Source organism: Streptococcus equinus, assembly GCF_049393805.1.
Classification (GTDB): Bacteria; Bacillota; Bacilli; order Lactobacillales; family Streptococcaceae; genus Streptococcus; species Streptococcus equinus.
On record NZ_CP185763.1, the window covers coordinates 1742060 to 1857402 of the forward strand.

Here is a 115343-nt window from a genome sequence, read left to right on the forward strand (position 1 = left end):
ATATTTTACAAGCGGCGGTTGTTTTATTAGGTTTTGGTTTAAACTTAACACAAGTTTTTAAAATTGGGACACAGTCATTGCCAATTATTATTTCAACCATTACAGTCTCGTTGGTTGTAGCGTTTTTATTGCAAAAATGGCTAAAATTGGATAGTAATATAGCAATCTTGGTTGGTGTTGGGTCATCTATTTGTGGTGGTTCAGCTATTGCGGCAACAGCACCAGTTATCAAAGCAAAAGACGAAGAAGTAGCTAAGAGTATCTCAGTTATTTTTCTTTTTAACATTCTTGCAGCGCTGATTTTCCCAACTTTGGGAGACATGCTTGGCTTGACAAACCATGGTTTTGCCCTCTTTGCAGGAACTGCGGTTAACGATACTTCATCTGTAACGGCAACAGCAGCGGCTTGGGATGCGATTCATCATTCAAATACGCTTGATGGCGCAACAATCGTTAAATTGACTCGAACACTAGCAATTATCCCGATTACGCTTGTTTTATCATTTTACACAGCCTTCAAGGAAAGTAAAAATGGCGGAGCTTCTGAAAAGACATTCAGTCTCAAAAAAGCATTTCCGATGTTTGTTTTGTATTTCTTGTTAGCTTCAATCGTGACAACAGTAGTTAGTGGCTTAGGAATGTCTGTGGAACTCTTTGAGCAGCTCAAAGTTCTCTCAAAATTCTTCATCGTCATGGCAATGGGGGCTATCGGATTAAATACAAATCCTATCAAGTTAGTTAAAACAGGGGGTCAAGCAATCGGCGTTGGTGCAGCTTGTTGGCTTGCAATCACCTGTGTCAGTCTCTTGATGCAACATGTTTTAGGTATTTGGTAGGAGAAATTTAGACTAAAAATTCCTTAGAAAAATCTAGGGAATTTTTTGTGTTTGAAAACGTTATCAAAAAATGATATACTAAATAAGGCAAACTGAACGGTCATTTATTTTACAATTAGCTCGCTCTCCTTTTATTAAAATCTTATAGGAAAAAGTCGTCTACTGAGCTCTTAGGCGGCTTTTTGATGTCTAAATCTCACAGCGAGCAAAGGAAAATTCTTTTTGCTATAATAAAAACATGAATGAACTGATTAAACACAAATTGGAATTGCTTCCAGATAGCCCTGGTTGCTATATCCATAAAGATAAAAACGGCAAAATTATCTATGTCGGAAAGGCAAAAAATCTCAAGAATCGTGTGCGCAGCTATTTTCACGGCAGCCACAATACCAAGACAGAACTCTTGGTTTCTGAGATTGAAGATTTTGAATACATTGTTACTGGGTCAAATACAGAAGCCCTTCTTCTTGAAATCAATCTGATTCAAGAAAACATGCCAAAGTATAACATCAAGCTAAAAGATGACAAATCTTACCCATTTATCAAAATTACTGTGAATGAACAGTACCCACGCTTGATGATTACTCGCCAAATCAAAAAAGATGGTGCCATGTATTTTGGACCTTACCCAGATTCTGGTGCTGCGACAGAAATCAAACGTCTGCTAGACCGCATTTTCCCATTTAAAAAATGTACAAATCCTGCTAACAAGGTTTGTTTTTATTACCATTTGGGGCAATGTAAAGCTCACACAATTTGTCATGTTGACCATGATTATTTTGTTGAAATGGCGCAAGACGTCAAGAATTTTCTTGATGGCAAAGACAATAAAATCGTCGATGGCTTGAAAGACAAAATGCAAAAAGCATCAGACATGATGGAATTTGAACGTGCGGCAGAATACCGTGATTTATTGCAAGCTATCTCAACGCTTCGTACCAAACAACGTGTCATGAACCAAGATATGATGGACCGTGATATTTTTGGTTATTATGTCGATAAAGGTTGGATGTGTGTGCAGGTCTTCTTTGTTCGTCAAGGAAAACTTATCCAACGTGATGTCAATATGTTCCCGTATTACAATGACCCAGAGGAAGATTTTTTAACCTATGTCGGACAATTTTACCGAGACAGCAAGCATTTTGTGCCAAAAGAAGTCTTTATTCCTCAGGACATTGACGAAGAATTAGTTAAAGCAGTTGTTGATACTAAAGTCATCAAACCACAACGTGGTGAGAAGAAACAGCTGGTAAATCTTGCGACCAAAAACGCGCGTGTCAGCCTGCAACAAAAATTTGACCTGCTAGAAAAAGATATCCGCAAAACGCACGGCGCTATTGAAAATATCGGTGAATTGCTCAATATTCCAAAACCTGTGCGCATTGAAGCCTTTGATAACTCAAATATTCAAGGAACAAGCCCAGTTGCGGGGATGGTTGTCTTTGTAAATGGAAAACCAAGTAAGAAAGATTACCGTAAATTCAAGATTAAAACTGTAGTCGGCCCAGATGACTATGCCAGCATGCGTGAAGTCATTTACCGTAGATACAGTCGAGTCATGAAAGACGGTCTAACTCCGCCAGATTTGATTATCATCGATGGTGGTCAAGGTCAGGTTAATGTTGCGCGTGATGTCATTGAAAATAAACTTGGACTCGATATTCCAATCGCTGGTCTGCAAAAAAATGACAAGCACCAAACGCACGAATTGCTCTTTGGTGACCCATTAGAAGTGGTCGAATTGCCACGAAACTCTGAAGAATTCTTCCTCTTACAGCGTATTCAAGATGAAGTTCACCGATTTGCCATTACTTTCCACCGTCAACTACGGTCTAAAAATTCATTTTCATCAAAACTCGATGGCATTGCTGGGCTTGGCCCAAAGCGCAAGCAATTACTCATGAAACATTTCAAGAGCTTGCCAAATATTCAAAAAGCAGACGTGGACGACATCGTCAACTGCGGTGTCCCACGAAACGTTGCCATTGCTGTGAAAGAAAAACTAAGTGAGGAGAAGAAATAGTAAGGAGATAATCGTGGTAGAAAATATTTTAATACTAGGGAATGGCTTTGATTTAGCAATGGGACGCCAAACTAGTTATGAAGATTTTTTAAGGTTTTTGAATTCATTATCTTTTTTACTATATTGTCAAAAAGCTTATAATCAACAAATTGATGTTAAAAATTATGATTTTCTCTTAAAAGAGTTTGATGATATTTTGGGAGATAGTGAAAGTGATTCAGAGGAAGACTTTCAGAATGAACTTGAGTTTTATAACTCAAGTTCTGATACAGTAAAATCTGATAAAGTTAAATTAGGTATTCTATTAGACTGTCTTTCAAATTATTTTAATGACAAGAAAATCCGACTAATACCTTTTTTTGAAAAAAATAGAAATTTTAAAGCTTATAGTGAATCTGAGGGTGGAAATTTTAGAAGAGATTTATTGTCGAATCTGAAAAGTATCAGAGAAGAAAAAGGTGATATTGAATCAAAGTATTTTTTAGATGTTGACGTTATTGACGACTTAATTCAAATGGCTGGTACTAAAAATTACGAATGGTTGTTAAAAATCAGAAGCAATCTTTTTTTTGATTTTATAAATGAATTTAAAGATAAACTTGGTGAAAAATGGTCAAGTATTGAGCTTATTATTTCTGATATTGCAGAAGCTATTGCTTATGTTAAAAAGCATTTAGAAGAGAATAGTCAAATTATTGAATGGAAGTCTACTGATGAGTTAACTAAGTTGAAAAAGAAATTCATCACTAAGTCAAACTATATTGCATTTAAAGTTGTGATAGCACGTCTAAGTGGCTATAGATTTATATATACGGATAGTGGTTGGCAACAAATCGTTGATGTGTGCAATGAAGAATGTATTCAAGCACTTGATGATTTAACGGATTATCTGGAGTTTTATTTAACTTATCTTGATAAATTAGATTTTGATTCTGAACAAAGAATCGTTAAACAAGACAGTAGTTTAGATGCAATTGAAGAACTTGAAAGTGCAAGAGTGTTAACATTCAACTACACAGATACCGCAAATAGATTATTTGGTATTCCTGAAGAAAATACTCATTTTATTCACGGAAGAATTGATTTCGCTCGTAAGCAAAATTCAATTAATACTATGGTTTTTGGTATTGAGGACAAAGAAGACAAGACTGAAAACATTAATCCTGATTTAATTTCTTATCAAAAATTTTATCAAAGAATAATAAAAGAGACAGGAAGTGACTATAGAAAATTCTTTGAAAAACCTAAAGATTCAGGGAAATCTGTCGATGATATGAATATTGTTGTTTTTGGACACTCGGTCGACCCTTTGGATAAGGAAATTTTTATTAACTGTTTTGATTTAGCCGAAAAAAGAGGCGAAAAGTATAAGTTTATATTTAACTATTATGATGAAAAAGCTAAAAGAGAGATTGTTAAGAATTTAACTATAATTTTAGGAAAAGAAAAAATGATATCATTAACAGCTGAACAAAAAGTTGCATTTGTAAAATGTGATGATGTCCAAAGAATGGAAAAGGAACTTTTGTAGTTGAAGTTAATACCATCTGAAAACTTTCATGAAACTTTCTTTTTCTGATTGTAATCTATTTTAAACTGTGCTAACATGGATAGGGATTTTTAAGGAGATACGCATGTTTAAAAAAATGAAGCAAGGCCTCTCTCAGTTAAGTCAAAAGAGCACTTGGCTTCCAAGCATTGTGATTGTTTTGGTCGCCGTGTTACTCTTGCTTCCCCAATTAACGTCTCGTGGAGTAATTGCGGGTAGTGATTTCCTATTTCACTACAATCGTTTTTATGAGACAGCTATGCAAATTAAGACGGGTAACTTTAGTTATTTTATGTCACTGTATGGCTTTTACAGTTCAGGTCGAATTGTTAATGCTTTATATGGCCCGTACTTTGCTTATTTTCAAGGAATCTTGGTACTCATCAGCAAAAACTGGTATACCTATCAGCTTTTGTCACGTTTCTTGTTGAGTGTGATTGCTGGCTTTTCGATGTATCGTTTGAATCGCAGAGCTTCTGTCAAACCGAAAATAGCCCTTGGTGTAGCAGTCTTTTACATGATGACCTTCTCGGTTCAATACTGGACGTTTAGACAAGGATTTTCAAGCTGGGGTGCCGCTTTTATGCCGTGGTGCTTGATTCCAGCAGTTGATTTTGTCAGAACAAAAAGAGTTGGAGTGCTTCGTCTAGCAGTATCGGTTGCTGTTATGATGCAAGTCCACATGCTTAGCTGTTTCTTGTTAATCTTGGCTTACTTGCCATTTTACTTGTACGGCTTTTTCAAATCTGACAAGAAAAAAGAAGTCTTTTTCAAGGGTGTCCAAGCAGTCTTGCTAAGCCTTCTATTGACAGCAAATGTCTGGGCAGCTTTGGTTGATGTCGGTCGAAGTAATAACCTGGTTGAACCTTTTGTCAATTCAAAACTCTATATTATGACGGTTAACCAGCGTAGCATTGAATGGCTACTAACGCCAAAAGCATTGGTTTTTGTAGTCTTGTATCAATTGTACTTCTCATTTAGACACTGGCGCCATTACGACACACTTTTGCGAGTGGTGACAGGGGCATTCTTTATTTTCTTGGTTTTATCAAGTAGTATTTTCCCATGGTATACGGTCAATAAATTGAATCTTCCTTTGGTAAATCTAATTCAATTTCCATTTAGATTCTTTGTGCCAGCAACGGTATTATTGTTGTTAGCGGCAGCTATGATTTTAGACAAATACTTCGATAAAAAATGGTCAAAATTTGTAGCTATTGGGCTAATCTTGGTGAATATCTTGAGCTTTGTGCAGTTGTCGCAATTGCAAGAAGAAAAGATTGATGATTATTACAACACGAAACACCCTATTCAACGTAAAAAACATACTTTTATCTGGGGTGATCCTGCAGATGTCAGAGCAAGTTTTTATGATTCAGATAAATTCAAGCTACTAGATATCGTTTCAAAATCAACCCCAGATTATCTGCCAGCTGATAAATCAAATGATGATAACAAGTATGTCTTGTATGAGGAGTTTGTCCTTGGACACACGGATGCTTACAAAAAGACACAAGGCGACAACGAGCTGATATATACTTGGACAGCTGATGCGAGTGATTGGGCAATCATTCCAGTTGCAAAATACGCTGATACTGAGCTTATGCTTAATGGTAAAAAGCTTAGTCATAAGGACTACACTTTATCAGGAATTGGCACGCCTACAGTTCAGCAAAAAGTTGGAAAAAATACCTTGAAGATTACTTACCGTATTCGTACATGGTTTAAAGCTTTGATAGTGGTTAATATTTTATCTTGGCTTTCAGTTGTGATTTATCTCGGTATTAAAAAAATAAATTTGAGTAAGAAAGGCTAGGAAAAATTCTAGCTTTTTCTTTTTTGTATTTGTGTATGCGCTTCCGTAGCAAATAGCTGTAAAGTCTTTTTAAAAATGATAAAATAAAAGAGCATAAAAAATTAAAAAGGAGGGTCGCTTAATGAAGTTTCTAGAATTGAACAAAAAGCGCCATGCCGTCAAAACATTCAATAGTAAACCTGTAGAATATAAAGATTTACGCACTGCAATTGAAATTGCTACCTTAGCACCTAGTGCTAACAACATTCAACCATGGAAATTTGTCATCGTCGAAGATAAAAAAGCAGAACTTGCTAAAGATCTTCCAAGTTTGAACAAAAAACAAGTTGAAGAAGCTCAGTACGTCGTTGCACTTTTTACAGATACAGATTTGGTTCAACGTTCTCGTAAGATTGCTCGTATTGGTGTTAAATCATTGGATAATTCAAAACTTGGTTACTATATGGAAACATTGCCTGCTAGATATGCAGAATACGACGACAAGCGTAAAGGTGAATATCTTGCTTTAAACGCAGGACTTGTTGCAATGAATCTTGTGCTAGCTTTGACTGATCAAGATATTTCATCAAATATTATTCTTGGATTTGACAAGTCTTTGACAAATGATATTCTAGATATTGATAAACGTTTTCGTCCAGAGCTCTTGATTACTGTTGGCTACAGTGATGATAAACCTGAACCAAGTTATCGTTTACCAGTCGACGAAATCATTGAGCGCCGCTAAGAGATTTTTAACGTTTATGCACCAAATCTAGTTAAGAATTTTCGCAAAACTAGGTTTACAAATCTTAAAATATGAGTTACTATGGGTTAGTTGACTCAAATGATAAACAATATAGTAGTTTTTCTGGTAAGGAAGAGCTACATTTATGGAGGAGTTATAAGAAATGACAGTAGACTTTAAAGCAGAAGTTGAAAAACGTAAAGATGCCATGATGGAAGATCTCTTTGCACTTTTGCGTATCAACTCTGAACGTGATGACAGCAAAGCTGACAAAGAACATCCATTTGGACCTGGTCCAGCAAAAGCTTTGGAACACTTCCTTGCAATGGCTGAACGCGATGGCTACAAAACTCGTAACATCGACAACTATGCTGGTGACTTTGAATTTGGTGAAGGTGACGAAGTACTTGGTATCTTTGCTCACTTGGACGTTGTGCCAGCAGGTAGCGGTTGGGATACAGATCCTTACGAACCAGTTATCAAAGACGGACGTCTTTACGCGCGTGGATCATCAGATGATAAAGGTCCTACAATGGCATGTTACTATGCCCTAAAAATCATCAAAGATCTTGGTCTTCCAGTATCTAAACGTGTTCGTTTCATCGTTGGTACTGACGAAGAATCAGGTTGGGGCGATATGGAATACTATTTCGCACATAACGGTTTGAAAGATCCTGATTTTGGATTCTCTCCAGATGCTGAATTCCCAATCATCAACGGTGAAAAAGGTAACATTACTGAATACCTTCACTTCGCTGGTGAAAACAACGGAGCTTTCACTTTGAATACTTTTGAAGCTGGTCTTCGTGACAACATGGTTCCAGAATCAGCAACAGCAGTATTTACAGCAGACAGCACTTTGGCTGAACTTCAAGAAAAACTTGCTGCTTTTGCGGCTGCTGAAAATCTTAAAGCTGAGCTTGTTCAAGAAGGTGATGCTTTCCGCGCTACAGTAATCGGTAAATCAGCTCACGGTTCAACTCCAGAACTTGGTCTTAACGCTGCAACTTACCTTGCTAAATTCTTGGATCAATTTGCTTTTGATGGCGCAGCTAAAGTTTACCTTGATACAACAGCTAACGTTCTTCACAAAGATTTCGCTGGTGAAAACCTTGGTGTTGCTTACACTGATGCGAAAATGGGTGCACTTAGCATGAACGCTGGTGTCTTCAAATTTGACCGCAACTCAGATGACAACACAATCACACTTAACTTCCGTTACCCACAAGGTACTGACGCTCAAACAATCAAAGCTGAACTTGAAAAACTTAACGGTGTAACTAAAGTGACTCTTTCAGATCATGAACACACACCTCACTACGTTCCAGCTGATGATCCATTGGTATCAACACTTCTTTCAGTTTATGAAAAACAAACTGGTTTGAAAGGTTACGAACAAGTTATCGGTGGTGGTACATTCGGTCGTCTTCTTAAACGTGGTGTTGCCTTTGGTGCTATGTTCCCAGATTACGTGAACACAATGCACCAAGCAAATGAGTTCGCTGATGTTGAAGACCTTTACCGTGCAGCTGCTATCTACGCTGAAGCACTTTACGAATTGATTAAATAATAGGTGACTGAAGAGTTTTTTTGCAATAGCAAAAAGCTCTTCTTTATTTTTAGGAAGAAGTGATATGTATGGATAGTTATGAGCGACTAGTCGCTGATATTATGGCTGATGAGCAAAATGCAGCTTATACCGAGCAAGGAATTAGGCCACTTTTTACGGTTCCAAAAACTGCCAGAATCAATATCGTTGGTCAAGCACCAGGCATACGTGCTCAAGAATCAGGGCTGTATTGGAATGACCCGAGTGGTGATAATTTACGGAAATGGCTTGGCGTTGACCGTGAAATTTTCTATGAGTCCGGACTTTTTGCGGTGGTACCTATGGATTTCTATTTTCCTGGCAAGGGTAAGTCAGGTGACTTAGCTCCACGAAAAGGTTTTGCGGATAAATGGCATAAGCGTGCTCTTGATTTGGCACCAAATATTGAATTGCACATCTTGGTTGGGTCATATGCGCAGCGCTATTATCTCCAACAAAAATCATCTGCAAAGCTGACTGAAACTGTTAAGCATTACAAAGATTACTTGCCTGAATTTTTCCCATTGGTGCACCCATCTCCGCGAAATAATATATGGCAACGCAAAAATCCTTGGTTCGAACAAGAAGTCATTCCAGATTTGCAGAAACGTGTCAGAGAAATTCTTAAACAATAAAAAACTCGCCAGTGTTTGGCGAGTTTTTGTTGTTATTTTCCAAGACAGAATTGGGTGAAGAGTTGGTTGATGAGTTCGTCTGGCGCAGCATCACCAGTGATTTCACCAAGAATTTCCCAACAACGCGTCAAATCAATTTGAAGAAGGTCAACAGGCATTCCCATTTCAAGTCCTTCATTGACAGATTGTAAGCTTTGAACAGCTTTTTCAATCAATGAAATGTGACGAGCATTTGAAAGGTAAGTGGCATCTTTTTCAACGATTCCAGCATTGTCAAAGAAGAGTTGGTTGATACGTTCTTCAATCAAATCGATGTTTTCATTTTTAAGAACAGAAATGCGAATCACATCGTCTGGCAATTGATCAGCCTCGATTTTTTCTGGCAAATCTGTTTTGTTAAGTAAAATAATGCGGTTGCTATCTTTGCTGAGTTCAAGAAGTGCACGGTCTTGGTCAGTCAAAGGTTCAGAACTATTGAGTACAAGAAGTACTAAATCAGCTTCCTCAAGAGCTTTTTTAGATCGTTCAACACCGATTTTTTCAACCACGTCGTCTGTTTCACGAATACCAGCTGTATCGACTAGTTTCAAAGGAACACCCTTGATGTTGACGTATTCTTCGATAACGTCACGTGTTGTCCCTTCAATATCAGTAACGATGGCTTTGTCTTCGCGAAGCAAATTGTTCAAAAGACTTGATTTTCCAACGTTTGGACGACCAATGATAGCAGTAGAAAGCCCTTCACGAAGGATTTTACCACGACGTGCTGTGCGCAAAAGGTTTTCCAAAAGTGATTGGAATTCTTGTGTTTTTTCACGGATAAGCGCAGTTGTCATTTCTTCGACATCGTCATACTCTGGGTAATCAATGTTAACCTCAACTTGAGCAAGAGTGTTTAGAATTTCTTGGCGCGTGTCGTTGATGAGCTTTGATAGTGAACCATCAAGCTGTTTAACAGCGATGTTCATGGCTTTATCAGTTTTAGCACGGATAATATCCATGACAGCTTCAGCTTGAGTCAAGTCAACACGACCATTCAAGAAAGCACGTTTTGTAAATTCACCTGGCTCAGCAAGACGAGCACCATGTCGCAAGACAAGTTGCAAAATCTCGTTAGTGACAGCCACACCACCGTGTGTATTGATTTCGATGACATCTTCACGGGTAAATGTCTTTGGTGAGAGCATGACAGATACCATAACTTCATCAAGAATTTCATTGTTGTCAGGGTCAACAATATGACCATAGTTGATAGTGTGAGAGTCGACTTTGCTTAGGTCTTTACCGCGATAGACTTTTTTGGCAATAGCTAGCGCGTCAGTACCAGAGAGTCGGACAATTCCGATTGCCCCTTCACCAAGCGGTGTTGAAATCGCAGCAATCGTATCGAATTCTTTAGTAATCATTCGTATTCATTCCAATCTATTTCTTTAAGTATTATTTTCAAAAAATATCTTATTTAATTGTAACGCAAATAGAACATTCAAGCAATAGAAGAGGGTTGAAAGGCGCCTGAAACTCTATAAATTTTGAGTAATTCAATCTAGCTAAAACACCCCAAGTCATGGTATAATGGTTAGTTGGAAATAGGTATATTTGTTTTACATATAAATTTAGGTGAGGTTGTTATGGAAAAACTTAAAAAAATGGCTGGGGTGACTGCTGCCCAGTATGTTAAAGATGGCATGGTTGTTGGACTTGGAACTGGTTCAACTGCGTATTTCTTCGTTGAAGAAATCGGACGCCGTATGAAAGAAGAAGGACTTAAAGTTGTTGGTGTTACAACTTCAAGCCAAACAACTGCTCAAGCAGAAGGACTTGGTATTCCTTTGAAAGCCGTTGATGACATCGATGTTATTGATGTAACCGTTGATGGTGCTGACGAAGTTGATAAAAACTTCAACGGTATCAAAGGTGGTGGCGGAGCCCTTCTTATGGAAAAAATCGTTGCTACACCAAGTAAAGAATACATCTGGGTTGTTGACGAATCTAAGATGGTCGACAAACTTGGTGCCTTCAAATTGCCTGTAGAAGTCGTACAATATGGTGCTGACCGCATTTTCCGTGAATTTGAGAAAAAAGGTTACAAACCATCATACCGTATGGCAGATGGCGAACGCTTTGTGACTGATATGAAAAACTACATCATTGACCTTGACCTTGGCGTGATTGAAAATCCAGTTGAATTTGGTAAAGAATTGAAAGCTATGGTTGGTGTCGTTGAGCACGGTCTTTTCAATGGTATGGTTAACAAAGTCATCGTTGCTGGCAAAGACGGCGTTAAAATTTTAGAAGCTAAATAAGATAGTTTACAGGAGATGTTTTGACTGGTTCAGCCGATAGTCTCCTGTTTGCATGTTATCGTCATTATGATTTCTAATCGATTTGATTAGGAGGTTTTGGGTGCCAACCGTAACCACCCTAGAGTAGGAAAACTATGTCAACATTTAATCGTATTCATCTTGTCGTACTTGATTCTGTCGGAATCGGTGCTGCACCAGATGCTAACAACTTTGTCAACGCTGGTGTGCCAGACGGTGCATCAGATACACTTGGTCACATTTCAAAAACTGTAGGACTTAATGTTCCAAACATGGCTAAAGTTGGTCTTGGAAATATTCCTCGTGAAACTCCTCTAAAAACAGTTCCAGCTGAAGCTCAACCAACAGGTTATGCAACTAAACTTGAAGAAGTTTCTCTTGGTAAAGACACAATGACTGGTCACTGGGAAATCATGGGTCTTAACATTACAGAACCATTTGATACATTCCTTGGTGGATTCCCAGAAGAAATTTTAACTAAAATCGAAGAATTTTCAGGACGTAAAGTCATTCGTGAAGCTAACAAACCATACTCAGGTACAGCAGTTATCGATGATTTCGGTCCACGTCAAATGGAAACTGGCGAGTTAATCATCTACACATCAGCTGACCCAGTGCTTCAAATCGCTGCTCACGAAGATGTAATCCCAGTAGAAGAGCTTTACAAAATCTGTGAATACGCTCGTTCAATCACACTAGAACGTCCAGCTCTTCTTGGTCGTATCATTGCACGTCCATACGTTGGTGAACCTGGTAACTTCACACGTACAGCAAACCGTCGTGACTATGCCTTGTCACCATTTGGTCCAACAGTTTTGAATAAATTGGCTGACGCTGGTATTCCAACATACGGTGTTGGTAAAATCAATGATATCTTCAACGGTTCAGGTATCACAAACGACATGGGACACAACAAATCAAACATGCACGGTGTTGATACCCTTCTTAAAACAATGCAATTGCCTGAATTCACAAAAGGCTTGTCATTTACAAACTTAGTTGACTTTGATGCCATGTACGGTCACCGTCGTAACGCTCAAGGTTACCGTAATTGCCTTGAAGATTTCGACAAACGTATGCCTGAAATCTTGGAAAGCATGAAAGAAGATGACCTTCTTCTAATCACTGCTGACCACGGTAATGACCCAACTTACACTGGTACAGACCACACTCGTGAATACATTCCATTGTTGGCATACAGCCCAGCATTTAAAGGAAACGGTGTCTTGCCAGTTGGTCATTTTGCAGATATTTCAGCAACAATTGCTGAAAACTTTGGTGTTGAAAAAGCAATGATTGGTGAATCATTCTTAGATAAATTAGTATAAGAGGTAATTATGTCTACAATTATTGAAAAAATTGAAGAAGCACGTCAGTTTTTAGTGTCACAAGCGTGTGACGCTCCGGAATTTGGACTTATTCTTGGTTCAGGTCTTGGTGAATTGGCTGAAGAAATCGAAAACGCTGTTGTTATTCCTTACGAAAAAATCCCAAACTGGGGTAAATCAACAGTTGCTGGTCACGCTGGTCAATTGGTTTATGGTGACCTTGGTGGTCACAAAGTTCTTGCTCTTCAAGGACGTTTCCATTTTTACGAAGGAAATCCAATGGAATTGGTGACTTTCCCAGTGCGCGTGATGAAAGCTCTTGGTTGTAAAGGTCTTATCGTAACAAATGCTGCTGGTGGTATCGGCTTTGGTCCTGGTACATTGATGGCAATTTCTGACCACATCAACATGACTGGTCAAAATCCGTTGATTGGTGCTAACCTTGATGAGTTCGGACCTCGCTTCCCAGATATGTCAGATGCTTACACTGCTGAATACCGAGCAATCGCTCACAAAGTTGCTGAAAAAATCGGTATCAAACTTGACGAAGGTGTTTACCTTGGCGTGTCAGGTCCATGTTACGAAACTCCTGCTGAAATTCGTGCCTTCCAAACTCTTGGTGCGGATGCTGTAGGTATGTCAACTGTTCCAGAAGTTATCGTTGCAGCTCACTCAGGCTTGAAAGTTCTTGGAATCTCAGCTATTACAAACCACGCTGCAGGTTTCCAAAGTTCACTTAACCACGAAGAAGTTGTCGCAGTCACACAACAAATCAAAGAAGACTTCAAAACACTTGTCAAATCAGTTTTGGCAGAACTATAATTTAGGAAATTTACCTTAAAACGTATTTAAAAAGTATTTTTTAGATGCATTTACAAAATAATCGATTTAAACATTTTAGCTACTGTTTACGTTTTGGAGGAGTGCTGATTTTAACAGCTTTGATAGCTGGTTTAGGTGGCATCTTACTTCATGAATTTTTAGACTTAATTGAGTACCTAGTTTTTGGTCACGGCGAGGCATCGACCACTCAAGCAGTTTCGACTAAGCAGTTCATTTTGATTGTCCTTGCAGGGATTATCTCAGCAATTCTCTGGTATTTTTTACAGCAAAAAAATCGTCAGATTATTTCTGTCAAATCTCAGATGAAAGCTGAAAATCCAGCATCGAGAATGCCAAAACTTTGGATTCATTTGACCAATATTTTCTTGCAAGTGGCCTCTGTCGGTGCAGGCTCACCAATCGGAAAAGAAGGAGCGCCTCGCGAACTTGGTGCCTTGGGAGCTGGACGCGTATCTGACTACTTGAAACTAACCTTACAAGATAGAAAGCTCGCAATTGCCTGCGGAGCCTCAGCTGGTCTTGCAGCAGTTTATCAAGTACCAATTGCCAGTATCTTTTTCGCCTTTGAAACGCTTGGACTGGGAATTTCAGTTCTTAATCTGATTTCCGTCTCAGTAACGACGATTTTGGCAAGCCTCATAGCTGGAGTGGTCATCTCAGATGCGCCACTTTATGAGGCTGCTCAAGTAACGCTGGATGTAAAGAGTGCTCTTTTGGCGATTGTTCTTGCGGTTATCATCTCGCCAATAGCGCAGCTATTTCGCAGACTTACCCAAAAAGCACAAGCACAAAAAGCGACTGATTACACCATTTTATGGCGCTTACCACTGACTTTTCTACTATTAGCCAGTTTATCGCTTGTTTTGCCTGAGATTTTGGGAAATGGCGGAGCTATGGCGCAAGGTGTATTTGATGGTATGACCGTTCAGTATGCTGCTATGATTGTTGTCGTCAAGGCGTTTGTGGTCTTGCTGACGCTAAAAAACGGCGCATACGGTGGAACCTTGACTCCCTCATTTTCAATGGGAGCAGTTCTGGGATTTCTTGGTGCTGCGCTTTGTAGCCAAATCTTTCCAACTATTTCACTAGCCTCAGCTATGCTAATCGGCTCAAGTGTATTCTTAGCAATCACAATGAATGCACCGCTCACAGCGATTGGCTTAGTCGTCTCATTTACAGGTCAAAAACTTCAAGCTCTTCCAATCTTATTGATTGCAGTAGCGGTAGCTATTTTCATAAAACAACTTATTGAAAGGAATTCTTATGTCAATCCATATCGAAGCCAAACAAGGCGAAATCGCAGATAAAATCTTACTTCCAGGAGATCCACTCCGTGCAAAATTCATCGCAGAAAACTTCTTAGAAGATGCTGTATGCTTTAACAACGTTCGCGGAATGCTTGGTTTCACAGGAACTTACAAAGGTCACCGTGTCAGTGTTATGGGAACAGGTATGGGAATGCCTTCAATCTCAATCTACGCAACTGAACTTATCCAATCTTACGGCGTTAAAAAACTAATCCGTGTTGGTACTGCTGGTTCACTTAACAAAGACGTTCACGTGCGTGAACTTGTTCTTGCTCAAGCAGCAGCAACAACTTCAAGCATGATTAAAAACGAATGGCCACAATACGATTTCCCACAAATCGCTGACTTCACATTGCTTGATAAAGCTTACCATATTGCCCAAGATCTTGGTATGACAACTCACGTTGGTAGCGTTTTGTCAATCGATGCTTTCTACTCAGACTTTGCTGAAAACAACATCAAACTTGGTCAACTTGGTATTAAAGCTGTTGAAATGGAAGCAGCAGCGCTTTACTATCTTGCTGCAAAATACGGTGTACAAGCACTTGGTATCATGACAATTTCTGACAGCCTTGTTGCTGACGAAGACACAACAGCACAAGAACGTCAAACAACTTTCACAGACATGATGAAAGTCGGACTAGAAACACTTATTGCAGAATAATACAAAAAAGGAACTGAAATATTTCAGTTCCTTTTTTGCTAATCTATTAATCAAATTGTACTTCTTCAAGGAGATAGTCGATGAAACGTTCTCCCATTTTTGAAAGGTTTGCTTTTTCATGGCGAATATAGATGATATCAATCATATCTTCAACATCAAGTGGGATTGAAACAATACCGTCTCCATTTAGGTTGCTATTTAGGATACCTGTTGCGATTGTGTAACCATCAAGACCAATCAAAAGATTGAAAAGCGTTGCGCGGTCACTGACGACGATAGATTTTTTATGCGGAATTTGTGAAAAAATCTCTTCAGAGAAGTAAAAGGAGTTGTGAATCCCTTGGTCGTAGCTTAGATAAGGAAAGTCCTCCAAATCTTCCATAGTTACCATTTTCTTCTTGGCTAGTGGATTATTTTTGCTGACAAAGATGTGTGGACGAGTTTTGAAAAGACTTGTATAGGTCAAATGATTGTCGTCGAACATCTTAGTCAAGACATCTCGGTTATAGCTGTTTAAGAACAAAACGCCGATTTCAGAACGAAAATTTTTCACGTCATCAATGATTTCGTATGTTCGGGTTTCACGAAGGAAAAGCTCGTAACGTGTCATGTCAGTTCCTTTTAATAAAGACACGAAAGCATTCACCACGAAAGCATAGTGCTGCGCTGAGACACTAAAAAGTTCACGGTTGGTGTTTTTACTCTTGTAGCGCTCTTCAAGAAGGGCTGTTTGCTCCAAAATCTGGCGAGCATAAGATAGAAATTCTACGCCGTCTTTTGTTAGCGTGATGCCTTTTGGGTTACGGATAAAAATCTCGATTCCCATTTCTCGCTCCAAATCTCGAACGGCATTAGATAGACTAGGTTGTGTGATAAAAAGCTGCTTTGCAGCTTCGTTCATGCTCCCTGTTTCAACGATTTTAACGATATAATGTAACTGTTGTATTCTCATAGCCTTAGTTTAGCTCAAAAAAGGAAATCCCGCAAGTAGTGGCCTTGTTACTGATGTGAAAGCGATAAAAAAGTGAACATTGCTCATCTAGTATCATTAAAAAAACCTAATGAATTTAGTTACCTCACTTTAATACTTCAATACTTCAAAAAAATTCGTTTGGGAAATAATGTTAAAAATGTACAAAATATCGAAAAAAGTACAAACCTCGGAGTAAAAAAACGAACGATTTCGAAAATGAGACAATTTTACAGTTTTGTAACTGAAACGTAACTGTTATTTTAAAACGGCCAGTTCTAGCGGAATAAAACGTTATCAACGGTGTGTTTTATTAAAAGTAAACGAATTAATTTGTAAAGTTTCAGAAAAGTTTAGAATTGCATTACATTTTACAAAGTGATAAAATAAGAACGTTAACAAATTATTTAGGAAGCGGAGATTTATTAAAAAATGCCGACTCATTCACATCATCATGGTAGTGAAGCGCATCATCATCACCACCATCATCACAGTCATCATGGCGGACATCACAAGAGTTCACGGCGGCGGTCTCGGTTTGCAGGACTAACTTATGTAAACTATGCACTCTTGGTTCTGTATGCTTTGCTTGCTGGAATTACGATGTACACAATGTATGCGCATCAGATTTTGGCATTCAGACATCTGAACGTTGTGTATACGATTGTATTAGTAGCTGTTTTTGCAGTTTGCTTGGCATTGGCGCTTCGTAAGAAAAAGAAAGTTTTAACAACATCGCTTTTGGTCATTTTCTCTACCATTGCTGCGATATCTTTATTTGCTTTCAAATCTTTAGTCGATGTAGCGCACAACATGAACGAAACTGCCTCATATTCAGAAATTGAGATGAGTGTCGTTGTTCCAATAAACAGCAATGTAACAGACGTTACTGAGCTTTCAAGTGTTCAAGCGCCGACGGGAGCTGACGGTAGTAATATCGATACTCTTTTATCACACATTAAGTCTGATAAGGGCGTTGATTTAGCGACTGAAAAGGTAGCTTCTTACCAAGAAGCCTATGAAAACTTGATCAACGGTTCAAGTAAAGCTATGGTCTTTAATAGTGCTTATTCAAGTTTGCTTGAAATGTCTTATGATAACTATGAATCAAACTTTAAGACAATCTACTCTTATAAGATTAAGCAGAGCATCAAAGAAAACGGAAAAGCATCAAATAGCAATGTTTTCAATATCTATATCAGTGGTATTGATACTTATGGTTCGATTTCAACCGTATCGCGTTCAGATGTCAACCTGATTTTGACGGTCAATATGAACACACATAAGATTTTGATGACAGAGACACCTCGTGACTCTTACGTTAAGATTCCTGATGGCGGTGCTAGTCAGTATGATAAGTTGACCCACGCAGGTATTTATGGTGTTGAAACCTCAGAAAAGACACTTGAAAATCTTTATGGTATTAACATTGATTACTATGCACGACTTAACTTTGATTCATTTATGAAGTTAATCGATGCACTTGGAGGTGTAACAGTCTATAATGATCAGGCGTTTACAATCAATTTGGATACAGGGCGCACATACTCATTTGAAGTTGGAAATGTAAATATTACCTCTGGAGAGCAAGCTCTTGCTTTTGTTCGTGAGCGTTATGATCTTAAAGGTGGGGATTATGATCGTGGTAATAACCAGATGAAAGTCATTCAAGCTATTCTTAATAAATTGACTTCATTATCATCAGTCTCAAACTACTCATCAGTTATTTCTAATGTTCAAGATTCTATTCAGACAAATATGAAATTGGATACTATGATGAAGTTAGTCAATGCTCAATTGGACTCAGGTAAGAAGTTCACCATTACATCACAAGAAGTAACAGGTACAGGTTCTACTGGTGAGTTGACTTCGTATGCGATGCCATCATCAAGTCTTTATATGATTAAACTTGATGATGCTAGTGTGGCAAAAGCTTCTCAAACCATTAAAGATGTTATGGAAGGAAAGTAAGTTAGATGATTGATATTCACTCGCATATCGTTTTTGACGTGGATGATGGACCATCTACTATTGAAGAAAGTTTAGCACTTATTGGTGAAAGTTATCGCCAAGGAGTGCGAACGATTGTTTCAACATCACACAGAAGACGAGATTTATTTAAGACATCAGAAGAAAAAATCTACGAGAACTTTAAACAGGTCAAAGAAGCAGCAGAAGCAAAGTTTGACGACTTAACTATCCTGTATGGTGGAGAACTCTACTATAATAATAAGCTTCTTGATAAGTTAAAAAATCACAAGGTTCCTTGTATGAATGATACACAGTTTGCTTTGATTGAGTTTAGTATGGCAACACCATGGAAAGAAATTCATGACGGCTTATCACAAGTCATCATGCTTGGTGTGACTCCGATTATCGCTCACATCGAGCGTTACAATGCTCTTGAAAATCATGAAGAGCGTGTGTGTGAGTTGATTAACATGGGCTGTTACACACAGATTAATAGCGAACATGTCTTAAAACCTAGACTTTTCGGAGATAAGGTTCGAAGATTTAAAAAACGAGCTCATTATTTCTTAGAAAAGAATTTAGTTCATATTGTGTCGAGTGATATGCATAATCTAGATAAACGCCCACCGTATATGGATCAAGCGCGTGAGATTATTGAAGAGTTATATGGCAGTGGCCAAGCTTATAATCTCTTTGAAGGAAATGCTAAAACTTTATTAGAAAATAAATATTTATAGGAGAATGTATGAATACAAATGATAATGCAAGCATCGAAATTGACGTTTTGTACTTGTTGAGAAAGTTATGGAGTAAAAAATTCTTTATCGTCTTTGTCGGATTGCTTGTGGGAACAGTCGCTCTTTTAGGAAGTGTCTTCTTTATTAAGCCTAAGTACACATCTACTACACGTATTTATGTTGTTAGCAGATCTAGTGATACTACCCTTACTAACCAAGACCTTCAAGCAGGGTCATACTTGGTTAATGACTATAAAGAAGTCATTACATCAAGTGAAGTTTTAGCATCAGTTATTGATCAAGAAAAACTATCAATGTCAGCTGGTCAGCTTTCTGGTGAAATTTCAGTTAACATTCCAACCGATACTCGTGTGATTTCAATCTCAGTCACAGACACAGATGCTCAACGTGCTTGCGACATCGCAAACACAGTTCGTGAAGTGGCTGCTGAAAAGATTAAAGCCGTTACAAAAGTTGATGACGTTACAACACTTGAGTCTGCAACAAAAGCAAGTCACCCATCATCACCAAATGTTAAGAAAAATGCTGCGATTGGTGTCTTAGCAGGAGTATTTGTAGCTATCGTTGGTATTTTAGTTGCTGAAGTGCTTGATGACCGTGTTCGTCGTCCAGAAGATATCGAAGAAGTTCTTGGGATGACGCTTCTTGGTGTTGTACCAGACGCAGATAAATTATAAAGAGGAGAATTGTAATGCCAACATTAGAATTAGTAAAATCACAAGCTGACATGATTAAAAAACTGGAAGAATATTACAATTCTATCCGAACAAATATTCAATTCAGTGGTCGTAATCTAAAAGTTATCACAGTGACTTCAGCACAACCGAATGAAGGAAAATCAACAACAGTGACTAATCTTGCGATATCGCTAGCCCAAGCAGGTTTTCGAACACTTGTGATTGATGCTGACACGCGACATTCTGTTATGTCAGGGACATTTAGGGCAAAGGAATCTTATGATGGCTTGACTAGTTATTTATCAGGAAATGCTGAGTTGTCAGATGTTATCTGCAACACATCAATTGACAATCTTATGGTCATCCCATCTGGGAAGATTCCACCAAATCCAACATCTCTTATCCAAAATGATAATTATGAAAGAATGATTGAGACTGTACGTGATCTTTATGACTACGTCATTATTGATACACCACCACTTGGCCGTGTTGTTGATGCGGCGATTATTGCTCATAGTTCAGATGCAAGTCTTCTTGTCGTAAAACCAGGTATTGACAAACGTCGTACAATTACAAAACTAAAAAATCAATTGGAACAAAGTGGCTCAGTTTTCCTTGGTGTCATTTTAAATAAATTTGACTTCAAAGCAGATAAATACGGCTATGGATACGGCTATGGATACGGCTATGGATACGGCTATGGATACGGCTATGGATATGGCTATGGATATGGTAAAGATGAAAAATCATTAAAGGATAAAAAGGTAAAGTAGTTTTATGATTTGATGGAGATTATTAAGATGGGAAATTTGAGAGTTATTAGAAAAATTATTTTTTTAGGAATTAAAAGGTTATTTGACATTTGCGTTGGCATTGTAGGAACATGTATTTGTTTTCTCCCCGCTGCGCTTGTAATTTTTATTATTTACAAGATTAAGGGATATTCGGGAAGTATTTTCTTCAAACAAGAAAGGCTTGGCTTAAATGGTAAAAAGTTTAAGATTATTAAGTTTAGATCAATGGTAGAGAATGCTGAAGAAGTTTTGAAATCTAATAAAGAGCTCTATCAAAAATATATTAACAATGGTTATAAATTACTTCCTGGAGATGATCCTAGACTTACCTCAATTGGATCTTTTATTAGAAAAACATCAATTGATGAATTACCTCAATTTATTAATATTTTAAAGGGAGACATGAGTTTTATAGGTCCAAGACCGATTATTGAAGAAGAAATTCAGGAATATAACGATAAGGATAGGGAAAAATTCTTGTCTGTTAAGCCAGGAGCAACTGGTTATTGGCAGGTATCTGGAAGAAGTGATGTTTCTTATCCTGAACGATGCAACGTTGAATTGTATTACATTGATAACATGTCAGCAGTTTTGGATTTTAAAATCTTATTTATGTCCTTCGTAAAGGTTTTTATGAGATCTGGGGCTTGTTGATTTTGGCTATATTAGTTAACTTTGTTGTAAAATATTGTTAGTGTAGAATGTTTTGAGTATTAATTTGATTATCAAGATGGAAGATAACCCTCGAATCTTTTCATTTGGATATAAGTTTGTAATTGGTTCGTTGATGGATTATTGTTATTTATTAATGTTCTAGAAGAAGGAAGACAAGCTTTTTTAGTATGATATGTCTGAAAACGCATGATGACAGAATCGTTTTGAATTGTATCATGTCAAATTATTAGTTACAAGAACTAATATTACAAGGCTTTTGCAAATTAGTAGCATGACTTAATATGATATAGATACATAGTTAAGTTTAAAGATTTAGTGAAGAAGTTAAAATTCTCGCAAAATAGTTAGATTATTAAAAGAGGGGTGCAGTTCAATGAAATCTGCAACTCTTTTTTTAGAAAGGAGTTTTGATTGAAAAGAGAGACGCCAATTAAAATAGCTCATATTATTGGAAAATGGAATGGTGGTGGAGTTGAATCAGTTGTTATGAATTATTATCGCCATATTGATAGGACAAAATACAAGTTTGATTTTGTCTGTGATAGCGATTCAACAAGTATTCCGTATGATGAAATAAAAAAAATGGGTGGGAGAGTTATCCTCGTTCCTCCATATCAGAAAGTTTTTGAATATCATATAGGGTTAAAAAAAATATTGAAAGAGGGAGAATACCAAATAGTTCACTCTCATATAAATGCACTGTCTGTTTTTAGTTTGTATGCTGCTAAAAGAGCTGGAATACCGGTAAGAATAGCTCATTCTCATTCAACTAGTAACAAAAAAGAACCATTAAAGAATATTTTCAAATTTATTTTAAAACCATTTTCAAGGATGTTTGCTACCGATTACATGGCTTGTACAGAGCATGCAGGAAGATGGTTGTTTGGCGATAAAGAGTTTGATTCTGGAAATGTTTTTATTTTAAATAATGCCATTGATGTTGAAAAATTTAAATATAATGAAGAAATTAGAATTAAAAAACGAAGAGAGTTATGTATTGCTGAAGATACATTTGTTATTGGACATATAGGAAGGTTTGTTGAACAAAAAAATCATCGATTTTTAATTGATATTTTTTACAAATTTCATTGTGAATATCCAAATTCGATCTTACTTTTAATTGGTCAAGGACCGTTGATGAAAGAGATTAAAGAAAGAGTAATGTTATTAGGCTTACAGGAATCAGTCCATTTTTTGGGACAACGAGATAATATTTCAGATTTTTATCAAGTATTTGACTTATTTCTTTTTCCCTCATTGTATGAGGGACTTGGGATGGTAATGATTGAAGCACAATGTTCGGGACTTCCGTGTGTCGCTAGTACTGATGTTCCAGTTGATAGTAAAATTAATAATAATGTTTCATATCTTTCTCTGGATTCAAGGATTGAGGATTGGACTGAAGAAATTTCGCGAATGATTCAGAGTCAAAGAGAAATTAATTATCAATTGATGAATATTTCGGGTTATGATATACAAACCGAGGCTTTAAAATTGGAAGAAAAATATAAAAGTTTTTTATAATTTAATTAAGTATGGAGGAAAAACTACTCTATGAAGAAGTGTTTGATAGTCTGTTGGTATGGAGTATTTCCAGATTATTTTGATATTTGGAAAAAAAGTTGTGAAAGTAATCCTGATTATGATTTTTTGATTTTTACTGATCAAGAAGTGAATATAGATGCTGTAAATATTAAAGTTAAAAGAGTTTTGTTAAGTGAATTAAAGACTTTAATTGATAGTAAATTAAAATTAAGAGTTGCCTTGGAGAAGCCTTACAAATTATGTGATTTTAGGCCTGCTTATGGAGTAATTTTTGAAGATTATTTAGTTGATTATGATTATTGGGGCCACTGCGATATTGATCAGATTTTTGGAAAGATTTCATATTTCTTACCTGATAATACTATTAAGCAATATGAAAGAATTAATCATAATGGGCATTTTTCATTATATAAGAATAATGAAAAGATGAATAATCTATTTAGAATGGATGGTTCACCATTTAATTGGAAGGAAGTATTTGTTAATCCTGAAAATTATGCATTTGATGAATTTTCAGGAATTAATCTAATTTCAAAGAAAAATAATATTAAAGAGTTATATAATAATTATTATGCGGATATTGATAGACGCTTTCCGAGATATAGAATGGTTAATCACAAAAACTTCAAAAACCAGATTTTTATCTTAGAGAATTCGATGCTGACAAGATATGTATATGATAATGAAGTGATAAAAAAAGAAAACTTCTTCTATGTGCATTTTCAGAAGAAAAAACCAGTTATTGATGAAAAAATTAATTATTTAGATAAAATTGTAATTGGAAGTGGTGGAATTGGGAATTGTTCAAATATCTGTTTGAAAACGTTTAAAGATTATAATCCATATACTTCGAAAATCAAAGAGCTTATTCAAGGTGTTGATTACTATTTCTTAAAGGTGAAGGAGTATTTGAATTCTTCTAAAAAAGAAAAGATTATTAAGTTGAAACAAAAAGGGGTAGTGAAGTGACGGTTTTAGTTTATGGAATTAGTAATCAAAAGGGCGGAATATCTGAATTTATGATGGGATTAAGTGAAAGCTTAAGAACTAAGGATGTTGTATTTAATTATGTAATAAAGGGTTCAGATAGTGTATATGAGGATAAAATAAAATTTTTAGGAGGAAAAGTCTACTATTATAATTTTAAAAATAAATTTCAAAGAGTTTTTAATTTATATAAGATAATGAAGAGTGCTAGACATAGTAATGATTTTTTCTACTATAACACTAGTGGTACCTATTTTATTTTTCCAATTTTGTTTGCTTTTCTTTTTAAATACAAAATAATTTCTCATGCGCATAATAGTAGAGATTATAGCCTAAGTTTTCTGTATGTTATTTTGAATTTGATTAATCGTAGAATATTAAATAAAGTTTCAAAAGTAAAATTATCATGTTCTGATTTAGCAAAAGAATGGGTATTTGGAAAAACGTCAAACGTTATACAGATAAATAACGCAATTGATTCTAGAAAATTTTTTTATAATGAGAATTTAAGAATCAAGACAAGGTCAGAGCTCCAAATTTGTCAAGAAGATATTGTTATTATTCAAGTTGGAAGGATCGAATACCCTAAAAATCAAAAATTTGCAATTAATATTCTTGAAAAATTGAATACTTTAAACAAAAGTAATTTTGGATATAAGCTAATTTTTGTGGGGGATGGAAGTGATACTTCTTCATTAAAAGGGTACGTAAAAGATAAGGGGATTAATGACATATTATTTTTAGGTCAAAAAAATGATATCAACAAGTATTTAAATGCAGCCGATATCTTCATATTACCAAGCTTTTTTGAAGGCTTTCCTATTGTTGCAGTTGAGGCTCAGGCAACGGGACTTCATTGTATTTTATCAGATAAAATAACTAAGACGGCTAATATAACCGGATTAGTAAATTTTTCATCTTTGACAAATGAAGATGATTGGCTTGATAAAATTCAAAAAATTGATTTTAAAAATAGAGTGGATAATAATAATTTGCTCAAGGAAAAAGGGTTTGATAATAAAAAAAATGCTGAAATTATTTATAATTTAATAATTGATAACAGAGTAATTTAGTGGTTTATTAATTTTTAGGAAAGTGGCCAGAATTTTATGAATAGGAACTCAATAAAGAACTTAGTCAAATTAGATAGAAAATTATATTTAGGAAAGAAATTTTTGCTGTTCTTTTTGAATAGTCATCAAAATTATATTTATTACAAAGCAATAAAATATAATAGATGGTATAGGTATTATAAGCAAAAAAAAAATCAAGTAGTTGGTGGCTTATTATTTTGTTATTTTAACAGAAAAAAGAATATTTATTGTAATAAGTATGGAATTGAATTGAATGGTGCTTCTTTTGGAAAAAATCTAAGGTTGTATCATGGAAATATTGTTATAAACGAACAAGCACAAATAGGAAACTACTGTAAACTTCATGGAAGTAATTGTATCGGAAACAATGGGGATAGTAATTTATGTCCAACTATTGGTGACAATGTTGATATTGGATATGGAACAATTATAATTGGAAATGTTAAAATAGGTAATAATATTGTAATTGGAGCAAATTCACTGGTTAATAAAGATTTATTGGATGAAAATTTTATATATGCCGGAAGCCCAGCCAAGAAGATTAAAAGAATAGAAAAGTCTTTTTGATTTAACATGGGTTTAAAAAGAAAAAGGTAAAAAATGAAAAAAATATCTATAATCATTCCTGTTTATAATTCAGAGAAGTATATCGAAAGTTGTATTGAGAGTTTGATAAAACAAACTTATAAGGAAATTGAAATAATATTAGTTAACGATGGTTCAACAGATAATTCTCAAATAATTTGCGAAAAATATGTTCAACTAGATAAAAGAATTATTTTAATAAATCAACCAAATGGCGGGGTGAGTGAAGCAAGAAATGTTGGAATCCTTCATGCTAAGGGGGATTATATCATGTTTGTTGATAGCGATGATTATGTTGATAAAACAATTTGTGAAAAACTTATATCTGAAGAAGCAGATTTGGTATTTTGTAGGTACAATAATGCATTAAATAATAATCGACAGAGCATTCAGATACCTGAATTAAGAAAAATAAAGAAAATCTCAGATATAGACAGTGAATCATTTGAAATTTTATATAATAATTTGATTTTTAATCCTCCATTTTGTAAATTATACAAAAGAGAGCTGATAACTGAGTTATTTCGAAATGGTTTAAATTTAGGAGAGGATATTATTTTTAATTTTGATTATATAAAAAATTGTTCTTCACTTAGGTTTGTTGATGAGGCACTTTATTACTATCAAATTGAAAATGACAGTTCGCTATCTCGTAAATTTGATTTAAAAAGAATAGAAAAATTGTACAATGTTTATCAAATAACTAGTAAACAATGTGATGATATTTTTAAAGAGAATTTTGATATTGATTTATTAAAAACAAATTTTTTAAGAGAGTCTTGTATATCAATAAAAAAACTAATTGCACTAAGGGGTTATTTTAGCTTTTTAGAGAAAAGAGAGCTTATAAAAAGATATTGTAGTGAATATAATTTTTATGATTTTCAAACAAGACAGTGGGGGCGAGAAGATTTACCAATTAGATTTTTCTTTTTTTTATTAAAGAAAAATCAGATATCATTGTTAATTTTATTAACGAATATACTTGAAAAAATAAGAAGTTTACATTTCGATTTTTAAAATCTGCAATAATACTTATTAGATTTTTCAATGGTAGAATAAGGGGGAAAAAGAGTGGACATATGAGTAATATTGTACAAAAAAAGAATAAAGGACCATTGTCGTATACCTTATTATATTTAACAATTCTTGTTAATGTTTTAATTCCAAAATCAGGTATTAAATTAGGTAATATACCTATAACACTTGGAAATGTTTTTTTTGTATTGACTTTGATTTTTTGGTTTTTTGGAAAACTAGGTGGGAAAAAAATAGTTTTTGACAAAAAAATAGGGGGAGTTATATTTTTATCTATTATATATGCTTTATTAAAATATTTGATTATAGGTAGTTTTAAAGAGCATATTGGATACGTTATTCCTTTAGTTGCATATCCTCTTATTTATTTTATAATAGTTGATTTGATTGACAGTGAAGAAAAATTTTTAAAAATTTTCAACTTGGTTACTATATGTATTTTTTCAATCAGTTTATATGCCTTACTGCAGTTTGTTGTGGGAATTGATAAATGTACTATACCTGGTATAACAGTAAACTACAGTGACTATATTAAATATGGAAAATATTGGTTCATGACAAAGGCGAACGGATTGTCTGTATCAGATACTAAAATTGTTAGTACCTATCAAAATGGAAATTTATTTGGCGTTAATATGATTTTATTTTTTCCCTGGGTATACTATGGATTAAAAGTGAAGCATAAGACAAAATTACAATATATATCTTTAGTTTTGTTTTTGTCATCAGTATTTTTGTCATTGTCAAGGTCGTGTTGGTTGGGATTAATTATTTTTATTATTTTTTGTATACTTTTAGATGAAGATAGTAATAAAGCTGATTTCCTTAAGAAATTTTTTATAGTGCTTTTGACTATGGTTATTATTATGGTTATTTTTCAAGTAGCGCCTTCAGTTTTTAATAGATTTAGTGATACCAGTGCCTCAGATTGGGTAAATATGAGTGGGAGAAGTGATGGATTTATTAATACAATTACTAGCGTAGCTAATTCAGATAGCGTACTTGCTTGGTTTGTTGGACCAGAAGGAGTTATTGATTGGAATGGTTTGGCTTATGAAATGCTACCACTTGCGATTTTTGTACAGCTAGGTATTATTGGTGTTTGCATATTATATTATTGTTTTATAAAATCACTTTATTGTTGTCGGAATTATATAAAAAGTGATATGGTGAAGGGAATGTATTATGGCTTACTTATATGGTTAATTGTTGGTTTAATAGAAGCTGGCTACTGGCTTCCACCAGGTGCATTAAATGTTTTTATTATTATCGGTTTGATGTCTTCATATAGAAATATATTGCAAGGAGAGATTCAAAGAATTTAATGATTATTGTCTTTATTTACAAGTTAAATAAGTTATAGAAGTAGTAGGATTCATATGTTATATGAACTAAAAATAAAATTTTGACTTAAGTTGAAATTAGAAAAAATTTTTAGATGTTAGGAGAAAAAATGAAAAAATATGCGTTTTATCTTCCACAGTTTCACAGGATACCTGAAAATGATATGTGGTGGGGTGAGGGATTTACAGAATGGACAAATGTAAAAAAAGCTAATCCTTTATTTAGAAATCATAAACAACCTAAAGCACCATTAAATAATAATTACTATGTATTAGATAATCCAGAAGTTTTAAAATGGCAAGCTGATTTAGCTAATTCTTATGGAATAGATGGTATGATTTTTTATCACTATTATTTTTGTGGAAAAAAACTTTTGGAGCGACCTGCTGAAATTTTGTTAAAAAACAAAGATATTCCTATGAATTTTTTCTTTTGTTGGGCGAATCATAGTTGGTTTAGAAGCTGGGAAGGTTCTAAAGAACTATTACTTGAACAAAAGTATGGAAAAAGAGAAGATTGGGAGAAACATTTTTTGTATTTATTGCCTTTTTTTAAAGATAATAGGTATTTAAAAATAGATAATAAGCCTGTTTTTATGCTTTTTAAAACAGATTTCGAAGAAAAAGATGACTACATTGATTATTTAAATGAAAGATGTGTTGACTTTGGTTTTTCTGGAATTGAGATTATTGAGACAATTAATTCAATCGAAAAATTAAATAAGAATGATAATGATAACATAAAATTTATTCGTGAGCCGGATACCAGCGTAAATTTATTTAGAAAAGAGAAAATAATATTCCGATTTAAAAATAAAATTGGCAAAATCATGAGAAAATTATCGTATAATTATGTAGAAAAATATGATGGAAATAATATTTTTAGAGAAGCAATCAATTTTAATGGGAAAGAGAGAAATATTATAAGAGGATTATGTTTTGAATGGGATAATACACCTCGTCATGGACTTAGAGGTTATCTAATTACTCCCCCTAGTAAAGAAAACTTTATGGCTTATATGGATTCCATAAAAGATTCTGATTTTTTATTTATAAATGCTTGGAATGAGTGGTGTGAAGGAATGATTTTAGAACCAACCGAAGAAAACGGATATAAATATTTGGAATGGTTAAAAGAATGGAGTGAAAAAAATGAAAATAGGGTTGATGGGATTTGAATTTGAATCTGCTAATAAAGGATGTGAAGCTTTAGTTTATTCATTTTTATCCATTATTGAAGATAAGATTGAAAAAGATAGTATAATTTATAATTTTTCTGGTACAGAATTGGGACAAGTTCCAGAATATTTTTCAAATCTAAGTTTTGTAAATGTCTTACCAAAACTCAAAGATCCTCGATTTAACTACATTAAGCAACTAAAAAAATGTGATTTTATTTTTGATGTTACAATGGGAGATAGCTTTTCTGATATTTATTCAGAATCATACTATAATGGTTTAATTTTACATAAAAGAGTTTCGGAATTTCTCTGCAAAAAATACATTTTATTACCTCAAACTTACGGACCGTTTTATAGCAAGCAATCGGCAAGCAAGGCAAGAAAAGTTATTAATAGAGCTTATAGATTATACTGCCGCGATGAAATATCTCAGAAATTATTGAAGGAAAAGTTTAATATTGATAATTCGATACTAAGTTCTGATATGGCTTTTGTTTTGCCGTATAAAAAAGAATTGTATCAATTTTCTCCGAAAGATAAAATTGGGATTAATATTTCTGGACTACTATATAAAGGCGGATTCCATAGTAAGAATCAGTTTGGATTAACTTTGGATTATCCAAAATTAATTGATAAAATAATTGCAAGTTTGTCTAAAAAATATGAAGTACATTTAATACCTCATGTTATTGACCAGTCAAAAGATGCATATGACGATGATTATAAAATTTGTGATTCATTGAATAAAAAATACCCGAATACTATACTCGCTCCTGCTTTTGAAACACCAATTCAAGCAAAGAGTTACATTAGCAATATGAATATTTTTATTGGATCTCGGATGCATTCTACAATTGCTGCCTTTTCTTCAGGAGTTGTGACAATTCCAATATCTTATAGTAGAAAATTTGAAGGGCTTTTTGGAAGTTTAAACTATCCTTACGTTGTCAATGCTAAAGAAAGCAGTACTGAAACAGCATTTAAATTAGTCATGGACTATATTGATAAAAAGGGTGAACTAAAAGAAAAACAGTTCGAATCTTTGAGTATTATCGATGAAAAAAATAAAAAGTTTAAAGAAAGTATTCTAGAATTATTGAACGGAGGAAGACGATGAACTTGTCTAATAGTGATAACGTCTCAATTTTGGTAGAAGTCTTAAAAAATAATAACATAACTGATTTTGTTATAAGTCCTGGTGGAACAAATATTCCAGTTATTAGAGCTGTTCAAGATGATCCTTTTTTTAACTGTTATTCTGTTGTCGATGAACGAAGCGCTGCGTATGTTGCAATCGGTATTTATTTGCAAAAGAAGATGCCTGTTGCATTAGTTTGTACAAGTGCTCAAGCAACAAGAAATTATATTCCTGGATTAACTGAGGCTTTTTATAAGCGTGTTCCAATCTTAGCGATTACAATGGAAAAACATCCTAGGTTTAAATATCAAGAGTATATGCAAGCACCAGACCAGACCTCTTTACCTAAGGATAGTGTAAAAGAATCTTTTGAACTTCCATTTATTTCAGATATTAATGATTATTATCATAGTTCGAGACTTGTAAATGAAGCGGTACTTGAATTATCTAGAAATGGTTTGGGGCCAGTACAATTATGTGTTCCGTGGCTAGACTTTCCATTAGAAGATTTAAAACCAGCAATAAAAACTATAAGAAGTTTTAGAGCAAATTCAGTAAGTACTGAGAATTTATCGAATAAAAAAATCCTAGTTGTTATTGGAGAACACACTCCTTTTAGTAAAGAAGAAAAAAAAGCTATTGATTCATTTTGTGAGAAAACGAATAGTGTGGTATATATTAATCACTTATCGAATTTTAAAAATGAATATTCGGTTGAAGGAAATCTATTCCTTCTTACTTCAAATCTTTCTGACATTAAAGAAGTTTCACCAGATATTCTTATTTCAATTGGTGGACAGACTGGAGATTATCCGTTTTATTTAGCATTTTCAAGAAATAACTTAGAAGGAATTGAGCACTGGAGAATTTGTGATGATGGAAAAGTTGTTGATACTTACGATAAATTAACTAGAGTTTATCAAGGAAGTATTGTTGAATTTTTCAATTCAGTGAACTCAGAATGCTTGAATCATTCTTTCTTCGAATTGTGGGATAATAAAGTTTCAGAAATGAAAACTAACCTTGAAGTGCCATTCTCTCAAGTTTCTATAGCACAGTATCTCCACGATAAAATCCCTTCAAATTCAATTTTGCAGTTTTCAATTCTAAATAGTTTGAGAATTTGGAATATGTTTTCACTTGATCCATCAATTGAATGTTATTCAAATGTAGGTGCGTTTGGTATTGATGGTGGTATGTCTACGTTAATTGGTCAAAGTTTGGCATCTGATAAGTTATCATTTATGGTTATCGGTGATCTTGCATTTTTCTATGATATGAATTCTCTTAGCATCAGACAATTAAAAGAAAACGTCAGAATTTTATTAGTTAATAATAACGGTGGAATTGAATTCAAACTTCATGGAGAAAACAAAGAAGAAACTGATAGATTTATCGCTGCAGCTGATTATCATGGCTCAGCAAAAGGTTGGGCTGAGTCTTGTGGCTTTGATTATTATGCTATCCATAACATGGAAGAACTAAAAGAAGTTACACCTAATTTTGTTTCAAAATCAAAACGTCCAATAATTATAGAAGCGTTTGTTACGGATTCTGATGAAAGTGCATCGTATTCTAAAATTATTAACGAAAACACACCTAAGACTGCAAAAGATACTGTTAAACAAGTTATAAAAGGAGTACTGGGAGAAAAATCGTTACAAAAAATGAAGGCTGTATTTAGAGGTGAAAAATGATTACTTTTTTTGATAATACTAATTTAATTGGTGATTTTAATGGAAAGAAAGAATAAGTCTTTAGTAAAAAATATTGGATTATTCACTGTAGGAAGTTTTGGTTCAAAAATATTAACCTTTTTATTAGTTCCTCTCTACACCGCTGTATTATCGACATCGGAATACGGATCAGTTGATTTAGTTACTTCAACAGCTTCTTTATTAATGCCTATTTTTTTGTTAAGTATTTTTGATGCAACATTAAGGTTTGGTTTAGATCCGAGTTATGATAAAAAGGATGTTCTATCGACCTCTCTGAATATTGCTGTAAAGGGTTCGTTATTACTAATAATTATTTCAATATTTATTGCGTTGACTCATATAATAGATCTTCCAATAATATATTTAATTTTTTTATGTATATACTTTGTAGTTGGAGCATTCAATCAAATATTAAATCTTTATTTAAGAGCTAAAAACATGGCTGCTTTGATTGCTGTTAGTGGTATAATGTGTACTTTGATTACTTGTTTGAGTAATATAGTATTATTATTACTCTTTAGATGGGGAATAATAGGTTACATGATTAGCAATACTGCTGGTGTTTTGGTACAAAATATATATCAAATAATTAGGGGGAAAATTTACAAGGATGTTAGATTAAAAAATTATAATAATCTTTCAAATCCTATGCTTTCTTATAGTATTCCGTTAATTGCTAACTCAGTTTCCTTGTGGATTAATAATGCAAGTGATAGATATATTCTTTCATTTATGAGAGGAGTATCAGAAAATGGAATTTATTCTGTTTCATATAAAATACCAACGATTTTATTTATGTTTCAAAATATATATTTTAACGCTTGGTCAATTTCAGCTATAGCAGAGTTTGATGAAAATGATAGCGACGGTTTTATTGGGACAAACTATTCCATTTATAGTTTCTTATCTTTAGCAGTTTGTTCAGGTATTTTGATGATCAATATTCCACTATCTCATTTTTTATATAAAGGAAATTATTTTATTGCTTGGAAAAGTGTACCTTTTTTACTAATGGGAATGGTATTCAATGGAATTTCTCAATTTGAAGGATCATTGTATGGTGCTACTAAAAATACAAAACTAGTTGCTAAAACAACTGTTATAGGTGCACTAGTAAATACAATTTGCAATTTCATATTCATATATCTTTGGGGTCCTGTTGGTGCTGCTTTTGCAACATTGTTAGGCTATCTAACGATGTGGATTTTAAGAACAAAACATTTGCAATCATTCGTTATGATGAAGGTTAATTGGCCGATTCATTTTATCTCAATTTTTATTGTATTTATACAAACAATCATGGCTACTCTAGGTATTTCTCCCTTTATTCAGTTTTTAATGCCTGTAATTCTTCTTTTTATAAATCGTAATCATATTATGCCACTGGTAGAAAAAATTTTACCGAAATAATCTATTTTTGAATGCAGTAGATGGCAAGTTTCTAGTGAGAACAAATGGCTCTTTGTCAACTGTAGTGGGAGACAAAGTTAAGCTCTAGCGAGAACAATTGTTGTTCTCGCTTTTTTTGATGTTTAAAGCGAGGGAAATGCGTTTTTTAAAGTTGTCAAAGTTCCTATAACCAAAAGCATTACGTTTAATATCTTTGATGAGTTTATTAGTTGCTTCAAGTTTAGCGTTAGAATAGGGAAGTTCAATGGCATTGGTAATGTATTTCTTATACCGAATGTAAGTTGTTAGTGTTGTTTTAAATGAGTGATTGAGTTGAGGTAAAACTTCTTGAATTAATCCAAAAAATTGTTTGGTATGCTGTTCTTGTAAGTGAAAAAGAAGTAATTGATAAAGGATGTAGTATTTTTCAAGTTGGGGAACGTGTTTAAAAATCTTGTCTAAACACTCTTTAGGTGTTAACCTTCCCCTGGAAGTCCTCGAATAAAAGGCATTAGGCGATAGTTTTCGACTATCCTTTTGAATGAGTTTCCAATAAGATTTTAGGACACGGTATTCAAGAGACTTCTTCTCAAATTGTTTCATTATTTGAATATGTGTCTGTTTTAGCGCTCTGTTCATATGTTGGACAATGTGAAAACGGTCAAGAACAATTTTAGCATTTGGGAGTGAAACAATCTGGGAATAGACTGTTTCAGCCTGAGCCTAGAAACTGGAGAGCGAAGCAACATGATTAAAGGAATGTAATTACCAGACATATCCATAGTAATGATTTTTACCTTTTCCCAAGCTTCTTTTGAGTATTTGAAAGAGTAATTGCGAATGGTTGTTTGTCGTCTGTTGTCAAGGATAGTGATGATTTTCCTCGTGTTATAGTCTTGAGTAATAAAAGCTAGTTTTCTTTTTGATAGGAGAATTCATCCCAAGACAGTACTTCAGGTAAGGTTGAATAGTTGCCCTTGAATTGAAATTGTTTAAGCTTACGATACACAGTTGAGGTCGAGGTGGCAAGTTTTTCAGCGATGTGTGTCAAAGCTTCTCGATTAAGTAAGAGTTGGGCTGTTTTCTGTTTCACTAATTCAGAGATCTAACAGTTTTTCTGAACAAGAGATGTTTCAGAAACAGTCACTTTACGACAGTCTTTGCATTGAAATCTTCTCTTTTTCAAACGAATAAGACTGGGAAGTCCACCAATCTCAATGAAGGGAAGTTTAGAAGGCTTTTGAAAGTCATATTTGATTTGTTTTCCATGGCAATGAGAGCACTTAGGGGTGTATAATCAAGCGTAGCAGCTATTTCAATATGAGTTTCATGTTGAAAAACTTTAGTTAAAGTTATATTTCTGTCTTTAATTCCGATTAATTCTGTAGTATTATAGAGTTGTCTCATATGATTTTTTCTAAAGTTTATAGTTTGGTCTCTTTAATCTTTAGTCATATGGGATTTTTTTGTGTTCATCTTGCTAAAGATTGGGTAATCTTCCTTTCAATTACTGCTTTTTCTGAAAAAATAGTGTAAAATAGTAGGGAATGATTTAAAAGGTTTACAGGCCTTTAGATATTAAAAAAACGAGGAGTGCTAAAATGATTTTAGTTACAGGTGCCAATGGGCAATTAGGAACAGAATTACGTTATCTTTTGGATGAACGTGGTGAGGAGTATGTAGCGGTTGACGTTGCAGAAATGGACATCACTAATGCTGAAAAAGTTGATGAAGTATTTGCACAAGTAAAACCAACACTTGTTTACCACTGTGCGGCATACACTGCGGTTGATGCGGCTGAAGATGAAGGTAAAGAACTTGATTATGCTATCAACGTGACAGGTACTGAAATCGTAGCTAAAGCTGCAGCAAAATATGGTGCAACTCTTGTTTACATTTCAACTGACTACGTTTTTGATGGTAAAAAACCAGTTGGTCAAGAATGGGAAGTTGATGATACTCCAGATCCTCAAACTGAATACGGTCGTACAAAACGTTTGGGTGAAGAAGCGGTTGAAAAATACGCTGAAAAATTCTACATCATCCGTACTGCTTGGGTATTTGGTAATTACGGTAAAAACTTTGTCTTCACAATGCAAAATCTTGCCAAAACTCATGACACATTGACTGTTGTTAATGACCAACACGGTCGTCCAACTTGGACTCGTACTTTGGCAGAATTCATGACTTACTTGACAGAAAACCAAAAAGAATTTGGTTACTACCACTTGTCAAATGATGCTGATGAAGATACAACTTGGTATGACTTCGCGGTTGAAATCTTGAAAGATACTGATGTTGTCGTTAAACCAGTTGACTCAAGTCAATTCCCAGCAAAAGCAAAACGTCCACTTAACTCAACAATGAGTCTTAAAAAAGCAAAAGCTACTGGTTTTGTCATTCCAACTTGGCAAGAAGCTTTGCAAGAATTCTACAAACAAGACGTTAAAAAATAATGATTAGAAACGAGGGTGTAATCCCTCGTTTTTTTGTTATTGAGTATAGAGTATAAAAAACATTTTATATTGAATTCTTACTCGTTCGGTTTTTCTTTAATTTTTGAGTCTTCTTCCTTTTTTTCATTGTCCTTTTACCTATTATGTGATATATTAATAGTAACGTACTGTAATAGAAATGTAATATAAGTTATAAGGTGAGTGTGGTGGTAGTGATGAAAGATACAAATTCAAATGGGCATCGTTTATTAATTCAAAAGTTACTTGTCAGCATTCATTACCTAACACTTTTCAGAGATGAGATTGTTTTGGTCGAAAAGACACCATCATTGCTTGGTGATTCTTTTTCACTTAATACTGTCCAATCAGAGTTAGGTGAAATTTTGTCCGCTGTGGATGCGCTTTCTAAGCAAGAAAAGCTGATTAAATCAACTTTTTGGTATGATGAGCCTTCATTCAGATTGATGAATCATGCTTTGGATATTGTGGGTAGCTGGGTGCGTGGCATTGATCACGTTATAGAGATTTGTGAGTCTAAGTCAGTTTTCCAAGCGATTTTAGGTGATAATCGTCAGCGTGTTTTCGGAGTTTTGATTGATGTGTTTACGTCTTTGCGAGTGACTAATATGTCAATTAAGGAAGAGTCTGAATATCCAGTTTTGATTGACCCTCTACAAGTTGTTGAGTATAAAAAAAGAGAAGTCAAAAAAGCTGAATTATTTGCTAAGATTGATGCTTTAGTTCCGAGAAAATCAGAGCAAGTTTACACTGAAAGCGAAGAGACTAAAGAAGAGTCTATTCCAGAATTACTGGCGAAAGAATTAGCCAAAAGAGAAGAAGCTGTAAATCCAGAAAAAGTTCTTGGGCCAACTGAGTTAGAAGAAGTTGCCCCTGAAGTTAGTGAAGAAGTTGAAAATCAAGAAGTTGGTGAGGATACAGCTGAACCTGCTGTTTCTGAAATGTCAGAGGAACCTGAATCAGTTGAAGAAAACTCTTCTCAAGAAGAAGTGCCAGCCGAAGAAGAAAATGGCGCAACTGATGATGAGGTAGTTTCTCAGCTTGATCTAGAAGATTCTGTTGAGAATGAGGAAACTGCTCAAGAAGAATCAAGTCAGTTTTCTGAAGAAAAATCAGAACAAGAAGATTCAGAAGATGAAGTCTCTGAAGAAGTTGATGATGAGCTTACTGAATCAGAAGAGTTAGAGGTATCTGAAGTTGATGTTCAAGCAGAATCAACTAAATTAGATGTAGACGAAAAAGTATCAACTGATGATAGTGAAGTATCTGATTCTGAGGAAGAAGAGTCAAAAGAGTCTGATTATCCAGAAATTACTCGTGAAGATGCCATTAAACAATTCCGCAGTTTCTTATTTGACCATAAAGGTCTGGTGTGTGTCTTAGATGCTAGAGATGATTTGAAGCATGAAATCAAGTTCTACAATGCTTTTGACCGTTTCTACGGGGCTTTTGACAACGTATCGGACTGTTTGATTCTTTTGGAAAATATTTTAGATGATATTCGAAAACGTCCAAAAGAAGTTTTTGATAAAGAAGGAAACTTGATTAGTGAGCCGACTGAACCAATCAATCTTTTGGTTTATGGAGGAGATATTTTGATGAAGGACAGCCGTTTTGAAACGCTGATGTCTGAATTATCACCATTTTATCATCGCTCAGATTTACATGTTTATTCTTATAAAGCTTATGAATAGTAAAAACGTCCTTTGGGCGTTTTTTTGTAAATGAGTGTTGACAATCAAAAAAAATAGCGATATAATAATAAAAATTTGAAAACCTTTAATTAAGTCCAGAGAGACTTTCAAGGTTACTGTAAAAAAGAGTTTTATCTCTAATAAAAGGTGTGTGTATGCGTTTGTGTACACTGCTTATTTTGCTGTAACCTTGCCTTCTGGCGAGGTTTTTTTGTGTGAAAGGAAGACTATGACTTCTAAAGAAAAAGCATCTGTGCTAAAAGAAGATTTGTTGATTGTTAGTCAAAGAGAGATTGCGCCTCGTATTTTTGAGATGAAACTTTCTGGTGAGATGGTTTTGGATATGGCTCCAGGGCAGTTCTTGCATCTTCGTGTTCCAGATCCAAGCAAGTTACTTCGTCGTCCAATTTCAATCTGTCAGATTGATAAGCTAAATAAAATTGCAACGATTGTTTATCGTGTTGAGCGCGCTGGTACAGCAATTTTATCACAGCTAAAAGCAGGTGACCGTGTCGATGCTATGGGACCTCAAGGAAATGGTTTTGATCTGTCAGTGGTATCTGCTGGACAAACAGCTTTGCTTATCGGTGGAGGAATTGGTGTCCCACCATTGGTTGAAACAGCTAAACAGCTAGCTGCCAAAGGTGTGAAAGTGATTTCTGTGCTTGGGTTTGCTAATAAGGACGCAGTCATTTTAGAAGATGAACTCTCAGCCTATGGTGAGGTCTATGTGACAACTGATGACGGATCATATGGTATTAAGGGTTATGTCTCAACTGTTGTAGATGAATTGGTTGAAAAGCTGTCTTTTGATGCGATTTATTCTTGTGGAGCGCCAGGCATGCTCAAATATGTTGACAAGAAATTTGAAAATCACCCACACGCCTTTTTGTCAATGGAATCTCGCATGGCTTGTGGTATGGGAGCTTGCTACGCCTGTGTTGTTCATTTGCGAAATGCTAAAGAAGCAGCTAACAAGCGTGTCTGTGAAGATGGGCCAGTCTTTGAAACTGGTAAAATCATTTTATAGGGAGGTAAGATGATGTCAGAAAATCGTTTAGCAGTTAGTCTTCCAGGACTTGATTTGAAAAATCCGATTATTCCAGCGTCAGGCTGTTTTGGTTTTGGGCAAGAATACGCCAAATACTATGATTTGGACAAACTTGGTTCCATCATGATTAAGGCAACGACGCAGGAAGCACGTTTTGGAAATCCTACGCCTCGAGTGGCAGAAACACCTTCAGGAATGTTGAATGCTATTGGCCTTCAAAATCCTGGTGTTGATGTGGTCTTGTCTGAAAAGCTTCCGTGGTTAGCCGAGCATTTTCCAGAATTACCCATCATTGCAAATGTCGCTGGTTTTTCAAATGATGAATACGCTTATGTGTCTGAAAAAATCTCAAAAGCACCAAACGTTAAGGCTATTGAGCTTAACATCTCATGTCCAAACGTTGACCATGGAAATCATGGACTTTTGATTGGTCAGGTGCCAGAATTAGCATACGCTGCTGTTAAGGCTAGTGTTGAGAATTCAGAGGTTCCTGTCTATGTGAAATTAACACCGAGTGTTGCTGATATTACAACGGTTGCTAAAGCAGTTGAAGAAGCTGGTGCGACAGGATTTACCATGATTAATACTTTGGTTGGTATGCGTTTTGATTTGAAGACTCGTCAACCAATTATTGCTAATGGTACAGGTGGGATGAGTGGCCCAGCGGTCTTTCCAGTTGCACTTAAACTCATTCGTCAAGTAGCTCAAAGTTCGGATTTACCGATTATCGGTATGGGTGGTGTTGATTCGGCAGAAGCTGCACTTGAGATGATGATTGCTGGCGCGTCAGCAATCGGTGTTGGAACAGCTAACTTTGCTGATCCATATGCGTGTCCAAATATCATCGATCGTTTGCCTGAGGTCATGGATCAATATGGTATCACTAATCTCGAAACACTCCGCCGTGAAGTCAGACAAGAATTACGCGGCAAATAAGCTCTGCTATTTTATTAAAAAGTCAGTAAATTTTTGACTTTGAAATTCAAAAAAGCTATAATAATTACAACTGAATAACCTTTAATTGAGTCCAGAGAGGCGAGAAAGGTTCGTGAAAAAATAAAAAGATATTTTCTTTGACTAATGGGTGTTTGCTACCCTAGTTTTCGTGTAACCTCGCCCTCGGGCGGGGTTTTCTTTATAGAAAAAGGAGAAAAAATGCACGAAAGTCGTCCGATTATTGCTCTTGATTTTCCATCGTTTGATGATGTGAAATCATTTCTTGCTTTGTTTCCAGCAGATGAGAAACTTTATGTCAAGATTGGTATGGAACTTTATTATGCTGAGGGACCAGAGGTTGTACGCTATGTCAAATCTCTAGGGCATTCAGTCTTCCTAGATTTGAAGTTACATGACATTCCAAATACGGTCAAATCAGCTATGCGTGTTCTTTCAAATCTGGGTGTGGATATGACTAATGTCCATGCGGCTGGTGGTGTTGAGATGATGAAAGCTGCGCGTGAAGGACTTGGACAAGGTCCAAAACTTATCGCAGTTACACAGCTAACGTCAACATCTGATGAGCAAATGAAATCTGACCAAAATATCCAGACAAGTCTTGTTCAATCAGTTTTGCACTATGCTAAGAAAACTCAAGAGGCAGGACTTGATGGTGTTGTTTGCTCAGCAAATGAAGTGGCTGTAATCAAGGATGAAACATCAGATGATTTTATTTGCTTGACGCCTGGTATTCGACCAGCTGGGTCAGTTGTTGGAGACCAAAAACGTGTCATGACGCCGAGTCAAGCAAGTGCAATTGGATCAAGTTATATTGTCGTTGGACGTCCAATTACAAAAGCAGAAGATCCGGTTGCAGCTTACAAAGCTATTTACGACGAATGGAACGCTTAGTACTTGAATACTAACGCTAATATAATTTTTAAAAGTTTAGAAAAGAGGAATACTATGACTTTAGCATCACAAATTGCATCAGATTTGCTTGATATTCAAGCTGTTTACTTGAAACCAAATGATCCATTTACTTGGGCATCTGGTATTAAATCACCAATTTACACAGATAACCGTGTGACTTTATCATACCCTGAAACACGTACTTTGATTGAAAATGGTTTTGTTGAAAAAATCAAAGAAGAGTTTCCAGAAGTTGAAGTCATCGCTGGTACTGCAACAGCAGGTATCCCACACGGTGCTATTATTGCTGACAAGATGAACCTTCCGTTTGCCTACATTCGTAGTAAACCAAAAGATCACGGTGCAGGTAACCAAATCGAAGGTCGCGTAAGAAAAGGTCAAAAAATGGTTGTCGTTGAAGATCTTATCTCAACTGGTGGTTCAGTGCTTGAAGCTGTAGCTGCGGCAGAACGTGAAGGTGTTGATGTTATCGGTGTTGTAGCAATTTTCACTTATGAATTGCCAAAAGCAACTGAAAACTTTGAAAAAGCAGGAGTAAAACTTGTAACACTTTCTAATTACACAGAATTAATCAAAGTTGCTAAGGTTCAAGGTTACATCACTGCAGATGATTTGAATTTATTGCGTAAATTTAAAGAAAATCAAGAAACTTGGCGTGATTAAAAAGTTAGTATTTGGCTACTAAGGTTAAAAACTTTGGTGGCCTTCTTGGTTTAAAGGTTGAAAGGAGTTATAATGAAAGTATCATCAACATTTAAAAATAATGTTTTACCAGATGCTTATGCTAAAAAAGCTAGCGTTCAGGTGAGAGGAAATGCGGTGATTTCTTTTCCATTCACGATTGAGGATGTACCTGAAGGAACTAAGACGTTTGCTTGGACATTTGTAGACTATGATTCGATTCCAGTTTGTGGCTTTGCTTACATTCATTGGGTAGTTGCTAATGTGCCAGCAGATATGACAGCAGTTCCTGAAGATTTCTCTCGTTTGGATGCTAAGCATACACATGGTAAAAACAGCTTAGTTAGCAAATTTTTAAATGAGGACAATTCTGATATTTATGATGGCTATATGGGGCCATATCCACCGGATAAAGACCATATCTATACCCTTACAGTCTACGCTTTAGATTGTGAATTATCATTGGAAAATGGATTCTACATGAATGATTTGCTACATGCTATGGATGGTCATGTCTTGGCAAAAGAAAAGCTAGATTTAGTAGGGAAATACTAAAACTAACGAGGAGTGAACATGCAACATTCAACATGGCATGAATTAATCAAACAGGAATTACCAGAGCATTATTTTGGACGAATTAATCAATTTATGGATAGTGTTTATCAGCAGGAATTGGTTTATCCGCCACGTGAAAAAGTCTTTAATGCGATTCAGACAACAGCTTTAGAAGATGTTAAAGTCGTTATCATTGGTCAGGATCCTTACCATGGTCCTAATCAAGCACAAGGTCTATCATTTTCAGTGCCAGAAGATATCCCAGCTCCGCCATCTCTTCAAAATATTTTGAAAGAATTGGCCGAAGATTTAGGACAACGTGATCATCATGATTTGACACCGTGGGCTCAACAAGGAGTGCTTTTATTAAATGCTTGTCTGACTGTTCCTGCGGGTCGAGCAAATGGGCATGCTGGCCAAATTTGGGAACCATTCACAGATGCTATTATCAAGGTGGTTAATCAAAAAGAAACGCCAGTCGTTTTCATCTTGTGGGGCGGATTTGCTCGTAAGAAAAAAGCTTTGATTACTAATCTGATTCACCATGTCATTGAAAGTGCGCATCCAAGTCCACTCTCAGCTTATCGAGGATTTTTTGGTAGTCATCCTTTCTCAAAAGCTAATGCTTACTTAACAGAGGATGGTCTTGAACCAATTGATTGGTTGAAATAATAGGAGTTTAACATGTTACTTATTAAAAATGGTCGTGTCGTTGATCCAAAATCTGGTTTTGATCAGGTAGCGGACGTTCTTGTTGATGGTAAAAAAGTCGTGAAAATTGCTGATTCTATTGAAGAAGCTAGCGCTGAAGTGATTGATGCGACAGGTCTTGTTGTGGCACCTGGTTTGGTAGATATCCATGTCCATTTCCGTGAACCTGGCCAAACACACAAAGAGGATATCCACACTGGTGCACTCGCTGCGGCGGCAGGAGGCTTTACATCAGTTGTTATGATGGCAAATACGACGCCGACCATTTCTGATGTTAAAACATTGAAAGAAGTACTAGCTAGCGCTAGCAAAGAAAAAGTTCACGTTTATACAAATGCGACTGTCACTAAAAATTTTGATGGTCAAAATTTGACTGATTTCAAAGCATTACTTGAAAATGGAGCACTTAGCTTTTCTGATGATGGTATTCCGCTTCAAAGTTCAAAAGTTTTAAAAGAAGCGCTTGATTTGGCAAAAGAAAATAATACCTTTGTTGCTGTGCACGAAGAAGATCCTGAGTTAAATGGTATTCTTGGATTTAACGAGCATATTGCACACGATAAATTCCATTTCTGTGGTGCTACAGGTGTGGCAGAATATAGCATGATTGCGCGTGATGTTATGATTGCTTACGACCGCGGTGCTCACTTGCACATCCAACACTTATCAAAAGCTGAATCTGTGAAAGTGGTCGAGTTTGCTCAACAACTAGGTGCTAATGTGACTGCAGAAGCAGCTCCGCAACATTTCTCAAAAACAGAGGATTTGCTTTTGATTAAAGGGTCTGCAGCTAAGATGAATCCACCACTTCGTACTGAAAAAGACCGCTTGGCAGTTATCGAAGGATTGAAATCTGGAGTTATTTCAGTGATTGCGACAGACCATGCACCACATCATGCTGATGAAAAAAATGTTGAAGACATTACAAAAGCCCCATCAGGTATGACAGGACTTGAAACATCATTGTCACTAGGTTTAACAAATTTAGTGGCTACAGGTGATTTGACACTTTCAGAATTGTTGGCTAAGATGACTATTAATCCATCATCAATGTATGACTTTGATGCAGGTTATTTGGCTGAAAATGGCCCTGCAGATATCGTTATCTTCGCTGATAAGGAAGAACGCATTGTCTCTGATAAATTCGCCTCTAAAGCCTCAAATTCGCCATTTATCGGTGAAAAACTACAAGGTGTGGTCAAATACACTATCTGTGACGGTGAAGTTGTTTATCAAGCTTAATAAGTGCAGAAGAAAAGGATTAGCCTAAAGCTAGTCCTTTTTAGTTTTTTCTTGATGACTTAGATTTAATCCCCAAGGAACCAAGTTTTCCTCGTGGTTTTGGATACGTGTAATATTATCTTTGTGTCGTACAATAATAATACTTGCAATAAGGATAATCAGTAAAGTAAACAACAAATCATAGTGTGGTAGCAAAAAGCCAAAGGCTGGGAAAATCAGAACGCTAAGCACTGCAACACCAGCTGCAACAACACTTGATAATGAAATCATACTGAAAAGATAAAGAGTGATAACAAAGATTACAACAAGATATAGAAGAAATAGCGGTGCAAATCCAAGAAGGACACCAGCGCTTGTTGCAACAGCTTTACCACCTTTAAAGTTTGCAAAAATCGGGAAAGTATGTCCGATAATAGCAAATAAACCAATCAAAACTGCAGATACCTCTGGAGTGCTAAAAATAACTGGTAGGAGAGCTGCTAGAGTCCCTTTTAGCATGTCAATAATAAATGTAATGATACCTGCTTTAGCGCCTAGTACTCGGAAAGTATTGGTCGTTCCAGTGTTTCCGCTACCATGCTCTCTTAAGTTAGTGTGGTAGAAGTATTGACCAATCCAAAGTCCAGTTGGGATTGACCCCAACAAGTAAGCAATCACAATCATAACTAAAATTTTCATGTTTTCATTATAACATAATAGACCGCTATGAAAAGGAAAAATTTGAAAAATAAATAACTTGAAAAGTCAAAGTAAATTTGTGATAACGCTTTAAATTTGATATACTATTTCATGCAAAAATTGGTGATTTTCCTTGTAAAATCGTCATTGGTTTTGATTTTTTTTTGCAAAAATCTGAAAAAACTTGTAAGATAAAAAAGATGAATTATTTGGAGGTCGCTTTTGGCTAAAAAAGAAATTAATGTAAATAATTATAATGACGATGCCATTCAAGTATTAGAAGGACTGGATGCTGTACGCAAACGTCCCGGAATGTACATCGGTTCAACAGATGCGACAGGACTACATCACTTAGTTTGGGAGATTGTTGATAATGCCGTTGATGAGGCGCTTTCTGGTTTCGGTAATCAGATTGATGTCATCCTTAACCAAGATGGTAGTGTTACCGTAAAAGACCAAGGACGCGGTATGCCAACTGGTAAGCATGCTATGGGGATTCCTACGGTAGAAGTTATCTTCACAGTGCTTCACGCCGGTGGTAAATTTGGTCAAGGAGGCTACAAGACTTCTGGAGGTCTGCATGGTGTAGGTTCTTCAGTTGTTAATGCTCTTTCAAGCTGGCTTGAAGTTGAAATCACTCGTGATGGTGCAGTTTACAAGCAACGTTTTGAAAATGGTGGAAAACCTGTAACAACACTTAAGAAAATTGGTACAGCACCTAAATCAAAATCAGGGACAACTGTTACATTCATGCCCGATGATAAGATTTTTTCAACGACAGATTTCAAGTTCAATACCATTGCTGAACGTTTGAAAGAATCAGCCTTCTTGCTTAAGGATGTCACCTTGACATTAACAGACGAACGTCCAGAAGAAGCAGAACATTTGGAATTCCACTATGAAAATGGTGTTCAAGATTTTGTTGAGTATCTGAACGAAGACAAGGAAACATTGACACCAGTCATTTGGGTAACTGGTGAAGACCAAGGCTTCCAAGTTGAGGTTGCTCTTCAGTACAATGATGGTTTCTCTGATAATATTCTTTCTTTTGTTAATAATGTTCGTACAAAAGACGGTGGTACTCATGAGACTGGTCTAAAATCTGCTATTACCAAAGCAATGAATGACTATGCTCGTAAGTCAGGGCTTTTGAAGGAAAAAGATAAGAATCTTGAAGGGTCAGATTACCGCGAAGGCCTTTCAGCGGTGCTTTCTATCCTTGTCCCAGAAGAACACTTGCAATTTGAAGGGCAAACGAAAGACAAACTCGGAAGCCCACTAGCTCGTCCGATTGTTGATAGTATTGTTTCTGAAAAATTGACTTTCTTCCTTTTGGAAAATGGTGAAGTAGCATCAAATCTTGTTCGCAAAGCGATTAAAGCGCGTGATGCCAGAGAAGCAGCACGTAAAGCACGTGATGAATCTCGTAACGGCAAGAAGAATAAGAAAGACAAAGGTTTACTTTCTGGTAAATTGACACCAGCGCAATCTAAAAATCCTAAGAAAAATGAGCTTTATCTGGTCGAAGGGGATTCTGCCGGTGGTTCAGCTAAACAAGGACGTGACCGCAAATTCCAAGCCATTTTGCCATTGCGTGGTAAAGTCTTAAATACAGCAAAAGCTAAGATGTCTGACATTGTGAAAAACGAAGAAATCAATACTATGATTTACACAATTGGTGCAGGCGTCGGTGCTGATTTTAAAGTTGAAAATTCAAACTACGATAAGATTATTATCATGACCGATGCGGATACCGATGGTGCTCACATTCAGACACTTTTGCTAACATTCTTTTACCGTTACATGCGTCCGCTTGTTGAGACTGGACATGTTTATATTGCCCTTCCTCCTTTATACAAAATGTCAAAAGGAAAAGGCAAAAAAGAGCAAGTTGAGTACGCTTGGACAGATGGTGAGTTAGAAGAACTTCGTCAAAAATTTGGTAAGGGTGCTCAATTACAACGTTACAAAGGTCTTGGTGAAATGAACGCAGACCAGCTTTGGGAAACGACTATGAATCCTGAAACACGTACTCTAATTCGTGTAACGATTGAAGACTTGGCGCGTGCTGAACGCCGTGTCAACGTCCTTATGGGCGACAAAGTTGAGCCGCGTCGTAAATGGATTGAAGACAACGTTAAATTCACCTTGGAAGAAAATACAGTGTTTTAATCGCTATTTACAAAGTTGATTTTTAATGAGTGATATTATAGTCAATTAATATCTTTAGAGGACAAGCTAATGCTTTTAGATATCTGGACTGAAAAATATAGTATTCAATGGGCTGGAGTTTATCATTTGGTTTTATCAGAGTATCCTTTGATAAAAGATTGGGAATTGGAAAAAATTTCTGCTTTTATAGCATACGAGAAATTAAATGCTCGAACTACCCAAATTATTTGCGAGAATAAAGTACTTCGTGACAAGATAAAAGATATTGAGAGAAGGCCGCGTAAGGAATTTCCATATACTCCAAGTTCTAAAATAGTTGCTTCGACTTATGACGAAAAAGGTAAATATGTATATTCAGATTTTTTAAGCCATACCTGTACCGTTCAAGTAGCGAAAGAAATATTTAGAGAAAACAAGATTCTATCAGCGGTTAAGGCATTTAGATTGTCACCTGAGAAATTAGTTCAGAGTTCTCGTAATGCTGCGGGAGATCCAGCTGACTATTTTCAATATGTGATGCTTGGCTGGTCAAATACAACGTCTGGTTATCGTCTTGCTATGGAAAGGCTTTTGGAACGAGAACCTACAAAAGATGAATTAGGTCCGCTTTTTGTTCCGGGGGTAAGTTTCCATTTCAAATATAATGATATTATTGAAAGTGATGGTTATGTATTTGATGGCTATCACGCTGCGAAGGTTAAAGATGAAATTTCTTTGAACAAACTTTATCTTTGCATTATTCCTGAGGATAAACGAGAGGTTATTGAGCCTTTGGTTCCAAGTTGTTTAGTCCCTAAAGTATTTTATTTGAAGTACGATGGTGATGGTCTTTCTGCCTGGTCAGAAAAAGTTTTTAATGTTGTAAAAAACTTTGTTAGTTAGTATAGAAAAAGTTAATTTTTTGACGTGAAAAGTAAAGGATAATAATTATGTCAAATGTACAAAATATGTCTCTTGAAGACATTATGGGGGATCGTTTTGGACGATATTCCAAATATATTATTCAAGAGCGGGCTTTGCCAGATATTCGTGATGGTTTGAAGCCTGTTCAACGTCGTATCCTTTATTCGATGAACAAGGACGGCAATACTTTTGATAAAGGTTTCCGTAAATCGGCAAAATCTGTCGGTAACGTTATGGGTAATTTCCACCCACACGGTGATTCATCTATTTATGACGCTATGGTGCGCATGAGTCAGGATTGGAAAAATCGTGAAACCTTGATTGAAATGCATGGTAACAATGGTTCTATGGACGGTGATCCACCGGCAGCCATGCGTTATACCGAAGCACGTTTGTCAGAGATTGCTGGCTATTTGCTTCACGATATTGAAAAAAATACTGTTCCGTTTGCATGGAACTTTGATGATACTGAAAAAGAACCAACTGTTTTGCCAGCTGCTTTCCCTAACCTTTTGGTTAATGGTGCAACAGGTATTTCAGCGGGATATGCAACTGATATTCCGCCACACAACTTGGCTGAAGTCATTGATGCGGTTGTTTACCTTATTGACCATCCAAATGCAAAACTAGATAAATTGATGGAATTCTTGCCGGGACCTGATTTCCCTACTGGGGCGATTATCCAAGGTAAGGATGGTATTCGTAAGGCTTACGAAACTGGTAAAGGACGTGTTGTTGTTCGTTCACGCACTGATATTGAGACTCTTCGTGGTGGTAAAAAGCAAATTGTTGTCACAGAAATTCCATACGAAGTCAATAAAGCAGTACTTGTTAAGAAAATCGATGATGTTCGTGTGAATAATAAAGTTCCTGGCATTGCTGAAGTTCGTGACGAGTCAGACCGTGATGGACTTCGTATTGCTATTGAACTCAAAAAAGATGCTGACGAACAAACTATTCTCAACTATCTTTTGAAATACACTGACTTGCAAGTCAACTATAACTTCAATATGGTTGCTATTGATAACTACACACCGCGTCAAGTTGGTATTATTCCGATGTTGACAAGTTATGTTGCGCACCGTAAAGAAATTATCGTTGCACGTTCAAAATTTGATAAAGAAAAAGCTGAAAAACGTCTTCACATCGTCGAAGGTTTGATTCGAGTGATTTCAATCCTTGATGACGTTATTGCGCTTATTCGTGCGTCTGAAAATAAAGCTGACGCTAAGGAAAACCTAAAAGTCAGCTACGATTTTTCAGAAGAACAAGCAGAAGCAATCGTTACTTTGCAATTGTACCGCTTGTCAAATACTGACATTGTTGCACTTGAAAACGAAGAAGCAGAGCTTCGTGAACGTATCACTATGCTTAAAGCTATTATCGGTGACGAGCGTACTATGTACAATGTTATGAAACGTGAGTTACGTGAAGTTAAGAAAAAATTTGCAAATCCACGTTTAACAGAATTGCAAGCAGAAGCAGAAACAATCGAAATTGATGTTGCAAGCTTGATTGTGGAAGAAGATACGTTTGTCAGCGTAACAAAAGGTGGTTACATCAAACGTACCAGTCCACGTTCATTTAATGCTTCTACAGTTGAAGAAATTGGTAAACGTGATGATGATGAATTAATCTTCGTTTCTCAAGCCAAGACGACACAGCATTTGCTGATTTTTACAAATCTTGGAAATGTGATTTATCGTCCAGTTCATGAGTTGACAGATATTCGTTGGAAAGATATTGGTGAACACTTATCACAAACAATCACTAATTTTGCAACGGATGAGTGTGTCCTTTATGCGGAAATTGTTGATGAATTTGGACCACAAACGTATTTTGCTGCTACAAAACTAGGTCAGATCAAACGCTTTGAACGCAAGGAAATATCGCCTTGGCGTACTTATAAATCAAAAGCGGTTAAATATGCTAAATTGAAGAATGACGATGATATGATTGTGACAATTTCACCAATTGCACTTGATGATGTCATGGTGGTTACACACAATGGTTATGCCCTTCATTTCAATATTGATGAGGTGCCAGTTGTGGGTGCGAAAGCTGCAGGGGTCAAATCTATCAACCTCAAGGACGATGATTTTGTTGTGTCAACTTTCATCGCCAATACAGAAAGCTTCTTTATTTTGACACAACGTGGTAGCTTGAAACGTATGTCAACTGACTTGATTCCAGCTACAAGTCGTGCTAACCGTGGTTTGCAAGTACTTCGAGAACTCAAGTCTAAACCACACCGCGTCTTTATGGCAGGAGCAGTCCACGCTTCAAATGACGTGCAAAATATTGATTTATTCAGCGTTGAGCCACTTGACTCTGATAAGATTGAAACTCTAGAAGTTTATTCAAACAAAGGCAATATCTACAATGCTATCTTGGAAGATTTGACACTTTCAGAACGTACAAGTAATGGTTCGTTCATTTCAGATAAAATTTCTGATGAAGGCGTCTTTAGCGCAAGAATTAAATAATTACAAAAGGAGGCTGAGACAAATGTTCTCAGCTTCTTTTTTTGAAGCTGTAATGAAGTAAAATTAACTTAGAGTTTTCCATGCACAATCGAAATAAGAGCCTTACTGTCAATCACTGCTGAAAAATCAAGCTTCCACGAAAAAATGATTCGCTTTTCAGTTTTTAGAGTCATGGATAAAGTCTCCACGGGCGACTTTATTTGCCTCACCTTTGTTTTAAATAAATTTTCAGAATTTTGTGAAAAGTACTTGAAAAATGTTTTAAAAAGCGTACAATAGGATAAAAATAAAGAAAGAGGAATTGTTATGACAGTAGATTTAGACTGGGAAAATCTAGGCTTTGCCTATCGCAAATTACCATTTCGCTATATTTCATATTACAAAGACGGTAAATGGGATGAAGGAAAATTAACAGAAGATTCAATGCTCCATATTTCAGAAGCTTCACCAGCTTTGCACTATGGACAACAAGCTTTTGAAGGATTGAAAGCTTATCGCACAAAAGATGGTTCTGTTCAATTGTTCCGTCCAAATATGAATGCGGAACGCTTGCAACGCACAGCAGATCGTCTTCTCATGCCACAAGTGCCGACAGAAAAATTTATCGATGCTGCAAAGCAAGTTGTTCGCGCTAACGAAGAATTTGTCCCACCTTATGGAACAGGTGCGACACTTTATCTACGTCCTCTTTTGATCGGTGTTGGTGATATTATCGGGGTTCACCCAGCAGACGAATATATTTTTACAATCTTTGCAATGCCCGTTGGAAATTATTTCAAAGGTGGTTTAGTTCCAACAAACTTCTTGATTCAAGATGAATACGACCGTGCTGCACCACATGGAACAGGTGCTGCTAAAGTTGGTGGTAACTATGCATCAAGTCTTCTTCCAGGTAAAATGGCACATGAACGCAAGTTCTCTGATGTTATTTACCTAGACCCAGCTACACATACCAAGATTGAAGAAGTGGGTTCTGCAAACTTCTTTGGTATTACAGCAGATAATGAGTTTATCACACCACTTAGCCCTTCTATTTTGCCATCAATTACAAAATATTCACTTCTTTATTTGGCTGAACATCGTTTTGGCATGAAAGCTATTCAAGGTGACGTTAAACTTGATGAATTGGATAAATTTGTCGAAGCAGGTGCCTGCGGTACAGCAGCAGTCATTTCACCAATTGGTGGTGTCCAACATGGTGATGATTTCCATGTTTTCTATAGTGAAACAGAAGTAGGACCAGTGACACGTAAATTGTACGATGAACTTGTAGGTATTCAATTCGGTGATGTGGAAGCACCTGAAGGATGGATTTACAAAGTTGACTAATATTTTAAAGCTTGCTCTTGCAAGCTTTTTTGTTTTTCGGTAAAATATAGCGTGAGGTGGAAAAATGAGCAAAAAAGATAAAAAAATCGAAATTCAACTTGCTGATGCAAAAGTTGCTATTAACAACGCTAATGTTGATGGTTACAACTTGACTGCCGGTAAAAAAGTTATCGGTGAAATTGCTGAGCTTGATAACAAGTTTGCAGTTGTAAAAAACGGTGAAGTTGAGTCACTTTTCAAGACATTAGAGCAAGCAATTGAAAGTATTATTGAAAATTACAACTTAAATCGCTAAAAAATCGCGAAAAGTACTTGTCAGAGAACAAAAACTATGCTAGAATAGTTTTTGTCGTAACGGAAGGGTAGCGAAGAGGCTAAACGCGGCGGACTGTAAATCCGCTCCTTCGGGTTCGGGGGTTCGAATCCCTCCCCTTCCATTCTAAGATTTATTTCTTAGATTAATTGAACATTCTTTTTTGGGGTATAGCCAAGCGGTAAGGCAAGGGACTTTGACTCCCTCATGCGTTGGTTCGAATCCAGCTACCCCAGTCAAAGGTATCGAGTTTCGGCTTGACACCGTCAAAGATAAAAGTTGTTGTCGTTGCGGGTTACCTTGAGAAATATTATTGTTGTCAAAAGCTAGCTTAAGCTAGCTTTTGTTGGAGGATTTTTTAGAATGAATGAATTTGAAGATTTGCTAAACAGTGTTAGCGAAGTAAACCCTGGTGATGTTGTCACTGCGGAAGTTTTAACTGTTGATAATGATCAAGCAAACGTTGTTATCGAAGGAACAGGTGTTGAAGGTGTTCTTACACTTCGTGAATTGACTAACGATCGTGATGCTGATATTAACGATTTCGTTAAAACTGGCGACACAGTTGAAGTTCTTGTTCTTCGTCAAGTTGTAGGTAAAGATACTGATACAGTTACTTTCCTTGTCTCTAAAAAACGCTTGGAAGCTCGCAAAGCTTGGGATAAACTTGTTGGTCGCGAAGGCGAAGTTGTTACTGTTAAAGGTACACGTGCTGTTAAAGGTGGTCTTTCAGTTGAATTTGAAGGACTTCGTGGTTTCATCCCTGCTTCAATGATTGATACACGTTTCGTACGTAACACTGAAAAATTTGTTGGTCAAGAATTTGAAGCTAAAATCAAAGAAGTTGTTCCAGCTGAAAACCGCTTCATCCTTTCACGTCGTGAAGTAGTTGAAGAAAAAGCTGCTGCAGCTCGTAAAGAAGTCTTCTCTAAACTTGAAGAAGGTTCAATCGTTAAAGGTAAAGTTGCTCGCTTGACAAGCTTCGGTGCTTTCGTTGACCTTGGTGGTGTTGATGGACTTGTTCACGTGACTGAATTGTCTCACGAACGTAACGTTTCACCTAAATCAGTTGTTTCAGTTGGTGAAGAAATCGAAGTTAAAGTTCTTTCAATCGATGAAGAAGCAGGTCGTGTATCACTTTCACTTAAAGCTACAACACCTGGACCATGGGATGGTGTAGAACAAAAACTTGCTGCTGGCGATGTTGTTGAAGGTAAAGTTAAACGTTTGACTGACTTCGGTGCTTTCGTTGAAGTATTACCTGGTATCGATGGACTTGTTCACATCTCACAAATTTCACATAAACGTGTTGAAAATCCTAAAGATGTTCTTTCAGTTGGTCAAGAAGTTAAAGTTAAAGTTCTTGATGTTAACGCTGATGCAGAACGTGTATCACTTTCAATCAAAGCTCTTGAAGAACGTCCAGCACAAGCTGAAAACGAAGAAAAACGTCAATCTCGTCCACGTCGTCCAAAACGTGAAGCTAAACGTGATTACGAACTTCCAGAAACTCAAACTGGATTCTCAATGGCTGACCTATTCGGCGATATTGAATTGTAATTATAAATCATGAAAAGACTTACATTGTAAGTCTTTTCTTTTTGTTTTGATATGGTATAATAGAATAGTTGCCACCCTTAGTGTAATGGATATCACGCAAGATTCCGGTTCTTGAAATAGGGGTTCGATTCCCTTAGGGTGGAGTTATTGAGTGTAAAAAGCCAGAAATGGCTTTTTTCTTTGCGATAAAATCAATTCTAATTGCCTTGTAGCTGTTTTTATGAGGAAGTAGTGGTTTATCAGGATAAAATGTAAAAAGTGCTTTAAAAGGCTATTCTGTAGTGATTAGGGCGTTAAAAAAGCAGTCTAATAATTATAGACTGCTTAATACATTATTTTAAGATAATTTGTGCGATAATTGGGCTAACGATAACATACATAATTCCGGTAACACCGATAGCAAGACCTGCCATGGCACCTTCAACTAGGCCATATTTCAGAGCTGTTCCAGTACCGATAGCATGCCCTGTTCCACCAAGACTAAGTCCGATAGCAACAGGGTCTTCAATTTTTAAAAGTTTTAAGAATACAGGACCAAGAACACTGGTTAAAATTCCTGTAATAACAACAACAACTAGAGTTACAGTTGTAATTCCTCCCATTTTATCAGTAATACCGACTGCCATAGCAGTTGTAACTGATTTAGGGAATAATGAAATAGCTAGCAAGTATTTAATACCAAAACTTTTAGCAACGATTGCTGTAAAAGTAGTATTTACGACACAAGCAATGAGGATTCCAGATAAAATACTTCTAATATGGTGTTTCATTAAATGAAATGAACGATAGAGCGGAATACCAAGTGCAACTGTCGATGGAACGATAAGTGTATTTAGATAACTTCCTCCGACATAATAGTCTGAGTATGAAATTTTTGTGATTTTTAAAAATGCAATAATGAAAAATGTTGCAAGAAGTAAAGGGGTAGTAATAGGGTGAGGAAATCTCCGGTAAATCAACATTCCCATTAGATAGGCTAAAATTGAAAGCATAATACCAAAGATTGGATTGGTTAGAATATTAGTCATGGTGTCCTCCTTTATCGACATAATCTCCTTCAAAACGTGTTTTGATGAATTGTACAACAAAACCAATTGTAGCGACGTTTAAAAAGATTGCTACTAGGATGATAATAGTGATAGGAAGCAGATAATCTTTGATATCATTAAATCTGTCCATAATACCAACGGCCGCTGGTAAAAATAGAATTGTCATATTATTGAGCAGAAAATTTCCAACTACATCAATATGCCTCAGACGAATGATTTTGAATTCGAGGGCAAGAAAAAGTAGCACTAATCCAATAATGCTACCAGGAACAGGCAAATTGAGTAAATTAGAAATCGCCTCCCCTATAAATGAAAAGATGAGAATAATCATAAATTGAACGTATAATTTCATTAGTAAACTCCTTCATTATAAGTCTACTACTATAGACATATTTTTCAAGGTTATGAAACGTTTACATGTAATTTTTTTGAAAAATTACAAATGTCATCTTTCTTTAACATAAAAAAACTGAGTTTAACTCAGTTTTAGTGATTTAATATCAATTTTAAGACGTTTCCTCCAAAAATCCAGATATAGCTATAAGAGATAATTGAAATTGGTTTTGTAAGTAGGATAATTAGAATGAAACGCTTCAGAGAAATTCTTGAAAGGCCAGTAATCATTACGACAATATCTGCAGGTGAAACTGGTGATAACATACAAAGGATAAAGAAATTCTCGTAATTTTGTGTATCAAGTTTAGCTTCATACTTGTAAAATGTCTTTTCGTCAATAAACAGTAGGATAAATCTTCGTCCGTATTGTCTGACAAGTAGGAAAAGTATAATACTACCAATAACGATTCCAAGGTAGTTGTAAATGAATGCTAAAACAGGGTTAAAAATTAAAAATCCAGCTACAGTTGTAACTCCACCAGGAATTACTGGGAACACAACTTGGAAAATTTGTACCAAAATAAAAACCAAGGGGCCGCAGAATCGGTGTTGGTTGACAAAATCTTTGAGTGCATTGCTATCATTTAAAATACCTAAGTGGTAGAACCAGATAACTAAGACAAAGGTCCCTAATAAAGCTAGAATACCTAAGAATTGAATCAGTCGCTGGCAAAAAGCATAGCTGTCAAACTTCTTCATTTTCATATTTTTATGATAACATAAGACTTTGTTTTTTTGAAATACAAACTGTAAAATGAACATTTTTGAACAAAAATACTAGCTTATAGTGGCATAACATTCTATTTCAAAATTATTTTTTGCCATTTTCCGTATTATTTGCTATAATAATTTTCGTAGCTTTTGATTACTTTATAATTTCTGGGGTTGTTACGGATTCGACAGGCATTATGAGGTACATTCTGCGACTCATCGGCAGATGTAAAAATGCCAGTTAAATATAACTGCAAAAAATACAAATTCTTACGCTGTAGCTGCCTAAAAACCAGCTCGCGTGATCTCTACAGGATTGCTTGTGTTTTGCTAGAGGTTTCATTGATTAACAAGCTACGTTTGACTATTGCCTAGCTAGTCAAAAAGAGATTTATAGGCTCGCTTAATCTAGGTTTGAGTTATGTATCGAGCTTAAGTTAAAATAAAGACATAACCTATGGTTGTAGACGAATGTATTGGCAGGTGTTTGGACGTGGGTTCGACTCCCACCGGCTCCATAAAAGCTTTTCATAGTTTAGCAAAGTTACGCAAAACGTTGATATATCAACGTTTTTTATTTTTACGTTTTGCCTAGTTTTGCCTAGTTTATCTTTTAGAGAGACCCAAAAAGAAACACAATTTTGTGTTCCATAGAAATCGATATAATTTGAAAATTTCTCTCCAATGTCATCAACGATTGGTAGTTATTTTGAGTATCAAAATTCTTTAAAAATCCCTCACCAATTTGGTAGGGATTTTTTATTATTGTATTATTGAATATTAATTTTGTTTTTTAGTAAGTAGTGGGTAGCAAGGTAGAAGATAATGCCCTCAATGAGATTTTCAATAATTGACAATGGAAGTAAGTCCCAACTTAAATTGTTATCAATCAATTGCCCACTGGTTAGTTCAGAAACAATAATTAAAACAATGCTTAGAACACAATATGCAATAAATGCCATCAAGCCTCGTTTGTTAGCAAAAAGTTGTCCGATTGAAATAGCTAGATAAATCATCAATATTCCAGATAGTACTGATGTAATTTCAAGAAGAAGTAGCAAGAACCAATCTTTAAGTGTTAGCATCTTTCCAATTTGTGGGAGTATTGCTAAGAAATGTCCAAGTCCAGAAATTGGCAGGATTAGTATTGTAATACCAATCAGCACAATCAAGAGATTAAAAGCAGTCCAAATCGCTGATGCAACAAGTTTAGATAAAATGATTTGGTGTGTTGATACAGGTAGTGTCAGAGTTAGATAACCTTCTCGACCAAAGAGGTTTTTATAGAAGCGTCTGACGATGATAACTACAGTAGCAATACAAGCACTTGCAACTAGTACTCCAAAAATCAAAGCTAGAATGATTGGGATTAACTGTGCAAAGTTATTGGAACTAATATTTGAATGTTCTTCAGCGAAGTTTGTTAGAGATTTTATGCTGAAACCAAGGAAGAATGACATGGCAATGATTGAAGCATTGAGTGCGAAATACCATTTACCAACGGATTTTAATTCATATTTTAAAAGTTTTGAAAACATAATTCCCCCTAAGCTTTGTAAGTCTCACGGAAAAGTGAATCAATAGATTTTCCGTGTTCTTCACGAATATCATCGGTATTACCTTGTAAAATGATTTTACCGTCTTTTAGGAAAATAATCTCATCAAGAATTGGTTCAATTTCTGAGATGAGGTGTGTTGAAATAATGACAGAAGCGTCTTCACAATAGTTGTTGATAATCGTGCGTAAAATATAATCACGAGCAGCAGGATCCACCCCGCCAATTGGCTCATCAAGAATGTATAGTTTTGCTTGACGGCTCATGACCAAAATTAATTGGACTTTTTCCTTGTTCCCTTTTGATAAATTTTTAAGAATGTCCTCAGGGTCTAGATTTAAATCTTTTAAAAGGTGCTCTGCTTTTTCACGAGAAAAATCTTCGTAGAAATCCTCGAAAAAGGTTAAAGCATCATTGATCTTCATATCGTCTCTGAGGTATGAAGTATCAGGGAGATATGAAATAATTTTCTTTGTGTCAACAGAAGGGCGATAGCCGTCAACGACGATTTCTCCACTTGTTGGGTGAAGAAGACCGTTGATTAGTTTAATAAGTGTTGTCTTTCCGCTTCCGTTTGGTCCAAGCAACCCAATGATTTTTCCAGCTGGTAAACTGAGGGTCACATCATCAACAGCTACACGTTTTTTATATTTTTTAGTAACGTGATGTAGTTGGAGTAATTGACTCATCCTATTTTTTCTCCTTAATATACGATTCTAATACAGTCACAATGTCGTCGATATTATATCCTATTTTTTGCATGTTATTAACAAATGATTGAAGTTCTGCTTCAGCAACTTCACGACGTTTTTGCTTAATCAAATCTTTATCATCAGTGACAAAACGCCCAGAAGTTCGTTGGGAGTAAACCATTCCTTCGCGTTCTAGTTCTGAAAAGGCGCGTTGCATAGTGTTGGGATTGACGCCAGCTTCTTCAGCTAATTCGCGAACTGTTGGGAGTTGATCACCGCTTTTTATTTCTTGGCTGATAATCTGCATTTTAATGTGTTGTGCAATTTGGACATAAATAGGTGATTTTTCATCAAATTTCCAGGACATACGATAACCCCTTTCTATATTAAAATTAAAGAAGTCTTGTACTACATTCATGGTACAAAAATAAGTTTGAAATGTCAAGGAATCAGAAGCTTCCGTCTATGATTTGGATTAAAACATAAATATGCTTTCATTTTTAGTGTATAATAAGATAGAAGAAGTGAATCGAAGAAAGGAGGGCACTTTATGTTTGCCCAATTAGACACCAAGACAGTCTATTCTTTTATGGACAGTTTAATTGACTTAGAAGGCTATGTTAAAGAAGCAAAAGTATTAGGCTACCAAACTATTGGGATTATGGACAAAGATAATCTCTATGCCGCCTTCCATTTTATTGAAATAGCTAATCGACAAGGTATTCGTCCTGTTTTAGGTTTAGAATTGACACTTGACATTCAAGAAAATCTGTCGGTGACTTTCTACTTAGTTGCGCGCGATACACAAGGTTATAAAAATCTGATGAAGGTGTCTAGTCGCCAAATGACGAATGGTATTCAGTTAGAAGATTTAAATGATTACCTACAAGGGATAGCAGTCATCATTCCTTACTTTGAGGATTTAGAAAGTATTAGCATACCTTTTGATTACTATATTGGTGTCGACATTCATTCGGAGCAAAAAGAATATATCAAACCGATTCTTCCATTACACACAGTTCGGTATTTTAATACTAACGAAGTAGAAACGCTGCACATGCTGCACGCTATTCGAGACAACGTTAGTTTAAAAGACGCTCCGTTAGTACCACAAAACCAACATTTGGTAGCTTGTGATATTTTAACACAGGCTTTTGAACAGAAATTTCCAAATGCTTTAGAAAATCTTGAACAGCTGGTTTCTACCATTCAGTACGATTTTAATAGTGAGTTGAAATTGCCAAGGTTTAACCGTCAAAAGCCTGCTCAAGAAGAGTTAGTTGAGTTGACTCAATCAGGACTTAAGGAAAAAGGACTTTGGCTACCAGAGTATCAAGAACGATTATCAAAAGAGTTATCTGTCATTCACAAAATGGGATTTGACGACTATTTCTTGATTGTTTGGGATTTATTGCGTTTTGGTCGTAGTCGTGGCTATTATATGGGAATGGGACGTGGTTCTGCAGCAGGAAGTTTAGTTTCTTACGCTCTTGATATTACAGGGATTGATCCAGTTAAAAACAACCTGCTTTTTGAACGTTTTCTAAACGAAGAACGTTATAGTATGCCGGATATTGATATTGACCTACCAGACGTTTATCGTAGTGAATTTCTTCATTATGTACGCAATCGTTATGGAAGCCTTCATTCAGCGCAAATTGTGACATTCTCAACGTTCGGTGCTAAACAGGCTATCCGCGATGTTTTTAAACGCTTTGGAGCTCCTGAGCATGAATTGACTAATATCACTAAGAAAATTAGCTTTAGAGATAATTTGACGACGGTTTATGAAAAAAATCTTTCTTTCCGTCAGATTATTAATTCAAAAATTGAATACCAAAAAGCGTTTGCGATTGCTAAGCGAATTGAAGGCAACCCACGTCAAACTTCTATCCACGCAGCCGGTGTCGTTATGAGTGATGACAATCTGACAGAACATATTCCACTAAAAGCTGGTGAGGATATGATGATAACTCAGTATGATGCTTCTGCAGTTGAGGCTAACGGTCTTCTTAAGATGGACTTCTTAGGCCTACGAAATCTGACTTTTGTTCAACGAATGCAAGAAAAAGTAGCAAAAGATTATGGTGTTAATATCGATATTAAATCAATTAATTTAGAAGATGAGAAGACACTTGCTCTTTTTGCAGCTGGAAGAACAAAGGGGATTTTTCAGTTTGAACAGGCTGGGGCAATTAATCTATTGAAACGTATTAAGCCACGTAAATTTGAGGATATTGTAGCTACTACGAGTTTAAATCGTCCTGGGGCTAGTGATTATACCGAGAACTTTATTAAACGTCGTTTTGGAAAAGAAACTGTTGACTTGATTGATCCTTTAGTGGCTCATATCTTGGAACCTACGTATGGTATTATGCTTTATCAGGAGCAAGTTATGCAGATTGCTCAAGTATATGCTGGCTTTACTCTTGGGAAGGCGGATTTGTTGCGCCGTGCTATGTCGAAGAAAAAAGTAGAAGACATGCAAAAAATGGAAAGTGAATTTTTAAAAGGAGCACAAGCTCTTGGTCGTCCACTTGATGTTGCTAAGGATTTGTTTTCTCGTATGGCAAAATTCGCTGGTTACGGCTTCAACAGAAGTCACGCATTTGCCTATTCAGCTTTAGCTTTTCAACTAGCATACTTTAAAGCTCATTACCCTGCTGTCTTTTACGATGTCATGCTCAATTATTCAAGTGCGGACTACATTACTGATGCACTTGAATCAGAATTCAAGGTCAATAAAATTGATATAAACACTGTTCCCTATAATGATAAGATTTCAGATGGGCGTATTTATCTTGGATTGAAAAATCTAAAGGGCGTACCACGAGATATGTGTTATTGGATTATTGAGAATCGTCCGTTTTCAAGCATTGAAGACTTTTTGACTAAGTTACCTGAAAACTATCAGAAAAAAGAATTTGTCACTCCGCTGATTGAAATTGGTGCATTTGATAAATTTGAAAAAAATCGTCGTAAGATTATTGAAAATCTAGAACCTTTATTTATGTTTGTAAATGAACTAGGAAGTTTATTTGCTGAAACTTCTTACAGTTGGATTGAAGTTGAAGATTTTCCAAGTGCAGAGAAGTACCGTCAGGAACAAGGACTGCTTGGTGTTGGTATTAGCCCACATCCGCTTTTGGAAATCGCTAAAAAAACATCAGTTCCATTTACAGCTCTGGCTGACTTACATGAAAATACTGAAGCAACAATTCTTGTCGAATTGAACCAAATTCGTGTAATTCGAACAAAAACAAAGGGAGAACAAATGGCGTTTTTGAACGTAACTGACACGAATAAAAAATTTGATGTGACATTGTTTCCAGAAACCTTTGCTCAATATAAGGATATGCTTCAAGAAGGTAGATTTTATTACTTAACCGGGAAAATTCAAAAACGTAATGACAGATTGCAGATGGTACTGAATCGTGTTCAAGAGGCAAGCAGCGAGCGTTTGTGGTTGCTAGTTGAAAATCATCTGCATGATACAGAGATATCACAAATACTATCTCAGTTTCCTGGTAAGATTCCTGTTATTTTGCACTATCAAGATAGTAAGCAGACGTTACAGAGTCAAAAGCATTTAGTTAGTAAGGATGTAGAGTTAACACAAGCTCTAAAACCATATACGCTGAAAACGATTTATCAATAAAATTTTAGTAAAAATAAAATAAAGTAAAGCATTTTACAAAGTAATGTGCTATAATAAGAACGTTAGATTAATAAAAGGAGTATTAGCAAAATGAAACGTATTGCTGTTTTGACTAGTGGCGGCGACGCTCCTGGTATGAATGCTGCTGTTCGTGCAGTTGTTCGTAAAGCAATTAAAGAAGGAATGGAAGTCTTCGGAATCAACCGCGGTTATGCTGGTATGGTCGATGGCGACATTTTCCCATTGGACGCTCAAAGTGTTTCAAACATTTTGTCTCGTGGTGGTACTTTCCTTCAATCAGCTCGTTACCCTGAGTTTGCAACTCTTGAAGGACAACTTGCTGGTATCGAACAACTTAAAAAACACGGCATCGAAGGTGTCGTTGTTATCGGTGGTGACGGTTCTTATCACGGCGCTATGCGCTTGACAGAACACGGATTCCCAGCAGTTGGTATCCCAGGTACAATCGATAACGATATCGCTGGTACAGATTACACACTAGGGTTTGACACAGCTGTAAACACAGCTATGGAAGCTCTTGACAAAATCCGTGATACATCTTACAGTCACAAACGTACTTTCGTTGTTGAAGTAATGGGACGTAACGCTGGTGATATCGCTCTTTGGGCAGGTATTGCTTCTGGTGCAGACCAAATCATTATTCCTGAAGAAGAATATGACATCAACGAAGTAGTTGCAAAAGTTAAAGATGGTTACGAAAACAAAGGTAAAGAACGTCACCTTATCGTTCTTGCTGAAGGTGTAATGCATGCAGAAAAATTTGCAGAGTTGATGAAAGAAGCTGGTGATACTAGCGACCTTCGTGCAACAAACCTTGGTCACATCCTTCGTGGTGGTGCACCATCACCTCGTGATCGTGTTCTTGCTTCTTGGATGGGTGCTCATGCTGTTGAATTACTTCAACAAGGTCGTGGTGGACTTGCTGTTGGTATCCACAACGAAGAATTAGTAGAAAGCCCAATTCTTGGTACAAAAGAAGAAGGTGCTCTATTCTCATTGGCAGAAGATGGTAGCATTATCGTCAACATGCCACACAAAGCACGTCTTGACTTCGCTCAATTGAATCGAGATATTGCTCATTTATAGTATAGTATTTATAGATTAAAAATTATTGTTATTAATAGTCGTTCATTCGGCTTAAAAATAAAGGGAGTTTCATATTATCATGAATAAACGCGTAAAAATCGTTGCAACACTTGGTCCTGCGGTAGAACTCCGCGGTGGTAAAAAATTCGGTGAAGACGGATATTGGGGTGAAAGCCTTGATGTTGAAGCATCAGCACAAAAAATCGCTCAATTGATTAAAGAAGGTGCAAACGTCTTCCGTTTCAACTTCTCACACGGTGACCACGCAGAACAAGGTGCTCGTATGGCTACAGTTCGTCGTGCAGAAGAAATCGCTGGTCAAAAAGTTGGTTTCCTTCTTGATACAAAAGGTCCTGAAATCCGTACAGAACTTTTTGAAGGTGAAGCTAAAGAATATTCATACAAAACTGGTGAACAAATCCGCGTTGCTACTAAACAAGGTATCAAATCAACTCGTGACGTTATCGCTTTGAACGTTGCTGGTGGTCTTGACATCTTTGACGACGTTGAAGTTGGTAAACAAGTCCTTGTTGACGATGGTAAACTTGGTCTTCGCGTTGTAGCTAAAGATGATGCAACTCGTGAATTTGTTGTTGAAGTTGAAAACGATGGTATTATCGCTAAACAAAAAGGTGTAAACATTCCTTACACTAAAATCCCATTCCCAGCTCTTGCTGAACGTGATAACGCTGATATCCGTTTTGGTCTTGAACAAGGTCTTAACTTCATCGCTATCTCATTCGTACGTACTGCAAAAGACGTTGAAGAAGTTCGTGCAATCTGTGAAGAAACTGGTAACGGACACGTTCGTTTGTTCGCTAAAATTGAAAACCAACAAGGTATCGAAAATATTGACGAAATCATCGAAGCTGCTGATGGTATCATGATCGCTCGTGGTGACATGGGTATTGAAGTTCCATTTGAAATGGTTCCAGTTTACCAAAAAATGATCATCACTAAAGTTAACGCAGCTGGTAAAGCAGTTATTACAGCAACAAACATGCTTGAATCAATGACTGAAAAACCACGTGCAACTCGTTCAGAAGTATCTGACGTGTTCAACGCTGTTATCGATGGTACTGACGCAACAATGCTTTCTGGTGAATCTGCAAATGGTAAATACCCAGTTGAAGCTGTTCGTGCAATGGCTACAATCGATAAAAACGCTCAAACTCTTCTTAACGAATACGGACGTCTTGATTCATCATCATTCGCTCGTACTTCTAAAACAGAAGTAGTAGCTTCAGCAGTTAAAGATGCTACAAGCTCAATGGATATCAAACTTGTAGTTGCTCTTACTGAATCTGGTAACACTGCTCGTCTTATCTCTAAATACCGTCCAGATGCTGACATCTTGGCTGTAACATTTGACGAAAAAACTCAAAAATCATTGATGATTAACTGGGGTGTTATTCCAGTTGTAACTGAAAAACCTGCATCAACTGATGACATGTTTGAAGTTGCTGAAAAAGCTGCTCTTGAATCTGGATTGGTTCAATCAGGTGATAACATCGTTATCGTCGCTGGTGTTCCTGTTGGTTCAGGTGGTACAAACACAATGCGTATCCGCACTGTAAAATAATTGAATAATAAAAAAGCCTATCATATCAAGCTTTACAGCCTGTGTGATAGGGCTTTTTTTATGCCAAAATGGTTGTAAGGGGCACAAAAAGGGCGAAAGAGCTCTACATAATTTCGATTTAACTCTGTGTTAAAATTCACATGCATACTTTTTTTATATTTCAAAACATGATATAATAGAAAAAGAATAGGAGAAATTATGGTTAAACGCGATTTTATACGAAATATTATTATAGTTTTAATTGCCATTTTGGTACTGTTTTTGTTGAGAATTTTTGTATTTTCAACATTTAAGGTGCATAAAGATGCTGCTAATTCTTATTTGTCGAATGGTGATGTAGTAGTAGTTAATCGCAATCGTGAGCCCCGTTATAAAGATTTTATCGTTTATAAGAAAGATGATATCTTTTATATCAGTCGTGTTGTTGCTACAGCTGGACAAAGCGTGACCGTAATGGATGATATTCTTTATGTTAATAATGAAGTTAAAGAAGAGCCTTACATTGGTAAAATTAAATCTGAGTATTCTTCAACATCAGATACACAGCAACCGTTTACTTCTGATTTTTCTGTAAGTACTATTACCAATGGGAAATACGATAAAATTCCAAAAGGTTATTATTTGGTATTGAATGACGATCGTCAAAATACAAATGATAGTCGTGATTTTGGTTTGATTAAAGAAAGTCAGATTCGTGGTGTTGTAACATTTAAGATTTTGCCACTTAATAAATTTGGATTTATTACAACAGAGTAGTTTAACTGCTCTGTTTTTTTGTTATTTGTACCAATCCATAATTGGTATAGCTAAAATCATACCAATTATTTTATTGACAATGTCATATCAAAGTTATATACTGTTGCTGTAAGGTTTTGGAGAGTCTTTATTAGACTATACCAATTCAATTTTTAAGAAAGAGATAGCAAGATTTTTCTTGCTAAAGGTAATAAATATGTGTGGTATTGTTGGTGTTGTTGGAAATAAAAATGCAACAGACATCTTAATGCAAGGTCTTGAAAAACTTGAATATCGTGGTTATGATTCAGCAGGAATCTACGTAACTAACGGTTCTAATCAAGGTCGTTTGATTAAATCAGTCGGACGTATTGCTGATTTACGTGCTAAAATCGGGATCGACATGGCAGGTTATACTGGAATTGGTCATACTCGTTGGGCAACTCATGGTCAACCAACTGAATCAAATGCTCACCCACATACATCTGAAACTGGACGTTTTGTCTTGGTTCACAATGGTGTTATTGAAAATTATCTACAAATTAAAGAAACATACCTTTCAAATCACCATCTAAAAGGTGAAACTGATACTGAAATTGCGGTTCACTTGGTTGGTGAATTTGTTGAACAAGGCCTTTCAGTTCTTGAAGCTTTCAAAAAAGCTTTGAACATTATTGAAGGTTCATATGCTTTTGCACTTGTTGATGCTGAAGATTCTGATACTATTTATGTTGCTAAGAATAAATCACCACTTTTGATTGGTTTAGGTGATGGCTACAACATGGTATGTTCTGATGCTATGGCAATGATTCGCGAAACGAGTGAATTTATGGAAATCCATGATAAAGAGTTGGTCGTTTTAACAAAAGATTCTGTATCAGTTATGGATTATGATGGAAATGCAGTAGAACGTGATTCTTACACAGCTGAACTTGATTTGTCAGATATCGGTAAAGGAACTTATCCTTACTACATGTTAAAGGAAATCGACGAACAACCAACTGTTATGCGTAAATTGATTACTGCTTACACAGATGATAACAATAATATTACTGTTGATCCTGAAATCATCAAAGCAGTTCAAGAAGCTGACCGTATCTATATTTTAGCTGCTGGTACTTCTTATCATGCTGGTTTTGCATCAAAATCATTCCTTGAAACATTGACAGATACTCCAGTTGAGCTTGGTATTGCTTCAGAGTGGGGTTATAACATGCCATTGTTGAGTAAAAAACCACTGTTCGTGATGATTTCTCAATCAGGTGAAACTGCTGATAGCCGTCAAGTTTTGGTTAAAGCTAATCAAATGGGAATTCCAAGTTTGACAATTACAAACGTTCCTGGATCTACCTTGTCACGTGAAGCAACTTACACAATGCTTTTGCATGCTGGTCCTGAAATTGCCGTTGCATCAACCAAAGCTTATACAGCTCAAATTGCTACACTAGCTATTTTGGCTAAAGCAGTTGGTGATGCTAATGGGAATAAAGCTGCTGCCGAATTTGACTTGGTACACGAACTTTCAATCGTTGCGCAATCTATTGAAGCTACGCTTTCTGAAAAAGATACAATTGCTAAAAAAGCAGAAGCACTTCTTAAAGAAACACGCAATGCGTTCTACATTGGACGTGGTTCTGATTACTATGTTGCTATGGAAGCAAGCTTGAAACTAAAAGAAATTTCTTATATTCAATGTGAAGGTTTTGCTGCTGGCGAATTGAAACATGGTACAATTTCATTGATTGAAGATGGTGTGCCTGTAATTGCTCTTATTTCAAGCAATCCTATCCTTGCATCTCATACTCGTGGTAATATTCAAGAAGTTGCAGCACGCGGAGCAAGTGTTCTAACAATCGTTGACGAAAGTCAAGCACGTGAAGGTGACGATATCATTGTAACAACTGTTCACCCATTCTTGTCAGCTATCGCAATGGTCGTTCCTGCACAATTGATTGCTTACTATGCAACACTTCAACGCGGCTTAGATGTTGATAAACCACGTAATCTTGCAAAATCTGTAACTGTTGAATAAAGTTCTTGCCAAATTTTACTTTCTAGGTTAGAATGGATAATGTAACTTTTTGCTAAAGGACAGCTAAGAAAGTTATAGCTATTTTTGATAAGGAGAAATTATGTCTTTACCAAATTGTCCAAAATGTAACTCTGAGTATGTTTACGAAGATGGATTAATGTTAGTTTGCCCAGAGTGTGCTTATGAATGGAACCCAAGCGATTCAGTTGAAGAAGAAGATGGCTTGGTTGTTCTTGATAGCAACGGTACTCGTCTTGCTGATGGTGATAGTGTTACTATCGTTAAAAACTTGAAAGTAAAAGGTGCACCAAAAGATCTTAAGCAAGGTACACGTGTGAAAAACATTCGTCTTGTTGAAGGTGATCACAACATCGATTGTAAAATTGATGGTTTTGGCGCAATGAAATTAAAATCAGAGTTTGTTAAAAAACTATAATGACTTTTAAGCTGTGAGTAGATTTACTCACAGCTTTTTTGTAAAAAAAGACGCATACATATATAAATTTATGTAAAAATAATTTATTTTTATTACAAGAAGTGAGAAATTATTCTTGATTACTCCCAATTTATTCTAAAATCTGTTATAATAGAAGGTACTATCAATTCTTTTTAGGAGAAAATATGTCATATATTTCACAAATTCTGCCTAGCTTGTTAGATGGTGCAGCAGTGACATTGCAGGTTTTCTGTATTGTTATTGTGTTATCAATTCCATTTGGTGCTATCTTAGCTTTTTTGATGCAGATAAAATTTAAACCGTTACAATGGTTGTTGACTTTGTACGTGTGGATTATGCGTGGGACTCCATTGTTACTACAATTAATTTTCTTTTACTATGTCTTGCCAAGCGTGGGCGTAGTTATGGATAGACTTCCAGCAGCTATTTTAGCTTTCACGTTAAATTATGCAGCTTATTTTGCTGAGATTTTCCGTGGTGGTATTTCAGCTATCCCTAAAGGGCAATATGAAGCTGCTAAAGTTTTGAAATTAAATCAACTTCAAACGATTCATTATATTATTTTGCCACAAGTTTTCAAAATTGTTTTGCCGAGTGTTTTCAATGAAATCATTAACCTCGTTAAGGATTCTTCACTTGTTTACGTGCTTGGTGTTGGTGATTTGTTGCTTGCTAGTAAAACAGCAGCTAATCGTGATGCTTCTTTAGCACCTATGTTTGTAGCGGGAGCTATTTACTTACTGATGATTGGTATTGTAACACTAATTTCAAAACAAACTGAGAAAAAATTTGATTATTACAAATAAGAGGTGACCAGATGTTAGAATTAAAAAATATTTCAAAACAATTTGGTCAAAAAAAGATTTTTGATCAATTTAATTTGACCATTGAAGATGGAAAAATTTTGTCATTAGTAGGTCCTTCAGGTGGTGGTAAGACAACTTTGCTACGTATGCTTGCAGGTCTTGAAACAATTGATTCAGGTGAAATCATTTATAATGGTGAAGTGGTTCCAATTAATCACTTGGAGAACCTTAACTTATTAGGATTTGTTTTCCAAGACTTTCAATTATTCCCACACTTGTCTGTTTTAGATAACTTGATTTTGTCACCTGTTAAAACAATGGGAATGTCAAAAGAAGAAGCAAAAGAAAAAGCCCTAGGACTTCTTAAACGTCTTGGGTTGGGTGAGCATGCGGGAGCTTATCCTTATTCATTGTCTGGTGGTCAAAAGCAGCGAGTGGCACTAGCTCGTGCAATGATGATTGATCCTCAGATTATTGGGTATGACGAACCGACTTCAGCGCTTGATCCTGAGTTACGCCAAGAAGTTGAAAAATTGATTTTACAAAATCGTGAAGCAGGAATGACTCAAATCGTGGTTACCCATGATTTGCAATTTGCTGAAACAATTTCAGATCACATTTTAAAAATTAATCCAAAATAACAGAAAGTTTATTAGGTGTGTCTATGAAAATCAAAAAAATTCTTTTAAGCGCTTTGGTGCTTGTTTCGACTGTAGCACTAGCTGCCTGTGGTTCATCGTCTTCAAAAAAAGCTTCTAACACTGACCAGTGGGATTCTTATGTAAAAGATGGTAAGATTACGATTGGTTTCGATAATACCTTTGTTCCAATGGGATATGAAGATGAAGACGGAAAAAACGTTGGTTTTGATATTGATTTAGCGAATGCTGTTTTTGCTGAATATGGTATTAAAGTTAAATGGCAGTCAATCAACTGGGATATGAAAGAAACTGAATTAAACAATGGAACAATTGATTTGATTTGGAATGGTTATTCAATCACAGATGAACGTTCAGAAAAAGTTCGTTTCACAAACCCTTATATGATAAATGAACAAGTATTGGTGACTAAAAAATCGTCAGATATTACAAGTTTTGCTGGTATGAAAGGCAAAGTCCTTGGTGCCCAATCAGGTTCATCAGGTTATGATGCTTTTAATGCGAATCCTAAAGTATTAAAAAACATTGTCTCTGGCGGAGATGCGACACAATATGAAACATTTACACAAGCTTTGATTGACCTTAAAAACGATCGTATCGATGGTTTGTTGATTGATAAAGTTTATGCTAATTACTATCTTGAACAAGAAGGCGAGCTTGACAAGTATAATATTATTTCAAGTGAATTTGATGGTGAAGACTTTGCTGTCGGAGCTAGAAAAGCAGATAAAACACTTGTTAAGAAAATTAATCAAGCATTCCAAAAACTTTATAAAGACGGTAAATTCCAAGAGATTTCAAATAAATGGTTTGGTGAAGACGTTGCAACTGATGCCGTCAAAAACTAAAAAAGAAGTTCTAAGTTTAACAACTTAGAGCTTTTTTCATTATAAAAAGCTAGAGTAGAAGCTCTAGCTTTTGTTTATTTTTGTGATTTAGGTGTGATTTGATGGAAAACAAGGAACCAATTTTCCTTACGGCGCCAAATGCTTGTGTGTGTTTGGCCATTGAGCTCATAAGTGATTAGTTTTGTTTTTTGACTAATTGAAGTCATCTCAAAGCCTTCAAAATTACTCATGTAGTGTTTGGCACGTGAAACCATTTCGTATTTTGTATAAGTTTGTCCATCAGCATCAACGAGTTTGAAGTTATCTGAAATCAATTCTTCGTAATCAGGGATTTTTGCAAGAATGGTTTTCTCTGCTTTGAATAGTTTGCGATAAACGTTGTCCCAAATTTCATCCTCTGGGATAGATCCAGGTTCAACGTGAACATCGGTGTCATAGACTGAAAATTCTTTCCGAAGAATGTCCTCGATTTGTTCAGTGACTTCATGGCTTTCATAAACTGATAAATCTGGATTCATTTCAACAACGATGTCAAGGTAGATGTTACTTCCATAAGAGCGACCACGTTGAGATTTAACATTTGAAACTTTTGGAAGTTTTAAAATGGCTTCCTTGTATTTTTTTAATTCTTTTTGATCAAATCCATCTGATAAACTAAAGGCACTTTCCATAAAGATATCGTAGGCTGTTTTCAAAATGAAGTAAGTGATGACGATAGCAGCGAGTCTATCGATGATAACGAGATTGAAAGAAGCGGCTAGAATGGCGATAGAAGTACCGATTGATGTTACGGCATCGGATAAGTTATCCTTTGAAGCAGCTAAAAGAGCACTTGATTTGACACGTTGAGAGAGACGTTTGTTGTGGAGGTAGACACCGTACATGATTAAAGCTGAGATGACTCCGATGATAGCACCTTCTGGATCAAGTGGTGTTAGACTACCAGTGATGATTTTTTCAACGGTTTGAAAGAGGACTTTAAAACCAATGTAAAACATGATAAATGAAGTAATCAAACTTGATAGATCTTCGATTTTCCAATGTCCAAAACGATGATCTTCATCAGCTGGCTTACTTGCTAGATGTAATCCGATTAATAGGACAACATTTCCTAAAATATCAGATAAGTTGTTAAAACCATCAGCGATTAAAGAAGATGAATTGAGAAAATATCCAGTGATTAATTTGAGTAAAGTAATGACAAAGTATGCGACAATACTGACGATTGGTCCACGCTTGGCTAAACGAAGATTTTCTTCTGGTGTTGACATATAATGCCTCCTTTGTGAGAAATGGCGGTATGTATATTAAAATTAAGGCTACCTTCTATTATATCACTAAAACGACTTCCTGGGACAAAAGAATCCTGTCAAGAAGCGTTTTCTTAGCAGGATTTTTCTGAGTTTGACAAGAATAAAAGACTAGGATTAAACCTAGTCTTTATTTTGATAATTATTAAAATATTGTTTAGTTTCTTTGATAATAATTGGTGAAAGAGCAAGTAGTGCAATTAAGTTTGGAATAGCCATTAAACCATTAACAATATCTGCAATAACCCAGATTGTTTCAAGGCTAATGTATCCACCCAAGGCAACCATGATAATGAAAATAACACGGTAAACTGGAATTGCTTTAGTCCCAAAAAGAAATTCGAAACAACGTTCTCCGTAGTAACCCCATCCAAGAATTGTTGTAAAGGCAAAGAGAATTAAACTAATTGTCAATGCGTAAACACCAAAGTTACCAAAGACAGTAGAGAACGCTGATTGTGTTAGAGTTGCTCCATTGAGGTTGCTTGTCCAGCCACCAGTAACGATGATTGATAGACCTGTTAGTGTACAAATAATGATGGTATCAATGAAAGTACCAGTCATAGAAACAAGGCCTTGTTCAACGGGTTCTTCGGTTTTGGCAGCAGCAGCAGCAATTGGTGCAGAACCAAGACCAGATTCATTTGAGAAGATACCACGCGCAATACCAGCTTGGATTGCTGTAATTACAGTTGCACCTGCAAAACCACCTGTAGCAGCTTTACCAGTGAAAGCAGATTTAATGACTAAAGCAATACTTGGAATGATTTGGTCATAGTGGAAAGCAAGGATAGTAATTGTTGCGAGAATATAAATAATCGCCATGAAAGGCACAATTTTTTCAGCAACTTTTGAAATTGATTGAATACCACCAAAGATGATAATGCTAACTAAAACAGCTAAAACCAAGCTAATAATTTTTGGTGACCAACCGACAGTATTGCTGAGAGAGTCGGTGATTGAGTTAACCTGTGTAAATGTACCTGAACCAAATAGTGCAACCATAACACCAAAGATTGAAAAGGCGATTGCTAGAGGTTTCCAGTGTTTTCCCATTCCGTTAACGATATAATGCATCGGACCACCGGCAATTTCACCGTTTGCGTCTGTTGTACGGTATTTAATCGCCAAGACACCTTCTGAGTATTTAGTCGCCATACCAAAGAATGCGGCCAACCACATCCATAGAAGTGCACCAGGGCCACCAAGTTTAATAGCAGTCGCAACACCTACGATGTTACCAGTACCTACTGTAGCAGCAAGAGCTGTTGCAAGAGCCGCAAAACTTGAAATATCACCTTTTCCTTTCGCTTCAGATGCGAAAATAAGTTTTAAAGCTTTTGGAAGTCGAAAAACTTGCAGCAATCCTAAACGAATAGATAGATAAATTCCTGTTCCAACGAGCAGAACAAGAAGAGGTGGTCCCCAGACTAGACTGTCTAAAGACGATAGAAAATTATACATAATCAAACTCCTAAGTCAGTCATAGTACTATAATCATTGGTTAAAGGGTAAATCTTCTGGTGATTCTTTACCTTTTAGCCATTAAATAAGTACTACTTAATTAAAATTTTCTTCCCATTTTCAGAAAAAATAGAATAATTTCAACTAGTTAATTATATAGATAGAATGGGCTTTTGTCAAATTTTCTTCTATAAAGAAGCTTCAAAATGAGCGCATTTCATTGCAATTTCGGATAATTTCAAGAAAATGTTTCAGCTAAAGTAAGATTATTTTGTCAATAGTTTGTCATAGTATTAGTTTTTAAGATTATAGTGATAGAAAGCACTTACATTTCCAGCTATAATACAAGAGTAAACTTAAGTATGAGGTGAAATAATATGACAAAACAATTTCCAAAAGATTTTTTATGGGGTGGTGCAACAGCTGCCAATCAATTTGAAGGGGCATGGAATATTGATGGACGTGGTCCAGCAACTTCAGATACTTCACGCGCTGTAGCTCCAGAAGAACGAAAATCAATGGGAAGTGAATTTAATACGCCAATGAATCGTGCAAAATTAGATGCTGCCTTAAACGATAAAGAAGGACTTTATCCAAAACGTTGGGGATCTGATTTTTATCACCGCTATAAAGAAGACATCGCTCTTTATGCTGAAATGGGCTTCAAAACATTTCGTATGTCAATTGCTTGGTCACGTATTTTCCCAAATGGTGATGATGCAACACCAAATGAAGCTGGTTTAGCATTTTATGACAAAGTTTTCGATGAGTTAAATAAATATGGTATTGAACCACTTGTAACACTTTCTCACTATGAATTTCCAATTCATTTAATTACAGAATACGGCGGTTGGAAGAATCGTAAGGTGATTGATTTCTTTGTTCGCTATGCAGAAACTGTTTTTAATCGTTACAAAGATAAAGTTAAATATTGGTTAACGTTCAATGAAATTAACATCATTGGAATGACTGGTTACCTTTCTGGTGGACTTTTGTTTGAAGATGGAAAATTAAATCTTCAAGAAATGTATCAAGCAGCACACCACCAATTTGTGGCATCAAGTCTTGCTACAAAAGTTGGTCATGAGATTAATCCTGACTTTAAGATTGGTTGTATGTTAGCTCGCATGCAAGCTTATCCTGCAACATGTAATCCTGACGATGTCATGGAAGAAATTAAAAAAGACCATGAAAATCTATTCTTCTCTGATGTTCAAGTTCGTGGTAAATACCCTTCATATGCAAAACGTTTCTTTAAAGAAAACAATATTAAGCTAGATATTGCTGAAGGTGATCTTGAAATCCTTGAAAAATACCCTGTCGATTTTATGTCATTCTCTTATTACATGAGTTCAATTGCTCGTAAAGAAAAAACAGAAGATCAAACTGCAGGAAATCTTATGCTCAGTGAACCAAATCCATATCTAGAAGCATCTGATTGGGGTTGGCAAATCGATCCAGTTGGTCTTCGCATTACCCTTAATAAGCTTTACGATCGCTATCAAGTGCCACTTATGGTTGTTGAAAATGGTCTTGGTGCTCTTGATAAAGTCGAAGAAGATGGCTCAATTCACGATCAATACCGCATTGATTATCTTCAATCACACGTTAAACAAATGTATGAAGCCATTGAAGACGGTGTTGATTTGATGGGGTACACTTGGTGGGGCTGTACAGACCTTGTTTCAGCGTCAACATCAGAAATGTCAAAACGTTATGGATTTGTCTATGTTGATGCAGATGACCAAGGAAATGGTAGCTTTGATCGATCACGTAAAGATTCATTCTTCTTCTATAAAGATTTGATTGCATCACGTGGTGCTAATATCCTAAATGATTAATAAGCTAACTCAGTTGGAAATTCCAACTGGGTTACTTTTCTAGAAAGGAAATGTATGAGAAAAAAACTGTATCTAATGCGTCATGGCGAGACTCTTTTTAATACTCAAGGTCGTGTTCAAGGAGCTTGTGATTCTCCTTTGACACAACTTGGTATAGATCAAGCTATGCTCGCTAAGAAATATTTTGATGACAATGCGATTTCTTTTGATAAAGTCTATTCATCAACGCAGGAAAGGGCGACAGATACCGCAAAATTGGTTTCTGGGCAAGAGAACGTTGTTCAGCTAAAAGGCATCAAAGAAATGGATTTTGGACAGTTTGAAGCGCAGCCAGAGTTTTTATTGCCAAAGTTTCGACCAGGTGCAAATTCATTCGAAGATTTATTAGTTCCATTTGGTGGAGAAGATATTATGGCGGTTGGTGCGCGTGCTTTAAAGACTATTCTTAAGGCTTTGCAAGAAGAAGACGATGCTGAGAGCCTACTTATGGTTAGCCACGGTGCAACGATGTGGGGACTTTGTCTCCAACTAAAAATAGCATTTCCAAAAGGTGTTGGCTTTTCAAATTGTGCTATTTGTGAGTTTGATTATGACGGTAAACTGCATCTTGATAAATTAATTTTGCCAACTAAAGATTTTGAAACATATTTATTTGAGAGGGATGAGAATCAGTGAAGACATTTTATTTAATGCGACATGGACAAACACGTTTTAACTTACAAGGTAGAATTCAGGGAGCTTGTGATTCTCCTTTAACAGAACTTGGTATTGAGCAAGCAAAAGCAGCAAGACGTCATTTTGAAGAAGAAGGCATTACATTTACTCGAGTCTACTCATCAACGCAGGAGCGTGCTTGTGATACCGCAGAGCTTGCAACTGGAAGAGATGATTATATTCGATTAAAAGGCATTAAAGAGATGGATTTTGGCTCTTATGAAGCTCATCAAGAATACCTAAATCCACCTGTTCATCGTGAAGACGGATCAGGTTATCGTGATTTCTTTGTGCGCTATGGCGGTGAGTCAAATGTTCATGTATATGAGCGCGTGAGCCGTACGATTCGTGAGATGCTAAATCAGAGCGAAGATGACGAGACACTCTTATTTGTCAGTCATGGCGGAGCCATTACGCAGTTTTATCTTCATGCAACAAAAAATCCGCCTGTTTTAAAGAAACGCATGTCAAATTGTGCAATTCTGGAAATTACTTATGATGGCACAGACATGGAAGTAAAATCGATTTATAATCCAGTTGACCAAGAGTATATTTTTAAGCGTGATAATAAAGAATAAAGCAGCAGACTCTTCGCTATTTTAATATATTTTGCTATAATGGGAATAATTGAATTAAGGAGAACTTATTCCCCATGAAATTAGAGAAAAAACATGTTTATTATATAGTGATTGCTTTTGCAATTTGTTATGCGATTCAGGCTTACTGGAGTGCTGGTGCATCAATTATTTCTACCATTTTTAAGGCAAGTCAACCCTTTATGATTGGGGCAGGTATTGCTTATATTGTCAATATTGTGATGAGTCTTTATGAGATGATTTTTACACGCTTAATTAAAAATAAGTATCTACTAAAATTAAAACGTGCAGTTTCAATGATTTTAGCCTATCTCACTTTTATGCTACTTATTAGCTGGTTATTTTCAATTGTATTGCCTGACTTGATTGCAAGTATTAATTCTCTTTTGAAAATTGATACGAGTGGTTTCTCAAAATTTATCAAGGAAGTCAGTGATAATAAAGCTGTACAAGATTTTCTTGCCTATTTTGGGTCTTCATCAGACATTACAGCAACCTTGTCGGACTACAGCAAACAAATATTAAATCAGGTTTTAGCTGTTCTAACAAATATTTTAACTTCGGTGAGCACCATTGCATCGACTTTGTTAAATGTTTTTATTAGTTTTGTCTTTTCAATCTATGTTTTGGCAAGTAAGGAGCAGTTGGGACGTCAGTTTAATCTTTTGATTGATTCTTACCTTGGAAAATATGCTAAAACTGTGCACTATGTTTTGGATATTTTGCATAAGAGATTTCATGGTTTCTTTGTCGGTCAGACTCTAGAAGCGATGATTCTTGGTAGTTTGACAGCTATTGGTATGTTCTTATTCAAATTACCATATGCAGCAACAATTGGTATTTTAGTGGCGTTTACGGCATTAATTCCAGTTGTAGGAGCATATATCGGTGTAACAATCGGATTTATCCTCATTGCGACACAAGACGTGTCACAGGCGATATTCTTTGTTATTTACTTAGTTGTTCTACAGCAATTTGAAGGAAACGTAATTTATCCGCGCGTGGTGGGTGGCTCAATTGGATTACCTGGTATGTGGGTACTGATGGCAATTACCATTGGTGCGTCACTATGGGGAGTTCTAGGAATGCTTGTTGCAGTACCGTTAGCAGCAAGCTTATATCAAATGATTAAAGATAATGTCGCAAAACGTCAGAAAAATCGACTACAATAACTAAAAATAAAAGGAAATACCTTCAACTTACGAATAAATAAGTGGAGGTATTTTTATGTACACAATTGAGATGAAAGCAGATGCTATGCTACCGCGTGAGCGTTTGCGAGATTTAGGTGCAGAGCAACTAAGCAATCAGGAATTATTGTCGATTTTATTACGTACGGGAACAAAGACTAGACCTGTTTTGGAAGTGGCAAATGATATTTTAAAACACATTGACAGTTTAGCGGATTTTCAGCATCTATCTTTACAAGAATTGCAAAAAATTAAGGGAATTGGTCACGTGAAGTCCATTGAAATTAAAGCGATGCTTGAATTAGCTAAGCGCATTAGCAAGGCAGAGTACGTCCAAAAAGAGCGTATTATGAGCAGTGAACGTCTAGCTAGAAAGATGATGCTAGAACTTAGTGACCAAAAGCAAGAGCATCTAGTAGCCATTTACCTAGATACGCAAAATCGCATTATCGAACAACGTACCATTTTTATTGGTTCAGTTCGTCGCTCAATTGCTGAACCACGTGAAATTTTGTATTATGCTTGTAAAAACATGGCAACTTCAGTGATTATCGTTCATAATCACCCTTCTGGTTCGCCAGAACCTAGCGAAAATGATTTGCGCTTTACTGAAAAAATAAAGCGTTCATGTGAAGATATTGGACTTATTTGCTTAGATCATATCATAGTAGGCAAATACCAATATTACAGTTTTAGAGAAGAAACGGATGTTTTATAAGTAATAAAAAAGCCTGAGAAAAATTCTCAGACTTTGAAAAAAGTATTTAAATACTAAATTTCTTGAGCAAGGCATTATTGATTTGATTGGCTCATAAAATAGAGAAGTGTTTGAAGCTCACTAGTCAAATCAACATATTGAACAATCACATCTTTAGGGACATTGAGGTGTACAGGTGAGAAACTTAGAATTCCATGGATTCCAGCTTCAACTAAAATATCAGCAACTTCCTGAGCTTTAGTACTTGGTACAGTTAAAATAGCTGTTTCTATCCCAGCTTCCTGAGCATGTTCTTTAAGAGATGAGATACCATAGATTGGAATACCATCAGAGGTTTGATGTCCAACAATCTCGTTATCATCAGTATCAAATGCCATTGCAATTTGCATTTTATTACGGTCATGGAAACGGTAATGAAGTAGTGCACGTCCGATATTTCCGCATCCTACTAAAAGAACGTTTGTTGTAGAATGGTCATTTAAAATATCAGCAAAGAAATTCATTAATTTTTTGACGTCGTAGCCAAAGCCGCGTCGTCCGAGTTCACCAAAATATGAAAAATCTCGACGAACTGTTGCAGAATCAATTCCCATAGCATCCGCAATTTGTTTTGAACTTGCTTTTTCAACATTATCAGTATTAAAACGTTTGAAAATACGATAATAAAGCGAGAGTCGCTTTGCTGTTGCTTTAGGAATAGATTTCTCAGTAGTCACAATACCATCTCCCTTTTACTTACTACATCTATTGTAACAAAAACTTTGTGAAATTAAAAACAAATTTTTGAATTAATTAAAAAAACAACTCTTAATCTGCCTTGAAGCAGGTAAAGAGTTGCTTTTTTATTAAACTTCTTTTTTAGTGAAAATATCACGTTCAACGAGACTATCCATCAAGAAGTAGAATTTTTCTTGGAGGATTTTGTTATCTTCAGATTTGAAGATGTTAACAAAACGTAGTCCAGATTTATCAGTGATGCTTAATTTAAATCCTGTTAAATCTTTGTTGATTGTGATTTTCAATGGAAAACCGTCGCCTGAATTTGGAACTTTTTCCAACAAGCGAGTTAATTCGTAATTACCGATACGGTTTTGAGTAAAGGTTGTATCACGAAGTGTGTATTTTTTGATGTTATTGCTAATAGCATAGCTGTAAAGACAGTCTTGCAGTGTGATTTCTTTTTCAAATGCCATCCTAGTTTCCTACGATTTCTTTTAATTTTTGTGCGAGTTCTTGAACTTCTTCGATAGTATTAAGCTCTGAGAAGCTAACGCGGATTGATTCAGTTAAACGATGAGAGTCATCACCGTATAGGCTTGCCAAAACATGACTTGGATCAACGGTACCAGCAGTACAAGCAGAACCTGTTGAAACGGCAATTCCTTCTAAGTCAAGACGTGTTAGAAGCATACCATTGTTTTGATTTGGAAAACCAATATTAAGCACATGAGGCATTCTGTTCTCGCTACCGTTGATATAGTAATCTAGTCCAGAAATACCATCGAGAAAGGCTTGGTTAAGCTCTTCAACATGCTTAAAGTTTTTGTCTTTGTTAGCAACGGCATCTGATAGGGCTTGTGCCATACCAGCGATACCAATCATATTTTCAGTGCTGGCTCTTCGTTTGTCTTCTTGTTCACCACCGTGGAGCAAGTTATCAAAATGTTGTGGTGTTGAGTAAAGGATACCGACACCTTTTGGTCCATGGAATTTGTGAGCAGAAGCAGAAAGAAAATCAGCTTTAATGTCTTCAGGGAAAACATCGATTTTTCCGATAGCTTGAACAGCATCAACGTGGAAAGCAGCTTGGTGGTCTTGAAGGAGTTCACCAATTTCTTTAACTGGAAGTAAATCACCAGTTTCATTGTTTGCAAACATTGTGCTGACTAAGATGGTATCATCACGCAAAGCATCAGCAACTTGTTTAGCAGTAATTTGATTATTTTCAGGTTTCAAATAAGTGACTTCAAAACCAAAGCGTTTTTCCAAGTACTTCATTGTAAGAAGAACTGAATGGTGTTCAATAGAAGTTGTAATAATGTGCTTACCTTTAGCTTGGTTAGCAAGGGCATAACCCTTGATAGCTGTGTTGTTGCTTTCGGTAGCACCTGATGTAAAGATAATGCGGCGTGGGTCAGTTTTTAAAGCTGAGGCAATGGTTTGGCGAGCTGAACGAAGACGCTGATTAGCGCGACGCCCAATGCCATGAATGCTTGATGGGTTACCAAAGTCATTCTCCATAATTTCTGTCATTGCATCAATAACAGAAGGGGTGAGAGGGGTAGTTGCAGCATTATCAAGATATATCATATATTATTAGTCCTTTTTAGCGTTATATGAGAATAGTGGGCTGAGCGGAGCTTTTTCGTGGATACGAGTGATCGCATCAGCAATCAATTGGCTTGCAGAAAGATATTTGATATTTTTTGGCAAGCGTTCTTTAGTATCGACAGAGTCAGTTACTAAGATTTCTTTGATAGGAGCAGCATCAAGACTGTCAGCGGCAGCGCCAGCAAATAGACCATGGCTTGCTACTGCATAGATTTCTGTTGCGCCACCACGTTCAACGATTTTAGCTGCCTCAGCAAATGTTTTACCAGTGTTTAAGATGTCATCGATAAGGATTGCTTTTTTACCAGCAACATCACCGATGATGTAACCTTCTTCACGGTGTGAATCATCTTCAGCGTAGTCGATGATAGCGATTGGTGAATCAAGAGTTTGAGCCAAGCTACGAGCACGTTTGATTCCAGAGTTTTTAGGGCTGACAACAACAACGTCTTCACCTTTCAAACCTTGTTCACAGTAGTATTTAGCAAACAATGGAACAGTAAAGAGGTTGTCAACTGGGACATCAAAGAAACCTTGTACTTGAACAGCGTGAAGGTCAAGAGTCAAAAGACGGTCAACACCAGCTTTAACTAGCATGTTTGCAATAAGTTTAGCTGTGATTGGTTCACGTGAAGCAGCGATGCGGTCTTGACGTGAGTATCCAAAGTATGGGATAACGACATTGACAGTGTGTGCGCTGGCACGTTTACAAGCGTCTACCATAATTAATAGTTCCCAAAGGTTATCATTAACAGGGTAGCTAGTTGATTGGATGATGTAGATATCATCTCCACGAACTGTTTCTTCGATGTTAATCATGATTTCGCCGTCTGAAAACTTGCGTGTTGATACTTTTCCAAGAGGGACACCTAAAGCATCCGCAATTTTTTGTGCAATCTCTACGTTAGAAGATAGAGAAAAAAGCTTGAATTGTTTGTCGGCGTAAAGTTCTGCCATGATATAAATAAACTCCTTTAAAATTAATACTTATATTTTACCAAAAAAAATGAAATAATTCAGCATTTTCTAAGGAAAAGCGTGTTTAATTTCGCTTAAGTGTTGCACTAAAGCGAGCGACCTTGCTTTTAGCATACTTGAAATCAATATCATGCTGAGCTAGGAAGTCATCAAAGTCTTTTTTGCCTTTTTCGGCATTTTCAACTTCGAGTTCAAGTTCATAGTCTTTGATATCAGCGTATTGGTTGCTATCAAGTGCCATAAGACCAATGTTTGTCATCGTTTCTCGGCGTGTTGTTGTAAGACTACCGAAGTTTTTTAAGCTTGATAATTTTACACCGTTTTCTTCGATAAGCTTAAGGAAGTCAACGTCAGGGAATTTTCCAGACTTAATAATACTTTTTGCTTCTTCAACGCTTAAATCATAGTTGTATTCTAAATTTCCAACTTCTTTTGGAATTTTTAGGGTGATTTCAGCGCGATTTGGCAATGTCCGGATACGAAGTGACATGCGGTGAGCTTTCATGTCAAAATTATCTGAATCAAAGTAATAGTTAGTCTGAGTTACAGGTGTAACATGAGACAGTTGACTGTTGAGACGATTGAACTCGTCTTTAGTGAGTAACGTTTTGTACTCAATTTCAAGGTGTGTCATAAAAATTTTTTCCTTTTTTCACCATTAGGTTTTATGTTATAATAAGTTCGTTATATTAATTCTATACAAAAGTCAATTTTTTGACAAGGATTGGTTATGTCAACGTGACAAGCCCATCCCATTAGGAAGGAAATGTGATGGACTGGGAGAAATTTTTAGATCCTTATATACAAACAGTTGGGGAGTTGAAGATTAAACTTCGCGGAATTCGTAAGCAATTTCGTAAACAAAATCGACATTCACCAATTGAATTTGTAACTGGTCGCGTAAAATCTGTTGAGAGTATCAAGGAAAAGATGGTACTGCGCGGAATTAAGCCAGAAAATATTGAACAAGATTTGCAAGATATTGCAGGTCTGCGTATTATGGTTCAATTTGTTGATGACGTTGATGAAGTTTTAGCGCTTTTGCGTAGTCGACGAGATATGAAAATCGTTCAAGAACGTGATTATATCACCCACATGAAAGCAAGTGGATATCGTTCTTATCACGTGATTATCGAATATCCTGTTGACACAATTGATGGTCAAAAAGTGGTTCTAGCTGAGATTCAAATTAGAACACTCGCGATGAACTTCTGGGCAACAATCGAACATTCATTGAACTATAAATATAAAGGCGAGTTTCCAGATGAGATTAAGAAACGTCTGGAAACAACAGCAAAAATCGCTCTTGAGTTGGATGAAGAAATGCGAAAAATTCGCGAGGACATTAGGGAAGCACAGCTTTTATTTGATCCCGCAAGTCGGAAATTAAATGATGGTGTAGGAAATAGTGATGACACAGACGAATATTACAGATAAAGCGACGCGTGTCGCTATCATAGCAAACGGGAAATATCAGAGTAGACGAGTAGCTTCAAAGTTATTTGCAGCTTTCAAAGAGGATAAGGATTTTTATTTATCTAAGAAAGATCCAGATATTGTCATTTCCATTGGTGGTGATGGCATGCTTTTATCTGCTTTTCATACTTACGAAAAAATCCTTGATAGAGTTCGTTTTGTAGGAATTCATACAGGTCATCTTGGTTTTTACACTGATTATCGAGATTTTGAAGTTGAAAAGTTGATAGAGAATTTGCGTGCTGATAAGGGGAGAAAGGCTTCTTATCCGGTTTTACGTGCTAAGATAACACTCGATGATGGACGTGTTGTTAAGGCGCGCGCGCTTAATGAAGTAGCCATTAAACGTATTGAAAAGACAATGGTTGCTGATGTGATTATTGATAAAGTAAAATTAGAACGTTTCCGTGGTGATGGTATTTCGGTATCAACGCCAACAGGAAGCACAGCTTATAATAAATCTTTGGGCGGAGCTATTTTGCATCCAACGATGGAAGCAATGCAATTGACCGAGATTTCTAGCTTGAACAATCGCGTTTATCGTACCTTAGGATCTTCAGTGATTGTTCCTAAAAAGGATAAAATTGAAATTATTCCTAAGCGCCAAGGCGTTTATACTGTGTCAATCGATAACAAGACGATGCATTATAAAAATGTGTCGAAAATTGAATATTGCATTGACAATAAAAAAATTAGTTTTGTGGCAACTCCCTTCCATACAAGTTTTTGGGAGCGCGTGAGAGATGCCTTTATAGGAGAAGTAGATTCGTGAGATTTGATTTTGTTGCGGACCGACGAACAAAAGTAAAAACATTTTTAAAGGGACATGATGTCTCAAAAGGCTTACTTGCAAAAGTAAAGTTTAAAGGTGGAAATATTTGGGTAAATGGCGTTGAGCAAAATGCCATTTATTTATTGGATGAGGGAGATGTTGTAACGATTGAAATCCCTGATGAGCAAGAACATGAGACTTTGATTCCAGTCAAACATGATTTGAATATTGCTTACGAAGATGAGCATTTCTTGATTTTGAATAAGCCACATGGCTATGCCAGCATTCCAAGTATTTTACACTCAAATACCATTGCTAACTTTGTAAAAAATTACTATCTTGAGCAGAATTATCCTAACAAACAAGTTCACATTGTGACACGTTTGGACAAGGATACAAGTGGTTTGATGCTCTTTGCTAAACACGGCTATGCACATGCAAGGCTTGATAAACAACTGCAAAATAAAACAATTGAAAAGCGCTACTATGCCTTGGTTTCTGGACAAGGTGACCTGGCGGACGAGGGTGAAATTATTGCACCGATTGCTCGAGATGAAGATAGCATTATCACACGTCGTGTGCACCCTTCAGGGAAATATGCTCATACAAGTTATAAAGTTGTTGAGAGATTTGGCGATGTGGCTCTAGTAGATATTCGTTTGCATACTGGACGTACACACCAAATTCGAGTACATTTTTCTCATATTGGTTTCCCACTTTTGGGGGATGATTTGTATGGAGGTCGTATGGATCTTGGCATTACTCGTCAGGCATTACATTGCCATTATCTACGTTTTGTTAACCCTTACACAAATGAAGAGATAATTCAAAGCACAAACTTGACAGATGACTTTGATAGCGTTATCATGGAGCTACAAAACAATTAGATGGAAGGTTAATTTATATGGGAATTCGATCTTTATTTGGTAGCTTGAGGGAAAAAATTATTGGTAAAAACCTTAAAATTGTTTTTCCTGAAGGAAATGACGAACGTGTTCTTCGTGCCGCCGCTCGTTTGAAATTTGAAGGTTTGATTGAACCGATTATTCTTGGTGATGCTACAGAAGTTCGAGAGTTATTGACTAAGTTTGGTTTTGCTGATCAAAATTATATTGTCATCAATCCCCAAAATTACGATAAACTTGATGAAATGAAAGAAGCTTTTCTTGAAATTCGTAAAGGAAAAGCTACTCCAGAAGATGCAGATCGTTTATTGAAAGACGTTAACTATTTTGGTGTAATGCTTGTTAAGTTAGGCTTAGCTGATGGTATGGTTTCTGGAGCTATTCATTCGACAGCTGATACTGTCCGTCCAGCGCTTCAAATTATTAAAACAAAACCTGGCATTTCTAGAACATCTGGTGTTTTCTTGATGAACCGTGAAAGTACAGATCACCGTTTGATTTTTGCTGACTGTGCTATCAATATTAATCCGAATGCTCAGGAATTATCTGAAATTGCTTTAAACACGGCTGAAACAGCTAGAATTTTTGATATTGATCCTAAAATTGCCATGTTGAGTTTTTCAACTAAAGGAAGTGCAAATGCTCCTGAAGTTGAAAAAGTTCGCGAAGCAACTCAGTTGGCAAAAGGACGTCAACCTGAATTAGCTATCGATGGTGAATTGCAATTTGATGCGGCATTTGTACCAAGTACAGCAGCAGTTAAAGCACCAGATAGTAAAGTGGCTGGACAAGCAAACGTCTTTATCTTCCCAGACCTTCAGTCAGGAAATATTGGGTATAAGATTGCACAACGTCTTGGTATGTTTGAAGCAATCGGTCCAATTCTTCAAGGACTTAACAAACCTGTGAATGATTTGTCACGTGGTTCAAGTGCTGAAGATATTTATAAATTAGCTATTATCACAGCAGCTCAGGCTGTTGATGACATGAACGAATAATAAGAAAGAATCAGTTGGCTGATAACCAACTGACTTTCTTATATCTAGAAGAGTATAGAAAGAGAATGACATGACAAAAATCGCATTAGTAACAGGCGCTTCGGTTGGATTTGTGGGTTAGAAATCCTCAAAAGGTTTTATGTGATAAAGTGTGAAGATTTAGTAACCCCAAAATTAAATATAAAGCTAATTTATTATATAGGGTGCTTACAAAAAAGTATCCTATATTTTTTACAATGAGATTTACCAAAGAAAAATGATTAGCTGAGATTCAAATTCTAAAGACTCATAACATAAATGCTACTTTAGCAAGAATTTTAAAAAATATGCATGGAAAATGGTCTCATAAAGTAGTTAAGAATGACTTTAATATAAAGAATATCAAAGGTTAAAGAACTGAACGAAGAGATAAGAGGAAAACACAAATATTATTGTAAAAAATTAATTAAATATTAATTCGAAAGTGATTTTTGGAAAATCTAAAATTACATTTGAAAATATTCGACAGGGAAAGTATAATGTAGTTCGGGACTATTTATAGGAACCGCAAGGTTTGTCATCAATATGGGTAATCCCCATAAGAGAGGAATTATATGACTGTATCTTACAACAGATTATAGAACTATTAATCGACAAGAACATGAAAAATGGATCTTGTTGAGAATGAAAATATTGGAATTAGTAGTACACTAGCTAAGACGAGCAGGGGTAACACTGTATCTATGAGTATCTTGGAGAAGATATACATGGAGTTAGATTGCGATTTTGGAGATATGATAAGTATCAATAAGAATGTAAAAAAGTGATATTAAACCCACTTTTTAAGATGGACAAATATAATATGTAACTCATAAATTTTGGAGGAAACAATTAATGGCAGATAAGACAAATGCAAATATTGGATTTGAAAAACAGCTGTGGGATGCAGCGTGTACCCTTTGGGGCCACATTCCGGCAGCAGAATATAGAAAGGTTATCATTGGACTTATTTTCTTAAGATATATTTCTGCAGCTTTTGATAAGAGATATCAGGAACTTGTGGATGAAGGAGACGGATTTGAAGATGACATTGATGCATATACAATGGAAAATGTTTTCTTTGTTCCGGAAGAAGCTAGATGGAATACAATTTCATCGGCTGCTCATACCCCAGAGATTGGTACTGTAATTGATAATGCAATGCGTGCTATAGAAAAAAATAATAAAGTCCTTAAGAACGTATTGCCTAAGAATTATGCTAGTCCGGATCTTGACAAGAGAGTATTAGGCGAAGTAGTAGATATTTTTACTAACAATATTGATATGAGTGACACTGAGGCAAGTGAAGATTTGCTAGGCCGCACTTATGAATATTGTATTGCTCAGTTTGCTGAAAAGGAAGGTGCAGGTGGTGGAGAATTTTACACTCCGTCAAGCATTGTTAAGACATTGGTTTCTATCCTTAGACCTTTTGAAAACTGTCGTGTGTATGATTGTTGCTGCGGATCAGGTGGCATGTTTGTACAGAGTGCGAAGTTTATTGAAGCCCATTCTGGTAATAGAGATTCCATTTCTGTATATGGTCAAGAAGCAAATTCGGACACATGGAAAATGGCCAAAATCAATATGGCTATTCGTGGTATTGATGCAGACTTTGGTCCTTATCAGGCAGATACTTTTACAAATGATTTGCATCCAACATTGAAGGCTGATTTTATTCTTGCAAATCCCCCATTCAACTATCACCCATGGAACCAAGAAAAGTTGGTTGATGATGTTAGATGGAAATATGGTTTACCACCAGCAGGAAATGCCAACTTTGCTTGGATTCAGCATATGATTCATCATCTTGCACCTAATGGAAAGATTGGACTGGTTTTGGCTAATGGCGCACTTTCTTCACAGACAAGTGGTGAAGGTGCTATTAGAAAAAATATCATTGAGGATGACTTGGTTGAAGGTATTATTGCAATGCCTACACAGCTATTTTATAGTGTAACAATTCCTGTGACTCTTTGGTTTATTACAAAAAATAAGAAGCAGACTGGTAAGACGTTATTTATCGATGCAAGAAATATGGGGCACATGGTTGACCGTAAGCATCGAGACTTCGATGATGAAGATATTCAAAAATTAGCGGATACATTTGAAGCATTCCAGAATGGAACACTTGAAGATGTGAAGGGATTCTGTAAGGTTGCAACTACTGAAGAAATTGCAAAACAGGATTATATCCTTACTCCAGGTAGATATGTAGGTATCAAAGAGCAGGAAGATGATGGCGAGCCATTTGAAAAAAAAATGGGAAGATTAACATCAGAGCTTTCTGATATGTTTGCGAAATCTCATGAGCTTGAAGATGAGATTAGAAGAAAGTTGGTGGCTATTGGATATGAAGTTTGATGAGAGTTCACTTTACAATATAAAATCAGATCTTGACGGCACAAGATACTCCTTGTTTGATCTTGCTATTTGGAAGAATGGCCATGCGTTTAAGAAGATAGACTTCTCCGAGACGGGCCGACCTGTAATCAAGATTGCAGAATTGAATAACGGAATCAATTCAAGAACCTCTTTTACTCAAGGTGATTACGGCGAGGAAGTCTTTATCCGGTGGGATGACCTTTTGTTCTCATGGTCTGGAAATCCACAAACATCAATAGATGTATTTCGCTATCGACTGCAAGATGGATGGCTAAATCAGCATATATTCAAGGTGACTGCGAACGAGGAGCTTATAACAAAGGATTTTCTCTATTATGTTTTGAAGTTCCTAAAGCCACATTTTACACAGATTGCGACAAATAAGCAGACCACAGGGTTGGGCCATGTTACGATTGCAGATCTGAAGCGCATGAGTTTGGTAATCCCATCAAAGGAGGTACAAAATCAGATTGTATCGATTTTGAAAGCAATCGATGACAAAATCGAAGTGAACAAAAACATAAACGATAATTTAGCAGCTTAACCCTTGAGTTTTTGATACTGCCGCTTCCAGGCTCGAGATGGTTTCTTACAAATACCATTCTCGCAGACAAAAGCACATATACCAGGCATACCATTACTTCCACAGATATCAGGATTGTTTTGGCGACATCCATAAGTCTGTGACTCAGTATCCTGAGCATTAAGTGGGGCATTGAAAGGGATTTTTAACTCTTTTTCTTTCATAATTCCACCTCTGAAACATCTATTTGTCCTGACATTAACTGTGGGAGTAATGCATCACGTAATGCAGCAAGTTTTCGGTTTTCTATACGATTGGCTACTACAAGGTCGTATAGCGGAGACAACAAACCACCTATGCGCTCATAATCTGATTTTGAAGGGATAAGAACAACTGCTTTAGATAGTTCTTCGCGTTTTATATGTCCCATAGTAGTTGCCATATCTGCTGCTATAGCAATGAATTTTTGAAGGTGATGATTAGTCCATGCATAGTAAAACCATTTATCGTAAGTGCTTGATGTTACTTTGAATAGATGCTGATTTAAGCCACAAGTTCCACCACACCACAGATCAACAAGAAGACTGCCTGACCAAGAGAAAATAACATCACCATCATGAACAATATACTCGGGCTTGATAGACGGAGAGCATAGCTCACTATTGGCATTACATGATCCTTGTCGAAGTTCCTTAATTTTCAGAACCGGCAATCCGTGCTCATCGTCTTTTGGACGGAACTTTTGCATAGCAAGGCCATTAAGATAATCGGCTATACCAAGCAAAGAACTTTCTTTCCAACCTTCAGGAATATCGTCTATGTCAATGAATTCTTGAGTAAAAATGTTCTGAGCCTGCTGAAGTAAATTATCGTTTATAGTTAAAAAAAATTACGTACAGAAAAAGAATTAATAAAACTCTCATAGGCGGCGGGAGTAAACACGGGGAACTGCTGCCAGTATCGTTCTTACACACATAAGGAGTAACGATATGAGAGATGAATTGATTTCTGAAGTGGTTCAGAAAATGCTGCCATACCTTAATAACAAACAATTGGTAAATCTGCAAAACAATTTGAACCAAGTACTTCAAAGATATGATTTAGAACTTATTAAGGAAAGCGACTTAGAAGATGATAATCAGAAATTAATAGAAAAATTTATTTCTGCAAAAAGAGTGGAAGGTTGTTCTGAAAAGACACTCAAATATTATTTGGCAACAATTGAAACCATGACTTGTGGCTTGAAGAAAAATGTAAGAGTTATCCAGACAGAAGATTTGAGAAAATATCTTACAGATTATCAGTTGCAAAATGGATCAAGTAAGGTGACTATTGATAATATACGAAGAATTCTATCAAGCTTTTTTTCGTGGCTGGAGGATGAAGATTATATTATCAAAAGTCCTGTTAGGCGTATCCATAAAGTGAAGACTGTAAGTAATATCAAAGAAACCTATACAGATGAAGAACTTGAATTAATGCGCGACAACTGTGTAGAGCTAAGGGACTTAGCAATTGTAGATATGCTTGCATCAACCGGCATGCGTATAGGTGAAATGGTTTTGCTTAATCGAAATGATTTAAATTTTAACGAGCGTGAATGCGTTGTACTTGGTAAAGGCAACAAGGAAAGAATAGTTTATTTTGATGCAAGGACAAAATTGCATTTACAAGAATATTTAAAAAGTAGAGTAGATGATGATCCAGCATTGTTTGTGGCATTGAAAGCTCCATATAAGCGAATTAAAATTGGAGGAATTGAGCATAGGTTACGTGAACTTGGGAAAAGTTTAAAAATCAGTAGGGTTCATCCCCATAAGTTTAGGCGAACATTGGCAACAATGGCAATAGATAAAGGGATGCCGATAGAACAACTTCAACAATTATTGGGGCATCAACGAATAGATACGACATTGCAATATGCAATGGTTAAACAGAGCAATGTAAAGATTGCTCATAAAAAATATATAGGTTAAGGAGTTAGCAATGAGTAAAGTTAAACTGGGTGAGATTGCAGAAATAACAAAACTTGCTGGATTTGAATTTACAAAGTATATAAATTACAACGATACAGGGGAAATAATTGCATTAAGAGCATTAAATCTTCGTAATGGAAGATTAGATCTGACTGATATAAAAAGAATAGATAGGAATGTTTCAGAAAGTTTATTAAGAAGTAAGCTTTATATCAATGATATTTTATTGACGTATACTGGAAATGGTTATGGTGATTGCGCAATTATTGAAGAAGATGATAAATATCATTTGGCACCTAATATTTGTAAAATCACACCAGATGTAAATAAGGTGAATCCATATTATTTATATACGGTTATAAGAAATCCGTCTTTTAGAATGTTAATGTCGAATTACGTTACTGGAAGTGGACAACCAACCATTCCTATGAAAACCATTCGTATTTTGGAAATTGAGTTACCTGAGCGTGAGTTACAAGATAAGATTGCAGATTTTATTAGGAATATTGATGAAAAAATAGTTATAAATGGGAAGATAAACGATAATTTACTTCAGCAGGCACGCGCTTTATATCAATCATGGTTTGTTGATTACGAACCTTTCGGCGGTGTAAGACCTTCTGATTGGATTGATGATACAATCGATGGTCTTGCAAAAGAAGTAATATGTGGAAAGACTCCATCGACAAAAGTGTCCGAGTATTACGGAAATGATATTCCTTTTATCACCATCCCTGATATGCATGGTAATACATATGCTGTTACCACAGAGCGATATTTGTCGTTATATGGTGCCCAATCACAGCCAAAGAAAACTCTTCCGCGCAATTCAATCTGCGTCAGCTGTATAGGTACCGCTGGATTAGTGACATTAACTGCCCAAGAGAGTCAGACTAACCAACAGATTAATTCAATAATTCCGAAGGAAGGCTACTCCCCATATTATATCTATTTGCTGATGGAGACTCTTTCAGTTATTATCAACAATCTTGGGCAGAGTGGAAGCACCATAGTCAATCTCAATAAAGCACAGTTCGGAAAGATTGCCGTCGTTATTCCGTCAATTGAAATAATGAAATCATTTGACGAAATTGTGAGCCCTATGTTTGAGGCAATTCTCTCAAACCAAGAGGAAAATATTAAATTGGCGGAACTTAGAGACTCCTTGCTTCCTCGTTTAATGTCTGGCGAATTAGATGTCTCTGAACTCGACATCTAAGCTGCTAAATTATCGTTTATAGGGGGAATAATGAATTTATTTGATGATGAAAATAAGATAATAGAACATTTTCAACACATACAAGATAAAGAGGTTTTCTTTCCAAAGCTTGACGATGAAATAGAGTCCCTCTATAAATCTATTCATGAGTCATTGGAGTGGAAAAAGTGTTATAGGCGCGTCACACTTATTCTTTTTTGATAAGTCTTTCATAGAAGAGATTAAGAATACAAAAATTGATTATTTGATTTGGTATGCGCCGTTTAAGTTACTAAGAATCAGCGATAGGATTTTTACATTACCACAGGCAGTTATTTATAATATTCACGAAATGAATTTTAAAGATATTGAGTATGATCAATATGAAATGCGTAGTAGTGAGGCATAGGAGGAAGGTATGACAGCATTTTACACAGAAGCTGATTATGAAAACTCAATAATAGAGCTTTTTCAAGAAATGGGATATCAGCATTTATATGGACCAGATATTGAAAGAGATTTTACAAATCCGCTATATGAATCGGAATTATTAGCTGCATTATCAAGGATTAATCCAGATATGCCGGACGATGCGATTTCGGATGCATTAATCAAACTAAAGAATTTTGAAAATGCAGAATTAGTTCAGAAGAATGCTGTGTTCATGGATTATCTACAGCATGGTATTGAAGTGCGTTATTGGGTGAAGGGTGAAGAACGCTCAGGGTTAGTATATCTAGTTGATTATAATAATCCATCTAAAAATTCCTTTATAGTCGCAAATCAGTGGACTTTTGTTGAAAACAGTAACAAGCGCCCAGATGTTTTGCTGTTTATAAATGGATTGCCTCTTGTACTTATTGAATTAAAATCTCCATCTAGAGAAGAAACAGATGCATCTGAAGCGTATATGCAGATTCGAAATTATATGCATGAAATACCTTCAATGTTTATCTATAACTGTATTTGTGTAATGAGCGATCATCTTACATCTAAAGCAGGTACCATAACATCTGGTGAAGATAGATTTATGGAGTGGAAAACTAAAGATGGCAATTATGAGAATACACAGTATGCTCAGTTTGATACTTTTTTTGAAGGTATTTTTGAAAAAGATAGATTTTTAGACATTATAAAGAATTTTATTTGCTTTTCGAATGATGGCATTAAAAAAGCAAAGATTTTAGCTGGATATCATCAGTATTTTGCTGTAAACAAGGCTGTAGTTTCTACTAAAAATGCAACAGAGACAGATGGTAAAGGTGGCGTTTTTTGGCATACACAAGGTAGTGGAAAATCCTTATCTATGGTGTTCTATGCTCATTTACTTCAGGAGGCATTAGAGAGTCCTACTATCGTTGTTATTACAGACAGAAATGATTTGGATGATCAGCTTTTCGGACAGTTCGCAAAGTGTAAAGATTTCTTGCGTCAGGAACCAGTACATGCTGAGAGTAGAGAACATCTTAAGTCATTATTGGATGGTCGTAAGGCTAATGGAATTATTTTTACTACGATGCAGAAGTTTGAAGAATCAGACGAGCCATTATCAGAACGACGAAACATTGTCGTAATGGCTGATGAAGCACATCGTGGTCAGTATGGTCTAAAGGAAAAAGTTGATGCTGAAACCGGTAAGATAAAAATTGGTACAGCAAGAGTTATCAGAAATTGTTTGCCGAATGCAACCTATATCGGATTTACAGGTACTCCGATTTCTATGAAGGATAGAAGTACAAAAGAAGTTTTTGGTGAATATATTGACGTTTACGATATGACACAGGCTGTTGAAGATGGAGCCACACGACCTGTTTATTATGAGAGCCGTGTAATTAAGCTAAAACTTGATTCAGATGTTTTGAAATTAATCGATACAGAGTATGACGTTATGGCAAATAACGCAGATCCTGAGGTTATTGAGAAGAGTAAGAAAGAACTTGGTCAAATGGAGGCAATTCTTGGAAATGATGAGACGATTGCTTCCTTGGTAGATGACATATTAGATCACTATGAGAATAACCGTGAAAATCTTTTAACTGGAAAAGCCATGATTGTAGCTTATTCACGTGCGATTGCCTTAAAGATTTATCGTCGTATACTTGAGATTCGACCTGGTTGGGAAGAAAAAGTTGCTGTTGTAATGACAGAGAGCAATAAAGATCCAGAGGATTGGCGTGAGATTATCGGTAATAAACGACATAGAGATGAACTTGCAAAGCAATTCAAGGACAATGAAAGTCCTTTAAAAATTGCGATAGTTGTAGACATGTGGCTTACAGGATTTGATGTACCATCTCTTGCAACTATGTATGTTTACAAGCCAATGCAGGGATACAATTTGATGCAGGCTATCGCTCGCGTTAATAGAGTATTCGGAGACAAGGAAGGTGGACTTGTTGTTGACTATGTAGGTATTGCTTCAGCTCTTAAGCAAGCAATGAATGAATACACAACAAGAGATAAAGAGAATTATGGTGATACGGATGTTGCAAAGGTAGCCTATCCAAAATTCTTGGAAAAGCTGTCCGTTTGTCGAGATTTATTCCATGGATTTGACTATTCAGGATTCATGAGTGGTTCGGATTTAGATCGATCAAAGGCGATTAGTGGTGCTGTGAATTTTATAGTTGCACCAGCTCGAGAAAGAGAACGTGAGCATTTCCTAAAGGAATCTTTACTTATGAGACAGGCTTTATCTCTTTGTTCATCGTTAGCAGAAGAACCTCTGCGTGTAGAAGCTGCTTTCTTTGATTCTGTTCGTGTACTTATTATGCGACTTATGAATAAGGGTGAAGGGAAAAAAATTTCCTTGACGGAAATGAACGCGAGAATTAATGCTTTATTGGAACAGAGTATTAAGAGTAGTGGTGTTATTAATTTATTCTCTGATGTTAAGGGAGAATTCTCTTTGTTTGATCCAAAATTCTTAGAGGAAATTGGAAAAATGAAGGAGAAAAATCTTGCCGTTGAGTTGTTGAAAAAGTTGATTTCAGAGCAAGTTGTTATTTACAAACGAACTAATGTAGTTAAGTCTGAAAAATTTAGTGAAATTATTCAACAAACAATGAACAGATATTTCAATGGCATGCTTACTAATGAGCAGGTTATTGAAGAACTTCTTAATCTTGCTAAGCAAATTCAATTTGCTCAACAAGAAGGTCAGAAGTTGGGATTAACAGCAGATGAATTAGCGTTTTATGATGCACTAACGAAACCCCAGGCTATAAAGGATTTTTATGAGAATGAAGAATTAATAGCTATTACAAGGGAATTAGCAGAGGCATTACGAAAAAACAGAACTATTGACTGGCAAAAACGTGATTCGGCTAGAGCAAGAATGAGAATGATGATTAAGAAACTTTTAAGAAAGCATAAATATCCACCTGAAGGAATGGATGATGCGGTTCAGACGGTAATGCTTCAATGTGAATTATGGACAGATAACACAGATATGCAGAAATGATGTATTGTAGTGATGAAATACTTCAAGTGGTTTTCTAAAAAGAATAATTATCTATTTTTAGAACTTGATGCGTTAAAAAGATTATTTGAATTTTGTTCCGAATAATTACTTTGAAATAAGAATAGAGATCGTAATAGAATTTAGGGATAAAATCATTTTATTTTCAGAGCAATTTACATACATTGCAAGTTATGTTAGATAGAAAAATAAGAATATGATGAAGATTCTTATGACTATGGTAGCTAATTTTGTGTATTGTGTATGATTCCGGAGAATTCATTTGGTATCTAAATATTTCTCATGAAGAGGAAGCATAAAGTCAGGATGTTTCCTAGATAAATTTCTTATATTTATAGATTTAGAAAGAGAATAAAATGACAAAAATTGCATTAGTAACAGGAGCTTCGGCTGGTTTTGGTAAAGCTATTGTTAAAAAGTTAGTATCAGATGGCTATCGTGTTATTGCTAGCGCTCGTCGTTTGGAAAAATTGCAGAGCTTACAAGCTGAATTTGGTGAAGACAAAGTTTATCCGCTACAAATGGATGTTTCACAGACTGAAATGATTGACCAAGCTTTAGCAAGTCTACCAGAAGACTGGAAGCAGATTGACCTTTTAGTCAATAATGCTGGTTTAGCGCTTGGTTTAGATAAGGCATATGAGGCAGAAATTTCAGACTGGATGACGATGATTAATACAAATATCGTAGGTCTTGTTTATTTAACACGCCAAATTTTGCCAAGCATGGTTAAGCGTAATTCAGGGATGATTATCAATCTTGGTTCAACAGCTGGAACAATCCCATACCCAGGTGCAAATATTTACGGTGCTTCAAAAGCTTTTGTGAAGCAATTTTCGTTGAACTTGCGTGCTGACCTTGCTGGTACTAAGATTCGTGTGACAAATATCGAACCAGGGCTTTGCGAAGGTACAGAGTTTTCGAACGTACGCTTTAAAGGCGATGATGAACGTGCTGAAAAACTTTATGAAGGAGCGCATGCCATTACGCCAGAAGATATCGCAAACACCGTCTCATGGGTGGCTAGCCAACCAGAACATGTTAATTTCAACCGCATTGAAATGATGCCAGTGTCTCAGACCTACGGTGCACAGCCTGTTTATCGTGATTAATTTTTATATGAGTTAAAGAGCCAAAAGGCTCTTTTTTAGTTTTATGAAATTTTGAAAAAGCATGAAAATAAGACTTGAAAATAGAAGAGAAAAGTATCACTTTTTCATAAGATATAACTATCGTTTTTAAAAAGTTCTTAGTAAAATAGAGAAAATAAGATTGAAGAGGGTATTGCTGTGCATAAAATTGTGTTTTTAGATGTTGATGGAACTTTGGTTGATTATCACAATCGTATTCCAGAATCTGCGGTAATAGCAATCCGCAAGGCGCGTGAAAATGGGCATAAAGTATTTGTGTGTACGGGTCGTAGCCGTGCAGAAATGCAGCCTGAACTTTGGGAGATTGGTCTTGATGGCATGATTGGTGGAAATGGTTCATATGTTGAATATGATAACCAAGTTATCATGCATCAGATGCTTTCAGAAGAGGACTCAAAAGCAATCGTGGATTGGTTACATGAACGTGGCTTAGAGTTCTATTTGGAGTCAAATAATGGTTTGTTTGCTTCAGAAAATTTCAAAGAAGCAGCGCGACCAGTCATGAGACAATACGCTCTTCAGAAAGGAAAAACAGCAGCAGAAGTTGAAGACATGGAAGCTGAAGATGCCCTTCATGGCTTGGTTTATGGTGAAGAATTATATCGTAACGATCTCAATAAAGTTAGTTTTATCTTGAATTCTTATCAGGACCATTTGGATTCTGCTATAGCTTTTCCAAATCTTAAAGCGGGAACTTGGGGTGGACGCGGTGAAACGGCACTTTTTGGCGATTTAGGTGTTAAAGACATCACTAAAGCGCATGCGATTGAGGTTTTACTTGAATATTTGCAGGCTAGTCAAAAAGATACCATAGCTTTTGGAGATGCAAAAGTCGATATTCCAATGCTTGAGTATTGTGATTTTGGAGTTTCTATGGGAAATGGTGGCCCTGAAATCTTGGCAATGGCTGATATGGTGACAGACGATGTTGAAGAAGATGGCATTTATAATGCCTTTGAAAAATTAGGTCTGATTTAGTAAGAGAGTGCTTAGCAGATGTGCTGAGCATTTTTTTGATATTTTTATCCGCTTTTTAATATTGAATCATATGATAGTACAAAGAATGCATTGGATAACATTAGTATTTCATAAATGATAGCGCTATAATGAAGTCAATGAAAAGTGAAAGGGAGATTTACATGTTACACAAAACTTTAAAACCATTTCCAGATTATTTCTTGTGGGGTGCATCAACTTCAGCTTATCAAGTTGAAGGCGCAGCATTAGAAGATGGTAAAGGACCTTCTTGTCAAGATGTCAAAGAATTACCAGCAGGAACTGCAGATTTGTCAGTTTCAGTGGACCATTACCATCACTACAAAGAAGACATTGCTTTGATGGCAGAAATGGGATTTAAGTCATATCGTTTTTCAATTTCATGGTCACGTATTTTGCCAAACGGGACAGGTGAAGTGAATCCAAAAGGAATTGAATTCTATAATAACTTGATTGATGAATGCTTGAAATATAATATTCAACCAATCGTGACAATGTTCCACTTTGATATGCCAGCAGCGCTTGATGAACGTGGTTCTTGGTCAACACATGAGTCAGTAGATTGGTTTGCAGAATACGCACGTGTTTTATTTGAAAACTTTGGTGACCGTGTCAAATATTGGTTAACCATTAACGAACAAAATATGCTAACTTTGGTTGGTCCAGTTATCGGTACACTTCATGTGCCAGAAGGAACAACAAATCTCACTAAGGAAATTTACCAACAAAACCATCACCAATTGGTTGCGCAAGCAAAAGCTATGCAACTTTGTCATGAAATGTTGCCAGATGCTAAAATTGGCCCTGCTCCAAATATTTCTTTGGTATATCCAGCTTCTTCAAAACCAGAAGATATTATTGCTGCTCAAAACTTTAATGCCCTACGTAACTGGCTTTACCTTGATGCGTATGTCTTTGGCGAATACAACAACCTTGCATGGGCTTATATGGAAGAAAATGATGCTGTGCCTACAGTTACAGATGAAGACCGTGCTATCATGAAAGCGGCTAAACCTGATTTTATCGGATTTAACTATTACAATACCGCAACTGTTGAAGCTTCTGACGGTAGTGAGGTAGCAGGTGCAAACGGTGACCAACAATCAAATCAAACTTTCCCTGGTTTTGCTAAAAGCGTTGACAATCCAAATCTTGTGAAAACAGAATTTGGTTGGGAAATTGACCCTGTTGGATTCCGTGCAACAGTTCGTGAAATGTACAGTCGTTACCGCTTGCCGCTTTTAGTTACTGAAAATGGTCTTGGAGCGTATGATACCTTAACAGAAGATGGCAAAATTCACGATGATTACCGTATTGAATATCTCCGTCAACACATCGCTCAAATTCATTTAGCAATCTCTGATGGTGTTGATATGCTTGGTTATAATCCTTGGTCAGCAATCGACCTTATCTCAACACACGAAGGTATCCGTAAACGTTACGGCTTTATCTACGTAGATCGCACAGATGAAGAAATCGGAAGCCTTAAACGTTATCGCAAAGATTCATTCTTCTGGTACAAGAAAGTTATTGCCACAAACGGTCAAGATTTATCTGATTAATAATATTAAAAGCACTCAGCTAATTGCTGAGTGCTTCTTTTAAATTTGAGTGAATTGTTTTTTCTTGAGTTCGAAAATAACATCAGTTTCTTTGGCGACAGCTGTTTCGTGAGTTACGATAATGACTGTTTTATTTTGCTGATGTGCGATTTCTTTGAAAATCGAAACGATATCTTGCGTAGTTTCTTCGTCTAAGTTTCCTGTCGGTTCATCAGCAATAATTAAATCATGTCCAGTTGCTAAGGCGCGTACGATAGCAACACGTTGCTGTTGACCGCCAGAAAGTTTGAGAACTGGCTTATCAATCATTTCTCTAGGGATGCCAACGAGTTCGAAAAGCTCTTCAATTTTAGCATTATCAACGGATTTATTAGAAATTTCTAGTGCCGTTTGAACGTTTTGACGAGCAGTCATGTAGGTCATTAGATTGTAGGCTTGGAAAATAGTCGATACTGCATTTCGACGATAATTGGTCAAGCCAGATTTGTTAATATCTGTGTCATCCAAGTAGATTTGTCCAGTTTTAGGACTGTCAAGTCCAGCTAGTAGTGAGAGGAAAGTTGTTTTTCCGCTTCCTGACTGACCAAGGATTGAATAGACTTTTCCCTTTTCGAAAGTTAGATTCACATCTTTAAACAGATAATCGTCGGGATTATTGGTGTACCAGTAGCCGATATTTTTAGTTTGTAACGTCATGTGATTGTCCTTTCTAGTTAGAAGTCAAGATGTCTTTAGGTTTCATTCGGATAATACCGATACTTGCTAAAATCGTTGACACAAATGAAATAAGAAGAGCAATACCACCGAGTTTTGCAACATCTGTTCCGGTTAATTTGATATCAAGGTCATCGATTTCTTGGCTAGAAGACGTAGCCATTGTAACCATGTTACCCATGCCACGACCTCCGCCATTTCCAGGCGCAGATGGTTTTTGATTCGAATTAGTGTCTGTGTTGCTGTCAGATGATTTAGTATCTTGTCCAGGTCCGCCAGCCCCAGGTCCGGCATTTTGAGTTGTTTGTTCAGTAGAAGTTGATGACGATAGCAATTGATTTCCAAGGGCATTACCAACAAAATTACCTGCAAATGAAGCAATGACAAGCGAAACCACAGTTACCATAAGAAGTTCTGTGAAGAATTGACCGATAATCTTCAAACGATTTTCACCGAGACTCATCAAGACACCAATCTCATAACGGCGCTCGCGGATGCTTAAGATGACGATAAGTGTCAAAATAACGGCACCTGCAATAGCAACTAAAATAACGATGTTTTGTGCGATTGATGAAATGTTATTTAATGGTGAAAGCATTTGTTCATAGATTTCATCACTTGAAGTTACTGAGTAAGAATCTGTGTCGATGTCAGACTTGATTTCTTTGACGAAAGCATCCATATTTTTAGGATTTGAAAGTGTGTAAACAGCTGAATCAAGCGTGTCAGTTTCACCTTTCATGGTATTTGCAGTTGTAAGATTTGTGTAGATGTTATTTTGCGGATTAGATGCATTTGACATCATTTGTGCTGTTGTGGCAGTAGATGAATTGTCATAAATGCCGACAACGGTAAGTGTATAGCTTGTTTCAGTATCATCTACAGTTGTTGATACTGTAAAAGTATCTCCAACACTTAAATCATTTTCGTCTGCTAAATCTGATGAAATAACAGCTGAATTATCTGCGGTATCACTTGTAATACCTACACCTTTTTTAATCTCACTTGTGCCTGATGTAAAATCAGCAACGTAATCTGTACTATTGACACCAGTAATCGTAAAGTCACCTGATGCCATCATACCACCGCGGTCAGGTTGATTAGAGTCTGTTGAAGCGCTATCGCTTGTATCATCAGAAGATGAAGAAGTTGAAATTGCAGAGATTCCATCACCAGCAGTTGCTGTGGTAGTGGTTGTGAAGAGATAAGATGCAACATCATCTTTTTCTGCGATTGATTTTGCTGTTGCGAGATCGACAGAAGTTACTGCTGAGCTATCATCTGAACTATCGCCACTTGATTCACTGCTGTCTGAACTGTTTTCACTATCAGGTTTGAAAGCTTTCATCATTGCTTCGCGGTTAACTGATAAGGTGACTGTAGCGCCAGCTTTGCTTTTTGCGGACTCAACTGCAGAATTTGCTGCATTTTTAATGGTTAGACCAGCTAACACAAAAATCAATATAGCGCTAGTTACTAGAACCAGTAATCCAGTTCGTCCTTTTTTAGCTTTGGTCACAAGCCAAGCTCTTTTAAAAAAATTCATATAAAACTCCTTTGCATTTGTTACAAAAAAGTTTAGGCAAAATTACTTAACCAAAACTGAAATAAAGCTAAAAGAAAGCTTAAAGTTGCAAAATTCAGATATTAGATAATGTACGTAAATAACGAACGTTATAAAAATATATTTCAAAAAGAGTTGACATAAAACGAATAAAGATATAAAATAATAATGGAAGGGTAAGGAATTACCTAGCGATGCTCTGCTATTTAACAGGAGTAGGAGAGTTATAGGAAGGTCATTTTTTAATGAAAGAGTCGATGTATTTTTGGCTGCTCTATTAAGTGAAAAGTGATTGTTATTATTCCTAAACTGAGTTGCCAATGATACAAAGACTATGGAGAAACTTATATGTATAATGAAATGCCTGTCTTTGATTACGAAGATATCCAATTGATTCCTAACAAATGTATCATTAAGAGTCGCTCAGAAGCTGATACGCATGTGACACTCGGTGATTATACTTTTAAGTTGCCAGTTGTGCCAGCAAATATGCAAACGATTATCGATGAAGATATTGCTGAACAGCTTGCTAAGGATGGCTATTTTTACATCATGCACCGTTTTGATGAAGCTTCTCGTAAGCCATTTGTTAAACGTATGCATGACCAAGATTTGATTGCTTCAATCTCAGTAGGTGTTAAAGATTATGAGTACGATTTTGTCTCAAGTTTAAAAGATGACGCACCAGAATTCATTACTATTGATATTGCTCACGGGCATTCTGACAGCGTGATTAATATGATTAAGCATATTAAAAAAGAATTGCCAGATACTTTTGTTATTGCTGGTAATGTCGGAACACCTGAGGCTGTTCGTGAGTTGGAAAATGCTGGTGCAGATGCTACAAAAGTTGGTATCGGCCCAGGTAAAGTATGTATTACAAAAGTGAAAACTGGTTTTGGTACAGGTGGCTGGCAATTGGCTGCGCTTCGTTGGTGTGCAAAAGCTGCCCGCAAGCCGATTATTGCTGATGGCGGTATTCGTACGCACGGTGACATCGCAAAATCAATTCGCTTCGGTGCCACAATGGTTATGATTGGTTCACTTTTTGCTGGTCATTTAGAAAGTCCAGGAAAATTGGTAGAAGTAGATGGCAAACAGTACAAAGAATATTATGGCTCTGCTTCTGAATACCAAAAAGGTGAACATAAAAACGTTGAAGGTAAGAAAATTTTGTTACCTGTTAAAGGTCATTTGAAAGACACGCTTGTAGAAATGAAAGAAGACCTTCAAAGTTCGATTTCATACGCTGGCGGACGTGACCTTCATGCCCTAACGCGAGTAGATTATGTTATCGTTAAAAATTCAATTTGGAACGGTGACTCGATTTAAAGAAGGAAGTTGTCAGTATCTTCAGAAAATTACTTCTTTAATAATCAGGCCGATTTCATCTTGAAATCCCAAATTAAAATGATACAATATCTATAATATTAATGTGATAGTTAAAATTTAATAAAGCTTATTTATGCTACGAATGGGCGTAGCGTTTCTACAAGACACCGTAATGTCTAACAATAAGTCAATTTCTCAGTAAGTAACTGAGAAGCGTTTTTACGTAACTGTAAAAGCGAGACCGAGTTTTACAAAAAGGTGTTTACGATTCGTAAACACTTTTTTTATATATTTTGTCTTCGTTAAGATTGCCCTAAAAAGCTTCATAGTAAGTTGTTAGTTTTGACAATCCAATTTTTAATAAGATTTAAAAGGAGAATCCATGAAATTATTGGAAGAACGCATCTTAAAAGATGGGAATGTTTTGGGTGAGGATATCTTAAAAGTAGATAGTTTCCTTACACACCAAGTTGACTTTGAACTAATGCAAGAAATTGGTAAAGTTTTTGCCGAAGCTTATAAAGAAGCTGGTATCACAAAAGTCGTTACAATCGAAGCATCAGGTATCGCGCCAGCTCTTTATGCAGCACAAGCTATGGGTGTTCCGATGATTTTTGCTAAAAAAGCTAAAAACATCACAATGACAGAAGGCATCCTAACTGCTGAAGTCTACTCATTCACTAAGCGCGTGACAAGCACGGTATCAATTGCAAGTAAATTCTTGTCAGAAGATGATACAGTTCTTATCGTTGATGATTTCTTGGCAAATGGTCAAGCAGCTAAAGGTCTTCTTGAAATCATTGGTCAAGCAGGTGCCAAAGTTGCTGGTATCGGTATCGTTATCGAAAAATCTTTCCAAACAGGTCGTCAATTACTTGAGGAAGCAGGCGTTCCTGTAACATCACTTGCTCGTATCAAAGAATTCAAAGACGGAAAAGTCATCTTTACGGAGGCAGATGCATAAAATGGAAATGAATGAACAAAAACACTCACAAGCAGCAATCCTAGGTTTGCAACACTTACTTGCTATGTACGCAGGTTCAATCCTCGTACCAATTATGATTGCAAGCGCACTTAATTATTCAGCTGAGCAATTAACTTACCTAATCTCAACTGATATTTTCATGTGTGGGGTTGCCACTTTCTTACAGCTCCAATTGCGTAAGCATTTTGGAGTAGGGCTTCCAGTTGTTCTTGGTTGTGCCTTCCAATCTGTAGCTCCATTATCAATCATCGGTGCAAAACAAGGTTCAGGTTACATGTTTGGTGCTTTGATTGTCTCTGGTATCTATGTGATTTTGATTTCAGGTATTTTCTCAAAAATCGCTGATTTCTTCCCACCAGTTGTAACAGGTTCTGTCATCACAACAATTGGTCTGACATTGATTCCAGTTGCGATTGGTAATATGGGTGATAACGCTGATGCACCAACAGCTCAGTCTTTGATTTTAGCACTTGTGACAATTGCTATTGTGCTTGTGGTTAATATCTTTGCTAAAGGTTTTATTAAATCAATTTCTATCTTGATTGGTTTGATTGGTGGTACGATTGTAGCAGCGTTTATGGGCTTAGTTGATACTTCAGTTGTTGCTAACGCTCCGCTTGTTCATATTCCACAACCATTTTACTTCGGTGCACCAAAATTTGAAATTACATCAATCATTATGATGTGTATCATTGCTACAGTTTCAATGGTAGAATCAACAGGTGTTTACCTTGCTTTGTCAGATTTGACTGGCGAAAAATTAGACAGCAAACGTCTTCGTAACGGATATCGCGCAGAAGGTGCAGCTGTTCTTCTCGGTGGTATTTTCAATACTTTCCCATATACAGGATTCTCTCAAAACGTTGGTTTGGTTCGTATTTCTGGAATCAAAACACGTCGTCCAATTTATTACACTGCATTGTTCCTTGTTATCCTTGGTCTTCTTCCGAAATTTGGTGCAATGGCACAAATGATTCCAAGTCCAGTTCTTGGTGGTGCCATGATTGTCCTATTTGGTATGGTTGCCCTTCAAGGGATTCAAATGTTAAATAAAGTTGATTTCGAAAATAACGAATATAACTTTATCATTGCTGCGGTCTCAATCGCTTGTGGTGTTGGTTTTAACGGAACAAATCTCTTTGTTAGCCTTCCAAACACAGTTCAAATGTTCTTAACAAACGGTATCGTCATTGCCGCATTATTCGCTGTTGTTCTTAATTTGATTTTAAACGGGAAACCAAAAAAATAAGCGTTTAGATATAAATAAGCCATTCTAGAATTATCTAGAATGGCTTTTAATTTATCGTAGCATCTGAAAATGCGATTTTAACCCGCTAGTAATGGCTAGGCGATTGTCTTTTGTGATGAGAATGCCTTCGATATTTGGTGTATTTTGAATGGTGGTTAGAGCTTGCATGATTGGTAGCCCAAAGAGTTTTGTCGTCCATATTTCACAGTCAACAGACAAATCAGAAACAATGGTTAGACTTGCCATGTCAGTTTCAATTGGATAGCCAGTTTTTCGGTCAAAAATGTGGTGGTACTCTTTGTGACCAACTCGCAAATGTCGTTCGTAAATGCCAGATGTAACAACAGATTTATTTTTGAGAGATAAAATTCCGATATTATTCCCACGAGTGGTTTTCGGATTTTGGATACCAATTCGCCAAATGCCGTTTTCTTGTTTTGGATTGTCACCGTAAACGAGAACATTGCCACCGAGGTTAATCATGGCAGAAGTGACTTTTTCAGACTTTAGATAGTCCATAACTTTATCAGCGATATAACCTTTGGCTAGAGCACCGAGGTCAATTTTCATTCCTTTTTGGCTGAGGAAAATACTCTTCGTGTCAGGATTTAGAATAATATTATTAGGATTTGACAAAGCTAGCGCTTTTTGAATTTTTTTAGGATTTGGGACATTCGCATCGTCAAAACCAATGCGCCAGCTTTGCACCAATGGACCGATAGCAATATTGAGATTTCCTGGATGAGCGAGGCTGTGCGTTTTACCAAGCTGTGTCAGCTCAAATAAATCTGGATGAACACTGACAGGAGCAATGCCGGAGTTATTGTTAATCACCATAAGCTCAGAATCATCGTCATTTGCGCTGAAACGATTTTTATAGATGGTTAATAGGTGGCAGACGTCATTGATATGCTTTTCAGGAGTATCAGACTCAATAAGGATATCGATGATTGTTCCCATCATTTTTATACTATGACTTAATTGCACGTGTTCGCCTCCAAAAATCTTTCTTAGTTTAGCATAATGCTTTCTAGTTTAAAAAGCAATTATTTAATGATGATAAAAAAGCCACCTATAAAAGGTGGCTTGTTAGTTATAATGAAAAATTAGTTTTTCTTTTTCATTTCACCGTGTGGGTAGTAAGTACCTTCAGGCATATCGTTGATGAAAACGTGGATAGCTTCTTTTGGAGCTTTTGCGATACGTGAAACAACTTCAGTTACTTCGCGAGCAAGCTCAACTTTTTGTTCTTGAGTACGACCTTCGAATAAATCGATTTTTACGAATGGCATAATAATCTCCTTTAAAATAAATTAACACTACAATTTTAGCACATTTAGCAGTAAAATTCAGTGTTTATCGGGAAAATAAGGAATGTTTTTTTATTCTATTTAAAAAGTTTTAAAATATCAGATAAGCCAAATGTTGTTTTATGATAAACATTATTGTAGGCCGCTTTTTTAGGATTTTTAATCCAGCCAGATCCTTTTTTGCCATATCCTGGAATAATAGCCTTTTTGGCTTGCCTTTTCCATTTAGCAGTAGTGCGAGCCTTCAAGCTCTTTTTTAAACTTGGTTTTCTAAATCCGATTTTCATGATTTAAACTCTCCTAGCTGATTTCTTTTTCAATTTTAATGTCATAGAAAACTTCTAATTATTGTCTCCTGCATATAGAGCAATAAATATAGCTAGCATTGCAACGATTACAATTGGTTTCATTTTTTCCTCTTCTTAATTAGATAATTATTTACATGATATACGATACTTCAAACTTCTTTTTCCGTCAATAAGTTTTGAAAATTTGTATACACATTCTCGTAATACAATTGTGATTCTTTTAATGAAATGTTATCTAATCTACATGAGTGCTATGCTATAATATAACTAAGCTTTAACAACTTAACCGCAGGATGGGTGACGTTTTGTCGCTCTTTAATGCGTTAGGTATTTTTTTGTGTTGGTTACTGATTTTTTATGAGTAATAAGGGCTAGTAGTGTGTTGCTACTAGCTTTTTTGTGCTTTCAAATGTTACTCGTATCGCGTTTATTAAGCAGATACTTTTTGAATTGCTGGTTACCTGGTTTAATCCACGGTGATTTTATGGTAAAATAGTAAAATATTAGTAGAAGGTAGGATTGTCACTTTTGGCTCAACTCTATTATAAGTATGGAACCATGAATTCTGGTAAAACCATCGAAATTTTAAAAGTAGCTCACAATTATGAAGAACAAGGAAAACCTGTTGTTATCATGACATCAGCTCTTGATACACGTGATGGGTATGGTATTGTTTCAAGTCGTATCGGTATGCGTCGTGAAGCTATCGCAATTACAAATGAGATGGATGTTTTTGAATACGTCAAAGCTTTGCCAGAAAAACCTTATTGTGTTTTGATTGATGAATGTCAGTTTTTAACGAAAAAGCACGTTTACGAATTGGCGCGTGTTGTTGATGAATTAGAAGTCCCAGTAATGGCTTTTGGGTTAAAAAATGATTTTCAGAATGAATTATTCGAGGGTTCAAAATATCTACTTTTATTAGCAGATAAAATTGATGAAATTAAAACCATTTGCCAATTTTGTTCTAAAAAGGCAACTATGGTGTTGCGAACTGAAAATGGAAAACCTGTTTACGAAGGTGACCAGATTCAAATTGGTGGAAATGAAACTTACATTCCAGTGTGTCGCAAGCACTATTTTAAACCAATGATTTCAAACGAAGATTAAGAAATTAAACGTATTTTAAAGAGAGGATAATCAAAAAAGATGAACATTTATGATCAGCTACAAGCGGTTGAAGACCGTTATGAAGAATTGGGAGAATTGCTCAGTGACCCAGATGTCGTTAGTGACACAAAACGCTTCATGACTTTGTCTAAAGAAGAAGCAAGTACACGTGAAACTGTAGCCGTTTACCGTGAATACAAAAAAGTTCTTCAAAACATTGAAGATGCCGAAGAAATGATTAAAGATGCTGGTGGTGACCCAGAACTTGAAGAAATGGCAAAAGAAGAGCTTAAAGAATCTAAAGCAGCAAAAGAAGAATATGAAGAAAAACTAAAAATCCTTCTATTGCCAAAAGATCCTAATGATGATAAAAATATCATCTTGGAAATCCGCGGTGCCGCTGGTGGTGATGAAGCAGCTCTATTTGCTGGAGACCTTCTTCAAATGTATCAAAAATATGCTGAAAGCCAAGGTTGGAAATTTGACGTCATGGAAGCTTCTTACAATGGTGTCGGAGGTATCAAAGAAGTTGTTGTCATGGTTTCAGGTCAATCAGTTTATTCTAAATTGAAATATGAATCAGGTGCTCACCGTGTTCAACGTGTCCCTGTAACTGAAAGCCAAGGTCGTGTTCACACATCAACAGCTACTGTCCTTGTTATGCCAGAAGTAGAAGAAGTTGAATACGAAATCGATCCAAAAGATTTGCGTGTAGATATCTACCACGCATCAGGTGCTGGTGGACAAAACGTCAACAAAGTTGCGACTGCCGTTCGTATGGTCCACATTCCAACTGGTATCAAAGTTGAAATGCAAGAAGAACGTACACAACAAAAGAACCGCGATAAAGCCATGAAAGTTATCCGTGCGCGTGTCGCTGACCACTTTGCTCAAATCGCTCAAGATGAACAAGATGCAGAACGTAAATCAACAGTCGGAACTGGTGATCGTTCTGAACGTATCCGTACATATAACTTCCCACAAAACCGTGTGACTGACCACCGTATTGGCTTGACATTGCAAAAACTTGACAGCATTTTGTCTGGTAAACTAGACGAAGTTATCGATGCCCTTATTTTGTTTGATCAAACTAAGAAACTAGAAGAGTTGAATAAATAATGAATTACGCTGAAACAATCAGCCAATTAGAAAAACAATTACAAGAAATTGGTGAGGATCCAGAAAATTTGGCTTACGTTTTTCGTGAGCTAAAGGGCTGGAGCCTGCTCGATTTCATTTTGCATCAAAATAAAGATGTTTCTGCTCAAGATCAAGCTCTGATAGAAGACATCATGAGCCAGTTAAAAGAGCACCGTTCGCCTCAGTATATCACTGGAAAAGCTTATTTTCGTGACTTAGAACTTGCTGTTGATGAGCGTGTTTTGATTCCGCGTCCTGAGACAGAAGAGCTAGTTGATTTGGTTTTGAAGGAAAATAGCAAAGCTGACTTGCAGATTTTAGATATTGGCACTGGTAGTGGAGCGATTGCGATTTCACTTAAGAGTGCGCGTCCTGATTGGCACGTGACAGCATCAGATATCTCATCAGAAGCTCTGCAATTGGCAAAAGAAAACAGTGAGAGAAATCAAGCGTCACTTGATTTTATTGAGTCAGATGTTTTTAATCAGATTTCAGGAAAATTTGATGTGATTATCTCAAATCCTCCTTACATTGCTTATGATGACGAGGATGAGGTTGGTGTTAATGTTCTTGCTTCTGAACCACATTTGGCGCTTTTTGCGGATGAAGATGGTTTTGCGATTTATCGTCGCATTATCGAAGGTGCAAGTAGTCACTTGACTGAAAATGGAAAACTTTATTTTGAAATTGGATACAAGCAGGGAGATGGTATGCGTCGTTTGTTAGCGCGGCATTTTCCTGAAAAACGTGTCCGTGTTTTACAAGATATATTTGGTAAAGATAGAATGGTCGTGATGGATAATGGCTAATTTGGAAGAAATTCTTCAGTCAGGTGGGGCGGTGATTCTGCCGACAGAAACGGTTTATGGATTATTTGCTCAAGCGATGAATGAGGATGCGGTAGAGCATGTTTACCAACTCAAGCGTCGTCCAAAAGAAAAAGCCATGAATTTAAACGTAGCAGATTACGAGACTATTTTAGCTTTTTCGAAAAATCAACCTAGCTATTTGAAAAAAATATATGATACTTTTTTACCTGGTCCGCTGACGATTATTTTACAAGCAAATGACCGTGTGCCAGCTTGGATCAATTCTGGCTTATCAACAATTGGTTTTAGAATTCCAAAACATCCACAGACTCTAGAATTGATTAAAAAGACAGGCCCACTGATTGGTCCGTCAGCTAACATTTCTGGAAAAGAAAGTGGGAAAATATTCGCTGACATTAAAGAGCAATTCGACAATAATGTAACAGGACTTTCTGATGATGCTGCGCTTACAGGTGTTGATTCGACAATTTTAGATTTGTCTGGTGAGTCTGCTCGTATTCTTCGTCAAGGCGCCATCACTAAGGAAGAGTTGTTAGCTTGTGTGCCTGAGTTGACTTTTGCGGATTAGGTATTTTTTGGATATTCTTTTTACTGTTTCGGCTTTTACAGACTTTAAAGAGTAATTCTTGCGATTTAAGGAATGTGACGTGATCTTATCAAAAGGAGATAAGGATATGATTTTTGACAAGGAAAACTACGAAGCATTTGACCCAGAACTTTGGGCGGCAATTTCTGCTGAAGAAGTTCGTCAACAAAATAATATTGAGCTAATTGCCTCAGAAAATGTTGTCTCTAAAGCTGTTATGGCAGCACAAGGAAGTTTACTAACGAATAAGTACGCTGAAGGTTATCCTGGTAAACGTTACTATGGAGGAACCGACTGCGTGGATGTTGTCGAAAATTTGGCTATCGAACGCGCAAAGCAACTATTTGGAGCTAAATTTGCTAATGTTCAACCGCATTCAGGAAGTCAAGCAAATGCCGCTGCTTATATGGCTTTAATCCAACCAGGTGATACTGTGATGGGGATGGATTTAGCAGCTGGTGGACACTTGACACACGGTGCTGCTGTGAGCTTTTCAGGAAAAACATATCATTTTGTCTCTTACACAGTTGATCCTGTCACAGAATGTATTGACTATGATAAGTTAGCTGAGCAAGCAAAAGAAGTGAAGCCAAAACTTATCGTTGCAGGCGCATCAGCTTATTCACGTATCATTGATTTTAAACGTTTCCGTGAAATCGCAGATAGCGTCGGTGCATACTTGATGGTTGATATGGCTCACATTGCTGGTTTAGTTGCAACAGGTCTTCATCCAAGTCCAGTTCCATATGCGCATGTCACTACGACAACAACTCACAAGACTCTTCGTGGTCCTCGTGGCGGTTTGATTTTGACAAATGATGAAACTATCGCTAAAAAGATTAATTCCGCTGTCTTTCCTGGACTTCAAGGTGGTCCTTTGATGCATGTTATTGCAGGTAAAGCTGTCGCTTTGAAAGAAGCACTAGATCCAGCATTCAAAGAATATGGTGAGCAAGTGATTAAAAATGCTGCAGCTATGGCTGAAGTGTTTGCAAACCACTCTGATTTTCGTGTCATTTCAGGTGGAACAGATAACCATGTCTTTCTTGTAGATGTGACAAAAGTGGTTGAAAATGGGAAATTAGCCCAAAATATCCTTGAGTCTGTAAATATCACACTTAATAAGAATTCGATTCCATTTGAAACACTTTCTCCATTTAAAACTTCTGGTATCCGTATCGGAACGCCAGCTATCACAAGCCGTGGAATGGGAGAAAAAGAATCACGAACAATAGCTGAGTTGATTGTTAAAACTCTTGAAAATTATCAAAATGAAACTATTTTAGAGGAGGTTCGTCGTGAGGTCAAAGCATTGACTGATGCTTTCCCACTTTATTAACGAACAGCTGAGTCTAACTTTTAGGCTCGCTCGCAAATAAACCATGATTGATTTATATATAAAACGTATTGTTATCCATCAATTTACTCCGAATGATACTGAGCTAATTTTGTCAGATCAGTTATTGACAATTACACCTCGTATTGACGAGTATTTTCGTAAAAAATTGAGCAAAGTTTTTTCTGACGAAGCTAAACGTGGAACTTTTTCAGAAGACAATGTTTTTCTTAGTTATTTGAGTGATGATTTGATGGAATCATCAGTTAAGATTGCACAGCTTTGGAAAGAAGAATTTGTCATTTCTGATAACCAAAAGACAAATGATTTGGTTTTTATCCAATTTGATAAAGATGGTGTTGAACACTTTGCTTTTCTTCGTGTAGCATTGAGAGAGAACTTCACTCACATTTCAAGTGATAGCGAAAGTCCAATCAAAGTAACACAAAATAATTTTCCATCAGCAGCGCAGACGCCTGATGAAGCTTTAGTCATTAATCGTAGCAATCGCAATTATTATCTGATTGAAAAACGTATTAAGCATAATGGAAGCTTTGCTAATTATTTTTCAGAGAATTTGTTGCAAGTTCAACCAGAGCAATCTGTCAAAAAATCGATTAAGATGGTTGAGCAAACCGCACAAAAAATTGCTGAAAACTTCCAGCAAGATGATTTTGCTTTCCAATCTAAAATGAAAGCAGCTATTTACAAAAATTTGGAAGAAGAGCAAGAACTCTCGCCTGAAAAATTGGCAGATCAGCTTTTTGACAATAATTTGACAGCTCGTTTGACTTTTGTCGATGAATTGAAAGAAAGCATTCCAGAGCCTATTCAGGTATCGGATATCGATCATTCACGTCAGACAAAAAAATTAGAGAACCAGAAACTTTCTCTATCAAATGGGATTCAGTTGATTGTTCCTAATAATGTTTATGAGGATGCCGAATCGGTAGAATTCATTCAAAATCCAAATGGAACTTATTCCATCTTGATAAAAAACATAGAGGATATTCAAAATAAATAATGTTTAAGTTCTTAAAACGTCTGATTGTCCTTGCTTTTGTTCTTTTCTGTGGCTATCAAGTTTATGTCACACACGAAAATGTCAAAAACGTTTTGCAGTACAAAAGCATGGTTAAAGAGATTTTAGATGACAATGATACAACAGCAAATGTTGAGCTGGTTTTGGCCATGATTTACACGGAAACTAAAGGGAACGATGGTGACGTCATGCAATCAAGCGAAAGCTCTGATGGTGTTGTCAATTCCATTTCTGATAGTAAGACCAGCATTCGTCAAGGTGTCACTGTCCTTTCAGAAAATCTTTCCTTGGCTGATGAAGCAGGGGTTGATGTTTGGACAGCTGTTCAGGCATACAACTTTGGGACATCATACATTGATTATGTTGCAAAACACGGTAGTAAAAATACAATTGCTTTAGCTAAAACATACTCGCGCGACGTAGTAGCTCCAAGTCTTGGTAATACGACTGGTGAATCTTATTTTTACTATCATCCACTTGCTTTGATTTCAGGCGGACAATTATATCGAAATGGTGGAAATATCTACTACTCGCGTGAAGTTCATTTTAATCTTTATTTGATTGAATTAATGAGCTTATTCTAACTAGTAAGGTTTAGAGAGAAGTATGAGAGAATTAAGTCGTTATTTTAAAGGGTACCTTAAGGAGACAATCTTAGGTCCCCTTTTCAAATTGTTTGAAGCAACCTTTGAACTGTTAGTTCCAATTATTATTGCAAGGATTGTTGATACAATCATTCCAAGTGAAAATAAAGGCAGTCTTGTTTTGATGATTGGATTTTTGTTCTTGTTTGCGATTATTGGTGTCATTGTTGCACTTACTGCACAGTATTTTTCTTCAAAAGCCGCAGTCGGCTATACTCGTCAGCTGACAAAAGATTTATTCAAAAAAATCATGGGCTTGAGTAAAGAAGATCGAGATAAGTTGACAACATCAAGTTTGGTGACACGTTTAACCAGTGATACCTACCAAATTCAAACTGGAATTAACCAGTTTTTACGTTTGTTTTTACGCGCACCGATTATTGTTTTTGGCGCTATCATTATGGCATTTAACATTAGTCCAAAGATGACCTTAGACTTTTTGGTTATGGTTGTGATTCTATTTGCTATTGTTTTTGCCATGTCACATTTATTGAATCCGATTTATGCTAAGATTCGTCAGGCAACGGATAAAATTGTTAATATGACTCGCCAACAACTAGAAGGTGTCCGTGTCATTCGTGCTTTTGGTCAAGTTGATAAAGAAGAAAAAGAATTTGCAGCTGCCAACCAAGATTATACAGATTTACAGTTAAAAGCAGGGCGTCTATCAAGTTTGGTAACACCGCTAACTTATCTTGTTGTTAATAGCACGCTTATCCTAGTTATCTGGCAAGGAAATCTTCAAATTGGAAAAGGTTTGCTATCTCAAGGGATGTTAATCGCCTTGGTTAACTATCTTTTGCAAATTTTGACAGAGCTGCTTAAGATGACAATGCTTGTGACCTCTTTGAACCAATCCTTCATCAGTGCAAAACGTATCACGGAAGTATTTGAGAAAGAGTCTGAAGATTTGGCGATGGCGTTTGAGCAAGTGTCATCTGATTACGCGGTTTGTGTAGACGATATGAGCTTTACCTATCCAACAGCTGCGGAACCATCTTTATCTCGCATTGCTTTTAACTTAAATCCTGGTGATTTTTTAGGTGTTATTGGCGGAACTGGTTCAGGAAAATCTACCTTGGTTGATTTGCTTGTCCATCTTTATACACCACAAGCTGGTAGCTTAGCTATTTTCCAAAATCATCAGTCACCCAAAACACTTGGTCAGTGGCGTTCTTGGGTTAATGTTGTGCCACAAAAAGCAGAGCTTTTCCAAGGAACAATTCGCTCTAACTTGACGTTGGGAATCAATCGCGAAGTGAGCGACGATGAGCTTTGGCGTGCTTTGGATATTGCGCAAGCCAGTGATTTTGTTTCAGAAAAAGAAGGCCAGTTGGATGCAGTGGTTGAAGCTTTTGGACGCAACTTTTCTGGCGGGCAGCGTCAGCGTTTGACAATTGCGCGTGCTTTGGTTCAAAAAGCTCCGCTATTGATTTTAGATGACTCAACTTCAGCACTTGATTATTTGACAGAAGCGAAGTTGTTGTCTGCTATTCATGAAAAACTCAGTGATGTGACGCTTATTTTGATTTCACAACGTACTAATAGTTTAAAAGCAGCAGATAAAATCTTGCTTTTAGATAAAGGACAACAGCTTGGTTTTGCAAGTCATGAAGAATTGCTAGCTGACAATGATGTTTATCGAGCAATTCACTATTCACAACACCAAAAAGAGGAGGTCTAGAGCATGAAAGCAAGAAATCAATCAACTACAACTCGTCGCTTGTTTAAAGACCTCTTTTCTCAAAAAGGACTTGTTATTGGAGCAACGCTTGGTACGATTGCCCAAGTCGCATTGACTGTTTACCTTCCTGTTTTGATTGGTAACGCAGTCGATGTCGTTCTTTCTCCGAAATCACTGACTTTGATTTTACCAATCATCGTGAAAATGCTTGTCGTTGTCGCGCTGAATACTTTAATTCAGTGGCTTAATCCATTGATTTATAATCGTTTAACCTTTGGTTATATTTATGATTTGCGTCAAAGGGTAATGGAAAAATTAAATCAAATGCCGATTGCTTATCTTGATAAGAAAAGTTCTGGAGATTTGGTTAGTCGTGTAACGACTGATGCAGAGCAATTAAGTAATGGTCTTTTGATGGTCTTTAATCAGTTTTTCATTGGTATTTTGACTATTATCATTACCATTGTTACGATGGCTGATATTGATCTTCTGATGCTTGGTTTGGTATTGATTTTAACGCCACTTTCTCTTTTCTTGGCACGATTTATTGCTAATAAGAGTTATCACCTTTACCAAAAGCAAACCAAATCTCGTGGTCGTCAGACACAATATATCGAAGAGATGATTCGTCAAGAGAGCTTATTGCATGTCTTTAACGCACAAGAAGCAGCGATTGATACTTTCACTGAAATCAATGATACCTACGCAGATTATTCACAAGGTGCAATTTTCTACTCATCAACCGTCAATCCTTCAACACGTTTTATCAATAGCTTGATTTATGCGTTGCTTGCAGGAGTGGGAGCGTTGCGCATCATGTCAGGTGCCTTTACAGTTGGTCAGTTAACAACGTTTTTGAATTATGTTAACCAATATACTAAACCTTTCAATGATATTTCATCAGTCTTGTCAGAATTACAAGGAGCTATCGCTTGTGCAGATCGCCTTTATGCCATCTTGGATGAAGAAAATGAGCCACTTCCAGTGACTGCGGAACTTGATGAGGACAAGATTCAAGGACAAATTGAATTTAAAGATGTGTCATTTGGTTACACTCCTCAGAAAACATTGATTAATCACTTGAGTTTGTCTATTCCAGCAGCTTCAAAAGTGGCTATTGTAGGTCCGACAGGAGCAGGAAAATCAACATTGATTAATCTCTTGATGCGTTTTTATGAAGTAAATAGTGGAGCCATTTATTTGGATGGTGTATCGATGGCTGATTATTCTGTTGAGGAACTTCGCAAGCAAATTGGTATGGTTCTGCAAGAGACTTGGCTAAAAGTTGGAACAATCCATGATAATATTGCTTATGGTAATCCTCAAGCAACACGAGAAGAAGTTATCCAAGCAGCAAAAGCAGCTAACGCAGATTTCTTCATCCGTCAATTACCAAATGGTTATGACACATATTTGGCTGATG

Annotated in this window: 104 protein-coding genes, 3 tRNA genes, 1 other RNA gene, 1 pseudogene and 1 riboswitch (2 of these 110 running past the window's edge); of the genes and pseudogenes, 85 read left to right on the plus strand and 24 right to left on the minus strand. The window is 36.3% G+C overall.

The genetic code is table 11. From position 1 onward, the window contains the following. The 7 genes from ACN0NP_RS08665 to ACN0NP_RS08695 form a co-directional block, all read left to right on the plus strand. Positions 1 to 836, plus strand: partial view of a YeiH family protein gene (locus tag ACN0NP_RS08665; RefSeq protein ID WP_423217177.1) — the 3' portion only. 190 nt of this gene lie to the left of the window's left edge; the window shows 836 of its 1026 coding nt (coding positions 191–1026); the start codon falls outside the window, past its left edge; the stop codon is at positions 834 to 836. 238 nt (positions 837 to 1074) lie between these two features. Next, positions 1075 to 2859, plus strand: a complete 1785-nt coding sequence (gene uvrC, locus ACN0NP_RS08670; protein ID WP_107374730.1) for an excinuclease ABC subunit UvrC — start codon at positions 1075 to 1077, stop codon at positions 2857 to 2859. Between the two features lie 13 nt (positions 2860 to 2872). Beyond that, the gene (locus ACN0NP_RS08675; protein ID WP_423217178.1) at positions 2873 to 4390 is read left to right on the plus strand and encodes an AbiH family protein; all 1518 of its coding nucleotides are present in this window, start codon (positions 2873 to 2875) and stop codon (positions 4388 to 4390) included. Between the two features lie 103 nt (positions 4391 to 4493). Beyond that, positions 4494 to 6224 (plus strand): hypothetical protein, encoded by a 1731-nt coding sequence (locus ACN0NP_RS08680; RefSeq protein ID WP_423217179.1) that lies wholly within the window; start codon positions 4494 to 4496, stop codon positions 6222 to 6224. A gap of 121 nt (positions 6225 to 6345) precedes the next feature. Continuing rightward, positions 6346 to 6948, plus strand: coding sequence for a nitroreductase family protein (locus ACN0NP_RS08685; RefSeq protein WP_021142121.1), 603 nt, complete (start codon positions 6346 to 6348; stop codon positions 6946 to 6948). Between the two features lie 163 nt (positions 6949 to 7111). Next, a complete protein-coding gene (gene pepV, locus ACN0NP_RS08690; protein ID WP_021142122.1) occupies positions 7112 to 8518 on the plus strand; it encodes a dipeptidase PepV in 1407 nt (468 codons plus the stop codon). 68 nt (positions 8519 to 8586) lie between these two features. Beyond that, on the plus strand, positions 8587 to 9171 hold the full coding sequence (locus ACN0NP_RS08695) for a uracil-DNA glycosylase family protein (protein WP_423217180.1): 585 nt from the start codon (positions 8587 to 8589) through the stop codon (positions 9169 to 9171). 32 nt (positions 9172 to 9203) lie between these two features. On the opposite strand, the gene mnmE is transcribed toward ACN0NP_RS08695, so the two are convergent. Further along, positions 9204 to 10577 (minus strand): tRNA uridine-5-carboxymethylaminomethyl(34) synthesis GTPase MnmE, encoded by a 1374-nt coding sequence (gene mnmE / locus ACN0NP_RS08700; protein ID WP_423217181.1) that lies wholly within the window; start codon positions 10575 to 10577, stop codon positions 9204 to 9206. A gap of 222 nt (positions 10578 to 10799) precedes the next feature. Between mnmE and rpiA the strand changes: the two genes are divergently transcribed. The 5 genes from rpiA (at position 10800) to deoD (ending at position 15634) form a co-directional block, all read left to right on the plus strand. Then, positions 10800 to 11474, plus strand: a complete 675-nt coding sequence (gene rpiA / locus ACN0NP_RS08705; protein WP_004231316.1) for a ribose-5-phosphate isomerase RpiA — start codon at positions 10800 to 10802, stop codon at positions 11472 to 11474. 134 nt (positions 11475 to 11608) lie between these two features. Beyond that, on the plus strand, positions 11609 to 12820 hold the full coding sequence (locus ACN0NP_RS08710; RefSeq protein ID WP_423217182.1) for a phosphopentomutase: 1212 nt from the start codon (positions 11609 to 11611) through the stop codon (positions 12818 to 12820). Positions 12821 to 12829: 9 nt separating this feature from the next. Next, positions 12830 to 13642, plus strand: a complete 813-nt coding sequence (locus tag ACN0NP_RS08715) for a purine-nucleoside phosphorylase (RefSeq protein ID WP_074630061.1) — start codon at positions 12830 to 12832, stop codon at positions 13640 to 13642. Positions 13643 to 13743: 101 nt separating this feature from the next. Further along, positions 13744 to 14970, plus strand: coding sequence for a chloride channel protein (locus ACN0NP_RS08720; RefSeq protein WP_423217183.1), 1227 nt, complete (start codon positions 13744 to 13746; stop codon positions 14968 to 14970). Then, positions 14927 to 15634 carry a purine-nucleoside phosphorylase gene (gene deoD, locus ACN0NP_RS08725; protein WP_074451129.1) on the plus strand — a complete coding sequence of 236 codons (708 nt, stop codon included), beginning with the start codon at positions 14927 to 14929 and terminating at the stop codon, positions 15632 to 15634. The genes ACN0NP_RS08720 and deoD overlap by 44 nt, the downstream gene beginning before the upstream one ends. Before the next feature lie 46 nt (positions 15635 to 15680). Here the strand turns inward: deoD and ACN0NP_RS08730 are convergent, their stop codons facing one another. After that, positions 15681 to 16586, minus strand: a complete 906-nt coding sequence (locus ACN0NP_RS08730; protein WP_021142131.1) for a LysR family transcriptional regulator — start codon at positions 16584 to 16586, stop codon at positions 15681 to 15683. 621 nt (positions 16587 to 17207) lie between these two features. On the opposite strand from ACN0NP_RS08730, the gene ACN0NP_RS08735 reads away from it, so the two are divergent. The 15 genes from ACN0NP_RS08735 (at position 17208) to ACN0NP_RS08805 (ending at position 33518) form a co-directional block, all read left to right on the plus strand. Next, positions 17208 to 18575: an LCP family protein gene (locus ACN0NP_RS08735; RefSeq protein WP_423217184.1), complete on the plus strand. Its 1368-nt coding sequence runs from the start codon at positions 17208 to 17210 to the stop codon at positions 18573 to 18575. Between the two features lie 5 nt (positions 18576 to 18580). Continuing rightward, on the plus strand, positions 18581 to 19312 hold the full coding sequence (cps4B, locus tag ACN0NP_RS08740) for a capsular polysaccharide biosynthesis protein Cps4B (protein WP_423217185.1): 732 nt from the start codon (positions 18581 to 18583) through the stop codon (positions 19310 to 19312). Between the two features lie 8 nt (positions 19313 to 19320). Continuing rightward, the gene (locus ACN0NP_RS08745) at positions 19321 to 20010 is read left to right on the plus strand and encodes a Wzz/FepE/Etk N-terminal domain-containing protein (protein WP_423217186.1); all 690 of its coding nucleotides are present in this window, start codon (positions 19321 to 19323) and stop codon (positions 20008 to 20010) included. 14 nt (positions 20011 to 20024) lie between these two features. Next, positions 20025 to 20783, plus strand: coding sequence for a polysaccharide biosynthesis tyrosine autokinase (locus tag ACN0NP_RS08750; RefSeq protein WP_423217187.1), 759 nt, complete (start codon positions 20025 to 20027; stop codon positions 20781 to 20783). 27 nt (positions 20784 to 20810) lie between these two features. Then, positions 20811 to 21458, plus strand: a complete 648-nt coding sequence (locus ACN0NP_RS08755; protein WP_423217188.1) for a sugar transferase — start codon at positions 20811 to 20813, stop codon at positions 21456 to 21458. A 432-nt stretch (positions 21459 to 21890) separates the two neighbouring features. Beyond that, the gene (locus tag ACN0NP_RS08760) at positions 21891 to 23003 is read left to right on the plus strand and encodes a glycosyltransferase family 1 protein (protein ID WP_423217189.1); all 1113 of its coding nucleotides are present in this window, start codon (positions 21891 to 21893) and stop codon (positions 23001 to 23003) included. Positions 23004 to 23033: 30 nt separating this feature from the next. After that, entirely contained in the window at positions 23034 to 23993 is a 960-nt protein-coding gene (locus ACN0NP_RS08765) for a DUF6625 family protein (RefSeq protein ID WP_423217190.1), read from the plus strand. Next, a complete protein-coding gene (locus ACN0NP_RS08770; protein WP_423217191.1) occupies positions 23990 to 25084 on the plus strand; it encodes a glycosyltransferase in 1095 nt (364 codons plus the stop codon). Before ACN0NP_RS08765 ends, ACN0NP_RS08770 begins: the two co-directional genes overlap by 4 nt. A 114-nt stretch (positions 25085 to 25198) precedes the next feature. Beyond that, positions 25199 to 25672: a serine O-acetyltransferase gene (locus ACN0NP_RS08775; RefSeq protein ID WP_423217192.1), complete on the plus strand. Its 474-nt coding sequence runs from the start codon at positions 25199 to 25201 to the stop codon at positions 25670 to 25672. A gap of 33 nt (positions 25673 to 25705) precedes the next feature. Beyond that, on the plus strand, positions 25706 to 26710 hold the full coding sequence (locus ACN0NP_RS08780) for a glycosyltransferase family 2 protein (protein ID WP_423217193.1): 1005 nt from the start codon (positions 25706 to 25708) through the stop codon (positions 26708 to 26710). A 62-nt stretch (positions 26711 to 26772) separates the two neighbouring features. Next, on the plus strand, positions 26773 to 28053 hold the full coding sequence (locus ACN0NP_RS08785; protein ID WP_423217194.1) for a hypothetical protein: 1281 nt from the start codon (positions 26773 to 26775) through the stop codon (positions 28051 to 28053). 128 nt (positions 28054 to 28181) lie between these two features. Continuing rightward, positions 28182 to 29249, plus strand: coding sequence for a glycoside hydrolase family 99-like domain-containing protein (locus tag ACN0NP_RS08790; protein WP_423217195.1), 1068 nt, complete (start codon positions 28182 to 28184; stop codon positions 29247 to 29249). Continuing rightward, positions 29224 to 30369 (plus strand): polysaccharide pyruvyl transferase family protein, encoded by a 1146-nt coding sequence (locus ACN0NP_RS08795; protein ID WP_423217681.1) that lies wholly within the window; start codon positions 29224 to 29226, stop codon positions 30367 to 30369. Before ACN0NP_RS08790 ends, ACN0NP_RS08795 begins: the two co-directional genes overlap by 26 nt. Before the next feature lie 2 nt (positions 30370 to 30371). After that, on the plus strand, positions 30372 to 32087 hold the full coding sequence (locus ACN0NP_RS08800) for a thiamine pyrophosphate-binding protein (RefSeq protein WP_423217196.1): 1716 nt from the start codon (positions 30372 to 30374) through the stop codon (positions 32085 to 32087). A 39-nt stretch (positions 32088 to 32126) separates the two neighbouring features. Beyond that, the gene (locus ACN0NP_RS08805) at positions 32127 to 33518 is read left to right on the plus strand and encodes an oligosaccharide flippase family protein (protein ID WP_423217197.1); all 1392 of its coding nucleotides are present in this window, start codon (positions 32127 to 32129) and stop codon (positions 33516 to 33518) included. A 77-nt stretch (positions 33519 to 33595) separates the two neighbouring features. Here the strand turns inward: ACN0NP_RS08805 and ACN0NP_RS08810 are convergent. After that, a pseudogene (locus ACN0NP_RS08810) lies at positions 33596 to 34904 on the minus strand (transposase). A 194-nt stretch (positions 34905 to 35098) separates the two neighbouring features. Here ACN0NP_RS08810 and rfbD point away from each other — a divergent pair. The 9 genes from rfbD (at position 35099) to ACN0NP_RS08855 (ending at position 43774) form a co-directional block, all read left to right on the plus strand. Beyond that, complete coding sequence (rfbD, locus tag ACN0NP_RS08815; RefSeq protein WP_006532503.1) at positions 35099 to 35953, plus strand: dTDP-4-dehydrorhamnose reductase; 855 nt, start codon at positions 35099 to 35101, stop codon at positions 35951 to 35953. Between the two features lie 215 nt (positions 35954 to 36168). Next, positions 36169 to 37665 (plus strand): hypothetical protein, encoded by a 1497-nt coding sequence (locus ACN0NP_RS08820; protein ID WP_423217198.1) that lies wholly within the window; start codon positions 36169 to 36171, stop codon positions 37663 to 37665. A gap of 229 nt (positions 37666 to 37894) precedes the next feature. Further along, positions 37895 to 38695, plus strand: coding sequence for a dihydroorotate dehydrogenase electron transfer subunit (locus tag ACN0NP_RS08825; RefSeq protein ID WP_021142161.1), 801 nt, complete (start codon positions 37895 to 37897; stop codon positions 38693 to 38695). A 12-nt stretch (positions 38696 to 38707) separates the two neighbouring features. Beyond that, positions 38708 to 39652 carry a dihydroorotate dehydrogenase gene (locus tag ACN0NP_RS08830; RefSeq protein WP_423217682.1) on the plus strand — a complete coding sequence of 315 codons (945 nt, stop codon included), beginning with the start codon at positions 38708 to 38710 and terminating at the stop codon, positions 39650 to 39652. 219 nt (positions 39653 to 39871) lie between these two features. After that, positions 39872 to 40564 carry an orotidine-5'-phosphate decarboxylase gene (pyrF, locus tag ACN0NP_RS08835; protein WP_423217199.1) on the plus strand — a complete coding sequence of 231 codons (693 nt, stop codon included), beginning with the start codon at positions 39872 to 39874 and terminating at the stop codon, positions 40562 to 40564. Positions 40565 to 40618: 54 nt separating this feature from the next. Further along, positions 40619 to 41248 (plus strand): orotate phosphoribosyltransferase, encoded by a 630-nt coding sequence (gene pyrE, locus ACN0NP_RS08840; RefSeq protein ID WP_423217200.1) that lies wholly within the window; start codon positions 40619 to 40621, stop codon positions 41246 to 41248. Between the two features lie 72 nt (positions 41249 to 41320). Further along, positions 41321 to 41821 carry a YbhB/YbcL family Raf kinase inhibitor-like protein gene (locus ACN0NP_RS08845; RefSeq protein WP_074480048.1) on the plus strand — a complete coding sequence of 167 codons (501 nt, stop codon included), beginning with the start codon at positions 41321 to 41323 and terminating at the stop codon, positions 41819 to 41821. Positions 41822 to 41839: 18 nt separating this feature from the next. Next, entirely contained in the window at positions 41840 to 42493 is a 654-nt protein-coding gene (locus ACN0NP_RS08850; protein ID WP_423217201.1) for a uracil-DNA glycosylase, read from the plus strand. A 12-nt stretch (positions 42494 to 42505) separates the two neighbouring features. Beyond that, positions 42506 to 43774, plus strand: a complete 1269-nt coding sequence (locus ACN0NP_RS08855; protein ID WP_033153669.1) for a dihydroorotase — start codon at positions 42506 to 42508, stop codon at positions 43772 to 43774. Positions 43775 to 43804: 30 nt separating this feature from the next. Here ACN0NP_RS08855 and plsY read toward each other — a convergent pair whose 3' ends face one another. After that, positions 43805 to 44452 carry a glycerol-3-phosphate 1-O-acyltransferase PlsY gene (gene plsY, locus ACN0NP_RS08860; RefSeq protein ID WP_024344181.1) on the minus strand — a complete coding sequence of 216 codons (648 nt, stop codon included), beginning with the start codon at positions 44450 to 44452 and terminating at the stop codon, positions 43805 to 43807. 222 nt (positions 44453 to 44674) lie between these two features. On the opposite strand from plsY, the gene parE reads away from it, so the two are divergent. The 9 genes from parE to ACN0NP_RS08905 all read left to right on the plus strand — a co-directional run bounded on the left by parE (position 44675) and on the right by ACN0NP_RS08905 (position 53358). Further along, the gene (parE, locus tag ACN0NP_RS08865; protein ID WP_021142170.1) at positions 44675 to 46624 is read left to right on the plus strand and encodes a DNA topoisomerase IV subunit B; all 1950 of its coding nucleotides are present in this window, start codon (positions 44675 to 44677) and stop codon (positions 46622 to 46624) included. Between the two features lie 69 nt (positions 46625 to 46693). After that, positions 46694 to 47506 carry a phosphate ABC transporter ATPase gene (locus ACN0NP_RS08870; RefSeq protein WP_423217202.1) on the plus strand — a complete coding sequence of 271 codons (813 nt, stop codon included), beginning with the start codon at positions 46694 to 46696 and terminating at the stop codon, positions 47504 to 47506. Positions 47507 to 47553: 47 nt separating this feature from the next. Beyond that, entirely contained in the window at positions 47554 to 50013 is a 2460-nt protein-coding gene (gene parC, locus ACN0NP_RS08875) for a DNA topoisomerase IV subunit A (protein ID WP_423217203.1), read from the plus strand. 306 nt (positions 50014 to 50319) lie between these two features. Beyond that, a complete protein-coding gene (locus ACN0NP_RS08880) occupies positions 50320 to 51342 on the plus strand; it encodes a branched-chain amino acid aminotransferase (RefSeq protein ID WP_021142173.1) in 1023 nt (340 codons plus the stop codon). A 64-nt stretch (positions 51343 to 51406) separates the two neighbouring features. Further along, positions 51407 to 51637 (plus strand): DUF2969 domain-containing protein, encoded by a 231-nt coding sequence (locus ACN0NP_RS08885; protein ID WP_021142174.1) that lies wholly within the window; start codon positions 51407 to 51409, stop codon positions 51635 to 51637. Between the two features lie 61 nt (positions 51638 to 51698). Next, a tRNA-Tyr gene (locus tag ACN0NP_RS08890) sits at positions 51699 to 51779 on the plus strand. A 40-nt stretch (positions 51780 to 51819) separates the two neighbouring features. Continuing rightward, positions 51820 to 51891: transfer RNA gene (locus ACN0NP_RS08895), tRNA-Gln, on the plus strand. 127 nt (positions 51892 to 52018) lie between these two features. Further along, a complete protein-coding gene (gene rpsA, locus ACN0NP_RS08900; protein ID WP_021142175.1) occupies positions 52019 to 53215 on the plus strand; it encodes a 30S ribosomal protein S1 in 1197 nt (398 codons plus the stop codon). 71 nt (positions 53216 to 53286) lie between these two features. Further along, positions 53287 to 53358 (plus strand) — tRNA-Arg (locus ACN0NP_RS08905). 189 nt (positions 53359 to 53547) lie between these two features. Here ACN0NP_RS08905 and ACN0NP_RS08910 read toward each other — a convergent pair. The 3 genes from ACN0NP_RS08910 to ACN0NP_RS08920 form a co-directional block, all read right to left on the minus strand. Beyond that, entirely contained in the window at positions 53548 to 54243 is a 696-nt protein-coding gene (locus tag ACN0NP_RS08910; RefSeq protein ID WP_021142176.1) for an LrgB family protein, read from the minus strand. After that, entirely contained in the window at positions 54236 to 54616 is a 381-nt protein-coding gene (locus tag ACN0NP_RS08915) for a CidA/LrgA family protein (RefSeq protein ID WP_024344179.1), read from the minus strand. The genes ACN0NP_RS08910 and ACN0NP_RS08915 overlap by 8 nt, the downstream gene beginning before the upstream one ends. A 134-nt stretch (positions 54617 to 54750) precedes the next feature. Beyond that, positions 54751 to 55365, minus strand: coding sequence for a TVP38/TMEM64 family protein (locus tag ACN0NP_RS08920; protein ID WP_024344178.1), 615 nt, complete (start codon positions 55363 to 55365; stop codon positions 54751 to 54753). Between the two features lie 176 nt (positions 55366 to 55541). Here ACN0NP_RS08920 and ssrA point away from each other — a divergent pair. Next, positions 55542 to 55892, plus strand: a transfer-messenger RNA (tmRNA) gene (gene ssrA / locus ACN0NP_RS08925). A gap of 249 nt (positions 55893 to 56141) precedes the next feature. Here the strand turns inward: ssrA and ACN0NP_RS08930 are convergent. From ACN0NP_RS08930 to ACN0NP_RS08940, 3 genes are read right to left on the minus strand one after another with little or no spacing between them, the layout of a single operon-like run. Beyond that, positions 56142 to 56909 (minus strand): ABC transporter permease, encoded by a 768-nt coding sequence (locus tag ACN0NP_RS08930; protein WP_074639162.1) that lies wholly within the window; start codon positions 56907 to 56909, stop codon positions 56142 to 56144. Positions 56910 to 56917: 8 nt separating this feature from the next. Further along, complete coding sequence (locus tag ACN0NP_RS08935) at positions 56918 to 57616, minus strand: ABC transporter ATP-binding protein (protein ID WP_024344177.1); 699 nt, start codon at positions 57614 to 57616, stop codon at positions 56918 to 56920. 1 nt (position 57617) lies between these two features. Beyond that, a complete protein-coding gene (locus ACN0NP_RS08940) occupies positions 57618 to 57986 on the minus strand; it encodes a GntR family transcriptional regulator (protein WP_074669040.1) in 369 nt (122 codons plus the stop codon). A gap of 183 nt (positions 57987 to 58169) precedes the next feature. Between ACN0NP_RS08940 and ACN0NP_RS08945 the strand changes: the two genes are divergently transcribed. From ACN0NP_RS08945 to ACN0NP_RS08985, 9 genes are all read left to right on the plus strand, one after another. Further along, positions 58170 to 61277, plus strand: a complete 3108-nt coding sequence (locus ACN0NP_RS08945) for a DNA polymerase III subunit alpha (protein WP_423217204.1) — start codon at positions 58170 to 58172, stop codon at positions 61275 to 61277. 90 nt (positions 61278 to 61367) lie between these two features. Next, the gene (gene pfkA, locus ACN0NP_RS08950; RefSeq protein WP_074480055.1) at positions 61368 to 62384 is read left to right on the plus strand and encodes a 6-phosphofructokinase; all 1017 of its coding nucleotides are present in this window, start codon (positions 61368 to 61370) and stop codon (positions 62382 to 62384) included. 79 nt (positions 62385 to 62463) lie between these two features. Further along, complete coding sequence (gene pyk, locus ACN0NP_RS08955) at positions 62464 to 63966, plus strand: pyruvate kinase (protein ID WP_021142185.1); 1503 nt, start codon at positions 62464 to 62466, stop codon at positions 63964 to 63966. A gap of 198 nt (positions 63967 to 64164) precedes the next feature. Next, complete coding sequence (gene lepB, locus ACN0NP_RS08960) at positions 64165 to 64722, plus strand: signal peptidase I (protein ID WP_021142186.1); 558 nt, start codon at positions 64165 to 64167, stop codon at positions 64720 to 64722. 196 nt (positions 64723 to 64918) lie between these two features. After that, positions 64919 to 66733, plus strand: a complete 1815-nt coding sequence (gene glmS / locus ACN0NP_RS08965) for a glutamine--fructose-6-phosphate transaminase (isomerizing) (protein WP_423217205.1) — start codon at positions 64919 to 64921, stop codon at positions 66731 to 66733. A 100-nt stretch (positions 66734 to 66833) separates the two neighbouring features. Then, a complete protein-coding gene (locus ACN0NP_RS08970; RefSeq protein WP_021142189.1) occupies positions 66834 to 67169 on the plus strand; it encodes a zinc ribbon domain-containing protein YjdM in 336 nt (111 codons plus the stop codon). A 185-nt stretch (positions 67170 to 67354) separates the two neighbouring features. Continuing rightward, the gene (locus tag ACN0NP_RS08975; protein WP_004231457.1) at positions 67355 to 67996 is read left to right on the plus strand and encodes an amino acid ABC transporter permease; all 642 of its coding nucleotides are present in this window, start codon (positions 67355 to 67357) and stop codon (positions 67994 to 67996) included. Between the two features lie 11 nt (positions 67997 to 68007). Then, positions 68008 to 68637, plus strand: coding sequence for an amino acid ABC transporter ATP-binding protein (locus ACN0NP_RS08980; protein WP_423217206.1), 630 nt, complete (start codon positions 68008 to 68010; stop codon positions 68635 to 68637). Between the two features lie 23 nt (positions 68638 to 68660). Continuing rightward, positions 68661 to 69503, plus strand: a complete 843-nt coding sequence (locus ACN0NP_RS08985; RefSeq protein WP_074862849.1) for an amino acid ABC transporter substrate-binding protein — start codon at positions 68661 to 68663, stop codon at positions 69501 to 69503. Between the two features lie 74 nt (positions 69504 to 69577). Here ACN0NP_RS08985 and ACN0NP_RS08990 read toward each other — a convergent pair whose 3' ends face one another. Further along, a complete protein-coding gene (locus tag ACN0NP_RS08990; RefSeq protein WP_423217207.1) occupies positions 69578 to 70774 on the minus strand; it encodes a cation diffusion facilitator family transporter in 1197 nt (398 codons plus the stop codon). Between the two features lie 162 nt (positions 70775 to 70936). After that, a complete protein-coding gene (locus tag ACN0NP_RS08995) occupies positions 70937 to 72277 on the minus strand; it encodes an alanine/glycine:cation symporter family protein (protein WP_074862846.1) in 1341 nt (446 codons plus the stop codon). Between the two features lie 377 nt (positions 72278 to 72654). On the opposite strand from ACN0NP_RS08995, the gene ACN0NP_RS09000 reads away from it, so the two are divergent. The 5 genes from ACN0NP_RS09000 (at position 72655) to radC (ending at position 77336) form a co-directional block, all read left to right on the plus strand. Then, positions 72655 to 74118 (plus strand): glycoside hydrolase family 1 protein, encoded by a 1464-nt coding sequence (locus ACN0NP_RS09000; protein ID WP_423217208.1) that lies wholly within the window; start codon positions 72655 to 72657, stop codon positions 74116 to 74118. Positions 74119 to 74172: 54 nt separating this feature from the next. Continuing rightward, positions 74173 to 74793, plus strand: a complete 621-nt coding sequence (locus ACN0NP_RS09005) for a histidine phosphatase family protein (protein WP_423217209.1) — start codon at positions 74173 to 74175, stop codon at positions 74791 to 74793. Positions 74794 to 74807: 14 nt separating this feature from the next. Further along, positions 74808 to 75410, plus strand: coding sequence for a histidine phosphatase family protein (locus ACN0NP_RS09010; protein ID WP_423217683.1), 603 nt, complete (start codon positions 74808 to 74810; stop codon positions 75408 to 75410). Between the two features lie 74 nt (positions 75411 to 75484). Next, a complete protein-coding gene (locus ACN0NP_RS09015; RefSeq protein WP_074629636.1) occupies positions 75485 to 76600 on the plus strand; it encodes an AI-2E family transporter in 1116 nt (371 codons plus the stop codon). 55 nt (positions 76601 to 76655) lie between these two features. Beyond that, the gene (gene radC / locus ACN0NP_RS09020) at positions 76656 to 77336 is read left to right on the plus strand and encodes a RadC family protein (protein WP_024344167.1); all 681 of its coding nucleotides are present in this window, start codon (positions 76656 to 76658) and stop codon (positions 77334 to 77336) included. A 74-nt stretch (positions 77337 to 77410) separates the two neighbouring features. Here the strand turns inward: radC and ACN0NP_RS09025 are convergent, their stop codons facing one another. From ACN0NP_RS09025 to ACN0NP_RS09045, 5 genes are all read right to left on the minus strand, one after another. Next, the gene (locus tag ACN0NP_RS09025; RefSeq protein ID WP_004231474.1) at positions 77411 to 78052 is read right to left on the minus strand and encodes a redox-sensing transcriptional repressor Rex; all 642 of its coding nucleotides are present in this window, start codon (positions 78050 to 78052) and stop codon (positions 77411 to 77413) included. 129 nt (positions 78053 to 78181) lie between these two features. Beyond that, positions 78182 to 78529 (minus strand): DUF1831 domain-containing protein, encoded by a 348-nt coding sequence (locus tag ACN0NP_RS09030; RefSeq protein ID WP_021142204.1) that lies wholly within the window; start codon positions 78527 to 78529, stop codon positions 78182 to 78184. A gap of 1 nt (position 78530) precedes the next feature. Then, positions 78531 to 79646: a cysteine desulfurase family protein gene (locus ACN0NP_RS09035; RefSeq protein ID WP_423217210.1), complete on the minus strand. Its 1116-nt coding sequence runs from the start codon at positions 79644 to 79646 to the stop codon at positions 78531 to 78533. 6 nt (positions 79647 to 79652) lie between these two features. After that, positions 79653 to 80624, minus strand: a complete 972-nt coding sequence (locus ACN0NP_RS09040; protein ID WP_024344165.1) for a ribose-phosphate diphosphokinase — start codon at positions 80622 to 80624, stop codon at positions 79653 to 79655. A gap of 85 nt (positions 80625 to 80709) precedes the next feature. Next, positions 80710 to 81279 (minus strand): CYTH domain-containing protein, encoded by a 570-nt coding sequence (locus ACN0NP_RS09045; RefSeq protein WP_021142207.1) that lies wholly within the window; start codon positions 81277 to 81279, stop codon positions 80710 to 80712. A 137-nt stretch (positions 81280 to 81416) separates the two neighbouring features. Here ACN0NP_RS09045 and ACN0NP_RS09050 point away from each other — a divergent pair, with 137 nt between their 5' ends. The 6 genes from ACN0NP_RS09050 (at position 81417) to ACN0NP_RS09075 (ending at position 87743) form a co-directional block, all read left to right on the plus strand. Beyond that, positions 81417 to 82082, plus strand: coding sequence for a GTP pyrophosphokinase (locus ACN0NP_RS09050; RefSeq protein ID WP_033152508.1), 666 nt, complete (start codon positions 81417 to 81419; stop codon positions 82080 to 82082). Beyond that, complete coding sequence (locus ACN0NP_RS09055; protein ID WP_024344162.1) at positions 82057 to 82893, plus strand: NAD kinase; 837 nt, start codon at positions 82057 to 82059, stop codon at positions 82891 to 82893. Before ACN0NP_RS09050 ends, ACN0NP_RS09055 begins: the two co-directional genes overlap by 26 nt. Beyond that, entirely contained in the window at positions 82890 to 83780 is an 891-nt protein-coding gene (locus ACN0NP_RS09060) for an RluA family pseudouridine synthase (RefSeq protein WP_021142211.1), read from the plus strand. Before ACN0NP_RS09055 ends, ACN0NP_RS09060 begins: the two co-directional genes overlap by 4 nt. Before the next feature lie 17 nt (positions 83781 to 83797). Further along, the gene (gene pta, locus ACN0NP_RS09065) at positions 83798 to 84796 is read left to right on the plus strand and encodes a phosphate acetyltransferase (protein WP_423217211.1); all 999 of its coding nucleotides are present in this window, start codon (positions 83798 to 83800) and stop codon (positions 84794 to 84796) included. Positions 84797 to 85669: 873 nt separating this feature from the next. After that, positions 85670 to 87178: an N-6 DNA methylase gene (locus tag ACN0NP_RS09070; RefSeq protein WP_423217212.1), complete on the plus strand. Its 1509-nt coding sequence runs from the start codon at positions 85670 to 85672 to the stop codon at positions 87176 to 87178. Then, positions 87135 to 87743, plus strand: a complete 609-nt coding sequence (locus tag ACN0NP_RS09075; RefSeq protein WP_423217213.1) for a restriction endonuclease subunit S — start codon at positions 87135 to 87137, stop codon at positions 87741 to 87743. The genes ACN0NP_RS09070 and ACN0NP_RS09075 overlap by 44 nt, the downstream gene beginning before the upstream one ends. Here the strand turns inward: ACN0NP_RS09075 and ACN0NP_RS09080 are convergent. Together ACN0NP_RS09080 and ACN0NP_RS09085 are read right to left on the minus strand one after the other, a co-directional pair. Then, positions 87740 to 87946, minus strand: coding sequence for a hypothetical protein (locus ACN0NP_RS09080; protein ID WP_423217214.1), 207 nt, complete (start codon positions 87944 to 87946; stop codon positions 87740 to 87742). The genes ACN0NP_RS09075 and ACN0NP_RS09080 overlap by 4 nt on opposite strands. Continuing rightward, complete coding sequence (locus ACN0NP_RS09085) at positions 87943 to 88470, minus strand: restriction endonuclease subunit S (protein ID WP_423217215.1); 528 nt, start codon at positions 88468 to 88470, stop codon at positions 87943 to 87945. Before ACN0NP_RS09085 ends, ACN0NP_RS09080 begins: the two co-directional genes overlap by 4 nt. 241 nt (positions 88471 to 88711) lie before the next feature. On the opposite strand from ACN0NP_RS09085, the gene xerA reads away from it, so the two are divergent. The 7 genes from xerA to ACN0NP_RS09120 all read left to right on the plus strand — a co-directional run bounded on the left by xerA (position 88712) and on the right by ACN0NP_RS09120 (position 98086). After that, a complete protein-coding gene (xerA, locus tag ACN0NP_RS09090; RefSeq protein ID WP_423217216.1) occupies positions 88712 to 89698 on the plus strand; it encodes a site-specific tyrosine recombinase/integron integrase in 987 nt (328 codons plus the stop codon). Between the two features lie 10 nt (positions 89699 to 89708). After that, entirely contained in the window at positions 89709 to 90917 is a 1209-nt protein-coding gene (locus ACN0NP_RS09095; RefSeq protein WP_423217217.1) for a restriction endonuclease subunit S, read from the plus strand. A gap of 30 nt (positions 90918 to 90947) precedes the next feature. After that, on the plus strand, positions 90948 to 91118 hold the full coding sequence (locus tag ACN0NP_RS09100) for a hypothetical protein (RefSeq protein ID WP_423217218.1): 171 nt from the start codon (positions 90948 to 90950) through the stop codon (positions 91116 to 91118). A gap of 196 nt (positions 91119 to 91314) precedes the next feature. Continuing rightward, the gene (locus tag ACN0NP_RS09105; protein ID WP_423217219.1) at positions 91315 to 94359 is read left to right on the plus strand and encodes a type I restriction endonuclease subunit R; all 3045 of its coding nucleotides are present in this window, start codon (positions 91315 to 91317) and stop codon (positions 94357 to 94359) included. Between the two features lie 374 nt (positions 94360 to 94733). Beyond that, positions 94734 to 95489, plus strand: a complete 756-nt coding sequence (locus ACN0NP_RS09110) for an SDR family oxidoreductase (RefSeq protein ID WP_423217220.1) — start codon at positions 94734 to 94736, stop codon at positions 95487 to 95489. A 177-nt stretch (positions 95490 to 95666) separates the two neighbouring features. Continuing rightward, positions 95667 to 96506, plus strand: coding sequence for an HAD family hydrolase (locus ACN0NP_RS09115; RefSeq protein ID WP_423217221.1), 840 nt, complete (start codon positions 95667 to 95669; stop codon positions 96504 to 96506). 161 nt (positions 96507 to 96667) lie between these two features. Further along, positions 96668 to 98086 (plus strand): glycoside hydrolase family 1 protein, encoded by a 1419-nt coding sequence (locus ACN0NP_RS09120; protein WP_243603310.1) that lies wholly within the window; start codon positions 96668 to 96670, stop codon positions 98084 to 98086. A gap of 39 nt (positions 98087 to 98125) precedes the next feature. Here the strand turns inward: ACN0NP_RS09120 and ACN0NP_RS09125 are convergent, their stop codons facing one another. Next, complete coding sequence (locus ACN0NP_RS09125; RefSeq protein ID WP_024344158.1) at positions 98126 to 98782, minus strand: ABC transporter ATP-binding protein; 657 nt, start codon at positions 98780 to 98782, stop codon at positions 98126 to 98128. A gap of 13 nt (positions 98783 to 98795) precedes the next feature. Next, the gene (locus ACN0NP_RS09130) at positions 98796 to 100346 is read right to left on the minus strand and encodes an ABC transporter permease (RefSeq protein ID WP_423217222.1); all 1551 of its coding nucleotides are present in this window, start codon (positions 100344 to 100346) and stop codon (positions 98796 to 98798) included. Between the two features lie 366 nt (positions 100347 to 100712). Between ACN0NP_RS09130 and guaC the strand changes: the two genes are divergently transcribed. The 3 genes from guaC (at position 100713) to ACN0NP_RS09145 (ending at position 103930) form a co-directional block, all read left to right on the plus strand. Further along, the gene (guaC, locus tag ACN0NP_RS09135) at positions 100713 to 101696 is read left to right on the plus strand and encodes a GMP reductase (protein WP_039690816.1); all 984 of its coding nucleotides are present in this window, start codon (positions 100713 to 100715) and stop codon (positions 101694 to 101696) included. Between the two features lie 107 nt (positions 101697 to 101803). Then, a riboswitch (purine riboswitch) is annotated at positions 101804 to 101899 on the plus strand. A 179-nt stretch (positions 101900 to 102078) separates the two neighbouring features. After that, positions 102079 to 102660, plus strand: a complete 582-nt coding sequence (locus ACN0NP_RS09140; RefSeq protein WP_024344155.1) for a xanthine phosphoribosyltransferase — start codon at positions 102079 to 102081, stop codon at positions 102658 to 102660. Next, entirely contained in the window at positions 102653 to 103930 is a 1278-nt protein-coding gene (locus ACN0NP_RS09145) for a nucleobase:cation symporter-2 family protein (RefSeq protein ID WP_162138315.1), read from the plus strand. The genes ACN0NP_RS09140 and ACN0NP_RS09145 overlap by 8 nt, the downstream gene beginning before the upstream one ends. A gap of 51 nt (positions 103931 to 103981) precedes the next feature. Here ACN0NP_RS09145 and ACN0NP_RS09150 read toward each other — a convergent pair whose 3' ends face one another. The 3 genes from ACN0NP_RS09150 to ACN0NP_RS09160 form a co-directional block, all read right to left on the minus strand. Beyond that, a complete protein-coding gene (locus tag ACN0NP_RS09150; RefSeq protein WP_423217223.1) occupies positions 103982 to 104917 on the minus strand; it encodes an FAD:protein FMN transferase in 936 nt (311 codons plus the stop codon). A gap of 119 nt (positions 104918 to 105036) precedes the next feature. Next, the gene (locus ACN0NP_RS09155; protein ID WP_002888803.1) at positions 105037 to 105222 is read right to left on the minus strand and encodes a 4-oxalocrotonate tautomerase; all 186 of its coding nucleotides are present in this window, start codon (positions 105220 to 105222) and stop codon (positions 105037 to 105039) included. 95 nt (positions 105223 to 105317) lie between these two features. Then, positions 105318 to 105527 carry a hypothetical protein gene (locus tag ACN0NP_RS09160; RefSeq protein WP_423217224.1) on the minus strand — a complete coding sequence of 70 codons (210 nt, stop codon included), beginning with the start codon at positions 105525 to 105527 and terminating at the stop codon, positions 105318 to 105320. 549 nt (positions 105528 to 106076) lie between these two features. Between ACN0NP_RS09160 and ACN0NP_RS09165 the strand changes: the two genes are divergently transcribed. From ACN0NP_RS09165 to ACN0NP_RS09205, 9 genes are all read left to right on the plus strand, one after another. Next, complete coding sequence (locus ACN0NP_RS09165) at positions 106077 to 106658, plus strand: thymidine kinase (protein WP_039698428.1); 582 nt, start codon at positions 106077 to 106079, stop codon at positions 106656 to 106658. A 39-nt stretch (positions 106659 to 106697) separates the two neighbouring features. Beyond that, on the plus strand, positions 106698 to 107777 hold the full coding sequence (gene prfA, locus ACN0NP_RS09170) for a peptide chain release factor 1 (protein ID WP_024344150.1): 1080 nt from the start codon (positions 106698 to 106700) through the stop codon (positions 107775 to 107777). Beyond that, positions 107777 to 108607, plus strand: coding sequence for a peptide chain release factor N(5)-glutamine methyltransferase (gene prmC, locus ACN0NP_RS09175; protein ID WP_423217225.1), 831 nt, complete (start codon positions 107777 to 107779; stop codon positions 108605 to 108607). Before prfA ends, prmC begins: the two co-directional genes overlap by 1 nt. Then, on the plus strand, positions 108600 to 109196 hold the full coding sequence (locus ACN0NP_RS09180) for an L-threonylcarbamoyladenylate synthase (protein WP_423217226.1): 597 nt from the start codon (positions 108600 to 108602) through the stop codon (positions 109194 to 109196). The genes prmC and ACN0NP_RS09180 overlap by 8 nt, the downstream gene beginning before the upstream one ends. A 106-nt stretch (positions 109197 to 109302) precedes the next feature. Beyond that, positions 109303 to 110553 carry a serine hydroxymethyltransferase gene (glyA, locus tag ACN0NP_RS09185; protein ID WP_423217227.1) on the plus strand — a complete coding sequence of 417 codons (1251 nt, stop codon included), beginning with the start codon at positions 109303 to 109305 and terminating at the stop codon, positions 110551 to 110553. A gap of 43 nt (positions 110554 to 110596) precedes the next feature. Beyond that, positions 110597 to 111574: a nucleoid-associated protein gene (locus ACN0NP_RS09190; RefSeq protein ID WP_024344146.1), complete on the plus strand. Its 978-nt coding sequence runs from the start codon at positions 110597 to 110599 to the stop codon at positions 111572 to 111574. Continuing rightward, positions 111574 to 112176 carry a lysozyme family protein gene (locus tag ACN0NP_RS09195; RefSeq protein WP_021142234.1) on the plus strand — a complete coding sequence of 201 codons (603 nt, stop codon included), beginning with the start codon at positions 111574 to 111576 and terminating at the stop codon, positions 112174 to 112176. Before ACN0NP_RS09190 ends, ACN0NP_RS09195 begins: the two co-directional genes overlap by 1 nt. Positions 112177 to 112198: 22 nt before the next feature. Then, positions 112199 to 113920, plus strand: a complete 1722-nt coding sequence (locus ACN0NP_RS09200) for an ABC transporter ATP-binding protein (protein WP_423217228.1) — start codon at positions 112199 to 112201, stop codon at positions 113918 to 113920. A gap of 3 nt (positions 113921 to 113923) precedes the next feature. Further along, positions 113924 to 115343 carry the 5' portion of an ABC transporter ATP-binding protein gene (locus ACN0NP_RS09205; RefSeq protein WP_423217229.1) on the plus strand. The gene runs 317 nt beyond the window's last position, so 1420 of the gene's 1737 nt are visible here — the first part of the coding sequence; it begins with the start codon at positions 113924 to 113926; the stop codon falls past the right edge of the window.

Excerpts from the sequence above, each read along its gene's own strand:
- uvrC (WP_107374730.1), top strand. The coding sequence starts at position 1,075 with ATGAATGAACTGATTAAACACAAATTGGAATTGCTTCCAGATAGCCCT.
- ACN0NP_RS08680 (WP_423217179.1), top strand. The coding sequence starts at position 4,494 with ATGTTTAAAAAAATGAAGCAAGGCCTCTCTCAGTTAAGTCAAAAGAGC.
- ACN0NP_RS08685 (WP_021142121.1), top strand. The coding sequence starts at position 6,346 with ATGAAGTTTCTAGAATTGAACAAAAAGCGCCATGCCGTCAAAACATTC.
- pepV (WP_021142122.1), top strand. The coding sequence starts at position 7,112 with ATGACAGTAGACTTTAAAGCAGAAGTTGAAAAACGTAAAGATGCCATG.
- ACN0NP_RS08695 (WP_423217180.1), top strand. The coding sequence starts at position 8,587 with ATGGATAGTTATGAGCGACTAGTCGCTGATATTATGGCTGATGAGCAA.
- mnmE (WP_423217181.1), bottom strand. The coding sequence starts at position 10,577 with ATGATTACTAAAGAATTCGATACGATTGCTGCGATTTCAACACCGCTT.
- rpiA (WP_004231316.1), top strand. The coding sequence starts at position 10,800 with ATGGAAAAACTTAAAAAAATGGCTGGGGTGACTGCTGCCCAGTATGTT.
- ACN0NP_RS08710 (WP_423217182.1), top strand. The coding sequence starts at position 11,609 with ATGTCAACATTTAATCGTATTCATCTTGTCGTACTTGATTCTGTCGGA.
- ACN0NP_RS08715 (WP_074630061.1), top strand. The coding sequence starts at position 12,830 with ATGTCTACAATTATTGAAAAAATTGAAGAAGCACGTCAGTTTTTAGTG.
- deoD (WP_074451129.1), top strand. The coding sequence starts at position 14,927 with ATGTCAATCCATATCGAAGCCAAACAAGGCGAAATCGCAGATAAAATC.
- ACN0NP_RS08730 (WP_021142131.1), bottom strand. The coding sequence starts at position 16,586 with ATGAGAATACAACAGTTACATTATATCGTTAAAATCGTTGAAACAGGG.
- ACN0NP_RS08735 (WP_423217184.1), top strand. The coding sequence starts at position 17,208 with ATGTACACAATGTATGCGCATCAGATTTTGGCATTCAGACATCTGAAC.
- cps4B (WP_423217185.1), top strand. The coding sequence starts at position 18,581 with ATGATTGATATTCACTCGCATATCGTTTTTGACGTGGATGATGGACCA.
- ACN0NP_RS08745 (WP_423217186.1), top strand. The coding sequence starts at position 19,321 with ATGAATACAAATGATAATGCAAGCATCGAAATTGACGTTTTGTACTTG.
- ACN0NP_RS08750 (WP_423217187.1), top strand. The coding sequence starts at position 20,025 with ATGCCAACATTAGAATTAGTAAAATCACAAGCTGACATGATTAAAAAA.
- ACN0NP_RS08755 (WP_423217188.1), top strand. The coding sequence starts at position 20,811 with ATGGGAAATTTGAGAGTTATTAGAAAAATTATTTTTTTAGGAATTAAA.
- ACN0NP_RS08765 (WP_423217190.1), top strand. The coding sequence starts at position 23,034 with ATGAAGAAGTGTTTGATAGTCTGTTGGTATGGAGTATTTCCAGATTAT.
- ACN0NP_RS08780 (WP_423217193.1), top strand. The coding sequence starts at position 25,706 with ATGAAAAAAATATCTATAATCATTCCTGTTTATAATTCAGAGAAGTAT.
- ACN0NP_RS08785 (WP_423217194.1), top strand. The coding sequence starts at position 26,773 with ATGAGTAATATTGTACAAAAAAAGAATAAAGGACCATTGTCGTATACC.
- ACN0NP_RS08790 (WP_423217195.1), top strand. The coding sequence starts at position 28,182 with ATGAAAAAATATGCGTTTTATCTTCCACAGTTTCACAGGATACCTGAA.
- ACN0NP_RS08795 (WP_423217681.1), top strand. The coding sequence starts at position 29,224 with ATGAAAATAGGGTTGATGGGATTTGAATTTGAATCTGCTAATAAAGGA.
- ACN0NP_RS08805 (WP_423217197.1), top strand. The coding sequence starts at position 32,127 with ATGGAAAGAAAGAATAAGTCTTTAGTAAAAAATATTGGATTATTCACT.
- rfbD (WP_006532503.1), top strand. The coding sequence starts at position 35,099 with ATGATTTTAGTTACAGGTGCCAATGGGCAATTAGGAACAGAATTACGT.
- ACN0NP_RS08820 (WP_423217198.1), top strand. The coding sequence starts at position 36,169 with ATGAAAGATACAAATTCAAATGGGCATCGTTTATTAATTCAAAAGTTA.
- ACN0NP_RS08825 (WP_021142161.1), top strand. The coding sequence starts at position 37,895 with ATGACTTCTAAAGAAAAAGCATCTGTGCTAAAAGAAGATTTGTTGATT.
- ACN0NP_RS08830 (WP_423217682.1), top strand. The coding sequence starts at position 38,708 with ATGTCAGAAAATCGTTTAGCAGTTAGTCTTCCAGGACTTGATTTGAAA.
- pyrF (WP_423217199.1), top strand. The coding sequence starts at position 39,872 with ATGCACGAAAGTCGTCCGATTATTGCTCTTGATTTTCCATCGTTTGAT.
- pyrE (WP_423217200.1), top strand. The coding sequence starts at position 40,619 with ATGACTTTAGCATCACAAATTGCATCAGATTTGCTTGATATTCAAGCT.
- ACN0NP_RS08845 (WP_074480048.1), top strand. The coding sequence starts at position 41,321 with ATGAAAGTATCATCAACATTTAAAAATAATGTTTTACCAGATGCTTAT.
- ACN0NP_RS08850 (WP_423217201.1), top strand. The coding sequence starts at position 41,840 with ATGCAACATTCAACATGGCATGAATTAATCAAACAGGAATTACCAGAG.
- ACN0NP_RS08855 (WP_033153669.1), top strand. The coding sequence starts at position 42,506 with ATGTTACTTATTAAAAATGGTCGTGTCGTTGATCCAAAATCTGGTTTT.
- plsY (WP_024344181.1), bottom strand. The coding sequence starts at position 44,452 with ATGAAAATTTTAGTTATGATTGTGATTGCTTACTTGTTGGGGTCAATC.
- ACN0NP_RS08870 (WP_423217202.1), top strand. The coding sequence starts at position 46,694 with ATGCTTTTAGATATCTGGACTGAAAAATATAGTATTCAATGGGCTGGA.
- parC (WP_423217203.1), top strand. The coding sequence starts at position 47,554 with ATGTCAAATGTACAAAATATGTCTCTTGAAGACATTATGGGGGATCGT.
- ACN0NP_RS08880 (WP_021142173.1), top strand. The coding sequence starts at position 50,320 with ATGACAGTAGATTTAGACTGGGAAAATCTAGGCTTTGCCTATCGCAAA.
- ACN0NP_RS08885 (WP_021142174.1), top strand. The coding sequence starts at position 51,407 with ATGAGCAAAAAAGATAAAAAAATCGAAATTCAACTTGCTGATGCAAAA.
- rpsA (WP_021142175.1), top strand. The coding sequence starts at position 52,019 with ATGAATGAATTTGAAGATTTGCTAAACAGTGTTAGCGAAGTAAACCCT.
- ACN0NP_RS08910 (WP_021142176.1), bottom strand. The coding sequence starts at position 54,243 with ATGACTAATATTCTAACCAATCCAATCTTTGGTATTATGCTTTCAATT.
- ACN0NP_RS08915 (WP_024344179.1), bottom strand. The coding sequence starts at position 54,616 with ATGAAATTATACGTTCAATTTATGATTATTCTCATCTTTTCATTTATA.
- ACN0NP_RS08920 (WP_024344178.1), bottom strand. The coding sequence starts at position 55,365 with ATGAAAATGAAGAAGTTTGACAGCTATGCTTTTTGCCAGCGACTGATT.
- ACN0NP_RS08930 (WP_074639162.1), bottom strand. The coding sequence starts at position 56,909 with ATGTTTTCAAAACTTTTAAAATATGAATTAAAATCCGTTGGTAAATGG.
- ACN0NP_RS08935 (WP_024344177.1), bottom strand. The coding sequence starts at position 57,616 with ATGAGTCAATTACTCCAACTACATCACGTTACTAAAAAATATAAAAAA.
- ACN0NP_RS08940 (WP_074669040.1), bottom strand. The coding sequence starts at position 57,986 with ATGTCCTGGAAATTTGATGAAAAATCACCTATTTATGTCCAAATTGCA.
- ACN0NP_RS08945 (WP_423217204.1), top strand. The coding sequence starts at position 58,170 with ATGTTTGCCCAATTAGACACCAAGACAGTCTATTCTTTTATGGACAGT.
- pfkA (WP_074480055.1), top strand. The coding sequence starts at position 61,368 with ATGAAACGTATTGCTGTTTTGACTAGTGGCGGCGACGCTCCTGGTATG.
- pyk (WP_021142185.1), top strand. The coding sequence starts at position 62,464 with ATGAATAAACGCGTAAAAATCGTTGCAACACTTGGTCCTGCGGTAGAA.
- lepB (WP_021142186.1), top strand. The coding sequence starts at position 64,165 with ATGGTTAAACGCGATTTTATACGAAATATTATTATAGTTTTAATTGCC.
- glmS (WP_423217205.1), top strand. The coding sequence starts at position 64,919 with ATGTGTGGTATTGTTGGTGTTGTTGGAAATAAAAATGCAACAGACATC.
- ACN0NP_RS08970 (WP_021142189.1), top strand. The coding sequence starts at position 66,834 with ATGTCTTTACCAAATTGTCCAAAATGTAACTCTGAGTATGTTTACGAA.
- ACN0NP_RS08975 (WP_004231457.1), top strand. The coding sequence starts at position 67,355 with ATGTCATATATTTCACAAATTCTGCCTAGCTTGTTAGATGGTGCAGCA.
- ACN0NP_RS08980 (WP_423217206.1), top strand. The coding sequence starts at position 68,008 with ATGTTAGAATTAAAAAATATTTCAAAACAATTTGGTCAAAAAAAGATT.
- ACN0NP_RS08985 (WP_074862849.1), top strand. The coding sequence starts at position 68,661 with ATGAAAATCAAAAAAATTCTTTTAAGCGCTTTGGTGCTTGTTTCGACT.
- ACN0NP_RS08990 (WP_423217207.1), bottom strand. The coding sequence starts at position 70,774 with ATGTCAACACCAGAAGAAAATCTTCGTTTAGCCAAGCGTGGACCAATC.
- ACN0NP_RS08995 (WP_074862846.1), bottom strand. The coding sequence starts at position 72,277 with ATGTATAATTTTCTATCGTCTTTAGACAGTCTAGTCTGGGGACCACCT.
- ACN0NP_RS09000 (WP_423217208.1), top strand. The coding sequence starts at position 72,655 with ATGACAAAACAATTTCCAAAAGATTTTTTATGGGGTGGTGCAACAGCT.
- ACN0NP_RS09005 (WP_423217209.1), top strand. The coding sequence starts at position 74,173 with ATGAGAAAAAAACTGTATCTAATGCGTCATGGCGAGACTCTTTTTAAT.
- ACN0NP_RS09010 (WP_423217683.1), top strand. The coding sequence starts at position 74,808 with ATGCGACATGGACAAACACGTTTTAACTTACAAGGTAGAATTCAGGGA.
- ACN0NP_RS09015 (WP_074629636.1), top strand. The coding sequence starts at position 75,485 with ATGAAATTAGAGAAAAAACATGTTTATTATATAGTGATTGCTTTTGCA.
- radC (WP_024344167.1), top strand. The coding sequence starts at position 76,656 with ATGTACACAATTGAGATGAAAGCAGATGCTATGCTACCGCGTGAGCGT.
- ACN0NP_RS09030 (WP_021142204.1), bottom strand. The coding sequence starts at position 78,529 with ATGGCATTTGAAAAAGAAATCACACTGCAAGACTGTCTTTACAGCTAT.
- ACN0NP_RS09035 (WP_423217210.1), bottom strand. The coding sequence starts at position 79,646 with ATGATATATCTTGATAATGCTGCAACTACCCCTCTCACCCCTTCTGTT.
- ACN0NP_RS09040 (WP_024344165.1), bottom strand. The coding sequence starts at position 80,624 with ATGGCAGAACTTTACGCCGACAAACAATTCAAGCTTTTTTCTCTATCT.
- ACN0NP_RS09045 (WP_021142207.1), bottom strand. The coding sequence starts at position 81,279 with ATGACACACCTTGAAATTGAGTACAAAACGTTACTCACTAAAGACGAG.
- ACN0NP_RS09050 (WP_033152508.1), top strand. The coding sequence starts at position 81,417 with ATGGACTGGGAGAAATTTTTAGATCCTTATATACAAACAGTTGGGGAG.
- ACN0NP_RS09055 (WP_024344162.1), top strand. The coding sequence starts at position 82,057 with ATGACACAGACGAATATTACAGATAAAGCGACGCGTGTCGCTATCATA.
- pta (WP_423217211.1), top strand. The coding sequence starts at position 83,798 with ATGGGAATTCGATCTTTATTTGGTAGCTTGAGGGAAAAAATTATTGGT.
- ACN0NP_RS09070 (WP_423217212.1), top strand. The coding sequence starts at position 85,670 with ATGGCAGATAAGACAAATGCAAATATTGGATTTGAAAAACAGCTGTGG.
- ACN0NP_RS09075 (WP_423217213.1), top strand. The coding sequence starts at position 87,135 with ATGAGATTAGAAGAAAGTTGGTGGCTATTGGATATGAAGTTTGATGAG.
- ACN0NP_RS09080 (WP_423217214.1), bottom strand. The coding sequence starts at position 87,946 with ATGAAAGAAAAAGAGTTAAAAATCCCTTTCAATGCCCCACTTAATGCT.
- ACN0NP_RS09085 (WP_423217215.1), bottom strand. The coding sequence starts at position 88,470 with ATGCAAAAGTTCCGTCCAAAAGACGATGAGCACGGATTGCCGGTTCTG.
- xerA (WP_423217216.1), top strand. The coding sequence starts at position 88,712 with ATGAGAGATGAATTGATTTCTGAAGTGGTTCAGAAAATGCTGCCATAC.
- ACN0NP_RS09095 (WP_423217217.1), top strand. The coding sequence starts at position 89,709 with ATGAGTAAAGTTAAACTGGGTGAGATTGCAGAAATAACAAAACTTGCT.
- ACN0NP_RS09100 (WP_423217218.1), top strand. The coding sequence starts at position 90,948 with ATGAATTTATTTGATGATGAAAATAAGATAATAGAACATTTTCAACAC.
- ACN0NP_RS09105 (WP_423217219.1), top strand. The coding sequence starts at position 91,315 with ATGACAGCATTTTACACAGAAGCTGATTATGAAAACTCAATAATAGAG.
- ACN0NP_RS09110 (WP_423217220.1), top strand. The coding sequence starts at position 94,734 with ATGACAAAAATTGCATTAGTAACAGGAGCTTCGGCTGGTTTTGGTAAA.
- ACN0NP_RS09120 (WP_243603310.1), top strand. The coding sequence starts at position 96,668 with ATGTTACACAAAACTTTAAAACCATTTCCAGATTATTTCTTGTGGGGT.
- ACN0NP_RS09125 (WP_024344158.1), bottom strand. The coding sequence starts at position 98,782 with ATGACGTTACAAACTAAAAATATCGGCTACTGGTACACCAATAATCCC.
- ACN0NP_RS09130 (WP_423217222.1), bottom strand. The coding sequence starts at position 100,346 with ATGAATTTTTTTAAAAGAGCTTGGCTTGTGACCAAAGCTAAAAAAGGA.
- guaC (WP_039690816.1), top strand. The coding sequence starts at position 100,713 with ATGTATAATGAAATGCCTGTCTTTGATTACGAAGATATCCAATTGATT.
- ACN0NP_RS09140 (WP_024344155.1), top strand. The coding sequence starts at position 102,079 with ATGAAATTATTGGAAGAACGCATCTTAAAAGATGGGAATGTTTTGGGT.
- ACN0NP_RS09145 (WP_162138315.1), top strand. The coding sequence starts at position 102,653 with ATGCATAAAATGGAAATGAATGAACAAAAACACTCACAAGCAGCAATC.
- ACN0NP_RS09155 (WP_002888803.1), bottom strand. The coding sequence starts at position 105,222 with ATGCCATTCGTAAAAATCGATTTATTCGAAGGTCGTACTCAAGAACAA.
- ACN0NP_RS09160 (WP_423217224.1), bottom strand. The coding sequence starts at position 105,527 with ATGAAAATCGGATTTAGAAAACCAAGTTTAAAAAAGAGCTTGAAGGCT.
- prfA (WP_024344150.1), top strand. The coding sequence starts at position 106,698 with ATGAACATTTATGATCAGCTACAAGCGGTTGAAGACCGTTATGAAGAA.
- prmC (WP_423217225.1), top strand. The coding sequence starts at position 107,777 with ATGAATTACGCTGAAACAATCAGCCAATTAGAAAAACAATTACAAGAA.
- ACN0NP_RS09180 (WP_423217226.1), top strand. The coding sequence starts at position 108,600 with ATGGCTAATTTGGAAGAAATTCTTCAGTCAGGTGGGGCGGTGATTCTG.
- glyA (WP_423217227.1), top strand. The coding sequence starts at position 109,303 with ATGATTTTTGACAAGGAAAACTACGAAGCATTTGACCCAGAACTTTGG.
- ACN0NP_RS09190 (WP_024344146.1), top strand. The coding sequence starts at position 110,597 with ATGATTGATTTATATATAAAACGTATTGTTATCCATCAATTTACTCCG.
- ACN0NP_RS09195 (WP_021142234.1), top strand. The coding sequence starts at position 111,574 with ATGTTTAAGTTCTTAAAACGTCTGATTGTCCTTGCTTTTGTTCTTTTC.
- ACN0NP_RS09200 (WP_423217228.1), top strand. The coding sequence starts at position 112,199 with ATGAGAGAATTAAGTCGTTATTTTAAAGGGTACCTTAAGGAGACAATC.